The following is a 103,935-nucleotide window of genomic DNA, read 5'->3' as shown; positions in this document are numbered from 1 at the left end:
TCATCATGACCGGCATGGGGGATGATGGTGCCCGGGGATTGCGCGAAATGCTGGAAGCAGGTGCCAACACCTATGCCCAGGATGAAGCTTCCTGTGTGGTCTTCGGCATGCCCAAGGAGGCGATCAAACTCTCGGCAGCCCGCCATGTACTTCCTCTGCAGGAGATGCATCACGCCATCCTCGGCAGATAACTCCTTTGACCGGGATCTCCGCCATTGCCCATAAAAAAGTCCGGCTCCCCTTGGGGAACCGGACTTTTTACTGCAACCGGAATCAGTCCGGTTTCAGACAAGCAGATTACTCTGCAGCAGGTGCTTCAGCAGCAACCGGCGCATCGGCAACCGGAGCAGCTTCGGTCGGGGCGTTCGCTTCCTTGATGGAGAGACGTACGCGGCCCTGACGGTCCACTTCCAGTACCTTCACCTTCACCACGTCACCGATCTTCAGGTAGTCGGCTACGTTCTGCACGCGAGCGTCAGTGATCTGGGAGATATGAACCAGACCATCCTTGCCCGGCAGGATGTTAACGAAAGCACCGAAGTCGGCCAGACGAACAACCTTGCCTTCATAGATACGGTTCACTTCGATCTCGGCGGTGATGGCCTCGATACGGCGGATCGCTTCTTTGGCAGCGTCACCGTCAACGGCGGCGATGCGGACGGTACCGTCATCATCCAGCTCGATGTTGGTGCCGGTCTCTTCGGTCAGGGCGCGGATCACGGAGCCACCTTTACCGATGACGTCCTTGATCTTCTCCGGGTTGATCTTAATGGTGTGGATGCGCGGGGCGAAATCGGAGATCTCGGCACGCGGAGCCTGGATGGCTTCGTCCATCACTTTCAGGATGTGCAGGCGAGCACCACGAGCTTGCTTCAGGGCAATCTCCATGATCTCTTTGGTGATGCCTTCGATCTTGATGTCCATCTGCAGTGCGGTCACACCTTCGGTGGTACCGGCAACCTTGAAGTCCATGTCGCCCAGGTGATCTTCGTCACCCAGGATGTCGGACAGCACAACGAAACCTTCTTCTTCCTTCACCAGACCCATGGCGATACCGGCAACGGAGGCCTTGATCGGCACACCCGCGTCCATCAGCGCCAGAGAGGAGCCACACACGGAAGCCATTGAGGAGGAACCGTTGGATTCGGTGATTTCAGAAACCACACGAACCACGTACGGGAACTCGTCGGCGCTCGGCATCACAGCCGCGACACCGCGCTTGGCCAGACGGCCGTGACCGATTTCACGACGCTTCGGGCTACCCATCATGCCGGTCTCACCGACGCAGTATGGCGGGAAGTTGTAGTGCAGCATGAAGCGATCGGCGCGGTTGCCGGTCAGCTCATCGATGTTCTGGGCGTCACGCTCGGTACCCAGGGTCGCAACGACCATTGCCTGAGTTTCACCACGGGTGAACAGGGCAGAACCGTGAGCACGCGGCAGAACTCCGGTAGCAACGGACAGGGCACGGATCATCTCGGGATCGCGACCATCGATACGCGGCTCGCCACGTACGACACGACCACGAACGATGCGGCTTTCCAGGCTGTGGAACTCTTCGCCGATCTTCTTGGCATCTTCTTCCACACCGGAAGCGATCACCTGCTCAACCACGCGACCTTTGATGGCAGCGATGGTTTCGTAGCGAACAGCCTTCTCGGTGATGCGGTAGGCTTCACCCAGCTCGGCTGTCGCCAGCTCGGCAACCTTGGCTTTCAGCTCTTCGTTGACGGCAGGAGCAGCCCAATCCCACGGCTTGGTGCCGACAGAGGCAGCAAACTCGTTGATGGCGGAAATCACGGTCTGCATCTGCTCGTGACCATATACCACGGCGCCCAGCATCACCTCTTCAGAGAGGATGGCAGCTTCGGATTCAACCATCAGCACGGCGTTGGCAGTACCGGCAACAACCAGATCCAGATCGCTCTGCGGCAGTTCGGTGGTGGTCGGGTTCAGTACGTACTGACCGTTCATGTAGCCTACGCGAGCTGCACCGATCGGGCCGCCGAACGGGATACCGGAGATAGCCAGTGCTGCAGAAGCACCGATCATGGCTACGATATCGGGGGAGACAGCCGGATTCACGGACATTACGGTCGCAACGACCTGAACCTCATTGAAGAAGCCTTCCGGGAACAGCGGACGAATAGGACGGTCGATCAGGCGGGAGATGAGGGTCTCACCTTCGCTCGGACGACCTTCACGACGGAAGAAACCACCCGGGATACGACCAGCAGCATAGGTACGCTCCTGATAGTTAACGGTCAGCGGGAAGAAATCGCGGCCGTGATCAGCCTCTTTCTTGCCGACAACGGTCACAAATACGCAGGTATCGTCCATGCTGACCATAACGGCCGCAGTGGCTTGACGGGCCATCACACCGGTTTCCAGTGTGACGGTGTGTTGACCGTACTGGAATGACTTTACAATAGGATTCACGTGAATTTCCTTTTTACAATTTGGCTCTTTAAATTCGCGCACAAGTATACTTGATTCGATGCAAAAGGTAAGCGGCGACACGAATTCTGTGAGGGCGGCGACAACCTGCGAAGAGCAATAAAAAAGGGGAACCCGGAGGTTCCCCTTTTTCGCGAAATCTGATGGTCGATTAACGACGCAGACCCAGCTTGGCGATCAGAGCAGCATAACGCTCGGAATCTTTACGCTTCAGGTAGTCCAGCAGCTTACGACGCTGGGAAACCATGCGCAGCAGACCGCGACGACCGTGGTGATCCTTGGAGTGCTCCTTGAAGTGACCTTGCAGATGGTTGATCTGGGCAGTCAGCAGGGCAACTTGCACTTCGGGGGAGCCAGTGTCGTTGGCGCAACGAGCGTTGTCAGCAACGATTTGAGCTTTGATCTCAGCATTTAGAGACATGGTAATACTCCAGTAGAGTGTTTAAAGGTTCACAGCCAATCTCTAATTCAGCCGTGAAATGAGGGCGGTATAATAATCGTCCCCGCCCCTTTTCGCAATGATAAAGAGGCGAAACGGGAAAGAGATGCCCTATACCGCCAGAGGATCACTCCTCGTCGTGATAACGCACCAGTCGCTTGGGCGCGACACGGCCATCATCATCAATCTCGCCGACACCGATGAACTCGCGCTCCGGGCCGACTGTCATGCGAACCTGACCGCTGGCCGGAGCCCCCGGTACCTGCACCGCCTGACCCTGATTCACATAGGCGGCGACTACCGCCAGCATGTTCACCTCGGGCAGGGATGCCACAGCGGTATCCATCGGAAGCAACAGCGGATCGAGCACTTCGCGCGGCGGAATGGTTTCGTTCTTGGCCTGCTCGAAGATGCACTCGAGCTGCTCCAGGGTCAGCATCCGCTCATAGGGATAGCTGGCAACCTGGGTGCGGCGCAGCTGGGTGACGTGAGCGCCACAGCCCAGCACCTCGCCCAGATCATCGACCAGAGAGCGAATGTAGGTACCCTTGCTGCAGTGCACCTCCAGCTTCACCTCGTCCCCTTCGAAGCTGATCAGTTTCAGCTCGAAAATGGTGATAGGACGGGCTTCACGCTCAATCTCGATCCCCTCGCGGGCATACTCGTAGAGCGGACGGCCGTTGTGCTTGAGCGCGGAGTACATGGAGGGTACCTGCATGATCGGGCCGCGGAACTGGTCCAGCGCCTCAATCAGGGTCCCTACAGCCACATTGACCGGACGGGTCGCAACCACTTCACCATCGGAATCGCTGGTGTTAGTGCGCTCACCCAGTTTGGCCGTCACTTCGTAACGCTTGTCGGCATCCAGCAGATACTGGGAAAACTTGGTGGCCTCGCCGAGGCAGATCGGCAGCATGCCGGTCGCCAGCGGATCCAGCGCACCGGTATGACCGGCCTTGGCGGCGTTATAGATACGCTTGACCTTCTGCAACACATCGTTGGAGGTCAGCCCGGTCGGTTTGTCCAGCAGCAGAATGCCGTGAACATCACGGCCCTTGAAACGACGTCTTCGAGTCATCTCAGCCTTTATCCTCAGCGTTATCATCCGCAGCCACGTCGGACTCTTCGTCACGACCCGACTCCGCCATGCGGCGCTTGTCTTCACGGATGGTATTGGTCACCAGGTTGGAGAGACGCATCCCCTCAACCAGCGTCTGATCATAGAAAAAGCGCAGCTCGGGCACCACACGCAGACGCATGGCACTGCCCAGCAGGCTACGGATGTAACCGGCCGCTTCGGTCAACGCCTTGAGCCCTTCATTGATGCGCTCGGCATCATTTTCCAGCTGCAAGAAGGTGACATAAATCTTGGCGTAGTTAAGGTCACGGGACACTTCCACATCGGAAACGGTCACCATGCCGATGCGCGGGTCTTTCACCTCGCGCTGCAGGATCAGCGCGATTTCACGCTGGATCTGCTGTCCGACCCGACGGGTCCGGCTGAATTCTCTGGCCATATTCTATCCTGCGATAAAAGGGGGCCATGGCCCCCTATTTTGTCTGACTCTCGGCTTACAGAGTCCGTTGGATTTCAACAGTCTCGTAAACTTCGATCTGGTCGCCTTCGCGTACGTCGTTGTAGTTCTTGACCGCGATACCACACTCGTAGCCGTTCTTGACTTCGTTGACGTCATCCTTGAAGCGACGCAGGGATTCCAGCTCGCCTTCATAGATAACCACGTTGTCGCGCAGAACGCGAATACGGTTGGAGCGCTTGACCACACCTTCGGTAACCATACAGCCGGCAACTGCGCCAAACTTCGGTGATTTGAAGACGCTACGCACTTCGGCCAGACCGATGATCTCCTGACGATACTCGGGAGCCAGCTTGCCGCTCATGGCCTGCTTCACTTCGTCGATCAGGTCATAGATGACGGAGTAGTAACGCAGATCCAGGCTCTCGGCTTCGATAACCTTGCGAGCAGAAGCATCGGCACGGACGTTGAAGCCAACCAGGATGGCGCTGGATGCAGCAGCCAGAGTCGCGTCGGTTTCGGTGATACCACCTACGCCGGAACCCACGATCTTCACCTTCACTTCGTCGGTGGAGAGCTTGACCAGCGCATCGCAGATCGCTTCCACAGAACCCTGTACGTCGGCTTTGATCACCACGTTCACTTCGGAGACTTCGCCTTCGGTCATGTTGGAGAACATGTTCTCCAGCTTGGCCTTCTGCTGGCGAGCCAGTTTGACTTCGCGGAACTTGCCCTGACGGTAGAGCGCCACTTCGCGGGCTTTCTTCTCGTCACGAACCACAGTCGCTTCGTCACCGGCAGACGGAACACCGGACAGACCCAGGATTTCCACCGGCAGGGACGGACCCGCTTCCTTGATTTCGCGGCCCAGTTCGTCACGCATGGCACGGACACGACCGTATTCGAGACCACACAGAACGATGTCGCCCTGACGCAGAGTACCTTCCTGAACCAGCACGGTCGCAACCGGACCACGGCCCTTGTCGAGGAAGGATTCGATGACCACACCGTTGGCCATGCCGTCGACCACGGCTTTCAGCTCCAGCACTTCGGCCTGGATCAGAATGGCTTCCAGCAGGTCGTCGATGCCCTGGCCGGACTTGGCAGAAACGTGCACGAACTGGCAGTCTCCACCCCAATCTTCGGACATGACGTTGTAACGAGCCAGCTCGGTCTTGACGCGGTCCGGATCTGCTTCCGGCTTGTCGATCTTGTTGACGGCAACAACCAGCGGCACACCGGCAGCCTTGGCGTGCTGGATAGCTTCGATGGTCTGCGGCATCACGCCGTCGTCAGCTGCAACAACCAGAACAACGATGTCGGTCGCCTTGGCACCACGAGCACGCATGGAGGTAAACGCCGCGTGACCCGGAGTATCCAGGAAGGTGATCATGCCGCTGTCGGTCTGAACGTGGTAAGCACCGATGTGCTGGGTAATACCACCGGCTTCGCCAGCAGCAACCTTGGCCTTACGGATGTAGTCCAGCAGCGAGGTCTTGCCGTGGTCAACGTGACCCATGATGGTCACAACCGGCGCGCGCGGCTTGGCTTCGGAGGTCTCGTCACGATCGGACAGTACCGCCTCTTCCAGCTCGTTCTCGCGACGCAGCACAACCTTGTGACCCATCTCCTCGGCGACCAGCTGAGCGGTCTCCTGGTCGATCACCTGGTTGATGGTGGCCATGGCGCCCATCTTCATCATCGCCTTGATGACTTCAACACCCTTGACGGCCATCTTGTTGGCCAGCTCGGCCACGGTGATGGTCTCGCCGATGATGACGTCACGGTTGACGGCAGCAGCAGGCTTGTTGAAGCCGTGCTTCATGGCGTTCGGGGTAGCAACCTTGCCACGCTTGCCCTTGCGAGCACGCGGATCACGGGAGTTGCGGTCGTTGCGATCATCGTCGCGACGGCCTACTTTCTTCGGACCCTTGGCGGCAGCGGCAGTACGACGGCTGCTCTCTTCCTTGCGATCCAGCTCATCTTCAGCAGCCTGGGCGTGCTTGGAGGTGGTCACATGGTAGTCGCTGCTCTCTTTGGCGCGAGCGGCTTCTTCTTCAGCCCAGCGGGCTGCATTCTGCTCTGCCATGACACGAGCCTCTTCGGCTTTCTTGGCGGCGAGCTCTTCAGCTTTTTGCAAAGCTGTCTGTTCCTGTTGGCGCTTCAGTTCTTCTGCTTCGCGCTTGGCCATCTTTTCTGCCTCTTGCTGAGCTGTGCTACTGGCTGCTTTGGCGGGCTGTTGAGCCTGTCGAGCCTTTTGTTGTGCCTCGATTCGCGCCTTTTCCTCAGCTTCACGACGAGCCTGCTCAGCCTCACGGCGAGCCTTCTCTTCAGCTTCGAGACGAGCCTTGTCTTCGGCCTCGCGACGAGCTTTTGCTTCTGCTTCCAAACGCGCTGTTTCCTCGGCTTCCGCCTGACGCTGTTCTTCTTCCAGCGCCGAACGTCTTACATAGGTGCGAGATTTGCGTACTTCTACCTGCACTTCTTTGTTCTTGCCGCCAGTACCCTGCACACTGATGGTGCTCTTGGTCTTGCGCTGCAAAGTCATGCGAGCAGGAGCGGCAACCTCGTCACCACCGTGCTGTTTCTTCAAGTGTGCCAGCAGAGTCTGCTTTTCAGACTCGCTAACCATGTCGTCGGCCTTGCTCTTGCTGATACCGGCATCGACAAATTGCTGGAGAAGACGATCAACCGGTGTGTCGATGTCAGTGGCAAGTTGTTTGACTGATACTTCTGCCATTCATTTTCCTCCGTTTGATCTTACTTAAGACTGCTCTTCTCCGAACCAACAGATATTGCGAGCAGCCATAATGAGCTCACCAGCCTTCTCGGCAGTCAGCCCTTCAATACCAGCAAGGTCATCAATACCTTGCTCAGCCAAATCTTCCAGGGTACCAACACCACGACCGGCCATCGCGTAAGCCAGTTCGCGACTCAGACCGTTCAGATTGAGCAGGTCTTCAGACGGCTCGACGCCATCGAAGGACTCCTCTTTGGCCAGTGCCTTGGTGGTCAGGGCATCTTTGGCACGCTTGCGCAGCTCTTCGACCATGTCTTCATCCAGACCGTCGATAGCCAGCAGCTCGTTAACCGGTACGAAGGCGATCTCTTCCAGAGTGGAGAAGCCCTCTTCCATCAGCAGGCCGGCGAAATCGTCGTCGATGTCCAGAGTGCTGGTGAACAGGTTCATGATGCGGTCGTTTTCAGCCTGGTGCTTGGCACGCATGTCCTCGACGGTCATCACGTTCAGCTCCCAACCGGTCAGCTGGGAGGCCAGACGCACGTTCTGACCGTTGCGACCGATGGCCTGAGCCAGGTTGGCGGCTTCCACGGCGATATCCATGGTGTGGTTGTCTTCATCAACGATGATGGAGGCCACATCGGCAGGCGCCATGGCATTGATCACATACTGGGCGGGGTTGTCATCGTACAGCACGATGTCAGCGCGCTCACCGCTCAACTCGGCGGAGACAGCTTGCACACGGGCGCCACGCATACCGATACAGGCACCGATCGGGTCGATACGACGATCGTTGGTCTTCACCGCAATCTTGGCGCGGGAACCCGGATCACGGGCAGCGCCCATGATTTCGATCATCTCTTCACCGATTTCCGGTACTTCGATGCGGAACAGCTCTTTCAGGAAGTCAGGGCTGGAGCGGCTGACGAACAGCTGGGAACCACGCGCTTCCGGACGTACTGCATACAGCAGGCCGCGCACGCGGTCACCCGGACGGAAGGTTTCACGCGGCAGCATGTCGTCGCGGAAGATCACGGCCTCGGCATTGCTGCCCAGATCCAGGATCACGTTGTCGCGGTTGCTCTTCTTGACCACACCGCTGATGATGGTGCCTTCTTTGTCCTTGAACTGGTCAACGACTTGTGAACGCTCGGCTTCGCGCACTTTCTGCACGATAACCTGCTTGGCAGTCTGGGTAGTAATACGGTCGAAGGTGACAGAATCGATCTGGTCTTCAACGTACTCACCGATCTGGATCTCCGGCTGCTCGATTTGGGCTGCTTCCAGAGTGATCTCGGCGTATGGGTTCTCCATTGCGGCTTGATCCGCAATCACCACCCAACGGCGATAGGTGTCGTAGTCACCGGTCTTGCGATCGATTTCAACGCGCACTTCAATCTCGCCTTCATATTTCTTCTTGGTCGCAGTCGCCAGCGCAGTCTCCAGAGCCTGGAAGATCTTCTCGCGGGGTACAGCTTTCTCGTTGGATACTGCGTCAACGACCAGCAAAATCTCTTTATTCATATCCGATAGCCTCGTTAACCAAAGTTCGGCACTATGTTCGCTTTTTGGATATTGGTGAAAGCCAACACTTCGTCCTTACCATCTACCGTCAGAGTGATCATGTCGCCCTGCACGGCTTTGATTACGCCTTTGAACTTGCGGCGGTTGTTTGTTGCCATCCGAAGCGTTACCGCCGCCTCTTGGCCAACGTATTTTTCGAACTGGGCAACCTTGAACAGGGGGCGATCCAGACCCGGGGAAGATACCTCGAGGTAATACTCCTCGGTGATGGGATCTTCTACGTCCATAATGGCGCCAACCTGATGGCTGACCTCAGCACAGTTCTCAACGGTCACGCCCTGCTCGCCGTCGATATAGACGCGCAAGGTGGAGTGTTTACCCGCACGGATAAACTCAATACCCCAAAGTTCAAAACCCAAGGCAACGACCGGAGCCTCGAGCAGATCGGTCAAACGTTGTTCCAACGTAGCCAAAGTCACCCTCCGAAAAACAAAAAAAGGGCATAAAGCCCAGATAGAGATCGATTCAGAGTAAATCGCACATAACAAAAAGCCCCGATGTCAAATCGGGGCTTGGCGCTTTACCCTGATTGTCGCCTCGCAGCGACCGCCTTCCTGAGCGTAGGAAATGCGTGAAATTTGGTTGCGGGGGCCGGATTTGAACCGACGACCTTCGGGTTATGAGCCCGACGAGCTACCATGCTGCTCCACCCCGCGTCCGAAATCGTGCGAGATTATAGCCACTTCATTCTTTCTATACAAGACTGACTTGGCTATAACATCCCGGTTACCCGGGTCACTGCTTAATTGGTGCCGTGGGCGGGACTCGAACCCGCACACCCTAGAGCACTACCCCCTCAAGATAGCGTGTCTACCAATTCCACCACCACGGCAAAACTCTTACTCGGGAACGTCAGTGTCTTTCTTCACTGGCGCTTTGGTCTGCTCAACCTGTTGGGTTTGTTGCAGATTTTCCCATTCACTGCCCTGTTTGACCTTATTGCTGGACATAGAGCCGAGCACCAAGCTGATTACGAAAAACAGAGTAGCCAAAATCGCTGTTGTTCTGGTCAGGAAGCTGCCTGAACCACTGGAGCCGAATACTGTGTTCGATGCCCCTGCGCCGAAGGAGGCGCCCATATCAGCCCCTTTACCTTGCTGAATCATCACCAGACCAATCAGAGCCAGTGAAACCAGCAGATAAACGACCAAAAGAATCTCGTACATTTAACTTGCACCCTTTGCCGCTTCAACAATTCCTAAAAACGCATCGCTATCTAGACTCGCTCTGCCGATCAATCCGCCATCTACGTCGGGTTGGGCAAACAAATCTCTCGCATTGGTCGGCGTCACGCTCCCACCATAGATGATTCTGATCTTCTCACCTATTACCGGAGTATCCTCCGCCAAGCGACCACGAATAAAGGAATGAACCTCTTGTGCCTGCTCGGGTGTGGCGCATTTACCTGTACCTACAGCCCAAATCGGCTCGTAGGCGATGATAGCATTATCGAAAGCCATCGCGCCATTTTTCTCTATGACGATATCCAACTCTTCTGCGATCACCTCGAAGGTTCTTCTCGCTTGCCTTGCTGCACCTGATTCACCCAAACAGAGGATGGGAATCAGACCTGCCGCTCTGGCTGCCGCAAACTTCTCTGCGACTATAAAGCTGGTCTCACCAAAAAGACGCCTGCGCTCGGAGTGCCCTACTAATACGTATCGACACCCTGCCTCGACCAGCATCTCACACGAGACTTCACCCGTGTAAGCGCCCGTCGCGTGCTGGCTCACATTCTGAGCCCCCAACCTTATCACCTTCTGCTCATTGAGCATTGGAGCGGTAAAGTCGAGATGCACATGGGATGGACAGAGAACAACATCTACATCACCATCAACACCTTTCAGGCACTGACTCGTAAACTGCTCTAACTGCGACCTACTACCGTGCAACTTCCAGTTGGCTGCTACAAACGGCTTGCGATGTCCCATCGGCAACTCCCTTGCGAAAGCGGGGCTGATAATATCCAGAGGATTGTCAGCTGACAAGTGCTATTTTCATTTTTTTGAATCGATTGAACAAGATACAACCAGGGCGGCTAAAAAGCCGCCCTGAGCGCTCATTAAAACGCCGATTCGACCTGATCGGCAATGCGCTGAGCCATATCACGCACCTGTTGCTCGTGCTCCCCTTCCACCATGACCCGGATTAGCGGTTCGGTACCTGATTTACGCAACAGCACTCGGCCACGACCGCCCAGCTCCTGTTCCACCTTGGCGACCTCCTGCTTGACTGCTTCTGCAGCCAGCGGATCCTTGCCTTCGGCAAAGCGGACATTCACCAGTACTTGCGGGAACTTGCTCATGCCGGAGCGCAACTTGGCCAACGGCATCTCGGCACTGCGCATGGCAGTGAGCACCTGCAGGGCGGCCACGATGCCATCACCCGTGGTGGTCTGATCAAGACAGATGATGTGACCGGAGTTCTCGCCACCGATACGCCAGCCCTTCTCTTCCATCATCTCCAACACGTAGCGGTCGCCCACCTTGGCACGGGCAAACGGGATACCCAGAGTTTGCAACGCCAGTTCCAGACCCATGTTGGCCATCAGGGTGCCGACGACACCGCCCTTGAGACGACCGTTGCGCAAGGCGTCCCGTGCGATGATATAGAGGATCTCGTCACCGTCGATCAGATAGCCGGTGTGATCCACCATGATCAGGCGATCACCGTCACCATCGAATGCCACGCCGAGATCCGCCTTGCACTCCAGCACCTTGGCAACCAGTGCCTCGGGGGCAGTCGAGCCAACGCCATCGTTGATATTGAGACCATCCGGAGAGCAGCCCATGGTGATCACTTCGGCCCCCAATTCGCGGAACACAGAAGGCGCGATATGGTAGGTTGCCCCATGACCACAATCGACTACCATCTTCAATCCGTCCAGGTTCATATTGGAAGGGAAGGTACTCTTGCAAAACTCGATATAGCGGCCCGCGGCATCATCAATACGCAGCGCTTTGCCGAGCTCGGCAGATTCGACGCACTTGAGCTCGTGATCAAGCTCGGCTTCAATAGCCATCTCGACATCATCTGGCAGTTTGGTACCGTCAGCGGAGAAAAATTTGATGCCGTTGTCATAGAAGGGATTGTGCGAGGCGCTGATAACGATGCCGGCCTCGGCACGGAAGGTGCGAGTCAGGTATGCCACGGCCGGAGTGGGCATGGGGCCCATCAGAATGGCCTTGAGACCCGCGGCGGACAGGCCAGCCTCCAGTGCGGACTCCAGCATATAGCCAGAGATTCGGGTATCTTTACCAATCAGCACCTTTTTGGTGCCCTTCTTGGAGAGCACCTTGCCCGCAGCCCAGCCCAGCTTCATTACAAAATCAGGAGTAATGGGATATTCGCCGACTTTGCCGCGCACACCATCTGTGCCGAAATACTTTCTTGCCATTGTCTGTTCTCTTTTTTATCTGGAAATGAAATCTTGTCCCGTTATGGCCTGCCAGCCAACCCGCAACGCATCCATGGTCTCCCGCACATCGTGAACCCTGATGATCCTGGCTCCGTGCTGCATGCCGATAAGGGCACAAGCCAGACTGCCAGCAAGACGTTCACCCACAGGGCGGTTCAGCAGGTTGCCTATCATAGACTTTCGCGACATTCCCACCAAGAGCGGAAGACCGTAGTCAAGCAACTCTCTCTGGGCGGCCAGCAGCTGATAGTTGTGTGCCAGCGTCTTGCCAAAACCGTAGCCCGGATCCAGCAGCAGCTGCTCACGGGCTATCCCGGCGGCCAAGCAGGCTGCAATCCGTTCGTCAAAGAAGGCTTTCACCTCCCCAACTAAGTCGTCATAGTGCGGCTCGACCTGCATGGTTCTCGGCTGCCCCTGCATATGCATCAGGCAGACAGGGACAGCTGCCTCGACCGCTGCCTGCAGCGCTCCCGGCTCCAGCAGCGCTCTCACATCGTTAATCAGATGAGCCCCAGCCTTGCAGCCTTCTCTCATTACTACCGCCTTGGAGGTGTCGAGGGAGAGCATCACATCACATTCGCTCACCAGTCGTTCAACAACCGGGATGACCCTGTCCAGTTCTTCCTGCTCGCTCACATCCGGCGCTCCCGGACGGGTCGACTCGCCACCAATATCGATAAGGGTCGCCCCATCCGCCACCATTTGACGGGCATGGGCCACAGCCCGTTCAATCTGGTTGAAATGGCCACCATCGGAGAAGGAGTCGGGAGTCACATTGAGGATCCCCATCACCTGGGGACGTTCGAGGGAGAGGCTCAGCCCCTTACTAATCAGCTGCATCTTCACTTCCATTCACAAAATAAAAACCCCGGGCAAGCCCGGGGTTTTCAACAACAGGATTTATTTAGCCGGGATGTCGTTGGCCTTGTCGATATTGGCATCCGCAACCGGAGCACTCTCGTCTGCCGCAGCCGGCTTGGGCTCGGCGGCAACAGTTGATCCGCCTTGTGGCGTATCACCGTGCTCGTCGTGCCAGTTGCTAGGAGCCCGAACCTCGCGACGGGCCATCAGATCATCGATCTGCTTGGCATCGATGGTTTCGTACTTCATCAGTGCATCTTTCATGCTGTGCAGTACATCCATGTTATCCAGCAGGATCTGCTTGGCGCGGTCGTAGTTGCGATCGATCACCTGCTTCACTTCGGCATCGATGATGCGGGCTGTGTCATCGGACATGTGCTTGGCCTTGGCCATGCTGCGACCGAGGAACACCTCGCCATCTTCTTCTGCGTAAAGCATCGGGCCGAGACGCTCGGACATACCCCACTGGGTCACCATCTTGCGCGCGATGTCGGTAGCTCGCTCGATATCGTTGGACGCACCGGTCGATACCTTCTCGGCACCGTAGATCAGCTCTTCCGCCAGACGACCGCCGTACAGACTGGAAATCATGGACTCCAGATGCTGCTTGGAGTGGCTCCAGCGATCCTGCTCAGGCAGGTACATGGTCACACCCAGCGCACGACCGCGCGGAATAATGGAGACCTTGTAGACAGGATCATGATCCGGTACCACGCGACCGATAATGGCGTGACCCGCTTCGTGATAAGCCGTCATCTCCTTCTCGGACTCTTTCATCACCATGGAGCGGCGTTCTGCGCCCATCATGATCTTGTCCTTCGCCTTCTCGAACTCAGCCATGGAGACCACACGGCGGCTCTCGCGAGCAGAGAAGAGCGCAGCTTCGTTGACCAGGTTGGCCAGATCAGCACCGGAGAAACCTGGAGTACCACGGGCAATCAGCGCCGGATTGACATCATCTGCCAACGGAACCTTGCGCATGTGCACTTTCAGGATCTGTTCACGGCCACGAACATCCGGCAGACCAACTACAACCTGACGGTCGAAACGGCCCGGACGCAGCAATGCCGGATCCAGTACGTCAGGACGGTTGGTGGCAGCAATGACGATGATGCCTTCATTGCCCTCAAAGCCATCCATCTCGACCAGCATCTGGTTCAGAGTCTGCTCACGCTCATCGTGACCACCGCCCAGACCGGCGCCACGCTGGCGACCGACGGCGTCGATCTCATCAATGAAGATGATGCAGGGGGAGGATTTCTTGGCCTGCTCGAACATGTCGCGTACCCGGGAGGCACCGACACCGACGAACATCTCCACGAAATCGGAACCGGAAATGGTGAAGAAAGGCACCTTAGCCTCACCCGCAATGGCCTTGGCCAGCAGGGTTTTACCGGTACCGGGAGGGCCTACCAGCAGTACGCCGGTCGGGATCTTGCCACCCAGTTTCTGGAATTTGCTCGGGTCGCGCAGATAGTCGACCAGCTCCTTCACCTCTTCCTTGGCTTCATCGCAACCTGCAACATCGGCAAAGGTAGTCTTGATCTGATCTTCACTCATCAGGCGAGCCTTGCTCTTGCCAAACGACATGGCACCTTTGCCACCGCCGCCCTGCATCTGACGCATGAAGAAGACCCAGACCCCGATCAGCAGCAGCATCGGGAACCAGGAGATGAAGATAGAGGTCAGCAAAGACGGCTCTTCCGGCTTCTCGCCCATCACCTTGACGTTGTGATTGAGCATGTCGTTGAGCAGCTGGGGATCCGGCGCCGGAATAATGGTGGTGAAACGCTCACCAGTACGCTTGACGCCATTAATGACCTTACCGTCCATCCGCACTTCACGGATCTGCTCTTGGGTCACCTCTTTAACGAAGCTGGAATAGTCCAGCTGGCGACTTGAGGTATCGCTGGGGCTGAAGCTATTGAACACCGACATCAACACGACGGCGATGACCAGCCACAGGATTAAATTTTTCGCCATGTCACTCAAATCAGTAACCTCGCAGACTGACAGTTAACGATGAAGGTTAGGGTACTACAGTTTAAAACCGGTAGCCACAATGTAGACTTCCCGTGAACGAGCGCGGGACGAGTCTGGTTTACGAATCTTGACAGTGGTAAAAAGTTGACGAATTTCATTGAGATAGGCATCAAACCCCTCTCCCTGAAACACTTTCACCACGAAACTGCCGTCACCGCGCAATACCTGATTGCACATGTCCAGCGCCAGTTCGACCAGATACATGGAACGGGCCTGATCCACCTGCTGGGTACCGCTCATGTTCGGCGCCATGTCGGACATGACGACATCCACCTTGTCCGGGCCAACCCGTTCCAGCAGCGCGCCCAGTACAGCTTCCTCCCGAAAGTCGCCCTGAAGGAAATCGACACCGGCGATGGAATCCATCGGCAGAATATCGCAGGCGATCACCCGCCCCTTGTCGCCGACCTGATCGATGGCGAACTGGGACCAGCCACCGGGGGCCGCCCCCAAATCCACCACCGTCATGCCCGGCTTGAGCAGTTTGTCCTTGCCCTGGATCTCGTCGATCTTGAACACGGCACGGGATCTCAGTCCCAACTTCTGGGCTTTTTTGACGTATTGATCGTCAAAATGCTCTTTTAACCAGCGGGTTGAACTGGGGGAATGTTTTTTCTGGGTCATGATAATCGACTTTAAAAAACCACAAGGGTTATTAGTATTAAGGGCTAAGTGGGGGTAGAATACGCCCCTTTCAACCCTGACTTATGAAGAAATTGCGATGATTCTCAACAACAAACAGAAACAGTACCTCAAGGGCCTTGCCCACAGCCTCAAACCTGTCGTCCTGCTGGGTCAGCATGGTCTGACCGAAGGCGTACTGGCCGAGATCGATCTGGCACTGAACCATCACGAGCTGATCAAGGTTAAGGTTGCGTCTGAAGATCGTGAGATGAAACAACTGGTTATGGATGCCATCGTCCGTGAAACCGGTTCAGTCAAAGTACAGAGCATGGGCCATGTGCTGACCATTTATCGTCAGGCTAACGAACCCAAGATCCAGCTGCCCCGCAAATAAAAGGAAAGAGCGCTGCTCTTTCCTTCTTCCACTTCTTCCCGAGTCGCTTGCCAAAGTAGTCGCCAACCCCTTAACCTGCGATGAATACTTCCGGACACGCGCTATGGCTCACCATCAAATTCTAACCGACGATGAGCTGGCCATGCTGCGGGACTTGGGGAGCAATCAGGAGAGTCATCTCCTGAGTGGTCACCTCGACGGCCCCATGCTTGGCTTGCTGCAAAAAGCCGATAACCTCGTACTCGAAGCCCGCTTCGCAGGACACCAGCTACGCTTTCCCCTCACCTTTACCCAAAGAGAAGATGGCTTTATCGAGCCACGTCTATCTGCTCCGGTGATCAGGGAGCTGGGGTTTGCCCGTCCTCGCGCCTGGCGACTCAGCCAGAAAGCGCGGTTGCGTACCGAGCAAGGGCACTATCAGGTGCTCAGCCTCTCCCTCAACGGGCTCATCGTCGAGAACATGCCTCTCGGCATGGTGGCGGATACACAGCTCAACGGCGAACTCTGCCTCGATGAGGAAGAACCTCTGCCACTGCAGGGACGATTGGTCAGGTTAATCAAATCCAACCCGGCCAGCGCCACTTGGGCGATCAGCTTCCAGATGAGCGAAAGCGACATAGAGCGCCTGCGCCACTGGTTGTTTCAACGTCATCAGGATGCCTTTACCGAGGCCTATCAGGCCGGGTAAAGAGAAACAGGGGAGCACCCGCTCCCCTGTCCCATCAAATACTGCAGCGCTTAGAGATAAGCGACTTCCAGCACTTCGTACTCCACGTCACCAGCCGGAGTCTTGACGATGGCCACATCGTCTACTTCCTTGCCGATCAGGGCGCGGGCAATCGGTGAATTGACGGAGATAAGGTTCTGTTTGATGTCGGCCTCATCATCACCCACGATGCGGTAGACAACCTCTTCCTCTGTCTCGCTCTTGAGCAGGGTCACGGTCGCGCCAAAAATGATGCGGCCATTGTTGGTCATCTTGGTGACATCGATCACCTGGGCATTGGAGAGCTTGGCTTCAATCTCCTGAATGCGGCCTTCACAGAACCCCTGCTGCTCGCGGGCAGCATGGTATTCGGCGTTTTCCTTCAAATCACCGTGCTCACGGGCATCGGCAATCGCTTCGATAATCTGGGGACGCAGCTCGGTCTTGAGATATTCGAGCTCTTCGCGCAGCTTCTCAGCACCGCGAACAGTCATCGGAGTATGGTTCATAGTCGAAACCTGGGTTGCTTGAAAATAGAAGCTGCGGCGATCAGCAAGAAAGCCGCAGCAGTCGGTTCGGATGAGGCATCTTAATATGAAGCCGGCACAAAATCCATGTCAGCTCCCTGATGCAGATCTCGCTTTGCGACTCATCATCGCTCTGCTTTCGGCACCGAGATGGGTGACGAGACAGTGGGCTTGCCCTGCATGATGGAGATCTCCACGCGCCGGTTCGCCCGCCGGTTCTCCGGGGTATTGTTGGGCAGCAGCGGCTGAGAATCTGCCATCCCCTGCACCACCAGCCGCCCCTGATCAAAACCGGGCACCTTGATCATCTGGTGAGCGACCGCTACCGCACGCTGGGTTGAAAGCTCCCAGTTTGACTGGAACAACTCGTCATGGGTTGCCACGTTATCGGTGTGGCCAGAGATGGTGATCTCCCCCGGCACATCCTTGAGCAACTCGGCAACTTTACGGATAACAGGCCAGAATTGAGGCTGCAGAAAAGCAGAGCCGGCAGGAAATGACGCCTTCTCCCGGATCCTGATGATGATCTGCTGACCCAGCGCCTCAATTTCAATCGCCCCATCCTGGATCTGGGACTTCATCTGTTCGGCGAGCGCTTTGGCCAGCTCATTGGATTGTTGCTGCGCCTGGTGCGCATCCTGAGCCGTATCACCACCGGTCTGCTTGCCATCGGTTTTGTCCTGCCCGCCAGCCTGATCCGACTCGCCGGGCAGAAACTCCAGCTCGGTCTGAGTCATATCGATAGTCTGCTGCATTATGGTATCTATGGGGGTCGGCTCCGGCCGACCCGGCCGAAACTCCTGGGCAATCACCGAGGTCCCCTTGGGAATATCCTTCACTTCCAGAATATTCTGCACGCCGAATGCCTTCTCCATGGAGCCCGCGATCTGCTTGAACTTCTGTACGTCCATCTCGGCAAACGAGAGCAGCAGCACGAAGAAGCACATCAATAGCGACATCAGATCGGCGAAAGTCCCCATGTAACCGGGCAACCCCGGTGGCGGACATTTGCATTTGGACATAAAGCCCCCTACTCCGCGCCGTTATTGCGTTTGGATTGATGCAAATAGTTCTGCAACATGGTCTGGATCACCCGCGGATTCTGTCCATCCTGAATCCCCATGATGGCATCGAGGATCAGTGTGCGGCAAAGCCGCTCCTCACCACTGCGCAGCTCCAGCTTGTCGGCAATCGGAATCGCGATCATGTTGGCCTCGATGGCGCCATACAGGGTCGTGAGCAATGCCACCGCCATGGCCGGGCCGATGGACTTGGGATCGCTCATGTTTGCCAGCATGGCCACCAGCCCCACCAGCGTACCTATCATGCCCATGGCCGGGCCGAGATCCCCCAGCGTGCGGAATACCTTGATGGCGATGACATGACGCTCGGAGGTCAGCTCGATATCCTTCTCCAGCACGCCACGCACCACATCGGCATCGTGACCATCCACCAGCATATCGATCCCTTTTTTCATGAAGGGATTGGGAATTTCCGCCGCTTCAAGCGCCAGAAAGCCCCCCTTGCGGGATGCATCGGCCAGCTCAACCGCCTTGGAAATGAGATCTTCCAGCTTGTCGCCCTTGTACATAAAAGCTTTGCCGGCCACCTTGAACGCCATCAGGAACTGGCCAAGGTTGAACTTCATCATGGCGATAAAGATGGAGCCCAGAATGGTGATATAGACGGAGGGCATGTCCACATACATGGTGACGGGGCCACCCAGCAGCATGCCGTATATCACCACCCCGAAGCCCAGCACTATGCCTATCAGACTACCTAGATCCACGTCCTACTCCTGTCATCTGTGCTGATGCACTATTATACGCCGTTGAATTTTCTGCTATTGCGGCCCCGGCGGCAAGTTTCCATCCGAAGGGGGAGACAGCTCATTATCGACCGATTTGTCGAGAGTTTGCGGCTATGGCGTTTTCAACCTCCCCCCGCTGGGCGGTCGATGTTAATATAAGCCGTTTTTTTCAATCCCCGAGGATGGACATGGCCAGTAAAAAAATCGACCGTCTGAGTTTTGATGCCACTCTGGAAGAGCTGGAAACCATCGTTCATCAGCTGGAGCAAGGTTCCCTCCCGCTGGAAGAGGCGCTCAAGCAGTTCGAGCAAGGAGTCCATCTGGTGCGTGCCGGCCAGCAGAAGCTGGAACAGGCAGAACAGAAGATCCAGATCCTGCTGAGCAAAGCCGATGGCAGTGACCAGCTTGCCCCCTTCCAGCCAGAACAAGGAGAAGAGTGAGTGGCGCTGGACCATTTTTCCCGTCTGCATCGTCAGCGTATTGACGACTGTCTGTCAGCACAACTTGAATCCTTGCCCGCCATGGCGCCGCGCCTGCGCGATGCCATGAAATATGGCTTGCTGCTCGGCGGCAAGCGGGTACGTCCCTTTCTGGTCTACGCCGTCGGCGAGATGCTGGGGGTAAAGAGCGAACTGCTCGATGGCCCGGCCGCTGCGGTGGAGTGCATCCACGCCTACTCGCTGCTGCACGACGATCTGCCCGCCATGGACGACGACGATTTGCGTCGCGGCCAGCCGACCGTTCACAAGGCCTTCGATGAAGGCACTGCCATTTTGGCCGGTGATGCCCTGCAGACGCTGGCGTTCTCCATTCTGGCCGATCACCCCATGCCAGAGACACTGCTGGCCAACCGGGTGCGCATGCTGAGCACCCTCGCCCGCGCCTCCGGTTATCTCGGTATGTGCGGCGGTCAAGCGCTGGATCTGCAAGCGGAAGGACGCCGGATCACACTCGCCGAACTGGAACAGGTACACCGCCACAAGACGGGGGCTCTCATCGAGTGCGCCGTCACTCTTGGCGCCCTGTGCAAAGAGAATGTGGACGAAGCGACCCTGACGGCACTGCAAACCTATGCCTCCGCCATCGGCCTCGCCTTCCAGGTGCAGGATGACATCCTCGACATCACCGGCGACACCGCCACCCTGGGCAAACCGCAAGGCTCCGACCTGGCGCTGGAGAAGAGTACCTATCCGGCCCTGCTTGGACTCGAAAACGCCCGTGAGCTGGCTCGCGAACTGCACGGTAAAGCCTTAACAGCCCTGCAATCCTTGCCCTACAATACCGACATTCTGGAAGCGTTCGCCGATTACATCATCGAGCGAACCCACTAAACGCTGGATAACAGTTAAAAAATGAGCGTTGATATTAGCAATTTCCCCAACCTGGCCCTTGCGGACACCCCGATAGAGCTGCGTTCCCTGCCCAAAGAGCGGCTACCGGTGCTGTGCAACGAGCTGCGCGAATATCTGCTGCGCTCCGTCAGCCGCTCCAGCGGACACTTTGCCTCCGGGCTCGGCACGGTCGAACTGACCGTGGCCCTGCACTACGTCTACAACACCCCGTTCGATCGGCTGATCTGGGATGTGGGCCATCAGGCCTATCCCCACAAGATCCTGACCGGACGCCGTGACCAGATCCACACCATCCGGCAGAAGGATGGTCTGCACCCCTTCCCCTGGCGTGGCGAGAGCGAGTATGACGTGCTATCCGTCGGCCACTCCAGCACCTCCATCGGAGCCGCTCTCGGTATGGCGGTTGCCGCCGAGAGTGAAGGGCTGGGCCGCAAGGTCGTTGCGGTGATCGGTGATGGCGCCATCACGGCGGGGATGGCTTTTGAAGCGCTCAACCACGCCGGCGACGTCCATAAAGACATGCTGGTGATCCTCAACGACAACGAGATGTCCATCTCCGAGAATGTCGGCGCGCTCAACAACCATCTGGCCCGGGTCATGTCCGGCAAGCTCTACACCACTATCCGCGAAGGCGGCAAGAAGGTGCTGGCCGGTCTGCCGCCAGTCAAGGAGCTGGCCAAGCGGGCCGAAGAGCACCTCAAGGGGATGGTGGTGCCCGGCACCCTGTTCGAGGAGTTTGGCTTCAACTACATCGGCCCCATCGACGGTCACGATATAGAAGCGCTGGTCGAGACCCTGCGCAACATGCGCAATCTCAAGGGCCCGCAGCTGCTGCACGTCAAGACCAAGAAGGGCAAGGGCTACGAGCCGGCGGAGAAAGACCCCATCGGTTATCACGCGGTGCCCAAGTTCAATCCGGACGAGTGCGCCCTGCCCAAGGCGAGTGGTGCCAAGCCCACCTTCTCGGCCATCTTCGGCCAGTGGCTGTGCGATATGGCGGCCAAAGACGAGAAGCTGGTCGGCATCACCCCTGCCATGCGCGAAGGTTCCGGGCTGGTGAAATTCAGCCAGCAGTATCCGGATCGCTACTTCGATGTGGCCATTGCCGAGCAACATGCGGTCACTTTCGCCGCTGGTCTCGCTATCGCCGACAAGAAGCCGGTGGTTGCCATCTATTCGAGCTTCCTGCAACGTGCCTACGATCAGGTGATCCACGACGTGGCGCTGCAAGAGCTGCCGGTGCTGTTCGCCATCGACCGGGCTGGTCTGGTGGGCGCTGACGGCCCGACCCATCAGGGTGCGTTCGATATCAGCTTCCTGCGCACCGTGCCCAACATGGTGATCATGACCCCCTCCGACGAGAACGAATGCCGTCAGATGCTCTATACCGGCTATCGCCATCAGGGGCCTGCCGCGGTGCGCTACCCACGTGGCAGCAGCCTGAGCGATGCCCCCATCTTGCAGGAGATGCAGGCACTGGCGCTTGGCAAGGGACGCATCATTCGAGAGGGCAAAGGCACCGCCATTCTGGCGTTTGGCACTCTGCTGCAACATGCCAAAGCGGCGGCAGAAGCACTTGATGCCACTCTGGTGGATATGCGCTTCGTCAAACCGATGGATGAGGCGCTGGTGCTGTCGCTGGCGGCTAGCCACGATCAGTTCGTCACCATCGAAGACAACGCCATCATGGGCGGCGCCGGTTCGGCGGTGAACGAGCTGCTGATGCGCAATAAACAGTGCAAGCCGGTGCTCAACCTCGGCCTGCCGGATCGCTTCGTGGAACAGGGTACCCAGCAGGAGATCTATGCCCTGCTCGGTCTGGACGATGCAGGCATCCAGCGCAGTATCGAAAGCTGGCTGCAAGCCTGATAATGCTTAAAGCTATCAATAAAAGAAGGGCGCCTCATTGGCGCCCATTTTATTTTGCGTTTCTGACCCAGATTACCCTTTGTAGATCTTGGGGTTAAACACATCCCGCAGCCAGTCACCCAGCAGGTTGATGACCAGCACCAGCACCACCAGACAGATGCCGGGGAAGGCGGTGATCCACCAGGAGCCGGAGAAGATGTAGTTGAAGCCGACGCTGATGAGCGAGCCCAGCGAGGGCTGATCAACCGGCATCCCCAGACCGAGGAAGGAGAGTGCCGCTTCACTCATGATGGCGTTGGCCACCTGCACGGTGGAGATAACCAGAATGGGCGACAGGCAGTTGGGCAGAATGTGGCGGAACATGATGCGCGGGGCGCGGAACCCCATCACCTTGGCCGCCTCCACATACTCCTTCTTCTTCTCCGCCAGCACCGAGGCGCGCACGGTACGGGCGTACTGCGGCCACTCGGCGATCCCGATGATCACCACCAGCATCACGATGGCAAAGCGCGAGTAGAACTCGGAGCCAAAGGTTGCCTGAAAGATGGCGGAGATAATGATCGCCACCATCATGGTGGAGAACGACAGCTGCACGTCGGCAAAGCGCATCAAGAGGTTGTCAATGCGACCGCCAAAGTAGCCGGCGATCAGGCCAATGACGATACCCAGCACCAGCTGCAGCCCTACCGCAAACAGACCGATGGTGAGGGAGATACGGGCACCATAAAGAATGGTACTCCAGATATCCCGCCCCTGGTTGTCGGTGCCGAGCCAGAAGCGCTCCTCGCCACCATCCAGCCATGAAGGAGGCAGTTCGGCATCCATCAAGTCGAAGCTGGTCTGGTCATAGACGTTGTGCGGGGCGATCCAGGGAGCCAGCAAGGCAGCCACCACGAACACCACGAACACCGCAAAGCTGAACATGGCTACCTTGTCCCGCAGGAAGTAGTAGACGATGTCGGAGTTCTTGAAACGTGCCCAACGGCTTGGGCTTGCAGTTACAGCGTTACTCATGCTTACCCCTTGGCAGTCAGGTTAACGGTCGGGTTGATCAACCCGTAGAGCAGGTCGACCAGAGTATTGGTCACCACGAAGATCAAGCCCACGAAGATGACGTAGGCGGTGATCAGCGGGGTATCGACCCGGTGGATCGCCTCGAGGAACAGGAAGCCGGTTCCCGGCCACTGGAACACGCTCTCGGTCAGGATGGTGTAGGCCACCATGGTGCCGATCTGCACCCCACCGACGGTAATGACCGGCAGCATGGTGTTCTTCAGGGCGTGCTGGTAGTAGACCTTGTTGTTATCCAGCCCCTTGGCGCGGGCGAACTTGACGTATTCGGAGGAGAGCTGCTCCAGCATCTCGGAGCGCACCAGCCGGATAAACAGCGGCAGCATGATGGAGGAGAGCGACACCGCAGGCAGGATCAGGTGTTTGATACCGTCCCAGGTGAAGAAGCCCGACTCCCAACCCAGCAGGTTACGGGTCTCGCCGCGACCATAGGCCGGCAGCCAGCCCAGCTGGATGGAGAAGAGATACATCAGCATGATGGCGGTCAGGAACACCGGGATCGAAATGCCGATACTGCTCCCCGCCATGATGATCTTGGTGGGAATGCTGCGCGGCCGGATCGCCGAGTAGACTCCCAGCGGAATGGAGACCACGACGATGATGAGCGCGGCGGCAAAGACCAGCTCAAGGGTAGCTACCAGCTTGTCGAGGATCACCTCAAGAGCCGGTCGCTTGAAAAAGTAGGAAGTACCCAGATCCCCGTGCACCGCATTTTTCAAAAAGCGGCTGTATTTGACGAGGAAGGGATCGTTGAGGCCCATCTTCTCGCGCAATTCGTGGCGCTGGGCTTCGGAGACGGATTGTCCCACCAGCTCGCGCAACGGATCCCCCAGGTTGTCCTGGATGGAGAAGGCGACCAGGCTGATGACGAACATCACTATCACGGCCTGATAGAACCGTTTCAGCAGGAATGTAAACATGCTTGTCCTTCTACGTGGCCTGTGTCGTGGCACAGGCTTCTGTTAGCAGGCGGAGTGGCCAGCTGACCACTCCGCCCCGTCCTTCCTTGTGACGTTCGCTTACTTGCCGACCACCAGATCGCCGAAGTAAGGGAAGTTCATCACGTTGACCACCGGCTTGATGTCGACGTTCTTCTTCGCGCCGTAGGCCAGATCTTCCCAGTGCAGCGGCACATAAGCTGCATCCTCGATCACCATGGCTTCCACCTTCTTCAGCATCTCGGCACGCTTGGCCGGATCTGTCTCGGCATTGGCCTGCTCGACCAGCTTGTCAGCCTCTGCGTTGGCATAGCCGGCGCAGTTGTACTGACCCATACCGGTCTTGGCATCCTTGGTGAAGGTCAGGAACTCGAAGAAGTTCGCGGTATCTTCAGTGTCGGAATGCCAGCCAATCATCTGCATGTCGGCGGCGCACTTGTCAAACTCCGGCCAGTACTGGGCCACCGGCATGGTCTTGAGATCCACCTTGATGTTGATCTTGGCCAGCATGGCGGAGACAGCCTGGGCAATCTTGACGTCGTTGACGTAACGGGCAGCCGGGGCGATGAAGGTCATCTTGAAGCCCTTCTCCTGACCGGCTTCTTTCATCAGCTGCTTGGCTTTGGCCAGATCATACTGAGGCACCAGCGCTTCGTTGTGACCGGCATAGCCTTTCGGGCTCAGCTGGCCGGCCGGGGTACCGAAGCCCTTGTTGATCTTCTCGACGATACCCACCTGGTTGATGGCGTAGTTGATCGCCTGGCGCACGCGCTTGTCTTTCAGCGCCGGGTTGGTGTTCTGGTTCAGCTCGATGATGATGGCGCGGGTACCGGACAGGGTAACCAGCTGGGAGTCCTTGCCATTCTTCACACGCTCCAGATCGTTCGGCGCAACCGGGTAGATCACGTCCACGTCACCACCCAGCAGCGCGGCAACGCGGGTCGCGTCTTCCTTGATCGGCACCACGGTCAGGTTCTCGACGTTACCCTTGGAGGCCTTGTCCCAGTAGTTGGGGTTGCGGGCATAATCGAGCTTCACGCCCTGCTCGCGGAACTTGACGGTGAACGGGCCAGTACCGGAAACGTGGGTAGAGGCATAAGAGTCGCCATTCTTGACGATCTCGGCCTTGTCTTTGCCCGCTTCGGTCTTGCCGGTATAGAACTTGGAGTCCATCGGGAAGATGTAGGTGACGGTCTGCAGGATCAGCGGGAAGGGCTTCGCGGTAATCAGATCGACTGTGTAGTCATCTACCTTCTTCACTTCGACGATGGGGTCGAAGATCGCCTTGAAGTCGACAGAGGACTTCAGACGGTTGACGGTCCATACCACGTCATCGGCGGTAAAGTCGTTACCGGAGTGGAACTTGACCCCTTTGCGCAGGTGGAAGCGGACGGTCTTGTCGTCAACACGCTCATACTTCTCGGCCAGACGCGGCTCGAATTTCAGATCCTGGGTGTAACGCATCAGGGGATCGAATACCAGGTGCGACATCTCCAGGGTCTGACCGGAGAGCTGCTCCTGCGGATCCAGCGAGGTGGCATCGGAGGCGACACCTACCTTGATATCAGCGGCAGAGACGCTGAAGGCGAAACCGGCGGCAAACAGCGCCAGGGCAATCTTGGAAAATCCTTTCTTCATCTTTTTCTCCATGCTTTTGGCTTTTTTATTAACGAACAACGGGTTTGAGCGACCATCCGGCGCACCGGCGCTCTCCTAGCTTGCGATTTCCAGCCCCTCGCGGGACATTCCCTTGAACTCCGGCATGAGGGAGATCAGCTTGCGGCTGTACTCATGCTCGGCATTGGTAAAGAGTTTCTCGGTCTCTGCCACTTCCACCAGATGACCGTGCTGCATCACCCCGATGCGGTCGCACATCTGGCGGATCACCGGCAGATCGTGGCTGATGAACAGCATGGTGAGCTTGAGCTCCTGCTGCAGATCCTTGAGCAAGTTGAGGATCTGGGCCTGTACCGAGACATCCAGCGCCGAGGTCGGCTCGTCGCAGATGAGAAAACGGGGGCGGGTCGCCAGCGCACGGGCAATGGAGATGCGCTGGCGCTGACCACCGGAGAACTCGTGGGGATACTTGACCCCGGCACCGCGGCCAAGACCGACGTGATCCAGCAGATCCCCGACAATCCCCTCGATCTGGCTCTCGCTGCTCGCCAGCTGGTGGAAGCGGATCGGCTCGGCAATGATGTCGCGCACCTTCATCCGCGGGTTCATCGATGAATAGGGGTTCTGGAACACCATCTGCATCTGGCGACGCAGCGGGCGGCGCTCACTCTCGCTCTTGAGGGCAGTCAGATCGATCCCCTCAAAGACGATGTTGCCGGTATCAGGCGGATAGAGGCCGGTGATGGCGCGGGCAATGGTCGATTTACCTGAGCCCGACTCCCCCACCAGACCGAAAGTCTCGCCCTCGAAGATCTCGAAGCTGATGTTGTTGCAGGCACGCACATACTGGCGGCGGCTCGGGAAGATGGAGTCCTTGGTGACAAACTTCAGATCGACGTTCTCCACCCGCAGCAGCGCCCCTTCATAGGCACGCTCGTCCTGACTCTGACCAAGCCAGTGGGTCTTGAGGTCGATATTGGTATCCGGCGCGCTGGCATCCTCGATATAGGAGACCAGCGGGAAGCGCACCAGCTTCACATCCGAGCGGGGCACCGCCGAGATGAGGCTGCGGGTATAGGGGTGATTGGGGCTGCCCAGTACCTGCTCGGTGCGGCCAAACTCCACCAGATCGCCGCGATACATCACCGCCACCTTGTCGGTGACGTTGGAGACCACGCCCATGTCGTGGGTCACCAGCATGCAGCCCACCTGACGCTCCTTGCAGAGGGTGCGGATGAGCTGGAGGATCTGATCCTGGATAGAGACGTCGAGGGCCGTGGTCGGCTCGTCGGCGATGATGAGTTCGGGGTCTCCGGAGAGGGCGATGGCAATGACCACCCGCTGGCGCATGCCGCCGGAGAACTGGTGCGGATACTGCTTGATGCGCAGCTCAGGCTGCGGGATCCCCACCGCCTTCATCAGATCCAGCGCCTTGGCAAAGGCGGCTTCGCGTGACAAATCTGTGTTGGCCAGAATGGTCTCGACCAGCTGATGCTCAACGGTGAACAGCGGGTTGAGGGAGGTCATCGGATCCTGAAAGATAAAACCGATGCGTGAACCACGGATAGCCCGCATCTCGTTCTGGCTCTTGCCGGAGATAAGCTCGCCATTGAGGTAGATGTCGCCACGGGCGATGCGACCGGGCGGGCTCAGGAGATCGATGACGGCGTTGCCGATGGTGGATTTGCCGGCACCTGACTCACCCACGACGCCGACAATCTCCCCTTTTTCGATGGAGAAAGAGAGATCCTTCACTGCGGCCAGTACCCCGTAGCGGGAGGGGTACTCGATCCGCAAGTTCTTTACTTCGAGCAAGGACATGTTTACCTCTGCGGGGGACATCCGTCCCAAATAATTCGTCCATAAATCGGCCGCAGATGCCGGTGCTGCTCAGGGCAATTAATGCTCAATCCGTGTAGCAGTTAAACCAGCGATCCGGGCGGGTTTTTTGCATTTTTTTGGAATAACCCGCGAGTAAATTAGACGGTTTGCCCACGGGTGTAAATGATTGAGTTATACAATTCCGCAATGTTTTGCGCAGATAACCACCATTTCCATAGCGAAAAATGATGACTATAGTCACAAAAACGGCCCGCATATCCATATACCTACCGCTAGCATTACTTTAATTTCAACAAGAACGCAACAAGCAGCATTTATCACTATTCTCCATTCACGGTAAGGCCCCGAATGAGTAGTGAATATTTATGTGAAATGGATGATATACGGCAGCATATGCCGATGAATGAAAATTAGGCAGATATAAATCGGGGAGTGCTGTAACAGTCACTCCCCGGGAGAGGGCAATCAAGCGAGCCAGGCGGCCAGTAATTGCATACAAATGAAGGCGAACAGAGCGGCAATCAGATCGTCCAGCATGATGCCAAGGCCGCCGTGGATACGGCGATCAAACCAGGAGATGGGCCAGGGTTTGAGCACATCGAACAGGCGAAACAGCAGAAAGCCCGCCAGTACCCACTCCCAACCGGCCGGCGCCGCTATCATGGTGACGCCAAAGCCGATCACCTCGTCCCAGACGATGGCGCCGTGATCCGGCATGCCGATGGCATCGGTGGCACTCTGGCAGATGCGGATACCGATCAGGAATCCCACCACCAGCAGGGCGATAAACCAGGAGGTCGGCAAACCGCTCACCAGCAGGTAGAGCGGGATGGCAGCGATCGTCCCCATGGTACCCGGCGCTTTGGGGGAGAGACCGGAGCCAAAGCCCACCGCCAGAAAGTGGAGCGGATTCTTCAGATCCAGTCGTTTCAGCTCGGGCTTTATCGTAAACAGACTCATGCGAAATGGTCCCACCCTTTCAGTTGCAGCTCGACCGGCTGCTCGCCACGCAGGTACTCGATGCCCGGTTCACCCGCCACGATGCGGCCGATACGGGTAAACTTGACCCCGCTGTGGGCCAGCGCGGTATCGAGCGCGCCGTGATGCTCCTGCGGCACGGTGAAGCAGAGCTCGTAGTCATCGCCGCCGGCCAGCGCCAGCTGCCACGCATCCTGCTCGCTCACCGCATCCTGCAGCACCGGCGAGAGCGGCAGCAGATCGAGATCGATCTGGGCCCGCACACCGGACGCCTTGAGGATATGGCCAAGATCCGATGCCAGCCCGTCGGAGAGATCCAGCGCACTGCCCGCCAGTCCGCGCAGTGCCTGTCCGGCCAGAATGCGGGGATGGGGGTGGTCGAGGCGTGGCAGCACGGCCGCCAGCTGGTTCTCGTTGAGGGTGCGTTTGCCCAGCAGGTGGGAGAGCGCCAGGGCGGCATCCCCCAGAGTGCCGGTCACATAGATGCCGTCACCGGCTTTGGCGCCGCTGCGCATCAGGGCGCGACCGGCAGGCACCGACCCTTTGACCGACACAGTGATCGAGAGCGGCCCGCGGGTCATGTCCCCGCCCACCAGCGCCACGTTGTAGTACTCGGCGAGCTCCAGGAATCCTTCGGCAAAGCCGGCGACCCAGCTCTCGTTGATGGCCGGCAGCGTCAGCGCCAGCGAGACCCAGCGCGGCTCGGCCCCCATGGCGGCAAGATCGGAGAGATTGACCGCCAGCGCCTTGTAGCCAAGATCGACCGGATCCATGTCGGGGAAGAAGTGCACGCCGCTGACCAGGGTATCCGTGCTCACCGCCAGCTGGGTGTCGGGGGGCAGGGTCAGCAGGGCGCAGTCGTCTCCAGGGCCCATCACCACGTCCTTGCGGGCGTGGGGGACCTTGAAGTACTTATCAATCAGCTCGAATTCACCCATACAGTAAAAAGCCAGCGATAAGCTGGCTCCTCTATTAGATGCTGATGAACGCAGCTATCAGCGCTTGTCCAGCGACTTGATCACCTTGTCCAGTACACCGTTGACAAACTTGTGGCTGTCATCGGCAGCAAAAGCTTTGGCCAGCTCGATCGCTTCGTTGATGACCACACGCGGCGGCACATCATCACGACGGGTCAGCTCATAGGTCGCCAGACGCAGGATCGCCTTGTCCACCATGTCCACTTCTTCCAGCGGACGGGAGAGGAAAGGTGCGAAGACCTTGTCCAGCTCGTTGCAGTGGAGCGATACCCCGAACAGCAGATCGCGGAAGTAGTTCAGGTCTACACCCTTGGTGTCCTGATCGATCTTGAACTGCTCTTCGATGTCACCCACGTTGGCCTTGGTCATCTGCCACTGGTAGATGGCCTGGGTGGCGCAATGACGGGCTTTACGGCGCTCAGACGGTTTCAATGCATTTCTCCTCGTTACACGTCCAGTTCTTTCAGGACGTTGATCATTTCAAGCGCTGCCAGTGCAGCCTCTGCACCCTTGTTACCCGCCTTGGTACCTGCACGCTCGATGGCTTGTTCAATGTTTTCGGTAGTCAGCACGCCGAAGGCGACGGGGATTTCATACTCCATCATCACCTGGGCCATGCCTTTGCTGTTCTCGTTTGCCACCAGATCGAAGTGGTAGGTGCCGCCACGGATGACAGTACCGACCGCCACGATGGCGTCATATTTGCCGCTCTTGGCCAGCTTCTTGATAACCAGCGGCATTTCAACTGCGCCCGGTACTTTCACCAGAGTCAGATTGCTGTCCTGCACTTGACCTTGACGCTTCAGTACGTCTACTGCACCACTCACCAGGCTGTCGTTGATGAAGCTGTTGAAACGGGCAACGACAATGGCAACGCGCGCCTCGGGAGCGGCAATGTTTCCTTCGATAACCTTCATTGGAAATCCTGTATCTGTGAAAGCAAAAGGGCCGGAGTCAAAAGTGCGCACATTCTAGCACAACAGACCCACGACAAAAACCATGGCCGCAACGAGCGGCCATGATCGCCAATTCAACGGGCCGGCGTGGTCATGCGCCGGCATACGCCACGGCTTGCCGAGGACGGATAACACCCTCTGCAAGCCGCAGCTGTAGCGTTTATTCGCCTATGTATTCAACCACTTCCAGACCGAAACCGCCGAGGGCATGGTACTTCTTCGGCGAGCTCAACAGGCGCATCTTGCTTACGCCAAGGGCCTTGAGGATCTGGGAGCCAACACCAACCCGGCGAGAAGTCCCCTGCCACTTGGCTCCTTCCGGCGCCAACCCCTTGTCGGCGGCTTCAAAACCCTTGACCCGGGCCAGCAGCTCGGCGCCGTGGGCTTCCGCCCCCAGGATCACCAGCACCCCGCCCTCGTCGGCAATGCGAGCCATGGACTTGGGCAGCGGCCAGCTGCGGGCGGCATGGCGATCGGTCAGCAGCAGATCGCTCAGCACGTCGTGCAGGTGCACCCGCACCAGCGTCGGCTGGTCGGCCTGTACCTCACCCTTTTTCAGGGCGAAGTGCACCTGATTGTCGATGGTGTCGCGGAAGGTGATGAGGTCGAACTCGCCAAACTCGGTGGGCAGCTTGCACTCGGCCACCTTCTCGACCGTGGTCTCGTGCTGGTTGCGGTACTCGATAAGGTCGGCGATGGTGCCAAGCTTGATTCCGTGCTCCTCGGCGAAGATCTCCAGGTCAGGACGGCGCGCCATGGTGCCATCTTCGTTGAGGATCTCGACGATGACGGCGGCAGGCTCGAAACCGGCCAGACGGGCCAGATCGCAGCCCGCTTCGGTGTGGCCGGCACGGGTCAGCACGCCGCCATCCTGCGCCATCAGCGGGAAGATGTGGCCCGGCTGCACCAGATCGGCCGCCTTGGCATTGGCCGCCACAGCGGCCTGCACGGTCACCGCGCGATCGGCGGCGGAGATACCTGTGGTCACCCCTTCTGCCGCCTCGATGGAGACGGTAAAGGCGGTGGAGAACTGGGCATTGTTGCGATCCACCATCAGCGGCAGCGCCAATTGCTTGCAGCGATCCCGGGTCAGGGTCAGGCAGATGAGGCCACGGCCGTAGCGGGCCATGAAGTTGATATCCTCCGGACGGACACAGGAGGCGGCCATGATGAGGTCCCCTTCGTTCTCCCTGTCTTCGTCATCCATCAGGATCACCATCTTGCCAGCCTTGATGTCGGCAATGATTTCCTGGGTTGTGCTCAGCGCCATGGGCTACTCCATCTGTCTATTTGGGGATTGAGCCCGCAGGCTCAACGGGAATGTGAGATATGCTGCTCTAGATTGGGGCGCATGGCCCCATTTCAATCGGAGCGGGATCACAGAAAATCGTTTTGGTCGGGGCCAACACCCCGAGCATCAGAGAAAACCGGCCTTGGCCAGCTTGTCCAAAGTCAGGGTAGAGGCGCTGCTCTCCTGACTCTTGCCCATCATCAAGCGCTCCAGATAGCGGGCGATCTGATCGACCTCGAGGTTGACCTTGTGACCCGGCTTCCAGCTGGCGATGGTGGTCTCCTGCGCAGTGTGGGGCACGATCGTCAGGCGAAACAGGTCGCCCTGCACCGCGTTGACGGTGAGGCTGATGCCATCCACCGCAATGGAACCTTTCTCGGCGATGTAGCGGGAGAGCTCGCCCGGCGCCTTGATCCAGTACTCGATGGCGCGGCCGCTGCTGGAGACGCTTTTCACTTCCCCTACCCCGTCCACATGGCCGGAGACCAGATGGCCGCCGAGGCGGGAGGTGGGCATCAGCGCCTTCTCGAGGTTGACCCGATCGCCCACTCTGGCGGCGGCAAAGCCGGTACGGGAGAGGGTTTCCAGCGACACATCGGCGGTATAGCTCTTGTCGCCCAGCGCCACCACGGTGAGGCAGACGCCGTTGGTAGCGATGGAGTCGCCCAGCTTGACGTCGCTAAAATCCAGGCCCGGGGCGTGCACGGTGAGAGCCATGTCCTCCCCCTGACGACGCAGTTCGGCCAGGGTCCCCACCGCTTCGATAATTCCGGTAAACATGCAGATCACCTTGCTGATGACGGGGGCAGCAGATGCCCCCTTGAACATTGAAAGATCAGGCTATTTTGGCGGTAATGCGAATATCCGGCCCCACCATGCGCACATCCTTGATGGCGAGCTTGGGCGCCTGGAACAGCCGGGTCAGGCCGGGCAGATGGAACAGGCCGCGCCCCTCGTCGCCCATCAGTTTGGGCGCCTGATAGAGCACCAGCTCATCCACCAGCCCTTTTTCCAGCAGAGCGCCGCACAGCCGCGGGCCCGCCTCGACCAGTACCGAATTGACGTTCTGCTTGGCCAGCAGCATGAAGAGGCTGACCAGATCCAGCTTGCCATCCAGCAGCGGCAGCTCCAGCTGCTGCACCCACTCGGGCCACTCGCCGGATGCCTTGTGACGGGCCAGCAGCACCGGACTCTCGCTCTGGAACAGCGGCAAGTCGGGAGTGAGGCGGTTTTGTGAATCGACGATGACTCGCAGCGGCTGGCGCAGGGTCTCTTTGGGATAGCTAGCCTTGACCGAGGGGGGCAGCTCGTCCCAGCGCACGGTCAGAGAGGCACCATCGGCCAGCACGGTTTCGGCGCTGGAGAGCACCGCATCGTGGCGGGCCCGCAGTCGCTGCACGTCACGGCGCGCATCCGGGGAGGTGATCCACTGGCTCTCGCCGCTCGCCATGGCGGTGCGGCCATCGAGACTGGCCCCCAGCTTGACGGTCACCCGCGGGAAGGCGGTACGCATCCGCTTGAAAAAGCCCGGGTTGAGCGCTTCCGCTTCGCTTGCCAGCAGGCCGAAATCGGTCTTGATGCCTGCCTCGGAGAGCATCCGCAGGCCACGTCCACCCACCTGGGGATTGGGATCGACCATGGCCGCCACCACCCGGGCTACACCGGCGTTGATCAGCGCTTCGGCGCAGGGGGGAGTACGACCGTGGTGGGAGCAGGGTTCGAGGGTCACATAGGCGGTGGCGCCACGGGCGTTGTCACCGGCGGCGCGCAGGGCGTAGACCTCGGCATGGGGCTCGCCCGCCTTCTGATGCCACCCTTCGCCAACCACCACACCATCTTTCACCAGCACGGCGCCGACGCAGGGGTTGGGGGCCGTGGTGTAACGGCCGCGGCGGGCCAGCTCGAGGGCCCGACTCATCCATTGGTAATCATCTTGACTAAACATCCGGGCTCCTGTTTCCAGCAACGTATCCCGCGTGGTGCAGCAATCTGATGAGTTGCGTTCTTTTATCTCTTGCCGCTCACCAGCTTATCGCCAACAACATCGGGCAGATCGGCCATGGCATTTCCCGCCATGACGGCAGGCGCCGACTCGCAGGTTGCGGTCGCACGCCCTCAAATTTTTTCACCAGCGAAACAATGCTGAGCTTGGATGTTTCACTGGCGTAACAGTCCACTTGCCAGCCGGCAGCCAGCGTGGCGGCACCGGCCGGTCATGCCCCCTCCGATCCGGGAGGGGTTCGCAGCCGTTACTTCTCCAGCTTGGCGATCTCTTCGCCAAACTCGCGGATATCTTCAAAGCTGCGATAGACGGAGGCAAAGCGGATATAGGCCACCTTGTCCAATCCCTTGAGCTCATCCATCACCAGATTGCCCACCAGCTGGGAGGCAACTTCCCGCTCGCCGGTGGCGCGCAGGCGTGACTTGATGTGGTTGACCGCCTTTTCGATGGCCTCCATGCTCACCGGACGCTTCTCCAGCGCCCGCAGGATACCGGCCCGCAGCTTGTCCTCGTTGAACGGCTCGCGCGAGCCGTTGGACTTGATGACGCGGGGCATCACCAGCTCAGCCATCTCGAAAGTAGTGAAACGCTCATGACAGAGCAGGCATTCGCGACGGCGGCGCACCTGATGGCCTTCGGCCACCAGACGGGAATCGATCACCTTGGTATCAACGGCACTACAGAAAGGGCAATGCATCTGACCTCCGGCGTTAACAAAACGGGGCACCCGCCAACAGCTGCGGGTGTTAGGTCGGCCAGTGTAGCACGGCCATCCAACCGCGGTAAAAAGCGCAAAAACGTGATTTTTCTGGTCGTTATCGCCAAGGAGGCGGCTCAGTCGTCATAAGGCAGGCTATCGGGATCACAATCCTGATAATCGGGAGCGGGATCGACCACAAACCGCACCGCATCGATATGGCTGTGGCCCAGCAGCAATGCCTTGCCGATCCTGTGCATGCCATCCATCACCCGACCGGCGCTGTCGAGAATGATCGGATAGGCGAGATCCGCCGCCATGATGAGCTGGCAGTGCTCGACCACGCTGCGCACCGTGGGACTGGCGCAGCCATGACCGTACCAGTGCTCGCGGTCGAGCTCGGCAATCTCGCTCAACGCCACTGCCTGCTGCGGCAGATCACGGCTCAGTCGCACCAGCCGCCGTACATCCCATGCCAGCAGCCCCTGCTCACTGGCACGGAAGTGATACTGGGCGCGGATTGCCAGCCGAAGCTGCGCCTCCAGCGCCTTGTCCCGCTCTGTGCAGGAGTGTGCCTCTTCGCTCTGCATCTTCTCTTCGCGGTTCAATCTCATCCCTCCCCTGTTGCCCAATGCCATAAAAAACAATGCCACCCGAGGGTGGCATTGGTCTCAAACCGGATGGTCTGACTTATCAGCCATAGACCGGGAAGCGGCGGCAGATATCCAGCACCTTCTCGCGTACGGTAGCCAGCACGGCATCGTTGTCGTGGTTGTCCAGTACGTCGCAGATCCAGTGGGTCAGCTCGATGGACTCGGCTTCCTTGAAACCGCGGCGGGTGATGGCCGGAGTACCGATCCGCACACCGGAGGTGACGAACGGGGAGCGCGGGTCGTTGGGCACGGAGTTCTTGTTGACGGTGATGTTGGCTTTGCCCAGCGCAGCGTCAGCATCCTTACCGGTCAGCTCGCGGCCGATCAGATCAACCAGCATCAGGTGGTTGTCGGTACCGCCGGAGACGATCTTGTAACCGCGCTCGATGAAGGTAGCCGCCATCGCCTTGGCGTTTTTCACGACCTGAGCCTGATAGGTCTTGAACTCGGGCTCCAGCGCCTCTTTGAAGGCAACAGCTTTACCGGCGATGACGTGCATCAGCGGGCCACCCTGACCACCCGGGAAGACGGCGGAGTTGAGCTTCTTGTAGAGCTCCTCGTCGTCAGCTGCAGAAAGGATCAGACCACCGCGCGGACCGGCCAGGGTCTTGTGAGTGGTGGAGGTGACCACGTGCGCGTGGGGCACCGGGTTCGGGTAGACGCCAGCGGCGATGAGGCCTGCCACGTGAGCCATGTCGACGAACAGGTAGGCACCTACCTTGTCGGCGATTTCACGCATGCGGGCCCAGTCAACGATGCCGGAGTAGGCGGAGAAGCCACCGATCATCATCTTCGGCTTGTGCTCGACAGCCTGACGCTCCATGTCGTCGTAGTCGATCTTGCCGGACTCATCGATACCGTAAGGAATGATGTTGTACAGCTTGCCGGAGAAGTTGACCGGGGAGCCGTGGGTCAGGTGACCACCGTGGGCCAGGTTCATGCCCAGCACGGTGTCGCCCGGCTGCAGCAGGGCCATGTAGACGGCGCTGTTGGCCTGGGAGCCGGAGTGCGGCTGCACGTTGGCGTAGGTGGCACCGAACAGCTCTTTGGCGCGTTCGATAGCCAGGGTTTCAACCACATCCACATACTCGCAACCGCCGTAGTAACGCTTGGAGGGGTAACCTTCGGCGTACTTGTTGGTCAACTGGGAGCCCTGGGCTTCCATGACACGGGGGCTGGTGTAGTTCTCGGACGCAATCAGCTCGATATGCTCTTCCTGACGACGGGTTTCGTCTGTGATAGCCTGCCACAATTGCGGATCATAATTGGCGATGGTCATGTCACGTTTCAACATCCGTTTCTCTCCTGAAAATCGTTTGCGCGATAGGTGAAGTGGGCCCGCGCATTGTAACGTGAGCTGGATCAAAGAGACAGTCCAACCACCTAAAAAAATGTTGAATTTATGTTGTAAAAATCAGGAGTACCTGTCCGCTCCGGCCTGCAATCGTGACTCAAAAAGTCTCATTCAACCCTGCTCTTTGACTGGGCAAAACCCGAAGGGGATCACAACGATCCCGTTAGCCTTCCGGTAACATCTTCATTCGAAACAAATTTCATCATGATGGAGCTGATTGCAGCCATGCATCCGAGGGGCTGCACCTAACCGGAGGAATTGAAGATGGACCATCTGCTCACCTTTCTGATCCTGGCGATCTTTTTTCTGTTTTACTGGGTCTACTACACCAGCCAGCGCAAGCATATTCCCACCCACGCATGGGAGGAGCTCCCGACAAAGATGGAGTATCTGGCGATCCACCCGGAGGCGGTCGATGGCGACATCATCTTCTGTCACCACTGCGGCCATCACGAATTGATGGAAGTGGGGCTGGTACATCTGGCAGATTATCGCCGCGAATGGGTCTGCGCCAAGTGCAAGCAGGTGCTCTTTCGCGATGACGATCCCCACTCTCTCTGATGTGCCAAATGGCACAAGGAACAGATAATGAAACAGTTACACGCCAGCTGCCTCTGTGGTGCCATCCACCTCACCCTGCCTGACCAGTTCGACTACATGGGCAACTGCCACTGCTCGGAGTGCCGCAAGTTTTCCGGCTCCGACTATGCCTCCGTCGGCGGACTGGATGGCAGCAAGGTCTCCGTCACACAGGGCGAGGAGGCGCTGACCCGCTACCGCAAATCGGCCGAAACCACCCTAGCCTTCTGCCGCAATTGCGGATCCAGCCTGTTTAGCGAAAAGCAGAGCAGCGGCAAGATCAACCTGCGGCTGGGGATCCTCGACGATGTGCCGACCCAGAGCCCCAACTTCCACATTTTTGTCGGCTCCAAAGCGCCCTGGCATCAGATTGGCGATGATTGTCCGCAGTTCGAGACCCGCCCCTGAACAGAACCGCCAGCCAGCCTCCTCTGTGCCCGGCTGGCTGGAGTCACCGAAACCACCCCATGAAGTTTCCTTTATTTTTAAAGTCGTTAGAATCGGGGGCCATCAAGGCTCCCGATTGCCATCCACGGAGGAAAAATGCAGGACTTTATGGCTACCAGCGAACGCCGGGCCGAACTCTACTGGTGGTTCTCCACCCTGTTCGCAGCTGAACTCAGTGATGAGCAGATCGCCGAATATGACACCTATGATGTGCGAAGCTTCCTGAAAAGCCTCTCGACCCTGGATCCGATGCGCGAAGCCGTGGCCGAACTCAATGATGCCATCGCCCGCCTGCTGGTACGCCCGGCTCGCCAACAGGAACTCGCCGCCGATTTCGCCGGCCTGTTTCTGGTGGATCCCAAGCTGGGTGCCCTGCCCTACGAGTCCCTCTACCGCAGTGATGCCAAGCTGCTGATGCAAGCCCCGATGGCCGAGATGCAGGCCCGCCTCGATCGCCTCGGCATCAATGTCAGCGACAAATATAAAGAGCCTGCGGATCATCTGGCCATCGAGCTGGATCTGATGGGCAATCTCATCATCCGCGCGGCAGAAGCGAAGAGTGCAGCCGAGCGGGAAAACTGGCTCGACGAACAGGAAGCGCTGCTGCACGGCCACCTGCTGGGCTGGTTCGACAAGTTCGAGAGTGCCTGTCGCGCCGCCGACCAGTTTGGCTTTTACGGCGCCAGTGCCCGTCTGCTGGGGGTCTTCCTCAAGATGGATGCCAACTACCTGACTCTGGTCAAGCCGGCCCAGGCCAGCTAAGCAGATGAAAACAGCCCTGCTTCTCATTGCATGCTGGCTGTTGGCCCTGATCCCGCAGGATCAGGGCATTACCCCTCTCGTGGCCCTGCTGTTCAATCCGGATCGCGACCTCTACGGTACTGCCCAGCTCACCGGCTTTGCCGGTATCCTGCTAACCCTCTATCTTTCCAACCTCGGTGTCGAGGTGGTGCTGCGCCGCCGCTTCCAGATCGCTGGCATGCTGGCCCTGCTGGCCGCCTGGATTGACTTCATCCAGAGCAGCGGCAGCAGTGCCCACTGGCTGCAACTCTATGCGCTGGCCCTGCCTTTCCACCTGCTAGGCTGGCTGGTGTTTGTGCGCGGCGTTCAGGCCTTTGGCCGCCAGAAGGGATAAACCTTTTCCTTTCAATAACCTGCCTCTATTTCTGTAAATCCCCTTGCACGTTGTATAGCTGTAACTATCTCGCCTGGCTCCCCGTCAGAGAGTTCGTGCCATACTCAAAGACGATGTTAATGACAGATAAGTCAATGCCGGGGCCATCATGGACAGAAAACCTCTCAGCAACGATACCGATGCTCTCATGACACAGCTCTCCGATCATTCGGTACTAGAGCAGCTCATGGGCACAGCCCCGCTGGGTATCGGCGTGTTCGATCGGGAGTTCCGCTATCGCAAGGTCAATCAGGTGCTGGCCGACATCAATGGCAAAACCATCGAGGAGCATCAGGGCAAACACCTGCGGGAGGTTGTTCCGAAACTGGCACCGACTCTGGAACCCATGTTTCAGCAGATCATGCGCAGCGGCATTCCCTACGTCGATATCGCCATTACCGGCCAGACTGCAGCCCACGACAGCAACTATCGTCGCTGGCAGGCCACCTACAGCCCGATGCGCGATGAACAAGGAGAGCTGAGCGGCATTCTCGCCATTGTGCGCGACATCACCGAGCAGTATGAAACCGAGCAGCGGCTGCAACTGGCGATGCGAGCAGCACAGATAGGGGTGTGGGAGTGGCATGTAGCGGAAGATCGCATGCTGTTTGAAGGTCAGATTGAGACTCTGCTCGGTATTCCTGCCAACCGCTTTCGCGGGGGCTTGCAGACATTTGTCGACTGCTTTGAACCTGAATCTGCACGCCAGCTCAAGTCGGCCCTGCTGGGGCGGGAGCCCATCCACCTCACCCTGAGTTATCTCAACCCCCAGCAAGAGCGTCACTGGGTCGATATTCATGCCGACCATGTGCCCGCCACCGAGTCAATCGGTCAGCGAGTGATGGGTGTGATCCACAACGCCACTGCCCGTCGTCGCCAGGAGGAGCGGCTTCATCAGGCCAACGTGGTGTTCGATACCACGGCTGAGGGGATCATCATCCTCGACAGCGAACAGCGTATCATCTCGGTCAACCCTGCCTTTACCATGCTGACCCAGTACGATGCCGAGGAAGTGACGGGACGAACGCCGGACATCATCATGCACCCCAGGCGCTACATGGAGCATGACTATCCCTGGCATAACCTGCGTCCCGGCAACCACGCCTGGCATGGCGAGATGGTCTGCCTGCGCAAGGATGGCAGCTACTTCTCCTCCTGGCAGCAGATCAGCGCCGTCTACGACAGTTTCAACAACACGACGCATTATGTGATTGCCCTCTCCGACATCAGTGCTATCCGCAAGGTAGAGGCCGAACTGAACCACCTTGCCTATCACGATACGCTGACCGAACTTGGCAACCGCCATCTGCTGCAAGAGCGGCTGGCCCTTGAACTCAAAACAGCGCAACTCAATCACACTCGCCTCGGACTGCTTTTCATCGATCTTGATGGCTTCAAGCTGATCAACGACAGCCTGGGCCATGGGGTCGGCGATCAACTGCTCAAGCGGCTGGCCGAGCGGATCAACGGCTGCCTGCAGCAAAACGATCTGGCCACCCGACTGGGAGGTGATGAGTTTCTGGTGCTCATTCCCTATCTGGAACATCCCGAAGAGCTGTCTGCCCTGGCCAATACGCTGCTCGCCGTGCTGCGCGAGCCAGTAGAGCTGGACCATGAACTGGTCGCCATTTCGGCCAGTATCGGCATTGCCATGTATCCGGATCATGCCGAAACCCCGGAAAATCTCGTCAGCGCGGCAGACAGCGCCATGTATGAAGCCAAAAGCCAGGGGCGCAACGGTTATCAGTTTTACACCCCGAGTATGGCGGCACGGGCCCGTGAACGGATGCAGATTGAACAGGGGTTGCTCAAGGCGATGGAACTGGAACAGCTCTGTATCTTCTATCAACCGATGACCGATCTGAACGACGGTCACCTGAGTGGTCTGGAGGCCCTGCTACGCTGGCAACACCCGAATGAAGGGATGATCAACCCGGCCCGTTTTATTCCGGTCGCCGAGGAGTGCGGCCTCATCGAAAAAATTGGCGAGTGGGTGATGCGCCATGCCTGCGAGCAAGGTCAAGCTTGGCTGGCCGCCGGCCTGCCTGTCCCCAGGATGTCAGTCAACGTATCAGTGCGGGAGATGCGCTCTCCCGGCTATGTGGAGCGGGTAGCTGCCATTCTGAGCGAGACGGGATTTCCGCCACAGCGGCTGGAGATCGAGGTGACAGAGAGCATTATCCAGCGGGTCGAACAGAGTCTGGATCTCTTTACCCGCCTGAAAAGCCTCGGCGTGCAGATTGCCATCGACGACTTTGGTACAGGCTTCTCGTCACTGAGTTTGCTGAAAACCTTGCCCATCGATCGCATCAAGATCGATCGCGCTTTCGTACAGGCCTTGCCGGAGGACAAGAATAGCCGGGAACTCTGCCGCACCATCATCAATCTGGCCGACAGCCTGGATATGGAGGTCACCGCCGAGGGGATTGAGACGCGGGCCCAGTATACCTTCCTGCAATCACTCAACTGCGGCGAGGGACAGGGTTATCTGTTCAGCAAACCGCTGCACGTCAATCATATGGGTGACCACCTGCATCAGCGCATGCACTCATAGTGGCAGACAGCCATTATCGCCAACCGGGAGGCATCCGCCTCCTGGCTGCCAACCGGATTACCACTCAATCTGCAAGCGGGACTCCCAACCATCATCACGGTCATTGAGCATGCGTGTCAGCGGTGATTCGCCAGCATAACGGGGGGCAGGTTCACTGAAGGTGAGTCTGGTGCCGGGATCTTTGGCCTGCCATGCATGACCAAGCTGATCGGCCACCCGATCCCGCAGCGCAGGTGAAGCCTCCTGATGGGTGATCTCGAACTCTTTCAGAGGTTCGCCAGCAGGAACTGGCGCATCAAACTGCCAGAGGGATGCACAGAGCAACAGGGAAAACATGACGACCTCCAATTAATCAACCAGTCCCTTTTTACCGACTCATTGATTAATTGTCATCGACTTCCCAGTAACCAAATATTGCCGTCTATCCAAAAGTCTAATTGCCCCCACCCGCCAAAGGTATAAGTTGTTACTTAATCATTAAAAGAATGTATTCAAAGGAGTGAGTGATGAGCGAGAGCAAGGTCTACCCGGTCAAACCCCATATCAGCAACAGCGCCCTGCTCGACAAGGGCGACTATGCCGCCATGTATCAGGCCTCCGTCGAGGATCCCGATACCTTCTGGGGTGAGCAGGGCAAAATCCTCGACTGGATAAAGCCCTACACCAGGGTAAAAAACACCTCCTACGATCCGGGCCATGTCTCCATCAAATGGTTTGAAGATGGCCAGCTCAACGTCTCCGCCAACTGCCTCGATCGCCACTTGGCAGAGCGTGGCGACAAGGTCGCCATCATCTGGGAAGGGGACAATCCGGCCGAAGATCGCAAACTCACCTACCGCGAGCTGCACGCCGAAGTGTGCAAGTTTGCCAACGTCTTGAAAGCCCAAGGGGTCCATCGCGGTGACGTGGTCTGCCTCTATATGCCCATGGTGCCCGAGGCCGCCATCGCCATGCTGGCCTGTACCCGTATCGGCGCGGTGCACAGCATCGTCTTTGGCGGCTTCTCGCCGGAAGCGCTGGCCGGCCGCATCATCGACTCCGGCTCCCGTATCGTCATCACCGCTGACGAGGGGCTGCGCGGTGGTCGCGCCGTGCCGCTCAAGAAAAATGTGGACGAAGCTCTTACCAACCCGGATACCCAGGTCAGCAAGGTGATCGTGCTCAAGCGCACCGGTGGCAATGTTGCCTGGCACAACCATCGCGATGTGTGGTGGCACGAAGCGACCGCCGCCGTCAGCAGTGACTGCCCGCCGGAGGCGATGAACGCCGAAGATCCGCTCTTTATCCTCTATACATCCGGATCCACCGGTAAACCCAAGGGGGTGCTGCACACCACCGGCGGTTATCTGGTCTATGCCACCCTCACCTTCAAATATGTGTTCGACTACCACGAAGAGGACATCTACTGGTGTACCGCCGATGTGGGCTGGGTCACCGGTCACTCCTATCTGGTCTACGGGCCGCTTGCCAACGGAGCCACCACCATCATGTTCGAAGGGGTGCCCAACTACCCGGCGACCAACCGCATGAGTCAGGTGGTGGACAAACACCAGGTCACCATTCTCTATACTGCCCCCACCGCCATCCGCGCCCTGATGGCCAAAGGCACCGAGGCAGTGACCGGCACCTCGCGCCAGAGCCTGCGCATCATGGGCTCGGTGGGTGAGCCCATCAACCCGGAAGCCTGGGAGTGGTACTACCGCACCATAGGCGATGAGCGCTGCCCCATCGTCGATACCTGGTGGCAGACCGAAACCGGCGGCATCCTGATCACCCCGCTACCCGGTGTGACCGACCTCAAGCCGGGTTCAGCCACCAAGCCGTTCTTCGGCGTACAGCCGGCGCTGCTCGACAATATGGGCGAGCCGCTGGAGGGAGCCACTGAGGGCAATCTGGTGATCACCGACTCCTGGCCGGGTCAGATGCGCACCGTGTTCGGTGATCACGAACGGTTCGAGCAGACCTACTTCTCCACCTTCCCCGGCCGCTACTTCACTGGCGACGGTGCCCGTCGCGATGCCGATGGCTACTACTGGATCACCGGACGGGTGGATGATGTACTGAACGTCTCCGGCCACCGCATGGGTACCGCCGAAATCGAATCGGCGCTGGTGGCCCATCCCAAGATCGCCGAAGCGGCGGTGGTGGGGGTGCCGCACGAGATCAAGGGTCAGGGTATCTATGCCTACGTCACCCTGATTGCCGGCGAGGAGCCGAGCCGCGAGCTGCATAAAGAGGTGAAGGAGTGGGTTCGCAAGGAGATCGGCGCCATCGCCACGCCAGATGTGATCCACTGGGCCGAGGGACTGCCGAAAACCCGTTCTGGCAAGATCATGCGGCGAATTTTGCGCAAGATCGCCACCGGCGAGACCGACAGTCTGGGGGATATCTCCACCCTGGCGGATCCGGGAGTGGTGGACAAGTTGATCCGCGAGAAGTCGGAAGCGGCCTGATCCCTCTGCCAACTCACTTACAAAGCCGGCCTTGTGCCGGCTTTGTTGTTTTCGGAACGGTGCAAACAGCCTGCGTCACCGGAACCTCGCTCCCGGGGCTAGAGAGCTCAATAAATAGGCAGATGTAGAGATTAGACCAGTAAAATGCTGCTAATTTTCACGAAATCAATATAATTGCGAAATCTGTGTGCCAGGGCACACCGATTTGCGCAGAAAATGGCTAGATTTCTGGTAGTCCACAAGATAGCTGATAGATAGCAGCATTATCATCGAGGATGTACTCAATATGTCGCAAAATCACCGCATTCTCCTGCTCAACGGACCGAATCTGAATCTGCTGGGCAAGCGGGAACCGGGTATCTACGGCAGCAAGACGCTTGATGAGATCGTCGCCGATCTGACGCTCAACGCCAGCGAACTCGGTGTAACTCTGGAACATCTGCAATCCAACGCCGAACACGAATTGATCAGCCGCATCCATCAGGCCATGGGCCAAGTGGATTTTATCATCATCAATCCAGCCGCCTTCACCCACACCAGCGTCGCCATCCGCGATGCACTGCTGGGTGTCGCCATCCCCTTTATCGAAGTGCACCTGTCAAACGTCCATGCCAGGGAGCCGTTCCGTCATCACTCCTATCTGTCTGATGTCGCCAAAGGGGTCATTTGTGGTCTGGGGGCCGATGGCTACCAATTCGCTTTAACCGCGGCCGTGCGCCATCTGCGCGCGGCTTGATAATCACTGATCAGATAAAGAAGAAAGAGAATGCTAATGGATATCCGCAAAATCAAGAAGCTGATTGAACTGGTTGAAGAGTCCGGCATCGCCGAACTGGAGATCTCCGAAGGTGAAGAGTCCGTTCGCATCAGCCGCAACTTCGCAGGTCAGGTTACTGCCGCACCGCAGATGATCATGCCGCAGGCTGCTGCTCCGGTTGCCGCCCCTGTTGCTGCAGCTCCGGCTGCCGCTGCACCGGCCGCAGATGCCACCCCGAGCGGTCACCTGATGCGTTCCCCGATGGTCGGCTCCTTCTACCGCTCCTCCAGCCCGGATGCCAAGCCGTTCGCGGAAGTGGGCCAGCAAGTCAATGTCGGCGACACCCTGTGCATCGTCGAAGCCATGAAAATGATGAACCAAATCGAGTCTGACAAGGCCGGTGTGATCAAAGCGATCCTGGTTGAAAATGGTCAGGCCGTCGAATTCGACGAGCCGCTGTTCATCATCGAATAAGGGATATCGCCACCCATGTTGGATAAAGTAGTCATCGCCAACCGCGGTGAAATTGCCCTGCGGATCCTGCGCGCCTGTAAAGAGCTCGGGATCAAGACAGTGGCCGTTCACTCCACCGCCGACCGGGAGCTCATCCATGTGCTGCTGGCCGACGAATCCATCTGTATCGGCAAGCCGGCCAGTACCGACTCCTACCTCAACGTGCCGGCGATCATCGCTGCGGCCGAGGTAACCGGTGCCGTTGCCATCCACCCGGGTTACGGCTTCCTCTCCGAGAACGCCGACTTCGCCGACATGGTCGAGAAGTCCGGTTTCGTCTTCATCGGCCCGCGCGCCGAGACCATTCGCCTGATGGGTGACAAGGTCTCCGCCATCGAGGCGATGAAGAAGGCTGGCGTACCTTGCGTACCGGGCTCTGACGGCCCCGTCGACAACGACGCCAAACGCAATGCAGCCATTGCCAAGCGCATCGGCTATCCGGTGATCATCAAGGCCGCCGGGGGCGGTGGTGGTCGCGGCATGCGCGTAGTGCGCAACGAAGCGGAACTGGCGGGCGCCATCGCGCTGACCAAATCCGAAGCAGGCCAGTTCTTCAAGAACGACATGGTCTACATGGAGAAGTACCTGGAGAATCCGCGCCACATCGAGATCCAGGTGCTGGCTGACGGTCAGGGCAATGCCATCTATCTGGGCGAGCGCGACTGCTCCATGCAGCGACGTCACCAGAAAGTGGTGGAAGAGGCTCCGGCTCCGGGCATCACCGCCGAGATGCGCAAGTTCATCGGTGAGCGCTGCGTACGCGCCTGTATCGAGATCGGTTACCGTGGTGCTGGCACCTTCGAGTTCCTCTACGAAAACGGCGAGTTCTACTTCATCGAGATGAACACCCGTATTCAGGTGGAACATCCGGTTACCGAGATGGTCACTGGTGTCGATCTGATCAAGGAGCAGCTGCGCATCGCCGCTGGCCAGCCCCTGTCGATCACCCAGCAGGATATCCGCATCCATGGCCACGCCATCGAGTGCCGGATCAACGCCGAAGACCCGGCTACTTTCATGCCCTCTCCGGGCCTGATCAAGAGCTTCCACGTTCCGGGTGGTCTGGGCGTGCGTTGGGACTCCCACATCTATGCCGGTTACAAGGTTCCGCCCCACTACGATTCGATGATCGGCAAGCTGATCTGCTACGGCGAGAATCGTGACATCGCCATCGCCCGCATGCGCCATGCGCTGGACGAACTGGTGGTCGAGGGCATCAAGACCAACGTGCCGCTGCAAAAAGAGATCATGAAAGACGAAAACTTCCAGCACGGTGGTACCAATATCCACTACCTGCACAAGAAGCTGGGTCTGTAAGATCTCGCAGGCAGAACAATCACTTCCGGCCGGATAGCAGCCCGCTGCTTATCCGCAATCCAACCGGGAGGCGGCTTCGCAAGAAGCCTCTGCTGAAAAAGGGCCATGGCGACATGGCCCTTTTTTGTTATCCTTGCGCCCCTCAAATTTGTCGGAGGCCAAGGTGAACCGTTTCGCTCTCGCCCGCCGGGAAGCTGCTTTTTGTCTGCTGCTGACCCTGCTCTACTTCTTTGCCTGGTATGGCACCGCCTATTTCATCCCAGTCCATCTGGAGCTGTGGGACATCCCGCTCTGGTTCCTGCTCAGCTGCATGGTGATGCCACTTATCTTCATCATCCTCTGCGCCCTGATGGTCAATCGCCTCTTCGTGGATATCCCGCTCGATACCCACGCCAGCCCGCAGAAGGAGCCCACCCGTGAATCTTGAGTTGATGCTGCCGCTCTTCATCTATCTGGTGCTGGTGCTGGGGGTCGGTTTCTGGGCCAGCCGCCACCGCGCCGGCGGCAACTTCGTGCAGGAGTACTTCATCGGCAACCGCAGCATGGGTGGGCTGGTGCTGGCGATGACGCTGGTGGCGACCTACACCTCGGCTTCCTCGTTCATCGGCGGGCCGGGCGCGGCCTACAAAATCGGTCTGGGCTGGGTGTTGCTGGCGATGATCCAGCTGCCCACCGTCTGGCTGACCCTGGGGGTACTGGGCAAGAAATTCGCCATCATCGCCCGCCGGGTCAATGCGGTGACCATCAACGACATGCTGTGGGCCCGCTACCGGAGCAAGGCGGTGGTGGTGCTGGGTTCGGTCACCATCATCCTCGCCTTTATCGCCACCATGGTGGTGCAGTTTATCGGTGGCGCCCGTCTGCTGGAGACCGCAACCGGCCTCTCCTACCAGCAGGGGCTGATGCTGTTTGCCAGCTGCGTGCTGCTCTACACCATCATCGGCGGTTTTCGCGCCGTGGTGATGACCGATGCCCTGCAGGGGATCATCATGCTGATCGGCACCGGCGCGTTGCTGGCGGGGATTCTGGTCGCAGGTGACGGCCTGCCAAACCTTATCCACCAGCTCAAGGTGATCGATCCCAAACTGGTGAGCCCGCAGGGGGCCGGCGACATGTTGACCCAGCCCTTCATGCTGAGTTTCTGGATCCTGGTCTGTGTCGGAGTGGTGGGGTTGCCCCACTCGGCGCTGCGCTGCTTTGGCTATCGCGACAGCAAGGCGCTCCATCGCGGCATCCTGATCGGTACTGTGGTGAGTGCCCTGCTGATGTTCGGCATGCATCTGGCCGGCGCTCTGGGGCGCGCCATCCTGCCCGGCATGGACAGTCCGGACAAGATCATGCCCTCTCTGATGATGGAAGTGCTGCCTCCCTGGCTGGCCGGGGTTTTTCTGGCGGCACCGATGGCGGCCATCATGTCTACCATCGACTCCCAACTGATCCAGGCCTCCGCCACTCTGGTGAAGGATCTCTACCTCAACTACCTCAGCCCGAAACAAGAGAAGCTGGAGGTGCGCATCCCGCGCCTCTCCCTGCTCTGTACCCTGATCCTCGGCACCCTGGTGCTGCTCGCGGCACTACAGCCGCCAGAGATGATCATCTGGCTCAACCTGCTCGCCTTCGGTGGCTTGCAGGCTGTATTCCTCTGGCCGCTGGTGCTCGGCCTCTACTGGTCGCGGGCCAACGGCCCCGGCGCACTGGCCAGCATGGTCAGCGGCATCGTCAGCTACGGGGTTCTGAGTCAGTGGGAGATCAAGCTGGCCGGCCTGCACGCCATCGTGCCGAGCCTCGCGCTGGCACTGGTGATTTTCGTGGTGGTCAGCCTGTTCACCGCCGCCCCCACGAGGGAAGTTCGGGCCCTTTTCGAGTAGCAATAACAAAAAGATAAATAAAGGGTTCCAAAACTATCCCCAAATGGGTGGTTTCCGGTTAAACTGTGCGCCAAGTCACAAAAGATTGCCGCAGTATGCCCGTTAAAGCCACTCGACAACTGATTACCCACTCCCTGCAGCGGCTCGGTTATGCCTTGCTGCTGCCGGTCTCTATCCTGCCGATGGCGGCCCTCATCTATCGGCTGGGGCAGCCGGATGTACTGGATCTGGCGGTGCTCTCCCTCACCGGGCAGGCGATCTTCAGCCAGATGCCGCTCATCTATGCAGTAGCTATCGCCTTTGGCCTGAGTCGACAAGAGCTGGGCGGGCAAACGCTGGCGGGTGCGGTCAACTTTCTGCTGCTCAGCACAGCGTTCAACACGCTGGCCCCCAACCTGCACGCCGATATGATCTGCGGTCTGCTGGCGGGGCTGACCACCGCGATTGTCTACCCCTGGGTGCATCAGCAAAAGCTGCCCGGCTGGCTGCAGATGGCCAGAGGGGAGTTTCCCAGCGTGCTGGCTTCGGCGCTGGTCTGCCTGCTGCTCGCAGTTCCCCTCTCGCTACTCTGGCCACCGCTGGAGCGCGGCTTGACCCTGCTCACCTCGGATCTGCTGACCACCCCCTTCGGCGCCTTCTGTTTTGGCACCCTCAACCGCCTGCTCATTCCGCTCGGCCTGCATCAGGTGCTGGGCAGCGTGGTGGGGCTTGGCGAGAGCAACCTGCAGGCACTGGCTGCCGCCCAGCCGCTGCACGAGGGGTATATGGCCGGCCTCTACCCCATCATCATGTTCGGCCTGCCGGGCGCCTGCTTCGCCATCTGGCTGCACCGCCAGCGGATGCAGCGACTGCCGCAGGGCGGCTTGCTGCTTACTCTGGCGCTCACCTCGGCGCTGGTGGGGATCACCGAGCCCATCGAATTTCTGTTCGCCTTCACCGCCCCCTGGCTGTTTCTGGCTCACGCCCTGATGACGGGGCTCTCGCTCGCTGTTTGTAGCGCGCTCGGCATCAAGGTGGGCAGCTACTTCTCCGCCGGCCTGCTGGATCTGGTATTGAGCTATCAGGCGGGGGAGCACAGTTTCTGGATCATTCCGGTCGGTATCCTGTTCTTCGTCGCCTACACCCTGCTCTTTTATCAGCTGCTGGAGCGCGCGCCCCTCAGCATGCCGAGCAAGCCCATCGCCAAGGAACACCCGCGCCTTGCGAGCGTGGTGCCCACCGACCCGCAGATGCTGGCGATCCAGTACCTCAAGGTATTGGGCGGCATGGACAACCTGCAGGCGATGAGCGTCTGCCTGACCCGTCTCAGCCTGCGAGTGCGCGACATCAGCCGGGTCGATCAATCCCGCCTGCTGGAGCTGGGCTGCCTCTCCTGGATCGTGCTCAACGACCACCAGCTGGTACTGGTGCTGGGCCCCAGCGCAGGGCTTATCGAGGGGCAGATCCGCATGCTGGCGGAGCGCCAGTCGGTACCGCTCGGTCTCAAGCCCAATCAGGAGTCGGCCAGCCAGAGCAGCTGGTAACAACTCAGGCAAACGGCAGCCGTCCGGCCACAAAGTCCATCAGGGTTCGCAAGGCGGGAGCAAGATGCTCCCGGCTCGGATAGATGAGATAGAAGGGGTTGGGCGGCACGGCGAGCTCCGGCAGCACCTTCTGCAAACGGCCACTCGCCAGATCCCCCTCGCAGACATGATGGGGCAGCAAGGCAATCCCCCCTTCGTTGATCGCCAACTCCCGCAGCGCCAGCAGGCTGTTGCTGATGCAGGCTCCCAGCGGCCGCCAGCCTCCCTCCTGCAGCGGCCAGAGCGGCAGCGCCGAGTGCACCAGACAGGCGTATCGTCCCAGATCGCTCAATTGCTGCGGCATGCCGTGGGCCGCCAGATAGGCGGGTGCCGCCACCAGATGGCGCGGCACCTGACCGATACGCCGACAGATGAGGCTGGAGTCTTTCAGCGGCGCCGCCCGCAGCGCCAGATCATAACCCTCGCCCACCAGATCAAGCTGCTCATCGCTCAGGGTCAGCTCCAGTACCACCTCGGGGTAAAGCGCACGAAACTCGGCCAGGATCCGGCCAAGCAGCAGGGTACCGGTCGCCTCGGGGGCGGTGATCCGCACCCGACCTGCCGGGGCCGAGCGCAACCTTGCCATCGCCAGATTGGCGCTGCGGGCCAGCGTCAGCAGCCCCTGACAATGCTCCACATAGACCTCCCCCTGCGGGGTAAGGCTCAACCTGCGGGTAGTGCGCTGCAGTAGCCGCACGCCGAGCTGAGCTTCGAGTCGCGAGATCTTCTGGCTCACCGAGGATTTCGGCATACCCATCAGCTCGGCCGCCCGGGTAAAGCTCCCCTGCTCCACCACGGTGGCAAACAGTCCCATCAACTCCAGATCGACATTGTTCATATATTCAAACAGTCTTTACCAATTACCCATCTTAATCAGGATAATTAACCAGACTAGAGTGAGTGGCAATCCCGAACACACCGATTTGAAAGGAACAACCATGAAAGCCATTGCCCTGACTCACTATCTGCCGAGCGACCATCCCGACTGCTTTATCGCCGCCGAGCTGCCCGAGCCCACGCCGGGCCCGCGGGATCTGCTGGTGCGGGTCAACGCCACCTCTATCAATCCGGTCGACACCAAGGTGCGCGCCCCCAAGGCCAAGGTCGAAAACAGTCCGCGCGTGCTGGGTTGGGATGCGGTCGGTGAAGTGATCGCCACCGGCGGCGAAGTCACCTTGTTCAAGGCCGGCGACCGGGTCTGGTATGCCGGCGACATCAGCCGCCCCGGCAGCAACAGCGCCCTGCAACTTGTAGACGAGCGCATCGCCGCCCTCGCCCCCACCAGTCTGAGCGACGTGGAGGCAGCCGCTCTGCCGCTCACCGCCATCACCGCCTGGGAGACCCTGTTCGACCGCTTTGGCCTCACCCGCGAGAGCCGTGGCAAGCTGCTGATCATTGGCGGCGCCGGTGGCGTGGGTTCCATCGCCATCCAGCTGGCTCGCCAGCTCACCGGTATGGAGGTGATAGCTACCGCTTCCCGCCCCGAAACCCGTGAGTGGTGCCTCGAGATGGGTGCTCATCAGGTCGTGAACCATCACAAGCTGCAGGAGGAGTTGACCGCCCTTGGCATTACTCAGGTCGATGCCATCTTCTGCACCAACGCCACCGCCGAGCACTGGGCCACCATGGCGGGGTTGATCCGCCCGTTCGGCCATATCTGCACCATCGCCGAGTCCAAAGAGCCCTGGGATCTCTCCCTGCTCAAGAGCAAGAGCGTGACCTTCAGCCAGGAGTTCATGTTCACCCGATCCCTGTTCCAGACCCCGGACATGATCGAACAGCACAAGCTGCTGACACAGGTTGCCACTCTGGTTGATCAGGGCGTACTGAAGAGCACGTTGACCAAAACCCTGCCGGCCCTGACCCCGACCTCACTGGCACAGGCCCATGCCGAGGTAGAGGCAGGCCGCATGGTGGGCAAGCTGGTGATCGACATGAGCGGCTTCTCCCGCTAATCCCTTGTGGGTAATTGCTGCACCATAGTGGTGTGAACTCACCAGTGCCACGCCCCAACAGGGGACGCAGCAACCAGAGAGCCAGACAGTCACCACGCAGAACCACCATAAAAACCCCATAAAAGAGGGCCATCCCGCCGGGATGGCCCTAAATACCTGAACATTGGGGTAACAATCACACACATATCCTTCAGCAGGACATCAGAATTTTGCAGTTGGCGTGCCAACTATGCCGGTTGCCTTGCAACTTCCCATCTTTGAACCAAAAAAATGCCACCTTACGGTGGCAGTGAAAAATGACGGAACTTGAGCAAAGCGTTCAGCGAAAACCAGTCGTCTTCGCCTGCATAGTGCAATACAGGAACCGTGCCAATCCGGCAAAAGCCCCCATATCCCTCCACGTCATGGGCAAACCACGACAGCACACGCCCATGATGATAGAATCGCGCGGTTTCACATTTATGAAGAGTCGACGCCATGCCCTGGATACAAATTCGAATCAACGCCACTGCCAAGACCGCAGACAAGGTGAGCAACATGCTGCTGGGGCGTGGTGCCCAGGCGGTGACCTTTATGGATGCCAAGGATGTGCCCGTCTATGAACCCATGCCCGGTGAAACCCCGCTCTGGGGCGAGACCGAAGTCATGGGTCTGTTCGATGCCGAAACCGATCCGGCTCCCACCATCGCCTTCTTCCAGCAGATCTTCGGCGAAAACGTCGGCTACAAGGTCGAGCAGTTGGAAGACAAGGACTGGGTGCGCGAATGGATGGATCACTTCCACCCCATGCAGTTTGGCGAACGCCTCTGGATCTGCCCGAGCTGGCGCGATGTGCCGAACCCCGATGCAGTCAACGTCATGCTGGATCCGGGTCTGGCCTTCGGTACCGGTACTCACCCCACCACCGCGCTCTGCCTGCAGTGGCTGGACGGGCTGGATCTGGCCGGTAAAACCGTGGTCGACTTTGGCTGCGGCTCCGGTATCCTCGGCATCGCCGCCCTGAAACTGGGTGCCGCCCGCGTTATCGGCATCGACATCGACCCGCAGGCCATTCAGGCCAGCCGCGACAACGCCGCGCGCAACGGCGTCGCCGACCAGATTGAGCTCTATCTGCCGGCCGACCAGCCGCAAGATGTCGAAGCGGACGTGGTAGTCGCCAACATCCTGGCCGGCCCGCTGCGCGAACTGGCACCGCTGATCGCCGGCCACGGCAAAGCGGGCAGCCTGATGGCCCTCTCCGGCGTGCTGGAAAGTCAGGCTCCAGAGCTGGAAACCATCTACGGCCAGTGGTTCGAGATGGACCCTACCGCCGTCAAGGAGGAGTGGTGCCGCCTCTCCGGCCGCAAGCACGGCTAAGCGCGCTCAGCTTTGACGCCAACCCATACCATCAGGGCTCCCGTTCGGGGGCCCTGATTCTTTCCGGCAAACCATTCTCACCAGGTCCCCACTCTGGGAAGCTCTTCACGCTTCATTGCTCCACAACGCTTTACCATCTCCTATCCAACCGTAAGGAGGCTCCATGAACGAATATCAGAAGATGATCAGCAGCCAGCCCTATAACTGCATCGACCCGGAATTGATAGCGATACGGCGCGAGGCGGCGGCACGCTACCGCCGTTTCAATCGGGCAGAGGAAGAGGATGCACAGCGGGCACTGTTGCAGGAGCTGGTCGGCGAGCTGGCAGAGGGAGCCTTTATCTGTCCGCCCCTCTACTGCACCTATGGCCGCCACATCCACCTTGGCAAAAACAGCTACATCAACATGGGTGCCACCCTGCTGGACAACGCCCCCATCCGTATCGGGGCCGAGGTGATGATCGGGCCAAACGTGCAGATCTATACAGCGGCCCACTCACTGGAGGCCGATGAGCGGGTGCAAGGGGTCGAGACGGCGCTGCCCATCACCATAGAAGACCGGGTCTGGATCGGTGGTGGGGCCATCCTGCTGCCCGGGGTCACCATAGGACGGGAGGCAATTGTCGGCGCCGGAGCAGTGGTCACCAAAGATGTGCCGGCAGGCGCCAGAGTGGCGGGCAATCCAGCCAGGATCCTGCCAGCCAGGAGAGTGGAACGAACCAGCTGACGCATCACTGCAAACATACGCTGCCCGTGCCAGCAAACGCATAACCCCATAAAAAATAAAGCCCAATGTCACGAAGACGTTGGGCTGTTTAAAAAGGTGCTACGGAATTGCGACTCTCATCGCAGAAAAATTAGAAGGAGTGCCCTTCTAAACTGGCAAGAGGGATATTAATAGGCGCGAAAACGTTTTACATAGCAAAATACACCAGGATTGAGAGGTGTATCTCACTATTTAAATAATTACCTGCTACGCCCCGCCGCCCCCCCTTGGAGCCGTTTATTTTCTCCTGCCACTCTGGTTACTATTCACGGTTAAACAAAAAGCCCCTGCACTGAGGGGCTTTCTCTTTTTGACTATTTACCGAGCAACCTAGAAGTGGCGGACAAACTGCTCGATAGGCAATTCGCGCAGCTTGCGCGCTTCCAGCATAGGGGTGCCGAGGTAGAGGAAGCCCACCAGCTGATCTTCTGCCGCCAGTCCCAGCCCCTTGTTGATCTGCTCGTCGAAGATAAACCAGCCGGAGCGCCAGATGCCGTTGAAACCCTGCGCCTGCGCCGCCATCTGCATCGCCATCACGGCGCAACCGGCAGAGAGCTCCTGCTCCAGCTTCGGCACCTTGGGGTGCTCCTGATAACGGGTTGCCACCGCGATGACCAGCGGTGCGCGCAGCGGTGCCTCGCTGCACTTCTTGATGCTCTCTTCATCCTCGCCGCGGGCACGGGCCGCCTCGGCCAGCAACTTGCCCAGCCGCTCGCGGCCCTCCCCTTCAAACAGAATGAACTGCCAGGGAGTCAGGGTGCCGTGATCCGGCGCGCGCAACCCCGCCTTCAAAATATTGTCGAGCACCTCGCCAGCAGGAGCGGGATCGGCGAGACGGCCACAGGAGTGGCGGTTGAGCAGCAGGGTGAGGGCATCCATGGGCAATTCCTTCTTGGGCAATGATGGCGCTACCTTAGCACAGCGCCGAATGAAGAAAACCCCTGAGGCTCAGGGGTTTATCTCCTTCATGATGGCGGGGAGAGATTAGATGACCGCCGCCAGTTCGGCGCCCTGTCTGATCGCCCGCTTGGCATCCAGCTCGGCAGCCACATCGGCACCACCTATGATATGCACCGGCTTGCCTGCGGCCTGCAGACCGGCCTGCAGCTCCTTGAGGGGCTCTTGTCCGGCGCAGATGATCACCTGATCCACCGGCAGACACTGCTGCTTGTCACCCACCTGAATATGAAGCCCGTCGTCATCGATGCGCAGGTACTGCACGCCGGAGAGCATCTGCACCTTGCGGTTCTTGAGCACGGTACGGTGGATCCAGCCGGTGGTTTTGCCAAGGCCGTCGCCCACCTTGCTCTCCTTGCGCTGGAGCAGCCAGATCTGGCGCTCTGGCGCATCGACTTCAGGGATGGTGAGGCCACCGCGCTCGCCGAGCTGCTTGTCGATGCCCCACTCCTTGAGCCAGTGATCACGATGCCCTTCGGCATCCATCTCCACCTTCTTCTCGACCAGATACTCAGCAACATCAAAGCCAATGCCGCCGGCGCCGATCACCGCCACCTTCTGGCCGACCGGCTTGTGATCCCGCAATACATCGAGGTAGTTCAATACCTTGGGATGCTCGATCCCCGGAATATTGGGAGTACGCGGGCGGATACCGGTGGCGAGGATCACCTCGTCAAAACCGCCGCCGAGCAGGCTTTCGGCACTCTGGCGTTGGCCCAGATAGAGCTCGACGCCGCACTTCTCCAGCCGCTTGGCGAAATAGCGCAGGGTTTCGTGAAACTCCTCCTTGCCCGGGATCTGCTTGGCGAAGTTGAACTGGCCGCCAATCTCGCTCGCCTGATCGAACAGGCTCACCTGATGGCCGCGCTCGGCAGCGTAGCAGGCAAAGGCCAGCCCGGCGGGGCCCGCCCCCACCACCGCCAGCTTCTTGGGCTGCGGCACGCGGCCAAACGTCAATTCGGTCTCGAAACAGGCACGGGGATTGACCAGACAGGAGGCGCGCTTCTGCTTGAAGACGTGGTCGAGACAAGCCTGATTGCAGGCGATGCAGGTGTTGATCTCGTCCGCCCTGTCCTCGGCAGCCTTGATGACAAATTCCGGGTCAGCCAGGAAGGGGCGCGCCATGGAGACCATGTCCGCCTCGCCGCCTGCCAGAATGCGCTCGGCCACCTCGGGAGTGTTGATCCGGTTGGTAGTGATAAGCGGTACCTTGAGGTGTTTTTTCAGCTCGGCGGTCACCCAGCTGAAAGCGCCGCGCGGCACGCTGGTGGCGATGGTGGGAATGCGCGCCTCATGCCAGCCGATACCGGTGTTGATGAGGGTCACCCCCACCGCCTCCAGCGCTTTGCCAAGGGCAATCACCTCTTCCAGGGTCGAGCCCTGCTCTACCAGATCGAGCATGGAGAGACGGAAGATAATGATGAAGTCAGTGCCAACCCGCTCGCGGATGGCGCGGACAATCTCCACCGGGAAGCGCATCCGCTTCTCGAAGCTGCCACCCCAGCCATCGCTGCGCTGATTGGTGCGCTCGCAGATGAACTGGTTGATGAGATAGCCTTCCGAACCCATCACCTCGACCCCGTCATAACCGGCCGCCTTGGCCAGCGCTGCGGTGGCAGCGAAGTCGCGGATGGTGCCGCGGATCTGCCGCTCGCTCATGGCGCGCGGCTTGAAGGGGGAGATAGGCGCCTTGAGGGAGCTTGGCGCCAGACTGAACGGATGGTAGGCGTAGCGGCCCGCATGGAGGATCTGCAGCGCTATCTTGCCCCCCTCCTTATGCACGGCACTGGTCACCTTCTTGTGCTTGCTTACCTGCCAGGGAAAGCTCAGCTGGGAGCCGTGAGGCACCAGCCGTCCACGCAGGCTGGGGGCGATGCCGCCGGTGACGATAAGACCGACGCCGCCGCGGGCGCGCTCGGCGTAGAAGGCGGCCAGCTTGTCAAAACCGCCCTTCTCCTCTTCAAGGCCGGTATGCATGGAACCCATCAAGACGCGGTTGCGCAGCTGGGTGAAGCCGAGATCGAGCGGGGTCAGCAGGGTTGGGTAACGACTCACGACGCCTCCAGTTAATTTTTTGTTATCAAACTGCAACTAGAGTAAAGAATCGAAAATGCTTTTTCAAACAATTGTTTGGATGATTTTTCAGCGAACAGCCGTGCCCTGAACGAAGTTAAGCGGTAACTCTTTGCAGGAAATGGCAATTGGGGGGCCAACTGGTTAATAATGAGCCCTCTTTAACCCATTAACAGGGCGATAACTCGACTATGTCTATCTTCAAAGGTCTGGGTTGGCTGTTCCGCACGCTGTGGCGCCTGCTCAATTTCACCCGGCTGATGCTGGTCAATCTGCTGTTTCTCGCACTGGTGCTGGTCATCGTCTACAGCGTTGGCCAGAAAGAGGCTCCGGAGACGCCCATCGAAGGGGCGCTGACCCTCAACCTCAACGGCGTACTGGTGGAACAGCGCAGCACGACCGATCCCACCTCGCAACTGCTGCGCCAGATGGACAACAGCGACGAGCAGCCGAGCGAGATCCTCCTCTCCGACCTGCTGTGGGCCATTCGCAGCGCCAAGGATGACGATCGCATCAAGGCGCTGGTGATCAAACCGCAAGGGCTGCAGGGCACCAGCTTCTCCAAGCTGCAGGAGGTGACTGCCGCCATCGACGAGTTCAAGGAGAGCGGCAAACCGGTTATCGCCATGGCCGACTTCTACAGCCAGGGCCAATACCTGCTGGCCGCCCATGCCGATCACGTGCTGCTCAACCAGAGCGGCGCCGTGGTGATCGAGGGGCTCGGCGTCTACCAGACCTACTTCAAGTCGGCGCTGGAGAAGCTCAACATCACCCCGCACGTGTTCAAGGTCGGCACCTACAAATCCTTCGTCGAACCCTATACCCGCGACGAGATGTCCCCCGAGAGCAAGGAGGCGAACCAGCGCTGGCTGGATCAGCTGTGGCAATCCTATGTGGCCGATGTAGCCGAACAGCGCGAAATCGAACCGGACGCCGTCGCGCCGGGCAAGGATCGCTTCCTCGAGCTGCTGCGCAAGGCCGGTGGCAACGCCGCCAACTACGCCCTCGACAACGGGCTGGTGGATCAGCTGGCGACCCGCGACGAGATGACCCAGGCGGTCATCAAGGAAGTGGGCGAGAGCGACGACCACGGCTGGAAAGGGGTTGGCCTGAAAGAGTATCTGGCCGCCATTCCGGATCAGTATCCCCAGAGCGGCAAGGATGAAGTGGGTCTGGTGGTCGCCAGCGGCGCCATCATGGATGGCGTCCAGCCTGCCGGCACCATCGGCGGCGATACCCTCTCCGACCTGCTGGCCGATGCTCGCCGCGATGACAAGGTCAAAGCCGTAGTATTGCGGGTCGACAGCCCGGGCGGCAGCGCCTTCGCCGCCGAGCAGATCCGCGCCGAGCTGCTGGCCCTGAAACAGGCGGGCAAGCCGGTAGTGGTCTCCATGGGCAGCTACGCCGCCTCCGGTGGCTACTGGATCTCTGCCGATGCGGACAAGATCTTCGCCTCCCCGACCACCCTCACCGGCTCCATCGGGGTATTCGGCATGTTCGCCACCATCGACAAAGCGCTCTCCCAGTACGGCGTGCACACCGACGGCGTCGGCACCACCGATTATGTCGGCGTCGGCCTGACCAGCGCCCTGCCGGAGCACGTCGGTCAGGCGATCCAGCTGAACGTCGAGGATACCTACCAGCGCTTCGTCGGTCTGGTGAGCAAGGGCCGCGGCCTGAGCCCGGAAGAGGCTGAGAAAGCGGCTGAAGGCCGGGTCTGGACTGGCGAGGATGCCAAGGAGCTCGGTCTGGTGGATGAGTTCGGCAACCTCAATGACGCCATCAAGGCCGCCGCAGATCTGGCCAACCTCAAGGAGTGGCAGGTGACCCCCATCGAACAGGAGGAGTCCACCAAGGACAAGTTCCTGCGCCAGCTGTTTGACAGCAGCGCCCGCGTGCTCTCCCCGCAGCTGCAGAGCTGGCTGCCGGCCGGCTTTGGCAAGGCGCTGAGCGAGGTGAACCGCACTCTCGACCCGCTCACCCGCTTCAACGACCCGCAAGGCACCTACGCCTTCTGCCCAGTCTGCGTACCATAAGCTGCAGCAAGCGAAGCAATAAAAAACGGCGACCATCTGGTCGCCGTTTTCTTTGCCTACCTTACCAGTGCGCTTGGCGCTGGCTGCATGTTCAATCAGGGATTGAGACGGGTCGGCAGGCCGGTACGCTGCTCCAGCACCTGCTTGACCACGTTGGAGTCAGACTCGGCATGGGCGATGAAGCGGGTGATGGCCGGGGTCATAGGGAGCGGCACGGAGGCGGTGGAGTTGAACTCCTCCTCGTTGCGCGACAGCGGCTCGTGCACTTCCATGTAGCGACCGCCATCCGGCTCGACCGAGGTCTTGACCGGCTGGTTGACGAACTGGACACGGGTGCCGACCGGCACGTTGTCGAACAGATACTTGATGTCGTCGGCGCGCAGACGCACGCAGCCGCTGCTCACCCGCAGACCGATGCCGAAGCTGGCGTTGGTGCCGTGGATGGCATAGAGGTTGCCGATGTAAAGGGCGTGCAGACCCATGGGGTTATCCGGGCCAGCCGGCCATACCGCAGGCAGGGTCACGCCTTGGGCGGCATAACGGCGACGGATGTTCTCGGTCGGGGTCCAGGTCGGGTTGGCGCGCTTGCGCTCTACCTTGGTAATCCAGTTCTCCGGGGTGTTGACCCCCAGCTGGCCGATGCCGATAGGCAGTACTTCCACCACGTTCTTGCCCTTCGGGTAGTAGTAGAGGCGCATCTCGGCAACGTTGATGACGATCCCTTCGCGGGGGGCGTTGGGCAGGATCAGCTGATGGGGGATGATCAGGGTACTACCCGCCTTCGGCAGATAGGGATCAACGCCCGGGTTGGCTTCCATGATGTTGGTGAGACCCAGCTGGAAGTCAGCGGCGATCTGCTCCAGCGGACGGTTGTCCGCGGGCACCACGTATTCCTGGTTCTCGCCGATCAGGCGGCTGTTGGCCGCAGGCAGAGTGTATTCAACGGCAGCGGCCTGCTGGCTGACCAGGGCAAGTGTGCAAAAAAGCGCCGAAGCGGCAGTGCGAAGGGGATTCATAAAATTCCTGTGTGGTTTCCTGTACCAAATGGGCCGGAGGCCGTCTCATCCTCGGTCTGCCGGTGGCGGGTAAACCTGCACCACGGCGCCAATAACCGAGCGCGCATTCTTTCCCGAGTCGGCCAAAATTTCAACTTCCATATGTTGCTTTTCTTGTTAAAAGTGGCCGTTTTCAGTGTGACACTTATCAACAGGGCAAAAGCTACACTAGCAATTTGCAGCTGAGAGAGATGGATAGCACCGCCCCCCTGTCAGCAGACTACCCTCGCCCCCGTCAACCAAGATGCTGCGCCACCTTGTGTCACGGTTACAGCAGTGGCCAAAACGTTTTTCACATCCGGGGAGATAGACCAATGTTGACGGAGGCTCTTTATTTGCATGAAAAGGGATAAAACAGCACTTGGACCACCAGCCAGTGCTGGCTACAGCCATAAAAAAACCGCTCCAAAGAGCGGTTAATGGCGCCACCAGGCAACCATAAAAGGGACTACAGGTAGTTGTCATTGGAATTACTGGACGGCCGCCTCCCCACGCCACTCTGCTCCTTGAGGAAGCTGATCCAAGGGGATGCCCGCCCGCTGACGTTGCCATTCTGAGCCGCTTGGGTGAAGGCGTTGAGGGCCTCCTTCGGCTTCTGTTGCTCAAAATAGGCGACTCCGGTCAGAAACTTCAGATCTGCACGCTGTTCACCATTGGCATTGGCCGCAGGCTTGGCGGCCAGCTCTACCAGATCCTGATAGCGCTTGCTCTGGATCATCATTCGCGCCATTTTCAGCTGTAATTCGGCATTCGGGACCAGCTGATAGGATTTGGCCAGGGTGTCGATGGCCGGATCCAGCTCCTTGGCCTGATGCCAATAGTTGGCCAGGGTTTTGTAGTTGCTTGCGCTCTGCTCAATCACCCCATCCTTCATCCCTTTCTCCATCACCCGCGCTGCACGATGGGGAATGCCGCTGAAGGCGAGATAGTTGGCCAGACGCTGCAATTCGGCCGGTTCGGTCAGCATGCCAAGGCTATAGGCTGCCTCCAGTGCCGCCAGCGCCTTGCTATCGTTGCCTGCCTGCATATGCATGGCCGAGAGCTGGGTCCAGTACTTCTTCTGCTGCGGGTGCATGTCGACCAGGATGGTCAGCACCTCGGTCGCCTGCTTGTACTGTTTCAGTTCGTAGTGGGCCGCCATCTTCAGCAGATACCAGGACTCCGGCGCTTTGCCCGCCGAAAGCTTGATCGCCTGATCCACCACCGGAATGGCCTCACGGTACTGCTTGAGCTGCACGTGGGCGTTGGCCAGGGTGATATAGGCGTGGGAGTTGGGCTTGTCATCTTTGCCCTGGTTGGCAAACCACTCCCTCATGGTCTTTATCGACCCCTGGAAGTTGCCCTCCGCCATATAAAGCTGGGCCAGGTTGTAGCGCACCTGCTGGGCCACCGGTGGCGGCAGACCGCCTGTCGCGATGGCATCGGCAAAGTACTTGGTCGCCTGGCCATATTTCTCCTGCTGGGCGGCCACGAAACCGAGAGTCTGCAATATGACCCCCTTGTCGTAGACCCTATCGCCCACGCTGGATAGCGCCTCCTGCAATCGGGCATTAGCCAGACCGTATTGTTTGTCAGTGATCAGCTCCTGCGCCTTGTTGACCGCCCGATAAGCCCGATCCGACAGGGCCGGCTGCTCGGCGGCCCAGCTGGCGGTGCTAAGCAGCACCGCCATGGCGACCGGGGCGAGGATCATCTTGTGTAACTTGTTCATCGCCACCTTCCTTAGTTGACCGCGAACTCGATCTCTTGCTGCATGCGGCTCTCTTGCGGTTTGCCATCTGCCATAGCGGGCTTGAACGTCCACTTGGCGATGGTTTTGCGCGCCTCTTTGCCAAGGTCATAGCTGCGTGGCTCTTCCTTGACGATCCGTACGTTGCTGACGGTGCCGCGCTCGGTGACGGTAAACTCCACCAGCACCTTGCCGGAGGCCAGCCCCGCCAGAGCCGCCTTACGGGGCATCATGGGCTCGAAGGTTGCCAGCGGAATGGCACCGTTGTTGCCACCGATCCCGCCACCGCCGCCACCGGTGCTGTAGGCACCGAGGGCGTTGCCGCCACCGATGTTGACCGGAATGTCGAGCTTGGGCATATCCATGGGAGAGCTCTCCATCTGCGGCCGATCCGTGCTGGCCACCTCCATCTCGGGAGGGGGCGGTGGACGGTTCGGCGGCGGCGGTTTCGGCAGCTCCCGTTGCTTCTCTTGCAGGGTCTCCTGGGGCTTGATGCGAATAAAATCGGTCATGGCGACGTCATCCTTCTCCACCAGCTCCCGGTGATCCGGTGTGATCAGCTTGTTCATTCCCAGAAATAGAAAGAACACCACCACACAGGAGACCGCCAACGATATCAGGTATCTCATAGGTCTCTCTCCAGCATCAGCTGCTCTTGCTGGCAGCGATGGAGATGTTCTGGACACCGGCCATACGGATCTGATCCATGACCTGCACCACCAGACCGGAACGGGATTCGGTATCGGCCTGGATCACCACAGCGCTCTCCGGGTTTTCGGCCCGCAGCCGCTCGATGTTGGCACGTACCGCCCCCACTTCGACGATGCGCTTGTCGACCCAGACCTGACCGTTTTCGCGTACCGCGACCATGATATTGCCCTTCTTCACCGTCTCGGCCGTGCTGGCACTGGGACGGTTGATTTCGACACCGGACTCCTTGACGAAGGAGGTGGTGACGATGAAGAAGATCAGCATGATGAACACTATGTCCAGCATGGGGGTCAAATCGATAGCCGCCTCGTCGGCACCGCTGTCGCTGTAACGTTTTCTCATAGCAGAAACTCCTTGCTTGTTCTGTGCCCCCGGCAGGCCATGCCTCACCGGGGGGATGCATCCTGCATCAGCCGTGTTTCAGGTTGTCTTCCAGCTTTTGCACCGCCAGTTTGGCCTTGTGATCGAGCTGGTTGACAAAAAACAGGCCGGAAAGGGCGGCAATCATGCCCGCCATGGTCGGTACCGTTGCCTTGGAGATCCCCGATGCCATCGCCCGCGGCGAACCGGTGCCGGTGATGGCCAGGGTGTCAAACACCTGCACCATCCCCACCACAGTGCCGAGCAGCCCCATCAACGGGCAGAGAGCGATCAGCACCTTGATGACCGGCATCCCCTTGTCTACCGCCATGGCGACCCGTGAGACCAGCTCGCGCCGGATCTGCTTGGCAGACCAGGAGAGATGATCGGTGCGGGCCAGCCAGGTGGCCTTGGTCTGCCTCACCTGTCTGGGGTAGACCGCCATGAAGTAGAACCAGCGCTCCAGCAACAGGGCCCACATCATCAGGGTCAGGAAGAACAGGGCGACCAGTACATCGCCCCCCAATCCCAAAAACCGGCGGACCGACTCGACTTCTTCAATCAACCAGAACCACATGGGTGACTCCTTACGCTGCGGCTTTGGAGGCGTGCAGACGTTCCTGATAACGGGCGACGAAACCGGCGCTCTGCTCTTCCAGCACCTGGATCAGACGACGGCTCTGGGTCTGCACAATGGTGTAGAGGAACAGCATGGGTACCGCGACGACCAGACCCTGCATGGTGGTCACCAGCGCCTCGGAGATACCACCTGCCATCAGCTTGGGATCGCCGGTACCGAACAGGGTGATGGCCTGGAAGGTGGCAATCATCCCCACCACGGTACCGAGCAGGCCCAGCAGCGGCGCGACGGAAGCGATCAGCTTGATGATGCTGATGCCCTTCTCGAACTTGGGCACGTTGCGCAGGATGATCTCGTCGAGCTTTGACTCCAGATCCTCGATGTTGTCACCGCGATGGCTCTGGTAGGCCCCCAGCATGTCACCAATGGGGTTGCCCTTGATGATCTGATCGGATTTCAGCTGCTTGCGCATGGACGAGCCGATCAGCGACAGGCGGATACCGCAGAAGATGGCCAGCAGGGTACCGAGCACGCCGAGCACCATGATGACGTAACCCACTTCACCACCCTGATCGATCCGCTCCTTGAGAGTCGGTGACTGCACCAGCAAAGAGAGGATCACGCCGCGAGACGGGTCGATGAAGATGGGTTTGACCCCGTCACCACCCTGTTCAAACTCGGCGATAGGTTCCAGCACCCCCTTGTCAGGTTGACGAGAGAGCTGCTCGAACTTGCCGGTCTCCGGCACGAAGGTGAGGTACTTGCCTTCGGAGACGGTGTTGAACTCACCGATCTGGGTGACGGTCTTCTCGGCCTGGTTGCCCTCGCCATAAACCACGGTCGCCGGGATCTGGCTCACCTTGCCACCATCAACCATGCGGCTGAGGGTGGTAGTCCAGAACGCTTCCAGATCGTCGCTGGAGGGGAGCTCTTTACTCTCGGCCAGACGGGTCAGCAAGGCAGATTGCTCCGGATGCTCGACCCGACGGGCGGAGGCGTTGAAGATCCCCTTGAACTCACCGGCAAACTGACGCAGCACCCCGAACATCTCACCCATGTTGCCGGAACGCTGGCGCAGGGTTTCAGTCAGCTCGGTCAGCTGCTTGTCATTGGCATCGAAGGTCGCCTTGAGCTGCTCGCCCTTGGCTGTTTCGGCAGCCAGCTCGGCCTTGGCCTTGGCCAGCAGCGCCCCTTGCTCGTTCTTGTCAGCCAGGAAGCGGGCTTCCCGCTCCTTGTTTAGTTGGGATTCGCTCAGGCTGGATGTCTTGACCTGGTTCAGCAGCGCATTGAGATCCACCGGTTTTTCGGCGGCAGTCACCGGCAGGGTGACCAGGGTTGCTCCCGCAATCAGGGAGGCAATAGCAAGTCTGATTCCTTTCATGATGCTTTCTCCGCTGTTTGAACCGGCAGCTTGATCAGCGCGGGAGGAGCCTGCTTCTTGGCGATGCGAAGGCCCTGTTCAACCGCACTGCGATACTCCTGGGGCAACTCTTCCCACTGGCGAGTCTTCTTGTTCCACATGCCGGTCTCATTGCCATCCGGGGACTGATAAAGCAGCGCAATGCGGCCAACGCGCAGGAACTCGTAGGTCTTCTCGCTGCCATCCTTGTCCAGGCTCGCCTTGTAGGACTCGATGGTGCGGCTGAAGCCCTCCTCGATCTGGTAAGCCTCCAGGATCTTGCGGTACTTCTCGGAGATGGTGACATCGGCCCGATTCATCAGGTCGGTCAGAGCCGCTACGCGGTCCTCCCGCTCGACCTTCTGAAACGGCAGATCCAGTGACACAAACTGTTCGAGGGAGTCGATCATCTTGAGCATCAGCGGCACCACTTCGGTGCTGGTCTGATCAATCTGGGCGATCTGCTTTTGCATCGATGCCAGCTCGGCGCTCTGGGATTCGACCATCTTGCCCACCTGCTCGTTGTAGGTGCGCAGACTGTCGACCTGACGCAGGGCGGCCTTGTACTGGGCCAGTGCAGACTCGGCAGATTCGGCATAACTGTCGATTTTCTGCTGGGAAACTTTGGCTGCATTATTGGTGGCGACTTGAGCGTCCACGGCCTGACCGGCAGTGGCGGCACTCAGATTGAAGCTGGTCAACAAGGCGGCCGAAACCAGGCTGCCAAGGAGCGCTTTCTTCATTGTAATGGTCCTTGTCTTCATAGGATTACCCTATCTCCGTAACTTCCTTGGACGTTGGGCACAGCCGGCCCGACCGGGCCGGCTGAGGTTGTATATCAACGGGGTTGATTAGAACTTCTGGGTGTAGTCGATGTAGTAGACGCGACCGTCGATGCTGTAGAGGTCTTCTTCATAGGTGAAGCCATCGCTCGACAGGGAAGGTCCGCGGTTGAACATGTTCTTCACACCGGTCTGGATCTTGGCATTCCAGCTGGTATCGACGGCTACGTTCAGGTTCCAGACGGTGTTGGAGGCGATATGACCCTCTTCCTTGCCATCTACATAATCCTGGCTCTGTGAGTCGATATAGTTGGTGCTCAGGTAGGTATCCAGATTCCACAACTGCGGGAAGTTGGCACCGATCCCGGAGTTGAAACGGAAGTCGGGTTTACCATTCCAGCCCTTCTTGTCGACCATTGGGCCGCCAGCAAACAGACCTTCTTCATACTTCAGGATGTAGCTGCTGCCAAAGTCGTAACGCAGGGTGAAGGAGTTGAAGTCGTACTTGTAGTCCGCCTTGAAGTCGATGCCACTGGTCTTGAGTTGCCCCAGGTTGACCATGCCCGCATAGACCATCTCGACATCACCGTTGGCGTCACGGATGACGTTCGGGTTGCTGCCGGTGTTGAGCTCCTGATAGAACTGGGTCTGGGTGGTGGCCAGCTGGATCACGTCATCAATCTTGATGTAGTAGTAATCAAGCGACAGGTTCAGGTTGTCCAGAGGGTTGTAGGCAGTACCGATAGTGAAGGTATTGGCTGTCTCTTCCTTCAGGTTCTTGTTGGATTGACGAGTGGTCATATACTGCTCTTCAGAGCAGTTGGTCACACCATTTGCCTGGCAATAAACATAGTCCTTGGCAAAGTCAGCTGACTCGGCATCCGCCGCGTAAAGATCGTTCAGACCCGGCGCACGGAACGACTGGGACCAGGAGGTTCGGAACATCAGCTGGTCGAGCGGCTGATAACGCAGGCTCGCTTTGGGCGAGAAGGCGCTGCCAAAATCGCTGTACTTGTCGTAACGCCCCGCCAGGTTCAGCTCGATCTGCTCGGTGATGGGGATCAGACTCTCGATATAGGTGGCAAACACATCGCGCACACCACCACCGGAGTTACCGGATGAACCCAGTACGTTACCCGCTTCGGACTGGCTGTCATAGGTATCGGAGTAAACCCAGTCGTTATACTCGGCGCCCAAGTACCAGCTGACGGGGCCAGCAGGCAATGCGCCCATCTCCCATCCCAGACCGCCATACCACTGGAAGAAGTCCATCTTGGAGTTGCGGCTGGTGGTATAGGAGAGATCCTTGGTGGCGTCAGCGGAGAAGCTGCCATTGACAAACTTGCCGCTGTTGACCTGGGTCTGGACAGCTGGTTCCAGAACATAACCATTACCAATGCTCTGGTTGTCGGTCTTGGAGTACATGTAACCGGCGTTCCACTCCACATCCCCTACAGTTTCGGTCGGAACGGTGCCCTCAAAACCGAGATTCAGGGTACCGGTCAAGTCGGTTACATCGTTGTCACGGGGCCCGACGTTGCTGAAACGGTAGTAAACGGTAGCGGCTTTGGCGGTGCTGAAGTTGTTGGCTGAGAGGACAGCGGCACTTTCGGGGGTGGAACCATCCACGGTGAAGGCACCGGCAGCAGGCGCGAATCGACCAAAACTGGTGACGCGAGAACCAATCATCTGCGGCACAAAATCCACACTGTCATTGATATGGTAACGACCGTTCACATAGACTGTATCACGGGTGCGTGAAGCGGTTTTGGCTGCGACCTTGGCAAAGTCGAAACGGCAAGCCGTGCCCTTGGTGACGAAACCGGGACCAGTGCCTTCACAGTCAACCCCATTCAGAGTACGGGTGACCGTCTTGCCAGTTGTCGCGTCTACCCCCTTGATATTGCGACCATACAGGCTAGGGGACTCAGCCCCCTGCTTGGCCAGATAGTCACGATCCTTGTAGTAGATCTCGTCTTTGACATCGTGCTCGTAGACCATCATCAAGGCGCCCTTCTCACCCGAAACGCCACTGACGATGGAACCGCTCTTCTCATCCCCACCTTCTTCGCTTGGGGAACCGACACGCCCCTGGAATGACAAGCCTTCAAAACCCTCTTTGAGGATCACGTTGATAACGCCACCGATGGCATCAGAACCGTAGAGCGCGGAGCCGCCATCCAGGTTCACTTCCACTCGCTCAACCGCCGCCATTGGGATGGTGTTGAGGTTGATGGCAGTGCCTCCCATGGTAGGAGAGCCAGCAATTCGCTTGCCATTGAGCAGCACTAGGGTGCGATCTTCCCCAAGGCCACGCAAACCAACGGTAGCTTGTGACTGGGCAGAACTGCCGGATGAAGGGGAGAAACCGCCGAAGGAGTTGTAAGAGGCCTGTTTCAGATAATCCGCCACAGTCTGCTGACCAGACTGTTCGATCTGGACCTTGCTGACAGCAACAACAGGAGTTGCGCCCTCGACATCGACACGGGAGATACGGGAGCCAGTAACCTTGATTTTCTGCAGTTTTTCGACGTTCTGCCCTTCTTCGGCAGATACAGATGGGGCTGCAGCAAGGCTCGCCAAGGCGAACGCAATCGCAGCAGAGATTCTGCTCTTCCTAAGCATCGCTTATATCCTTCCTGGTTGTTTATTGTTTGCTTCCTGATACCGCCCTCTTTGGAGCGATGCGTAAGGCTTATCAATCTTTGACTAGCGGCGTCAATGGAGCATGGGTGTGGTGAGGTCAGACGTTAGAATAAGCGGAGTGTATTAATTTCGACCGATATAATTAGTGAATAATTCTGCCAAATACGACCAAACCAATGTAAAGGCATTGTTAAATGCAGTGAATGGCGCTGAATTAAAAATTGATGAACTTATTAGTTAACGTGCTGTCTATTTATATCTTATTTCGACTTACCGGCCTTAATAAGAATAAAACACTAACTTCATGAGGCTTGAACCTGACCTGTTTCATAGGGATAACAGATATAGCCATCGAGATGATATCGTTTTCACTCAATTTCACCAATCCCAACAAATGCAATTTAAATCAAATGCTTATATTTGTTAAAAGTTAAAATAAACAGCTGTTTATATTTTTTAAAATAATGTTGAGCCGTAGCATTTTGTTTTTATTTTCGCTTTTCAGATAAAAAACATCATTTCTCGGTAATTTGGGTCTCAGCGGGTCATTTTTCCCAGTTTTCCATTTCCTTGTACTTGATTTTTGTTGCAGAGCTTTTACAGTGGCCAAGCGGATTGTCTGCTGTTTGGCAACCAATCCAGCGCGTAATTCCAGGAAGGACAGGCCCGTCACCGGATTTGACTGGTCACAAAAAGAACAACAAGGACGAGGTTCCATCATGCTGTCGTATTTCCTACGCCGGACGCTTTTGATCATCCCGACGTTTCTCGGTATTACCCTGCTCGTCTTCACCATCACCCGTTTCGTGCCGGGCGGTCCGGTCGAGCGCATGCTACTGCAAGCCCAGGTTTCCCAGAATGAATCTGGCCGCGCCAGTGGCAGCAAGGGGGCTCAGGCCCTCTCCGATGAACAGATCGAGGAGCTCAAGGCCTTCTATGGTCTCGACAAGCCAATGCTGATCGCCTACTGGGAGTGGCTGCAAAAGCTGGCGGTACTCGATCTGGGCGAATCAACCCGTTATTACGAACCGGTATGGGATCTCATCAAGGATCGGCTCCCCGTCACCGCCTTCTTCGGACTGGCGACCTTTCTGCTAAGCTATGCGGTCTCCATCCCGCTCGGGGTGGCCAAGGCGCTCAGGCACAACAGCCGCTTCGACTCGTTAAGCTCCATGCTCATCTACATGGCCTATGCACTGCCCGCCTACGTGGTGGGGATCTTTCTCATCACCGTCTTTGCGTTTCATCTGGAGTGGCTGCCGATGGGCGGTTTTCCGGGGGACGACTTTGAGTACATGGAGAGCAGCTGGGATCAGATCCGCACTCTCTTTGCCCACGCGTTGCTGCCGCTTATCGCCTACGCCATCGGGGATTTCGCCATCCTCACCATGACCATGAAAAACAGTCTAATGGAGAATCTGTCGGCAGATTATGTGCGCACCGCCGTGGCCAAGGGGTTGCCGTTTCGCAAGGCGGTCACCGACCATGCCATGCGCAACAGCCTCATCCCCATCGCCAGTCACCTGGGGTCTGTGCTTACCGTTTTCTTTGGCGGATCTTTTCTCATCGAGACCATCTTCAACATCGACGGCATCGGCCTGCTCGGTTATGAATCGATCGTCGAGCGGGATTACCCCACCGTTATGGGCATTCTGGCCATCACCTCCATGCTGATGCTGATGGGCAATATCGTCTCCGATATCTGCGTTGCCCTTGTTGATCCGCGCGTGCGGTTTGGAGACTGATCATGAAGCTCAATCCGGTTACCTTGAAAAAACTCAAGCGCTTCACGTCGATCAAGCGCGGTTACTACTCCTTCATCATCTTCACTGCGCTGGTACTACTCTCCCTGCTGGCGGAGCTGCTGGTCAACAGCCGGGCGCTGATGGTGAGCTATCAGGGCCAACTGCACTTCCCCACCTATGGCAATGTGATCCCCGGTCAGCAGTTCGGGCTCGATTATGAGTACGAAACCAACTACCGCCAGCTCAAGGCCAAGTTTGCAGCAGAGGGTCAGGGTGACTGGGTGCTGTTGCCGCCGGTACCCTGGAACCCCTACGAGCAGGATTTCAAGGAGGATGCCTACCCGCCCTATGCTCCGAGCATGGCTGAGCGCCACTTCCTCGGCACCGACGCCAGCGGTCGCGACGTGCTGGCACGGCTGGTCTACGGCTTTCGCATCGCCATCGGCTTTGCCTTTATCGCGCTGGCGGCCAGTTACGCCATCGGGGTCACCATCGGCTGTCTGATGGGCTTTCTTGGCGGCCGCTTTGATCTCATCCTGCAACGCTTTATCGAGATCTGGTCCCAGGTGCCGTTTCTCTACATCATCATGATTCTGGTGTCGCTAGCCAAACCCAACTTCGGCCTGTTTGTAGCCATCAACGTGTTGTTCGGCTGGATGGGGATCACCTGGTACATGCGCACCCTCACCTACAAGGAGCGGGCGCGGGACTATGTGATGGCAGCGCGGGCGCAAGGGGCGACCACCGGACGGATCATCTTCCACCACATCCTGCCCAACACCCTGATGATGATCGTCACCCTGGCGCCGTTCGCCGTGGTGGGCAATATCTCCACCCTGACGGCGCTCGACTATCTGGGCTTCGGGCTGGCACCACCAACCCCGAGCTGGGGGGAGCTGCTCTCGCAAGGCATCAACAATCTGGATGCCATCTGGATCGTGAGCTCGGTGGTGGCGGCGGTGAGCCTGGTGCTGATCATGGTCTCCTTTATCGGCGAAGCGATCCGCGAGGCATTCGATCCGCGCAAATTTACCCGTTACCAATAAGCCAGCCAGTACCAGCGCGCATCTGCAGGCGTCGGATCACGAGCAGTCATTAATGAAGGACGGGCCCCCACCATCGGCGGTCCCGGGAGCAAGGGATAATCCCGTTATCAATCAAGACCCCCAGTGCAGGGGCCAGACCTGGAAGTCAAACATGAAAAATAAAATCAAATGGATAGGTGCTCTCTTTGTGCTGGTAAACGGATCCTGGGTCTGGGCGGCCAGCCTGCCCGCGGATCTCAAATGGGAGACCAACGACATGGATCCTGTGTTCGCCTCCCCCAAAGCGCTGCCGGGCGGCAGCCTCAATATGTTTGTGGACAGCTTTCCGCTGACGTTCCGCACCGTGGGGCCTGACTCCAACGGCTCGTTCCGTTCCTTCATCATGGATAACCAGCTGCGGCTCATCAGCTTCCACCCCAATACCGGCAACCCCATTCCCTCGCTAGCGACCCACTGGGCCATCGCGCCAGACAGCCAAACCGTCTACTTCAAGCTGGATCCACGCGCCAAATGGTCGGATGGCAAGCCGGTCAATGCAGACGACTACACCTTCGGCTACGAGATGATGCGTTCCAAACACATCAAGGGGCCTTGGTTCAACAATTACTACACCACTGAAGTGGTAGCTGTAGAGAAGATCGATGACCACACCATTCTGGTCAAAGCAGGCAACCGCAAGGCCAAGATGGACTTGCTCAACACCACCGAGCTGTGGCCCCAGCCCAAGCACTACTACAAGCTGACCCCCAACTGGGTGAAGCAGTACAACTGGGCCGTGGTGCCCACCACAGGTCCCTACGTGATCAGCGACGTCAAGAAGGGCAAGTCGGTCACCTTCAGCAAGCAGAAGGATTGGTGGGCAAAAGACGATCGCTATAACCAGCACAGATTCAACATCGACACCATCAAGGTGCAGGTGATCCGCGATCACAACATCGCCTTCCGCCATTTCCTGAAAGGGGAGCTTGATACCTTCGAGATGATCCTGCCCAACTGGTGGCATGAAAAAGCGGTCACCCCGGAGTACAACAAAGGCTACGTGCAGAAAGTGATGGCTATGACCGATACCAAACAGGGCGGGCAGGGGGTTCACCTCAATGTGGCCAACCCCAAGCTGGCGGACGTGAACGTGCGGCTCGGCATCCAGCACGCCTTCAACATCGACAAGATGATTAAAACCGTGCTGCGCGGCGACTATGACAGAGCCACCACCTTCGACTCGGGCTTTGGCGAATTCACCGACATCACGCTGCCGGAGCGGGCTTATGACATCGGCAAGGCGCGGGAGTACTTTGCCAAGGGCGGCTACAACAAGCCGGGGCCAGACGGCATCCTGCAAAATGAGAAGGGGGAAAGGCTCACGCTGGCGCTCACCTACACCAGTCAGGAGCACTCCAAGCGCCTGACCGTGCTGAAAGAGGAGGCCAAGAAGGCGGGTCTGGATCTGGAGCTCAATCTGGTGGATGGCGCCACCGGCTTCAAGGTGATGCTGGAGAAGAAACACGAAGCGGCCTGGCTCGGTTGGGGCGGCGGCGGTCTCTATCCGCAATATTGGGAGTTTTTCCACTCCTTCAACGCCAATAAACCGCAGACCAATAACCTATTCAACGTGGCTGACAAGGAACTGGACGCGCTGATCGACACCTACAACGTCGAATTCGACATGGCCAAACGGGCCAAGCTCTCCCAGCAGATCCAGCAGCGCATCTATGATCTCGCCATCTTCGTGCCAGGCGTGCAGCTCAACTATGTGCGGGCCAGCAGCTGGCGTTATGTGATGCTGCCGGAGGTGCCTGCCACCAAGAATACGCCGGATCTGCTCTACTGGCCGATGGACGGTTATCCTCACAGTAGCGGCGGTCTGCTCTGGCTCGATCCCAAGGTGAAGGAAGAGACCCACAACGCCAAGGAGGCAGGGGAGGCGCTGGCGCCCATCAACCTGCTCGACAAGACCTATGTACGTCATTGATATTCAGGCCATTGCGAAGGGAGCAGCTGTTATGCCCAACACCCAGGCCCCCATTCTTGACGTACCGGATAACGGGGGGGAGTTCGCCGCTGATAACGGCCAGCACCCAGCCCCAATCCTCGAAGTACGCGATCTCGAGGTGGAGTTCGCCGTCGACGATGGCAAGATCAAGGTGCTCGACGGGGTCAGCTTCAAGGTGGCCCCAGGTCAGACGCTGGGGATCGTCGGCGAGTCCGGCTGCGGCAAGAGTGTCACTTCACTCGCCATCATAGGGCTCTTGCCCAAACCCCACGGTCAGGTGGTAGCCGGTTCCATCCGCTTTCAGGGGGAGGAGTTGCTGTCGCTTGCGCCGGATCAGATGTACAAGGTGCGCGGCAACCGCATCTCGATGATCTTTCAGGAGCCGATGACGGCCCTCAACCCGGTGCAGACGGTGGGGGAGCAACTGATGGAGGTGTTTCGCCTCCATCGCCCCGAGTATGACAAGGCCCAGCGCAGAGCCGCGGCCATCGCCATGCTGCAGAAGGTGGGGATCCCGGAACCGGCCCAGCGCTTTGCGGTCTATCCCCACAACCTCTCCGGCGGCATGCGCCAACGGGTGATGATCGCCATGGCGCTCTCCTGCGAGCCAGACCTGCTTATCTGTGACGAGCCGACCACGGCGCTGGATGTCACCATTCAGGCCCAGATCCTCGAACTGATGAAAGAGCTGCAGGCCCAGACCGGCATGGCCATCATCTTTATCACCCACGATCTGGGGGTAGTGGCGGAGCTGTGCGACGAAGTGGTGGTGATGTATGCCGGGCGGGCGGTAGAGCAGGCCGACGTGTTCGAGCTGTTTGATCACCCTCGTCACCCCTATACCCACGGCTTGATGAGCTCGATCCCGCGACTCGAGGATGAGCCCAAGAGCCTGCTCAAGACCATCAAGGGACAGGTGCCAGCCCTGCACGAGATGCCCGCTGGCTGCCGCTTCTCCAACCGCTGCCCCCACGCGACCGATCTCTGTATCAGTGCCATTCCGGCGGTGGAGCAACTCAATCCGCGCCACCATGTCGCCTGTCACTACTGGAAGGAGTTGACCCCATGAGCACTCTGTTATCGGTCAGGGATCTGAAACAGCACTTCCGGCTGGGAGGCGGGTTCCTGCGCAAGCAATATACGGTTCACGCGGTGGATGGCATCAGCTTCGACCTGAAACAGGGAGAAACGCTGGGGCTGGTGGGGGAATCGGGCTGTGGCAAGTCCACCCTCGGACGCAGCCTGCTCAAGCTGTTCGAGCCGACCGCGGGCACCATCACCTTCGAGGGGCGCGATATCACCGCCCTCAGCCAGAAGGAGATGCGCTCCTTGCGTCAGGAGATGCAGATGGTATTTCAGGATCCTGCAGAATCCCTCAACAGCCGCCACACCGTGGGTCAGATCCTGGAGGAGCCCTTTATCATCCACGGTAAAGGCAACACTGAGCAGCGCCGCGGCTGGGTACAGGAGCTGCTGGCAAAAGTGGGCCTGCCGGGCAGCGCGGTGGATCGCTACCCCCACGAGTTTTCCGGCGGTCAGCGCCAGCGGATCGGCATCGCCCGCGCCATCGCCCTCAAGCCCAAACTGCTGGTATGCGACGAGGCGGTCTCGGCCCTCGATGTCTCGGTGCAGTCGCAGATCGTCAACCTGCTGCTCAGCCTGCAGCGGGAGATGAACCTCTCCATCATCTTTATCGCCCACGATCTGTCGGTGGTCAAACACATCTCGGATCGGATTGCGGTGATGTATCTGGGACGGATCGTCGAACTGGCGGATGCCCAGTCGCTCTATCTGGCGCCGCGCCACCCTTACACCCAGGCGTTGATCTCCGCCATTCCGGTACCGGACCCGCGCAGGCGCAGCCAGCGCATTCTGCTGACCGGCGATGTGCCCTCCCCCATCTCGCCGCCAAGCGGCTGCCACTTCCACCAGCGCTGTCCCCATGCGACCGAGCTGTGCAAAAGCAAAGCGCCCAAGCTTGAGGCGTGTGATGAGGCCCATCATCAGGTGTCCTGCCACACCCCGCTCGCCGTCGGTAGTCACGCCATCAGCGGCAGTTCCATCAGTAGCAACGCTACGAGCGGTGACAGCAGGCTGGAACAGGCGAGCTAGGCGCAGCGAAAAAGGCCAGGGTAGAAACAGACGAGGCGGCCATCAGGCCGCCTCGTGCTATCGGGTCAATCTGCCAACCGTCAGGCGATCTGGTAGCGCCCCGGCTTGTGGTTGAGTGTCAACACCAGATTACAGATAACCGCCGCCACGATGGAGAGGGCCAGAATCCACGGCTGTACCACGAAGAACGAGGCGATGACGATGGCACAATCGAGCCCCATCTGCAGCTTGCCCGCCCGGATGCCAAAGCGATTCTGAATAAAGAGCGCCAGAATATTGAAGCCCCCCAGACTCGACTTGTGGCGAAACATGATAAGCAGCCCCATACCGATCAGGGTGCCACCGATCAGCACCGCATAGAGGGGCTCTATCTTGCCGATCTGCAGCACGCCGTTGAGGTGATCGGTCATGTAGGAGACCGCCGCCACCGAGACGAAGGTGTTGAGGGTAAAGCGCGGCCCCATTCTGAGCCAAGCGAGCGCGTAGAAGGGCAGATTGATGCCGAAGAAGAGCAGGCCAAAGCTGATCCCCGTCACCTGTTGCAGCAGCAGCGCCAGCCCGGCGGTACCGCCGGTGAGCAGGCCCACCTGATGAAACAGGAAGATGCCGAGGGAGACGAAGCCTGCCGCGGTCAGCAGGGCCAGCACATCCTCATAGACGGGATGGGCAGTACGAGTCGAGGTGTTGTCCATAACCTGTATCCAAGCGAAGTAAAGAGAGAGTGTCTGTCGCCTGCCCTATTCGGCAGGCTGCGAGCCCTGTCGACAGGGCTTCGTTATGAGGCCCAGTCTATTTTTTGTGAAAATGATCACAACAAGAGGGCTGCACGCCCCATTCTGGTGCCTGTCATCCGGCATTGACACTCGCTGCACCAAGATGCAGCATGCCGCCCTCTGATACCCCGCATCCCATCCGCAGCAAGAGGCGTTTTCCATGAAGGTCACCATTTTTGGCACAGGCTATGTCGGGCTGGTTCAGGCCGCCGTTCTGGCCGAGGTGGGCCATCAGATCTGCTGCATCGATGTGGATGAGGCGCGGATCGCCGCGCTTCGGCAGGGCCAAATCCCCTTCTACGAACCGGGGCTGGCACCGCTGGTCGAGAGCCATCTGGCCAGTGGTCGTCTGCACTTCTCTGCCGACCCCGCCGTCGGAGTCGAGCACGCCGACCTGCTGCTCATCGCCGTAGGCACACCCGCAGATGAGGATGGCTCTGCCGATCTGCAACATGTGCTGACGGTGGCCGACACCATAGGCCGGCTGATGAGCCGCCCCAAGCTGGTGGTGACCAAGAGCACTGTGCCGGTCGGCACGGCGCAGCAGGTGCGGCAACATATTCAGGCCCGGCTGGCCGAGCGTGGACTGGCTCTTGAGTGCGACGTGGCGGCTAACCCTGAGTTTCTCAAGGAGGGGGCGGCAGTCAGCGACTGCATGCGGCCGGATCGTATCATCATCGGCTGTGATAGCGAGATGGCGCTGGAGCAGTTGCGTGCCCTCTACGCCCCCTTCAACCGCAACCACGATCGGATCGTGGTGATGGATCTGCGCAGTGCCGAGCTCACCAAGTACGCCGCCAACGCCATGCTGGCCACCCGCATCTCCTTTATGAACGAGATGGCGGCACTTGCCGAGGAGCTGGGGGCCGATATCGAGGCGGTACGCCAGGGGATGGGGGCCGATCCCCGCATCGGTTACCACTTCCTCTACCCGGGCTGCGGCTATGGCGGCTCCTGCTTCCCCAAGGATATCCAGTCCCTGCTGCACACAGCCCGCCGCGTCGACTGCGACACCCCGCTGCTCGCCGCGGTCGAGCAGGTCAACCGGCGCCAGCAGCAGAAGATGGCCGAGCGACTGCTGAGTCACTTCGGCCCGGATCTGCGCGGCCGCACGTTTGCCCTGTGGGGGCTGGCGTTCAAGCCCGGCACCGACGACATGCGCGAAGCGCCGAGCCGCCCGCTGCTGGCCGCCATCTGGGCTGCTGGCGGCAAGGTGCAGGCGTTTGATCCCAAGGCGATGGCACGCGCTCGCGGACTTTACGGCGAGCGGCCCGACCTGCAGCTCTGCGCCACGCAGGAAGAGGCGCTGGAGGGGGCCGATGCCCTGCTCATCTGCACCGAGTGGCAATCCTTCCGCGTCCCCGACTTTGCCCGGATGAAGAGCCTGCTCGCCAGCCCCGTCATCATCGACGGACGCAACCTCTACGATCCGGCTCGCCTGCACCAGCAGGGCTTTTGTTACTACGCCATCGGGCGCCCTCACCTCCCTCTCGCACAGGTGCAACCATGAACTGGCTGGTGACCGGGGCCGCCGGTTTTATCGGTTTTCACGTGGCCAGCCGGCTCTGCGCGGCAGGTCATCGGGTGGTGGGTATCGACAACCTCAACGACTACTACGAGGTGAGTCTGAAAGAGGCGCGACTGGCGCAGTTGGCTGGCTTCCCCCATTTCCACTTCGAACGGGTCGATCTGGCGGATCGCGAAGCGATGGCGACTCTCTTTGCCCGTCATGGCTTCGAGCGGGTGATCCATCTGGGGGCGCAGGCGGGGGTACGCTACTCGCTGGAAAACCCGTTTGCCTACGCCGACAGCAACCTCACCGGCATGCTGACAGTGCTGGAGGGGTGCCGCCAGCACGGCATCCGGCATCTGCTCTACGCCTCCTCCAGCTCGGTTTATGGTCTGACCGACCAGATGCCCTTCACCACCGAGCAGCCGGTGGATCACCCGGTCTCCCTCTACGCTGCCACCAAGAAGAGTGGCGAGCTGATGGCTCACGCCTATTCCACGCTCTATGGCCTGCCCACCACAGGGTTGCGCTTTTTCACCGTCTACGGTCCCTGGGGTCGGCCCGACATGGCCATCATCAAGTTCACCCGCGCCATCCTCGCGGGCGAGCCTATCGACGTCTATAACCACGGCGATCTCAGCCGCGACTTCACCTTTATCGACGACATCGTCGAGGGGATCCTCGCCGTCGCCGAGCAGCCGCCCCGTCCCAATCCCGATTGGCACGCCAGCGAGCAAAGCCCGGCCGAGAGCGCCGCGCCCTACCGCATCCTCAACATCGGTCATGGTCAGCCGGTGCGGCTACTCGACTTTATCGAGGCGCTGGAAGAGGCCCTCGGCAAGCCCGCCATCAAGCGGATGCTGCCGATGCAGGCGGGCGACATGCACGCCACCTGGGCCGATAGCGAGCCCCTCCACACCCTCACCGACCTGCGCCCCGCCACCACCATCAAGGAGGGAGTCGCCGCGTTCGTCCGCTGGTATCTCGACTACTATCAGCCCGACGCGTGAAATTGCCGGGCTGCAGCCCTTGGTCGTCGATGAGTTAATCCGGTACCACTGGCTTGCCACGCGTTTTAGGATGGCTGAACGCACTGTCTGCGCACCATAGCGAGGATTTGAGATGCAACAGCAGGAACAGGGTCTGATCGATGGACTGTTCGACCGCCTCAAGCAAGCGCAAGCCAGGGATAGCAAGCGAGACCAACAAGCGGATCAGCTGATCCGCCAGCATCTGGCAGAGCAGCCCGATGCCCCCTACTACATGACCCAGGCGCTGCTGATCCAGCAAGCTGCTCTTACCCGTCTCAACGAGCGAGTCAAGGAGCTGGAGGCAAGCCAAAGCAGTTCGAGCGGTGGCAGTTTTCTCTCCGGCCTGTTTGGTGGCGAGAGCACTCCGCCCCCGCGCTTCACGCCACCACCGGCAACTGCGCCTGCCCAACCCGCTTCCCGTACCAGCTCCTTTCTCGGTGGCGCCCTGCAAACCGCAGCCGGGGTTGCCGGTGGAGTCATGCTGGCCGACATGATCGGCGGACTGTTTCACAGCAACCGGCCCGAGGAGATCATCGACATCATAGAGCCAGCGCCCATTGCCAATCCGGTCGATGCGGAACCGGTACGCTGGGACGGCTGGGATTCACCTCCCGATGTTGGCAGCAGTTTTCTCGACGACGATAGCCAGAGTGGCGGCTGGACCGACAGTGACGATAACAACGGCGGTTTCTTCTAACCGTCAAACCATTACTGGCCCCGCATCTGGCGGGGCCCAACTCGATACGAAACCCATGACTATGGAAAGTGTGATGACACCACGGACCGGCAGCGGCATGACGCGATATAATCACTTCGCTTCGTGCCACCCGGGAGACACTCCCGACCCCAGGCGCTCTGTCCGTGGCCACGCAACCCCCCCATGACGACAAGGAGCCACCTCATGATCCGAACCCTTCTCCTGATTGGCGCCGCCATCGCGGCCTATGTCCTGACCCAGAACCACACCCTGCTTCCCCTTATCAGCATGTTGATCCTGCTTTCGCTCTGGGTTGTCAGCGAAATTGGCAGCTTCTATCGCGCGCTTCCTCCCGCCGACCTGGATGAGCATGAGTATCACCACGACTTCTAACCCGATGAAAAATGGTATGAAACTCTCGCAATGCCGTTAGTTCCATACCATTTTGCTCTCTGAAATCCCCCCGCTATAACAACAGGATCCACTGCTTTCATGGCGATGGCAGCCATGTTCCTCTATATCTTCTCTACTCAAGCAGGAGATAAACGATGGGGAAGATCAGCGAAAACGGACTGTTTTTGCTGCTTTTTTTGTCGTCGCTACTGGCGGGCATTCCGCAGACGGCACAGGGCAGGGATTTCAGACAAGCCCCCAGGGCAATGACGGCACTCAGGCAGGGGCAGGCAGCCCAGCACAGCGGCAATCTGCAAAAGGCGATTGCCCTCTACTGCGTAGCCGCCAGCACCGGCAATCCCGAAGGTTACTTCCGGATCGGGCGTCTGCTCGCCACCGGCCCCGCCTCGGTGCGCAGCGCGAAAATGGCCAACAGCTATCTCGCCATGGCGATGCGCCTTGGCAACCAGCAGGCCAGCCGCTACTACAACCCGCGGGTCGGCAATGCCCCCATGGGCGATCAGTGCGGTGTCGGCATGCGCGGCGGACAAGGGAGTTATTTCGCCCTGCCCAGCACACCGTTCAATGTCGAGGCCTATCTGGCACGCCAGTCACCGGGCAAACAGAAGCTGGCCACCATGCTGCGCCACGCAGCCAAGCGCCATCAGGTCGATGTGCGGCTGGTGCTGGCCATCGCCATTGCCGAATCCAACCTCGAAAGCCGCGCCGTCTCCGCCAAGAATGCGCAGGGAGTGATGCAGCTGATCCCCGAAACCCAGCAGCGTTTTGGTGTCACTCAACCCTTTGATCCGGCACAGAACATCAAGGGTGGCGTCAGTTATCTCAAGTGGCTGGATCGCCGCTTCGATGGCGACTGGGTTCTGATCTCGGCAGCCTACAACGCAGGTGAGAAGGCAGTTGAGCGCTATGGCGGCATCCCGCCCTATGACGAGACCCGGGAGTATGTCAAACGGGTGCTCTACTTCGCTGGCCACAAGCAGCCCTGAGCGAACTCTCAGTTGCCAGTCCGCTCGGAAGGCGGCTCCGGATTGCGACAACTATGGTTATGACCACTACCGGCCGAATAGTGGAAGCCATAGTGGCGGTAGTAACCCACCAGATTGCTGACCAGAAACAGCCCCTCCATCAGTGCGGCGACCGGTGAGCCCACCAGCAGGTTGTTGACCAGCCAGCAGAGGGTACCGAGCAGCATCCAGCGCCGCAGTTGGCGATCATCCGGGCAAAACGCGGCCCGGGTTTGCAGCAGGCTCGCCAGCAGCCCGATCAATGAGAGCAGGCCCTGATAGGTCACCAGCGCTGCCGCACAGGCCAACCCCATGAAAAACCACATCAAGATGCGGCGAACCAGCCAGATACTCACCAGAAAGCGTACGCTGGCCAGCAGCAACAGGCAGGCGGCCGACCACTGCTCGAGCAGGGCAAAGTGACCGGCATTGAGCGCGCAGGAGAGTGCCAGGCAGGCCAGGATCCTGCGGCGATCCAGCAACTGAAACGACAACAGATCGAGCAGCAAGGCCAGGCTCACCACCAGTTGCGACCACAGAAACAGCGACATCATCCACCCCTCGTCCGTCATTTGGATGGCGCAGCATGAAGTGGCAACCGGCAGGTGGCATTAACCCGTGTTAATGCGCCTGCGGATCCGTGACAGGGTGACCGGGCTGATGCCGATGTAGTTGGCGAGCTGTACTTGGGTCAGTCGTGCCGGCCAGTGGGGGAAGGTGTGGCAGAGCTCCCGATAACGCTCTTCGGGCGAGTGGAGCAGCAAAAACGCCTCCTTGCGCTCCTTGTAACCAAGCTGCTGACGCAGCAGGGCCATGCAGACCGGCTGCCAGATGGGCTCATCCAGCAGGGCGATCGGCACCCGCACCACTTGCAGCTCCGTCAGCACCTCCAGCTGATAGCGGGCGGGCGACCCGGTGAGCCAGCTGTCGTAAAGCAGGCAGAGCTCCCCCTCGAAGTAGAACTCCTTGCAGCGCTCCTGTCCGTCCCGAGTGTAATGGCAGGCACGGGCGATGCCCGTTTCGATATAGAAGGCAGCCTCCTGTTCGGCCCCTTGCGCCAACAGCACCTGACCGGCGCGCAGCGTCTGCCGTGGCAAACGCTGACAGAGGGCTTCGCTCAGGGCGGCGTCCAATCCCATGGCACACAAAAAGGTGGCAAGCAGGGGTGCTTGAGGAGATGGGTTCATGAGGGCTCCGGAACAAAACGGCAGCCCACATCATGCCCAATTTGCACGGCTGATGCAGCAAGGCGTGACCCTGTTGGCAAAGGGGGGAGATAGCCGGGTGCTGCCTTTGCCCCCCCTCGTCCGTTGGTTTACAATCGACGGGTTTTTTGGAACCCGGTTGACCTGTGTCGACCTGGCCCCACCACGACATCAGTCTGTTAATGCCAAGACATTAACCTGCTGAAAAGGAAGAGAATTAGCCAATGGCTCAATTTATTTACACCATGAACCGGGTCGGCAAGGTAGTGCCGCCCAAGCGTCATATTCTCAAGAACATCTCCTTGAGCTTCTTCCCGGGCGCCAAGATCGGCGTGCTGGGTCTGAACGGCGCCGGTAAATCGACCCTGCTGCGCATCATGGCAGGCATCGACACCGAGATCGAAGGGGAAGCCCGTCCGCAGCCCGGCATCAAGATCGGCTACCTGCCGCAGGAGCCGAAGCTGGATCCGGAGCAGACCGTACGCGAGGCGGTCGAAGAGGCCGTTGGCGAAGTGAAGCGCGCCATGGCCCGTCTGGACGAGGTCTATGCGGCCTACGCCGACCCGGATGCCGACTTTGACAAGCTGGCCCGCGAACAGGGCGAGCTGGAAGCCATCATCCAGGCTCAGGGTGGCCACAACATGGAAAACCAGCTGGAGCGTGCGGCCGATGCCCTGCGCCTGCCGGCCTGGGATGCCAAAATCAAGCACCTCTCCGGTGGTGAGCGCCGCCGTGTGGCACTGTGCCGTCTGCTGCTGGAAAAGCCGGACATGCTGCTGCTGGACGAACCGACCAACCACCTGGATGCGGAATCCGTGGCCTGGCTCGAGCGCTTCCTGCACGACTACGAAGGCACTGTCGTAGCCATCACCCACGACCGTTACTTCCTCGACAACGTGGCAGGCTGGATCCTGGAGCTGGACCGCGGCGAAGGTATCCCGTGGGAGGGCAACTACTCCTCCTGGCTGGAGCAGAAGGACGCCCGTCTGGCGCAGGAAGCAAGTTCCGAAGCGGCCCGTCGCAAGTCCATCGAGAAAGAGCTGGAGTGGGTTCGTCAAAACCCGAAAGGGCGTCAGGCCAAATCAAAGGCCCGTATGGCTCGCTTCGAAGAGCTCAACACCAACGACTACCAGAAGCGCAACGAGACCAACGAGCTGTTCATTCCGCCCGGACCGCGCCTCGGCGACAAGGTGGTGGAAGTGGCCAACCTGCGCAAATCCTATGGTGATCGGGTGCTGATCGACGATCTGTCGTTTGCCATTCCGAAGGGTGCCATCGTCGGCATCATCGGTCCGAACGGTGCTGGTAAGTCGACCCTGTTCCGCATGATGTCGGGTCAGGAGCAGCCGGATTCCGGTGCCATCACGTTAGGTGAAACCGTGGTGCTGGCCTCTGTCGATCAGTTCCGCGACAGCATGGATGACAAGAAGACGGTATTCGAGGAAGTCGCTGACGGTCAGGATATCCTGCGCATCGGCAACTACGAGTTCCCGAGCCGCGCCTATATCGGCCGCTTCAACTTCAAGGGTTCCGACCAGCAGAAGCGGGTTGGCGAACTCTCCGGTGGTGAGCGCGGTCGTCTGCACCTGGCCAAGCTGCTGCAGACCGGTGGCAACGTGCTGCTGCTGGATGAACCGACCAACGATCTGGATATCGAAACCCTGCGCGCCCTCGAGAACGCTCTGCTGGAGTTCCCGGGTTGTGCCATGGTCATCTCCCACGACCGCTGGTTCCTCGACCGTATCGCCACTCACATCCTCGACTATCAGGATGAGGGCAAGATCGAGTTCTTCGAAGGTAACTTTACCGAATACGAAGAGTGGAAGAAGAAGACCTATGGCGCCGAGGCCATCCAGCCGCACCGCGCCAAGTACAAGCGCATCGCCAAGTAAGCGGTCGGTCGGCGCAAGCCGTACCATCGCAGCTGCGACCAGCGTCACAAGGGGAGCTCCGGCTCCCCTTTCTGTTGCCTTTTGGCTTACAATCCAAGACGGATAACATTGCATGGATGTACTGAAATGACCAAAAAACTGACCATCCAGATCCGGGTTGAACCCGGCTGTCTCGGGCCGGATGGCAAGGAACACATCGAAACCTTCTGCGTTGCCGCCGCCAAGATCTTCGAAGCGGTCGAGCCGGAGCTGGTGAGCTGGGTGCTGATCCCTCGCTATGACAAGAAGCTGCCGGAGCAGGAGTTCTTTCTCAACGATCTCAAGCTGAGCGAGGAGCAGGCCAGCCTCTTTCTGCGCCGCTTCGGCCGCGAGCTGGGGGAAGTGCAGGATCAGCTCGATTCGGTGCTGGCCCAGCTGGTGGAACGCTACTTCAAAACTCTCTGATCTCTGCCCTCTCCGCGCCCAAAAGGTTCTCCTACGAGGACCTTTTTTGTCGGCGAAAAAGCAAACGTTTGATCTTTTGCTCCATTCATTGATCCGCTTCGCAGATCCGGGGTTTGTAAACGGCGTCGCCTGTGTAAAAATGTGCGCGCTGTCACGGTATCAGGACGAGTCTGGTTACTTCTCCACCAGAAACAGGGCCATCACTCCCGCATGAATGGGAGCCCGCTCGCCTGCTGCTTATTTCACGTCACCTATTGGAATCCAACATGAATCAACCACAACAGGCCCCCACACAGGCTGCCGGGCAAGGATTGCTTGAGCGTCTGTTTGCCCTGAAGGGCCATGGCACCAACGCCCGCACCGAACTGATTGCCGGCATCACTACCTTCCTGACCATGGTCTATATCGTGTTCGTCAACCCGCAGATCCTCTCTGCGGCAGGCATGGACACTCAGGCAGTCTTTGTCACCACCTGCCTCATCGCCGGTATCGGCAGCATCCTGATGGGTCTGCTCGCCAACCTGCCCATCGCGCTGGCTCCCGCCATGGGCCTCAACGCCTTCTTCGCCTTCGTGGTCGTGGCCGGTATGGGCTACTCCTGGCAAGTGGGTATGGGCACCATCTTCTGGGGCGCCATGGGTCTGTTGATCCTCACCCTGCTGCGGGTGCGCTACTGGCTGATCGGCAACATTCCGCTCACCCTGCGGGTCGGCATCACCGCCGGGATCGGTCTGCTGATCGCCCTGCTCGGTCTGCACAATGCCGGGATCGTCGTGGCCAGCCCCGCGACTATGGTGACCGTGGGCAACCTCACCTCCCTGCCCTGCCTGCTGGGTCTGCTCGGTTTCTTCCTGATCTGCATCTTCTCCGCCCGCGGCGTTCATTCCGCCGTGCTGATCGCCATCGTGGTCACCACGGCGCTGGGCTGGCTGTTTGGTGATGTCACCTTCAAGGGTTTCGTCTCCATGCCCCCCAGCATAGAGCCGGTGTTCGGCCAGCTGGATCTGATGGGCTCGCTCGACATCAGCCTCGCCGGAATCATCTTCTCCTTTATGCTGGTCAACCTGTTCGACTCCTCCGGCACCCTGATCGGCGTCACCAACCGCGCCAAGCTGGCCGATGACAAGGGGCACTTCCCGCGCATGAAGCAGGCACTGCTGGTCGATAGCGTGAGCTCGGTCGGCGGCGCCTTTATGGGCACCTCCTCGGTCACCGCCTTCATCGAGAGCAGCTCCGGCGTTGCCGTCGGCGGCCGTACCGGTCTGACTGCCATCGTGGTCGGCATCCTGTTCCTGCTGGCAATCTTCTTCTCTCCGGTCGCCGCCATGGTGCCGGCCTATGCCGCCGCTGGCGCCCTTATCTATGTGGGTGTGCTGATGTGCTCCGAGCTGACCCGGGTGAAGTGGGAAGATCTGACCGAAGCGGTTCCGGCCTTCATGACTGCGGTGATGATGCCGTTCAGCTTCTCCATCACCGAGGGGATCGCCGTGGGCTTCATCTCCTACTGCGTGATGAAGGCGGGCACCGGCCGCTGGCGCGAAATCAACCCCTGCGTGCTGGTGGTAGCCCTGCTGTTCGTCCTCAAGTTCTTCTGGGTAGACGGTCACTAAGTCAGGCTTTCGCCAACAAAAATGCCAGTCAGCTGACTGGCATTTTTTTATCCCAAACTATTCTCGGCCTGTGCTCTGGCCATAAAAAAATCCGAAACCAGTGGTTTCGGATTTTTTCTATTCAGCATGTGGCAGAGCAGGGTTATCCCCTCGCCTGCCACATCGGCAGCAGTTACTCGGCAGCCATGCGGGCTTCGATGTAAGCCAGCGCGCGGTCGATACGGGCCAGTACGCGCTCTTTGCCGACCAGCGCCATCACGGCGTCGATGGCTGGGGACTGACCCAGACCGGTGACGGCTACACGCAGCGGCATACCAACCTTGCCCATGCCCTGACCCAGCTCGGCAGCGGTCGCTTCAATCAGCTCGTGCAGCGCTTCGGTAGTCCAGCTATCCAGTGCAGCCAGCTTGGTTTTGGCCAGAGCCAGCGGCTCGGCAGCAACGCCGCGCAGGTGCTTCTTGGCAGCCGCTTCGTCGATCGCTTCATACTCTTCGAACAGGTAGCGGCTCTGGGCGGCCATCTCGACCAGGGTGTTGCAGCGCTCGGCCAGCAGGGTGACCACGTCGGCCAGCGCCGGGCCATTGCTGGTGTCGATCTTCTGGTTTTCCATGTGCCATGCCAGATGCTTGGCAACATAAGCCGGATCCAGGCTGCGCATGTAGTGGTTGTTCAGCCACAGCAGCTTGTCGGTATTGAAGGCAGAGGCAGACTTGGAGATGGCATCCAGGCTGAACAGCTTGATCATCTCTTCCAGGCTGAAGATCTCCTGATCGCCGTGGGACCAGCCCAGACGCACCAGATAGTTCAGCAGCGCTTCCGGCAGGTAGCCGTCATCGCGGTACTGCATCACGGAGACTGCACCGTGGCGCTTGGAGAGCTTGGCACCGTCGTCACCCAGGATCATGGAGACGTGGGCAAATTCCGGTACCGGCGCGTTCAGCGCCTTGTAGATGTTGATCTGGCGCGGGGTGTTGTTGATGTGGTCTTCGCCACGCACCACGTGGGTGATCTCCATATCCCAGTCATCGACCACCACGCAGAAGTTGTAGGTCGGCGCGCCGTCGGTACGGCGGATGATCAGATCGTCCAGCTCGGTGTTGGCGAACTCGATGCGGCCACGGACGTGGTCATCGAACACCACGGAACCTTCGGTCGGGTTGCGGAAGCGGATCACGTGCGGCGCATCGGCCGGGTGATCGTGGTCGTGGTCGCGGCACTTGCCGTCATAACGGGGCTTCTCGCCGTTGGCCATCTGGCCTTCACGCAGCGCTTCCAGACGCTCTTTGGAGCAGTAGCACTTGTAGGCGCGGCCGTCAGCCAGCATCTCGTCGATCAGCGCGTTGTAGCGATCGAAGCGCTTGGTCTGGTAGTAGGGGCCCTCATCCCAGTTCAGCTCCAGCCATTCCATGCCCTCAATGATGGCGTCGATGGCCTCCTGAGTGGAACGTTCCAGATCGGTATCCTCGATACGCAGCACAAACTCACCGCCCTGGTTCTTTGCAAACAACCAGGAATAGAGTGCGGTACGGGCACCGCCGACATGCAAAAAGCCGGTCGGGCTGGGAGCAAAACGGGTTTTGACTTTCATCTTTAAGCCTTGTGTAGAGGGCCTTGGGCCAATTCGTTAAAAAAACCGTCGCATTTTAGCACCGACAATCACGGATGGGAAAACCATGAAGCCGCAAAGGGCAAAGTAGCGGGTTTAATTTGCGCAACGCCGCCCTGCCCCCCTGATCTTTGAAGGGGATCGCAGAACAAAATCCCCATTTCCGATTTGCTATGCATAGCGCTGGAGAGCTGCCTCCTCCTGCCGATATCCAGACAACTCTCAACGCCCCACGCAACAAGAACAAGGAAGAGACGATGCAGTTCCGTTCAATCCAGACTCGAATACTGGTCATGGCCGGGATCGCCATGACGACAGCCCTGGTCATCCTGATCCTGCTCAACCAGTACTCCGGTCAACAGACCCAGAAGCTGACCATCAGCTCCAGCCGCGCCGCCTTGCAGCAGGAGGCATGGCAGAAGGTCAGCGCCAACGCCCGCGCCGAAGCGGCCACCATCACCCAGCTGTTGCAAAAAGGGCTCTCCTACACCCAGCAGATGGCCAGCGTCTTCGCCCAGCAACAGCAGGGCAAGCTTCCGCTCGATCGTCAGCAGGCCACCGACCTGCTCAAGGCCCAGCTCGCCCTTGAGCCCCAGCTCTACGGCGCCTTCGCCGGTTTCGAGCCCAACGGCTTCGACAGTCAGGATGCCAGCTTTGCCGGTCAGACCGCACTCGGCAGCGACAGCAAGGGGCGCTTTGTCCCCTACTTCTATCGCGACAAGGACAAGGTCGGCACCGACCTGCTGCTCTCCATCGAGAAGAGCGAGACCGACAGCTTCGGCAACCCGGCCAACGACTACTACGCCTGCCCGAAACGGGAGGGGCGCTCCTGCCTCATCGATCCCTTCAAGGTGGATATCAACGGCCAGCAGGTGCTGGTGAGCACCATCACCACCCCCATCATGGTGGATGGCCAGTTCAGGGGGATTGCCGCTCTCGATCTGGCGGTGGACTCCATTAGCCGTCAGGCCCAGTCCCTCAACAGCAACATCTATGACGGCAAGGGGGAAACCCTGATCGTCAGCGCCGCCGGCGTTATCACCGGCACCAGCGGCGATGCCAGCCTGCTTGGCAGCAGCGCCGAGAAGGTGCTGGGCAGCCAGTGGCAGCAGTATCTGAAGCCGGAACTGCAGCGTCAGGAGCTGAACAACTCGTTTCGCATCTCGGTGCCCATCATGGTGCCGGGCATGAGCCGCAACTGGGCCATCATCGTCACCCTGCCCTATCAGGTGGTGCTGGCGGGAGCCGATCAGCTGGAGAGCCAGCTGGGCGAGATGAACCGCACCGCCGTGACCCAGCAGCTGGTCGGCGCCTTTATCGTGCTGGTGCTGGCGCTGGTCACCATGCTGATGATCGCCCGCAGCATCACAGGCCCCATCCGCCAGATGGTCAGCCTGGTGGATGACATTGCCGATGGCGAGGGGGATCTCACCAAGCGCCTCAACACCCGCTCGGTGGACGAGCTGGGGGATCTGGCCAAGGGGATCAACCGCTTCATCGACAAGCTGCAGGGGCTGCTCGGGGATGTGCTGAAAACGGCCAGCGAAGTGAATCGCCATGCCGGCGATACCGACCGCATCGCCGGCCAGACCGACACCAACCTGCAGCATCATCAGGCCGAGATGGAGCAGATGCTGACCGCAGTGCAGGAGATGTCCTACGTCAGTCAGGAGGTCGCCACCCACGCCAACAATACCGCCGACTCGGCCAAACAGGCGCAAAGCGCCGCCGATCAGGGCAAGGAGCGCTTCCAGCAAGTGATCCAGTCGATGCACAAGGTCGCGGCAGAAGCCGGTAAAGGGGCGGAAGTGGTCGAAGGGCTGGCCCACGACAGCGAGCAGATCACCAGCATCCTCACCGTCATTCAGGGGATTGCCGATCAGACCAACCTGCTTGCCCTCAACGCCGCCATCGAGGCAGCCCGGGCCGGTGAGCAGGGACGCGGTTTCGCGGTGGTCGCCGACGAGGTGCGCAAACTGGCGGGCAACACCCAGCAGGCGGTGCAGAACACCCAGGAGCTGATTGAGAAGATCCGCCACAGCTCGACCAACGCGGTCAATGCCATCAACCAGAGCCAGCAGCTGACCCATCAGGCGGTGGGCGAAGCGGATCTGGCGGAAGAGGCGCTTGGCAGCATCTACAAGGCCATCTCCACCATCAACGACATGACCTACCAGATAGCCTCCGCCGCCGAAGAGCAGAGCTCGGTCTCCGAGACCGTCTCCGGCAACCTGTCAAAAACCAACGCACTGGCCAACGACATCGCTCAGGATGCGACCGAAACGGCCAAAGCCAGCCAGGCACTGCGCCAGGCAGCCGACAAATTGCAGCAATTATTGGGACAATTTCGTCTCAGCTGATAATTTTCCGCTTCAGGACTCTCCCCCTCGGGGGCGAGTCCGTTTACCATAGGCGGCGAAATTTGCCTGATGGCAGGCAATGCAGTGAGAGGTAAATGCCGTGCCCACCCCGGACCGTCGCCCACGTGGCCATAACAGACGAGCCCAGCAGCGTCGCAAAGACGAATCACAAGTATCCCTGCTCCATCGTATCAATGCAGCAACAGAGTCCTTGCGCCAACGATTTGGCAAAAAAGAGCAGCAGCCCGCCCCGCGCAGCCAGAGTGCCAGCACCGGCAAATTCAAGCTGAGCAGCCCGCTGCCGCGCAAGAACACCATAGGTCTGCTGATCCTGATCCCGCTCTGGCTGCTGGTGCTGGCCTGGGAGCCCGCCCCGAGCGTGCCCAAAGCGCCGCCGTCCGGTTCGCTGGAAGTGCCGCTGGCGGTACCGGCGCAAGCCATGACCGTTGGCAATGGCACCACGGGCAGTGCGCCTGCCGCCGCCAAACCGGTCGAAGAGAAGGTCAATGGCACCTGGCTGCAACACGATGTGCAGGCCGGTGAGACCCTCTTCTCCATCTTCCGCAAGTTCGAGCTGCCGGGCGCCGAGCTCAGTCGCCTGATCGCCATCGAGGGGCCGGATCGGCCGCTGACCCGCCTGCAATCGGGCCGCTCCGTCTTCATTCTGGTGGATGACAGTCGCCGCATTCAGCGGGTCGAAATCCGCTCCTACGGTCAGGCCATCTATCGCTATGACCGGCAGGGTGAAGGGTTCGTCCTCAAGGAGTAAAACAAAACGGGAGGCTGCAGCCTCCCGTTTTACATCCCGATCCCTGCCAAATAAGCTACTGACTTCACAATATTTTTAGCTTGTTCAAAAAACGACAGGGGTCAAATTGACAAGGATCGGCGCTAACGTACAATCGATTGTGCTTTAGACAGGGATTGTTCTGCGTGCTACTGGGACAAAGAGACGTGGTCAGTCATGAGCCAACCCCTGCTGCAAGGCAAATGCAGCCCCACAGGGCTTAGTTTCATTTTGTTATTGATAGGATTTTGCACATGTCTGACATTCGCACCGGCCAGGTAAAATGGTTCAACGAAACCAAGGGTTTTGGCTTCATCGAGCAATCCCAGGGTCCGGACGTATTCGTTCACTTCTCCTCCATCCAGAGCGCAGGTTTCAAAACCCTGGCTGAAGGTCAGAAAGTCCAGTTCACTGTGACCCAGGGCAAGAAAGGCCCGCAGGCTGAGAACGTCACCGTTATCTAAGGCCACGCCAGTGAACATGTAGGAGGTGCCATCGGCCCTCCTATTTTTTTGCCCGCTTTTTTGCCCGCAATGTCCCCTCCCCGATCGGCAGAGCTCTTGCCGGGCTTGCCATCCCCGCCTGCAAGCCGTTTATGGCCACCACCGGCCGCTATAAATCAAATTTATGGGTTTGGGTTAAATACCCCGGTTTTAACTTATACCTAGCCCATGCCTGTCATTCAGGCCCTGCCAAGCCTGCGATCCGCCGGCAGAGACCCTTGCCCGATCTCAGGAACCTTGTTAGCGAGTGATAGCACAGTGATCCCAAGACCGAAGAGGTACGGGGAAGAAGTGAGAAACCGGGCAAACGCCGGATACGACAAATCATCGCAGCGCGATGTGATGGGCAATTCAAAGGGATTATGAGGACTTCGAAGAGAGATTGGAGCGGGAAACGAGACTCGAACTCGCGACCCCGACCTTGGCAAGGTCGTGCTCTACCAACTGAGCTATTCCCGCAACAGAATGTCATTTACAAGTGATTGGAGCGGGAAACGAGACTCGAACTCGCGACCCCGACCTTGGCAAGGTCGTGCTCTACCAACTGAGCTATTCCCGCATCGGAATATCACTTACAAATTTTTTGGAGCGGGAAACGAGACTCGAACTCGCGACCCCGACCTTGGCAAGGTCGTGCTCTACCAACTGAGCTATTCCCGCAACAATTTGGTTGTCTTGAGGCTGGCTGATGATTGGAGCGGGAAACGAGACTCGAACTCGCGACCCCGACCTTGGCAAGGTCGTGCTCTACCAACTGAGCTATTCCCGCATCGGGCTGGTTTGCACCAGTGTCATCATCAGATTTTTGGAGCGGGAAACGAGACTCGAACTCGCGACCCCGACCTTGGCAAGGTCGTGCTCTACCAACTGAGCTATTCCCGCAACTACCTTAAAACAGGCCGTACAGCATTTGGTTGCTTGCGCTACTGTACGGGAGCCGAATTATAAGAGCAGTCATTCCAATTGCAAGGGCTTTTTTGTCTGGTTGCGCGCGTTCGCTCAAAAGCTGGCCGAACTGTCGATTTTAGCAGCCAGCGCATGACAAACCCTTGCCGGGGAATCAGATCTTGAAGACGTGGCTGCGATAGAACTGCAGCTCGGCGATGGATTCGCGGATGTCGTCCAGCGCCTGATGGGTGCCGCTCTTCTTGAACTGATCCAGCAATTCCGGCTGCCAGCGGCGTACCAGCTCCTTGATGGTGCTGACGTCGACGTTGCGATAGTGGAAGAAAGCTTCCAGATCGCTCATGTGCTTGACCATGAAGCGGCGATCCTGACCGATGCTGTTGCCGCACAGCGGGCTGGTGCGCTCCGGCACCCACTGGCGAATGAACTCGAGGGTCTCGGCAACGGCTTTCGCCTCGTCATGCTGGCTCGCCTTGACCCGGGCCACCAGACCGCTCTTGGTATGGGTGTTGACGTTCCACTCGTCCATCTTGGCGAGCTCTTCATCACTCTGATGAATGGCAATAACCGGCCCTTCAGCCAGCACGTTCAGGTCCTTGTCGGTGACGATGGTGGCAATCTCCAGTACCACGTTCTCTTCGGGGTCGAGACCCGTCATCTCCATGTCGATCCATACCAGGTTCTGCGCGCTGACTGTCATGATTACTCTCTCTGTTGGGAGGAATGGCGGAATTTTGCCAATTTGCATGTATCATACTGGCTTTGGATCTGTTCATAAACTGGCGAATCGAGTGGCAAAGAAAGCAAAACTCAATCTGGGTCAACAAAGACGCGTCCAGGCCAACCGCGAGCGTCGGCTGCAAAAAGAGCACACCACAGAGGTGGATGACACCCTGTTTGGCCCGGCCATCGAAGGGGTGGTGATCAGCCGTTTCGGTCAGCACGCGGACGTGGAAGCGAGCGATGGCACCATCCACCGCAGCAACCTGCGCCGCAGCAGCATCAGCAGTCTGGTGTGCGGCGACAAGGTGGTGTGGCGTCCCGGCCTCAATGCCGCCATCGCCGGCGTCATCGAGGCGGTGCATCCGCGCCACTCGGTTCTGACCCGGCCGGACTTCTACGACGGGGTCAAACCCATCGCCGCCAACATCGACCAGATCATCATCGTCTCGGCGGTGATGCCCGAGTTCTCCACCAACATCGTCGACCGCTATCTGGTGGCCGCCGAGGATGTGGAGATCCAGCCACTCATCGTGCTGAACAAGGTCGATATGCTGGATGATGTGGCCCGCGCGCGCATCGAGAGCCAGCTCGAAACCTACCGCAAACTCAATTACGAGGTGCTGCTGGTGAGCTGCGAGAGCGGTGAAGGGCTCGATGAGCTGAAAGCCAAGCTCACCGACAAGATCAGCATCTTCGTCGGCCAGTCCGGGGTGGGCAAATCCTCGCTCACCAATGCCCTGATGCCGGGGCTGGATGTGCTCACCGGCGAGATCTCCGAAAACTCGGGGCTCGGCCAGCACACCACCACCACGGCGCGGCTCTACCACTTCCCGAGCGGTGGCGATCTCATCGACTCCCCCGGGATCCGCGAGTTCGCCCTCTGGCATCTGGAAGCCGACCGCATCACCTGGTGCTTCGTCGAGTTTCGCGACTATCTGGGTGGCTGCAAGTTCCGCGACTGTACCCACAAGGACGATCCCGGCTGTGCCCTACGGGCAGCAGTCGACAGTGGTGCCATCAGCGCCGATCGCTTCCACAACTATCACCGCATCCTGGAAACCATGCAGGAAGCCCGTCACGGTCGCCAACAGGCGCGCCTGTGACCCTGTTTAACCTACGTTGATGATGAACATGAGCATTACTGACAACCTGAAAATTGCCGGTCAATACTGTCTGCCCAAGCACGCCCTCTCCCGTCTGATCGGCAAGTTTGCCGCCGCCGAAGCGGGCAACATCACCACCTGGGTGATCGAGGCCTTTATCAAGCAGTACCAGGTCGACATGAGCGAGGCGCTGCACGAGAGCCCGGCCCACTACAAGAGCTTCAACGAGTTCTTCACCCGCGAGCTCAAGCCCGGTATCCGCCCCGTGGTAGAAGATGCCATGACTCTGGCCCTGCCGGTGGATGGCACCGTCAGCCAGCTTGGCCCCATCCAGCAGGGTCGCATCATCCAGGCCAAGGGCCACGACTACAGCGCTCGCGAGCTGCTGGGCGGCTATGAGGATCTGGTGGCGCCATTCAAGGATGGCGACTTCGCCACCATCTATCTGGCGCCCAAGGATTACCACCGCATCCACATGCCGCTGGATGGCGTGCTGGAGAGCATGGTGTTCGTGCCGGGGGATCTCTTCTCCGTCAACCCGCTCACCGCCGAGAACGTGCCGAACCTGTTTGCCCGTAACGAGCGGGTGGTGGCCACCTTCCGCACCCCGCACGGCCCCATGGCGCTGGTGCTGGTCGGTGCGACTATCGTGGCCAGCATCGAGACCATCTGGGCCGGCAACATTGCACCGACCAAAGAGAAAAAGGTGGTGCGCTGGGACTACACTGGCGACGAGGCCATTACCCTGCAAAAAGGTGCCGAGATGGGGCTGTTCAAACTGGGCAGTACTGTCGTCTGCCTGTTTGGCCCGGGCATGCTGGCCGGTTTCGAACCTCATCTTGCCAACGGGGTTACCACCCGCATGGGTCAGCCCTTTGCCAAGCTGGCGGAGCAGGCATGAGCGAGCAACCGAACGCCTCGCAGAAGAACAACCCGCTGCACGGGCTGACGCTGGAAGCCATCGTCACCGCGCTGGTCGAACACTACGGCTGGGAAGAGCTGGGACAGCAGATCAATATCCGCTGCTTCACCCATGAGCCCAGCGTCAAATCCAGCCTGAAGTTCTTGCGCAAGACCCCATGGGCCCGGGAGAAGGTAGAGAGCCTCTACCTCTACGTTCAGCGCAAGCAAGCCAAATCAAAGGAATAACGCCATGGCGTTCAAGATTACCTACACCTACAAGAAGCAGGCCAAAACGATCGGCTATGCCAACGACAAGTTCAACAGCATCTATGATGCGGTTGCCGCTGCCGAAGGGATCGATCTCGCCAGCTTCCACGCTATGGAGGCTCAGTTGGCTCAGGTGTGCCGGCGCGACAAGAAGAGCGTGAAGGATTACCGGGAGAACTACTTCAAAGAGCTGGGGTTCTCCAACATCGTCATCGAACGGGACAACCTCGAAGAGGATCAGGAGTAACCATGCGAACCTTGACTCTGATGGCCGCCTCCCTGCTGCTGGCGGCATGTAGTACACCGGAACAACATCTGGTTGGCAGCGATCGCGACAGCCACGGCTGCATCGGCAGCGCGGGCTATCAGTGGTCAGCGCTGACCGGCAAATGCGTGCGTCTGTTCGAGCAGGGCATCCGGCTCAATCCGACCGATGCCAGCCAGACCAGCAGCGCATTTGTGCTGTTCAACACCGATCAGAGCAAGGCCGAGCTGACCCTGCCCACTGGCGAGCAGCACCAGCTTGCCCGTCAGGGCATGGAAGGCAACTGGTCGTGGCAGGGTAGCGGCTACACCCTCTTCTCCTGGAAGGGCTATGTGCTCAAATCCGGTGACAAGGTTCTCTATCAGGGAGAATAACCCGAGCGCCTGATATCTTCCCGATATCCGCCAAATAAAATGCCGACCCAGGGGTCGGCATTTTTATATCTGAAACAACCGGTTATCAGGCGCGGCTGAGGTAATCCGCCTGCCCCACCCACTTGTAGCTGGTAAGCTCGGTCAGCCCCATGGGGCCACGGGCGTGCAACATCTGGGTCGATACCGCCACTTCAGCCCCCAGCCCAAACTGGCCGCCATCGGTGAAGCGGGTCGAGGCGTTGACGTAGACTGCCGCCGAACCGGCCCCGTTGACGAAACGCTCGGCGTTGGCCAGATCGTTGGTCAGGATGGCATCGGAGTGGCCGGCGTTATGCTCGCGCATATGGGCCAGCGCCTCGTTCACATCCGCCACCAACTTGACCCCCAGGGTCAGTCCCAGCCACTCGGTATCGAAATCCTCCGGCCCCGCCTCGCACAGGTTGTCGGCCCCCGCCAGCAGCGCCATGGCGTTGGCCGCGCCGACCAGTGTCACCTTGCGCTCGTTCATCAGCGTCACCAGCTGCGGCAGGAAGGTGGCGGCCACCTTTTCGTGTACCAGCAGGGTATCGAGGGCGTTGCAGGCGGAGGGGCGCTGCACCTTGGCGTTGTCGATAACCGCCAAAGAGCGCACCAGATCGGCACTCTCGTCGACGAAGATGTGGCTGATGCCGAAACCGCCGATGATGACCGGAATGGAGCTGTTCTCCTTGCACATCTTGTGCAGGCCGGCACCGCCGCGGGGGATGATCATGTCCACATAGCGGTCGAGGCGCAGCAGCTCGGCCACCAGCGCCCGATCCGGGTTGTCGATGTACTGTACTGCCGCCTCGGGCAGACCGGAGGCCGCCAAGGCATGCTGGATCACCCGCACCAACTCCAGATTGGAGTGGAAGGTCTCGCGCCCGCCGCGCAGTATGCTGGCGTTGCCGGTCTTGAGGCAGAGGCTGGCGATGTCGATGGTGACGTTGGGGCGCGCCTCGTAGATGACGCCGATAACCCCGATGGGCACCCGACGACGGGAGAGGCGCAGGCCATTCTCCAGTACCCGGCTATCCATTTCGGCGCCGACCGGATCATCCAGAGTAATGACCTTGCGCACATCCGCCACGATACCGGCCAGCCGGGCCGGATTGAGCAGCAAGCGATCCAGCATCGCCTCTGACAGGCCCGCCTCACGGCCGGCGGCGATATCTTTCGCGTTGGCGACGAGGATCTGCTCACTGCGCGCCTCCAGCTCGTCGGCGATGGCGGCCAGCGCCCGGTTCTTCTGCGCCGTGCTGACAGTAGCCAGCTGATAGGCGGCTTCACGGGCCGCCTGCCCCATTTTCTCCAGACTCATCTCATTTCCCTTTGTTCATGCCGTGCCGCCCTGATTAGAGCAGCACCATGTCGTCTCGATGGATAGCCACAGAGCCGTAGCCATAGCCCAATACCTGCTCAATCTGGTCCGAGTGGACGCCGCGCAGCTTATCCAGCTCCAGATGGTCGTAACGGCAGATGCCGCGGGCCAGCTCGGCGCCCTTGGGATCAAGAATGCGCACCACATCGCCCCGAATAAAGTCGCCCTTGACCGCGACGATCCCCTTGGGCAGCAGGCTGGAGCCTTTCTCCTTCATGGCGGCGACAGCCCCCTGATCCACATGGACTTCGCCGTGAGGGGGCGGGCCTGCGAGGATCCAGCTCTTGCGCCCTTCCAGCGGGGAGGCCAGCGCCGGAAACAGGGTACCGATACGCTCGCCCTTGGCGAGACGGCCGATCACCTCCGGCATCTGGCCGGTCGCGATCACCACATTGACGCCGGCCCGGCGTGCCACATCGGCCGCCTGCAGCTTGGTGGCCATGCCGCCGGTACCGAGGCCACTGACACTGTCACCCGCCAGCGAGCGCAGGGTATCGTCGATGGTCTGCACCTCTTCGATCAGCTGGGCATCGGGATTGGTACGCGGATCGGCGGTAAACAGTCCCTTCTGGTCGGTGAGCAGGATCAGCAGATCGGCATCGGCCAGGATGGCGGCGCGGGCGGAGAGGTTGTCGTTGTCGCCGACCTTGATCTCGGCGGTCGCCACCGCGTCGTTTTCGTTGATGACCGGAATGATGCGGTGATCAAGCAGGGTGCGCATGGTGTCGCGGGCATTGAGATAACGCTCCCGATCTTCCAGATCGGCGCGAGTCAGCAGCATCTGGCCGATATGCAAGCCATAGAGGTTGAACAGATCCTGCCACACCCGAATGAGTTGGGTCTGACCGACTGCCGCCAGCATCTGCTTGTTGGGCAAGGTTGGCGCCAGTGGCGGGTGGCCCAGATGCTCACGCCCGGCGGCGATAGCCCCCGAGGTGACCACCACGACCCGATGGCCGTGACGGTGCAAGGCCGCACACTGTCTGACCAGCTCGACCATATGGGCACGATTGAGCTGGGAAGACCCCCCTGTGAGCACGCTGGTGCCCAACTTGACGACTATGGTTCTGTTTTCCATGGGAGCATAAAGGCTAAAAAAGTAAGGAATATCTTTATACCCACGGCCATGAAGCCCTGCAAGGCAATTCATGGTACGGTGGAAGAGGAGAAAAAACAGGAGGAGAGAGAACTGAAGCCCTGCGAGTGACAGATGCAACTCGCAGGGCTTCAGGGGATCAGGCTGCCGTTACGGTCAACTCGTTGGTGACCTGCTCGGCAGGAGACAGGTGACACTCAAGTGCGGCCAACTTGTCGCTGATGAGCTTGTAAAAGCGGTTGAGGGTGCGTTCCACCTCCACCTGATGCTTCTTGGGGATCGGCTTGTCGAGCCATTCGCCATCGGCATTGTAAAAACCGAACTGATAGTGATAGCGGAACTGGTGATCATCCTGCTCCAGCACCAGCCACCAGCCCCAGAACTCCCGCTTGTCCGGCGCCGGTTTGGCGCTGACGCAGACAGACAAACGGTCGAAGCGGTAACGCCCCTCTTCACAGAGATCTTCGCGCAGATAGGGGCCAATGGCAGCAAACTGCCGCAGCAGCCGCTTGTAGGTCACTCTTTCAGACATGTTAACCTCCCTGTTAAACAAGCCACGCCATCTGGTGATGGCGCCAGATTTTTAGCGCAATATCAGGCACACAGGTGCCGTTTCAACCACTCGACAATCTCATCCAGCGCCTGGTCATAGACCTCCAGCAAGGGCTGTTTGTCAAACACGATGGCCTTGCCATTGCGGCTGGCCGACGCCAACGCCCGGACATCCTGCTCGGGACAGATGAAATCTCTCTTGTGTCCGATACTTAATATCGGCACCGATGTGCGAGTCCCGAGCAATCCTTGCGTTTTCAGTGAAAATACCTGGCACTTGGTGCGCATGGTATCCCACTGGGCCGCATCGGCCCCCAACCGGTTGGCCAGACTGTCCCGCATCATGCGCGGGCATCGGGCAAACAACTCCTGATTGGTAAACACCTGATTGACCCCGGCCCCGACACAGACCACTGTTTTGAGCTTGAACGGTTCGATAAAGGCCAGCCGCGCCGCCACATTGCCCGCCAGTCGAAAACCGACCATGGCGATGCGCTGGTGATCGACCCAGGCCACCTCAGAGAGGTAGTGCAGCACCGCCTGATGGAGACGACTGGTATCCTGCACCAGCGGCCAGTGCTCGGCATAGCCGATACCCGGCATATCCAGCGACAACATGCCGATACCGTTGGGTTCGAGCCGTTTGAGGTAGAAGTTGAGAAAATCGAGCTGCAGGGAGTCGATCCCCCCGCTGATGATCACCAGCGGCACCGGCTTGTCGGTGGCCGGCAGGTGGAGATAGCCCTGGATATTCTTGCCACGAAATGGCACCTGGATCTCTTTGAGCGGCACCTTGAACAGGCGGCCCGCTTCGCGATAGGCCATGTTGCCGAGCAGTTGGGCCTGATCCGCCAGTTCGTCATCTTTCAGATGGGGATAGCTGGCGATGGAGTAGTAGCGCACAGCCTTGAGCAGTTGCTTGAGAGCCCCTTCCTTATCGCCCTGCTCGCACAGTTCGCGGCCCTGCTTGAAATAGGTGCCAGCCACCTGGCTCCACTCGTAGATCCAGTTGCCGGGCACATAGCCCTTGATGGTATCGAGATAGCAGTCGTGGGTGCGCTCGCCGGTCGCCATGGCGATACGGGCCAGAGTCTGCTCCACCTCGACCGGATCTGCCCCCTGCCAGGCCCAGGATGGGCGGCGCAGCAAGCGATACCAGCTCTTGGACATGGAGCCGTCAATAAACATCTCGTCTGACTCGGCCTCGGCCAGTTCGGCCGGGCTGGAGTTGGAGATCTCGGAAGTTTCCAATACCTTCTTGACCCGGGTGAACAGTTTTTCGGTCAGATTAAGGTCGTCGTTCAAGTCCAAGATAATGTCTCTTTCAATCAGGTAATGGTTCATCTTAACCACTTTTACTGCCCGTCAGCCACCCCGCAACAGATTGATAGACAAAAAAACAGGGCTCCTTCAAGGAGCCCTGTGAAACCATTACTCTTCGTCGCAGATTGGCGTGACAAACTCCAGCGCCATATCCCACGGTTGCTCGATCCAGGTGTCCTGCGGGATGGCAACTTCGAAATCATCCAGCAGTGGCTCACCCATCGGCTTGGCAAAAATGGCGATGAACTTGGCTTTCGGGTAGAGATCACGGATGGCCTTGGCGGTTGTGCCGGTGTCCACCAGATCTTCCACTACCAGCCAACCTTCGCCGTCACCGGCAGTGGTCGCGCCCTTGACAACCACCAGCTCGCGCTGGTTGTCATGGTCATAGCTGGAGATGCAGAGGGTCTCTACGTTGCGGATGCCGAGTTCACGGGCCATCAGGGCTGCGGGTACCAGACCGCCGCGGCTGACCGCGATGATCCCTTTCCACTGGTTGGCAGGCAGTTGACGACGAGCCAGACGGCGAGCTTCACGTTGCAGGTTGTCCCACGACACATAAAACTTTTTCGGCATATTATCGATCTCGAATAGTTGTACAAAAACAATCACTTAAAATAATGGCATCCGAAAGTATCCTCTCGAATGCCAATAAATGGCGGCTCTTGTCCGGCTGAATTCAGATTGCACTTGTTCTGCCTGAGGGATGACCTCGGCAGCAAATCTGATAGCAGTGGAAGCAAGATGGACATATCCGGCGCTTGGGTCGATAAGAGTGCCAAAACCGCGGACAGGCTGTTGGGCCGATATGATAGCACCCTTTGCAGAGAAAATGCCTGGCAAACGTATGCCAAATTCAGGAAAAATTGGCCTCTTCATCTTCAAATGACCCAACCAGAGAGTCGAATGGCCAATCTTGCGCCCCTCTCGCCAGCGACAATTGGCGCTCTTCGGCAAACGACAGATAAAAAAATAGCAGGGGGAGGATTTACCTCGCGCACCTGCTGCTTTGTTGTCTGCACCCAATCGGGTGACTTGCCCCTCAGGACAAGCTCGTCTTAGCGACGGCTGACGAAGGGGTTAGGGTAGCTGAAACCCTGGGTATAGAGAGATGGGGCGAACCAATAGGTAGAGTTGCTGCCTGGCATCTTGAATCTCCTGATTGCTTAACAAGTTACGTACCTTTATGCGGGCTCAAATCCTTGAACGAACACTCGGTTCCATGGAGGCGCACTTGCTTTGCTTCGGTTCCCTGGAGGCTTTCATCGTCATCCTGACGGGTGGCGAACCACGGGAGCTAATTTACCAGCCGGCACCGTAAATTCAATCTTTTTTGTGAAGCGCGTCACATAAATTTCGTTTCTGCCAAACAGCGTCACCCGAGCCTGACAATTGCACTGCCCCGGTGGCTACCGACAGCACAACCGCCCTGCGATTTGCGCTAACCGCTCACATTTTTCTGCGATTGACTGTATTATCGTTATCCACTTTCCAGGCCCACTGACGGGGCCTCTCTCATTCCGTGCTGGTAAGGAGTCCTGACGTGGCACAACTAAGTTCCTTGTCCCCCCAACTGATTTGGCATTTCTTCGAACAGATCTGCTCCATCCCCCACCCTTCCAAGCATGAAGCCAAGCTGAGCGCCTGGATCGTCCAATGGGCACAAGGGGAAGGTCTGGCGGTCAAACAGGATAACGTCGGCAATATCATCATCAAGAAACCGGCTACCCCGGGGATGGAAAACCGCAAGGGCGTGGTGCTGCAGGCCCACATCGACATGGTGCCGCAGGCCAACGCCGACACCAAACACGACTTCGCGACCGATCCCATCGATGCCTATGTCGATGGCGAGTGGGTCACTGCCCGTGGCACCACCCTGGGTGCCGACAACGGCATCGGTATGGCCGGTTGCCTGGCCGTGCTGGCGGACAAGACCATCAAACACGGCCCGCTGGAAGTGCTGCTGACCACTGACGAAGAGACCGGCATGACCGGCGCCTTCGGTCTGGAAGCGGGCTGGCTGGAAGGCGAGATCCTGCTCAACACCGACTCCGAAGAGGATGGCGAGGTCTATATGGGCTGCGCCGGTGGTGTGGATGCCAATATCCGCTTCCCGCTTGAGCTGGTTGATGCTGCGGAAGGCGAAGCCCTCGAGCTGGCCGTCAAAGGGCTGCGTGGCGGTCACTCCGGTTGCGACATCCATCGCGGTCGTGGCAACGCCAACAAGCTGCTGGTGCGCCTGCTCAAAGCTGCCGAGCCGCTCGGTATCCGTCTGGCCGAGATCCACGGCGGCACCCTGCGCAACGCCATCCCGCGCGAAGCCCGTGCCACCCTGCTGCTACCCGCTGCCAGCGTAAACGAGTTCAAGGCGCTGGTTGACCGCTACACCGGTATCTACCAGACCGAGCTGGCCGCCACCGAGCCGAACCTGACTCTGCTGGTCAACAGCGCCGCCAAACCGGCCAAGCTGATGAACGTCTCCCTGCAGCAGCGCCTGCTGGATGCCCTGATGGCCTGCCCGAACGGCGTGATGCGCATGAGCGATGCCATGCCCGGCGTGACCGAAACCTCTACCAACCTGGGGGTCATCAAGACTCAGGATGGCGAAGTGTACGTCCAGTGCCTGATCCGCTCCCTGATCGACTCCGGCCGCGAGAGCATCGAGCAGATGACCCGCTCCCTGTTCACCCTGGCGGGTGCCAGCTGCGAATTCACCGGTGCCTATCCGGGTTGGGCGCCGAACGTGGACTCCCCCGTCATGGCGCTGGTGCGCAACAGCTACCAGACCCTGTTCGGCACCATGCCCAACGTGATGGTGATCCACGCCGGTCTCGAGTGCGGTCTGTTCAAGAGCGCCTATCCGGAGTGGGACATGGTCTCCTTCGGCCCGACCATCCGCGGTGCCCACTCCCCTGACGAGAAGGTACACATCCCGGCAGTCGAGCGTTTCTGGCAGCTGCTGGTGCACGTACTGGAAGCCATTCCGGCCAAGTAAGACGGCCCGGATAAAACAGGCAAAACAAAAGCCCCGCACTGCTGCGGGGCTTTTTATTGTCTGTTCCAGCCTGACTTTGGCGCTTAACGAATACCGCGGGCCTCGCGGATCCACTCCCAGGCTTGCTGGATCTCCTGGGTCTTCTCCTTGGCCATCTCCATCATCTCCGGCGGCAATCCCTTGGCGGCCAGCTTGTCCGGGTGATGCTTGCTCATCTCCTTGCGGTAGGCACGCTTGATATCCTGATCGCTGTCGCTCTCGCTTACCCCCAGCAGCTGGTAGGCATTCTTGAGGCGATCCGCCGAGGGAGGCGCCTGCCGATACTGCTGGCCACCCGCACCGCCCCCCTGATACTGGCCATGGGCCTGATTGAAGAAGTTCATCTGCGCTTCGGCCATCGCCAGAATGCGGGCCAGCTCGATGCGGCTGAAGCCCAGCTCGTCAGCAATGGTGTGCAGGATGGCGCGTTCACCATCCTCTACCCGACCATCGGCAAAGGCGGCCTGCAGCTGCACTTCCAGAAAGAAGCGCAGGATATCGCGCTGGCCCTGGCTGGCCCGACGAAACTCGGCCAGGGTCTCGCGCAGCGGGAAACCGGCCTCCTTGCCCTGCCGGAACGAATCCTGCGCACGGCTGCGCAGCTCGCCGGAGAGGCGCATTCGATCCATCAGATTGGAGGCGACCCGGATCTCCTGCTCGGTCACCTGACCGCTCGATTTGGCGATATGGCCCATCACCGAGAAGGTGGCATGGAAGAAGACAGCCTGTTGCTCCTGAGTCGGGGTACGGCGAAACGCCCCCTGCAGCCCCATGCCGCGATCGAAACGGTGGCCAATCCAGAGACCAATCAGGGCACCAACAATGTTGCCGAGCAGAAAACCGAAGAAGGCGCCCAGCACCTTACCCCAAATACGCATGGTTCAAGACCTCTTGATG

98 protein-coding genes and 7 tRNA genes are annotated in these 103,935 nt (G+C 59.1%); 44 read left to right on the top strand and 61 right to left on the bottom strand.

What is annotated here, in order from left to right:
- A partial coding sequence (locus AACR93_RS04545) for a chemotaxis protein CheB (RefSeq protein ID WP_331428978.1) occupies window positions 1-191 on the top strand: 191 nt, incomplete at its 5' end.
- 106 nt (window positions 192-297) lie between these two features.
- Here the strand turns inward: AACR93_RS04545 and pnp are convergent.
- The 15 genes from pnp to rlmE form a co-directional block, all read right to left on the bottom strand.
- Window positions 298-2,439, bottom strand: a complete 2,142-nt coding sequence (gene pnp / locus AACR93_RS04540) for a polyribonucleotide nucleotidyltransferase (protein ID WP_043850115.1) — start codon at window positions 2,437-2,439, stop codon at window positions 298-300.
- A gap of 169 nt (window positions 2,440-2,608) precedes the next feature.
- A complete protein-coding gene (gene rpsO, locus AACR93_RS04535) occupies window positions 2,609-2,878 on the bottom strand; it encodes a 30S ribosomal protein S15 (protein ID WP_005338797.1) in 270 nt (89 codons plus the stop codon).
- Window positions 2,879-3,023: 145 nt separating this feature from the next.
- A complete protein-coding gene (gene truB / locus AACR93_RS04530) occupies window positions 3,024-3,974 on the bottom strand; it encodes a tRNA pseudouridine(55) synthase TruB (RefSeq protein ID WP_033114162.1) in 951 nt (316 codons plus the stop codon).
- A 1-nt stretch (window position 3,975) separates the two neighbouring features.
- Entirely contained in the window at window positions 3,976-4,413 is a 438-nt protein-coding gene (gene rbfA, locus AACR93_RS04525) for a 30S ribosome-binding factor RbfA (protein WP_041207984.1), read from the bottom strand.
- 55 nt (window positions 4,414-4,468) lie between these two features.
- On the bottom strand, window positions 4,469-7,171 hold the full coding sequence (gene infB, locus AACR93_RS04520; protein WP_041207983.1) for a translation initiation factor IF-2: 2,703 nt from the start codon (window positions 7,169-7,171) through the stop codon (window positions 4,469-4,471).
- Window positions 7,172-7,195: 24 nt separating this feature from the next.
- Window positions 7,196-8,695: a transcription termination factor NusA gene (gene nusA, locus AACR93_RS04515; RefSeq protein WP_041207982.1), complete on the bottom strand. Its 1,500-nt coding sequence runs from the start codon at window positions 8,693-8,695 to the stop codon at window positions 7,196-7,198.
- A gap of 14 nt (window positions 8,696-8,709) precedes the next feature.
- Window positions 8,710-9,168, bottom strand: coding sequence for a ribosome maturation factor RimP (gene rimP, locus AACR93_RS04510; RefSeq protein ID WP_005343544.1), 459 nt, complete (start codon window positions 9,166-9,168; stop codon window positions 8,710-8,712).
- Window positions 9,169-9,334: 166 nt separating this feature from the next.
- A tRNA-Met gene (locus tag AACR93_RS04505) sits at window positions 9,335-9,411 on the bottom strand.
- A gap of 91 nt (window positions 9,412-9,502) precedes the next feature.
- Window positions 9,503-9,587 (bottom strand) — tRNA-Leu (locus AACR93_RS04500).
- Window positions 9,588-9,594: 7 nt separating this feature from the next.
- On the bottom strand, window positions 9,595-9,921 hold the full coding sequence (gene secG / locus AACR93_RS04495; protein WP_005343541.1) for a preprotein translocase subunit SecG: 327 nt from the start codon (window positions 9,919-9,921) through the stop codon (window positions 9,595-9,597).
- Window positions 9,922-10,686, bottom strand: coding sequence for a triose-phosphate isomerase (gene tpiA / locus AACR93_RS04490; RefSeq protein ID WP_043850114.1), 765 nt, complete (start codon window positions 10,684-10,686; stop codon window positions 9,922-9,924).
- A 131-nt stretch (window positions 10,687-10,817) separates the two neighbouring features.
- Entirely contained in the window at window positions 10,818-12,152 is a 1,335-nt protein-coding gene (glmM, locus tag AACR93_RS04485) for a phosphoglucosamine mutase (RefSeq protein WP_041207980.1), read from the bottom strand.
- Window positions 12,153-12,167: 15 nt separating this feature from the next.
- Window positions 12,168-13,013: a dihydropteroate synthase gene (gene folP / locus AACR93_RS04480; protein WP_043850113.1), complete on the bottom strand. Its 846-nt coding sequence runs from the start codon at window positions 13,011-13,013 to the stop codon at window positions 12,168-12,170.
- Between the two features lie 60 nt (window positions 13,014-13,073).
- A complete protein-coding gene (gene ftsH / locus AACR93_RS04475; RefSeq protein WP_041207977.1) occupies window positions 13,074-15,026 on the bottom strand; it encodes an ATP-dependent zinc metalloprotease FtsH in 1,953 nt (650 codons plus the stop codon).
- 45 nt (window positions 15,027-15,071) lie between these two features.
- Complete coding sequence (gene rlmE / locus AACR93_RS04470; RefSeq protein WP_033114154.1) at window positions 15,072-15,701, bottom strand: 23S rRNA (uridine(2552)-2'-O)-methyltransferase RlmE; 630 nt, start codon at window positions 15,699-15,701, stop codon at window positions 15,072-15,074.
- Window positions 15,702-15,798: 97 nt separating this feature from the next.
- On the opposite strand from rlmE, the gene yhbY reads away from it, so the two are divergent.
- Window positions 15,799-16,095 carry a ribosome assembly RNA-binding protein YhbY gene (gene yhbY, locus AACR93_RS04465; protein WP_033114153.1) on the top strand — a complete coding sequence of 99 codons (297 nt, stop codon included), beginning with the start codon at window positions 15,799-15,801 and terminating at the stop codon, window positions 16,093-16,095.
- Window positions 16,096-16,198: 103 nt separating this feature from the next.
- On the top strand, window positions 16,199-16,783 hold the full coding sequence (locus AACR93_RS04460) for a hypothetical protein (RefSeq protein WP_042032161.1): 585 nt from the start codon (window positions 16,199-16,201) through the stop codon (window positions 16,781-16,783).
- A 50-nt stretch (window positions 16,784-16,833) separates the two neighbouring features.
- Here the strand turns inward: AACR93_RS04460 and greA are convergent, their stop codons facing one another.
- The 3 genes from greA to pomA form a co-directional block, all read right to left on the bottom strand.
- The gene (gene greA / locus AACR93_RS04455) at window positions 16,834-17,310 is read right to left on the bottom strand and encodes a transcription elongation factor GreA (RefSeq protein WP_041207974.1); all 477 of its coding nucleotides are present in this window, start codon (window positions 17,308-17,310) and stop codon (window positions 16,834-16,836) included.
- A 143-nt stretch (window positions 17,311-17,453) separates the two neighbouring features.
- Window positions 17,454-18,350: a flagellar motor protein MotB gene (locus tag AACR93_RS04450; RefSeq protein ID WP_043850112.1), complete on the bottom strand. Its 897-nt coding sequence runs from the start codon at window positions 18,348-18,350 to the stop codon at window positions 17,454-17,456.
- 8 nt (window positions 18,351-18,358) lie between these two features.
- Window positions 18,359-19,117 (bottom strand): flagellar motor protein PomA, encoded by a 759-nt coding sequence (pomA, locus tag AACR93_RS04445; RefSeq protein ID WP_043850111.1) that lies wholly within the window; start codon window positions 19,115-19,117, stop codon window positions 18,359-18,361.
- A 209-nt stretch (window positions 19,118-19,326) separates the two neighbouring features.
- Here pomA and xseB point away from each other — a divergent pair, with 209 nt between their 5' ends.
- The 3 genes from xseB to dxs are packed head-to-tail and all read left to right on the top strand — an operon-like array spanning window position 19,327 to window position 22,359.
- Window positions 19,327-19,578, top strand: a complete 252-nt coding sequence (xseB, locus tag AACR93_RS04440; RefSeq protein WP_041207970.1) for an exodeoxyribonuclease VII small subunit — start codon at window positions 19,327-19,329, stop codon at window positions 19,576-19,578.
- The gene (gene ispA, locus AACR93_RS04435) at window positions 19,579-20,469 is read left to right on the top strand and encodes a (2E,6E)-farnesyl diphosphate synthase (RefSeq protein WP_033114147.1); all 891 of its coding nucleotides are present in this window, start codon (window positions 19,579-19,581) and stop codon (window positions 20,467-20,469) included.
- A gap of 21 nt (window positions 20,470-20,490) precedes the next feature.
- Window positions 20,491-22,359, top strand: coding sequence for a 1-deoxy-D-xylulose-5-phosphate synthase (gene dxs, locus AACR93_RS04430; protein ID WP_043850110.1), 1,869 nt, complete (start codon window positions 20,491-20,493; stop codon window positions 22,357-22,359).
- 72 nt (window positions 22,360-22,431) lie between these two features.
- On the opposite strand, the gene AACR93_RS04425 is transcribed toward dxs, so the two are convergent.
- The 14 genes from AACR93_RS04425 to glyA all read right to left on the bottom strand — a co-directional run bounded on the left by AACR93_RS04425 (window position 22,432) and on the right by glyA (window position 36,675).
- Window positions 22,432-23,373 (bottom strand): ABC transporter permease, encoded by a 942-nt coding sequence (locus AACR93_RS04425; protein ID WP_033114145.1) that lies wholly within the window; start codon window positions 23,371-23,373, stop codon window positions 22,432-22,434.
- Window positions 23,374-23,375: 2 nt separating this feature from the next.
- Entirely contained in the window at window positions 23,376-24,350 is a 975-nt protein-coding gene (locus tag AACR93_RS04420) for an ABC transporter permease (RefSeq protein ID WP_041207966.1), read from the bottom strand.
- Window positions 24,351-24,449: 99 nt separating this feature from the next.
- Window positions 24,450-26,006 carry an ABC transporter substrate-binding protein gene (locus AACR93_RS04415; protein WP_042032165.1) on the bottom strand — a complete coding sequence of 519 codons (1,557 nt, stop codon included), beginning with the start codon at window positions 26,004-26,006 and terminating at the stop codon, window positions 24,450-24,452.
- Between the two features lie 75 nt (window positions 26,007-26,081).
- On the bottom strand, window positions 26,082-27,806 hold the full coding sequence (locus AACR93_RS04410; RefSeq protein WP_043850109.1) for a dipeptide ABC transporter ATP-binding protein: 1,725 nt from the start codon (window positions 27,804-27,806) through the stop codon (window positions 26,082-26,084).
- 486 nt (window positions 27,807-28,292) lie between these two features.
- Entirely contained in the window at window positions 28,293-28,787 is a 495-nt protein-coding gene (locus tag AACR93_RS04405) for a phosphatidylglycerophosphatase A family protein (protein WP_043850108.1), read from the bottom strand.
- Window positions 28,784-29,743 carry a thiamine-phosphate kinase gene (gene thiL, locus AACR93_RS04400; RefSeq protein WP_041207962.1) on the bottom strand — a complete coding sequence of 320 codons (960 nt, stop codon included), beginning with the start codon at window positions 29,741-29,743 and terminating at the stop codon, window positions 28,784-28,786. The genes AACR93_RS04405 and thiL overlap by 4 nt, the downstream gene beginning before the upstream one ends.
- A gap of 57 nt (window positions 29,744-29,800) precedes the next feature.
- On the bottom strand, window positions 29,801-30,214 hold the full coding sequence (nusB, locus tag AACR93_RS04395; RefSeq protein WP_033114140.1) for a transcription antitermination factor NusB: 414 nt from the start codon (window positions 30,212-30,214) through the stop codon (window positions 29,801-29,803).
- A gap of 14 nt (window positions 30,215-30,228) precedes the next feature.
- Window positions 30,229-30,699 carry a 6,7-dimethyl-8-ribityllumazine synthase gene (ribH, locus tag AACR93_RS04390; RefSeq protein ID WP_033114139.1) on the bottom strand — a complete coding sequence of 157 codons (471 nt, stop codon included), beginning with the start codon at window positions 30,697-30,699 and terminating at the stop codon, window positions 30,229-30,231.
- A gap of 199 nt (window positions 30,700-30,898) precedes the next feature.
- Window positions 30,899-32,008 carry a bifunctional 3,4-dihydroxy-2-butanone-4-phosphate synthase/GTP cyclohydrolase II gene (ribBA, locus tag AACR93_RS04385; protein ID WP_043850107.1) on the bottom strand — a complete coding sequence of 370 codons (1,110 nt, stop codon included), beginning with the start codon at window positions 32,006-32,008 and terminating at the stop codon, window positions 30,899-30,901.
- A gap of 147 nt (window positions 32,009-32,155) precedes the next feature.
- On the bottom strand, window positions 32,156-32,809 hold the full coding sequence (locus AACR93_RS04380) for a riboflavin synthase (protein WP_033114137.1): 654 nt from the start codon (window positions 32,807-32,809) through the stop codon (window positions 32,156-32,158).
- Between the two features lie 55 nt (window positions 32,810-32,864).
- Window positions 32,865-33,974 carry a bifunctional diaminohydroxyphosphoribosylaminopyrimidine deaminase/5-amino-6-(5-phosphoribosylamino)uracil reductase RibD gene (gene ribD, locus AACR93_RS04375; protein WP_005343507.1) on the bottom strand — a complete coding sequence of 370 codons (1,110 nt, stop codon included), beginning with the start codon at window positions 33,972-33,974 and terminating at the stop codon, window positions 32,865-32,867.
- A gap of 304 nt (window positions 33,975-34,278) precedes the next feature.
- On the bottom strand, window positions 34,279-34,728 hold the full coding sequence (nrdR, locus tag AACR93_RS04370; RefSeq protein ID WP_033114135.1) for a transcriptional regulator NrdR: 450 nt from the start codon (window positions 34,726-34,728) through the stop codon (window positions 34,279-34,281).
- 137 nt (window positions 34,729-34,865) lie between these two features.
- Window positions 34,866-35,342, bottom strand: a complete 477-nt coding sequence (locus AACR93_RS04365) for a hypothetical protein (RefSeq protein WP_043850106.1) — start codon at window positions 35,340-35,342, stop codon at window positions 34,866-34,868.
- A gap of 79 nt (window positions 35,343-35,421) precedes the next feature.
- Window positions 35,422-36,675 (bottom strand): serine hydroxymethyltransferase, encoded by a 1,254-nt coding sequence (glyA, locus tag AACR93_RS04360; protein WP_040068624.1) that lies wholly within the window; start codon window positions 36,673-36,675, stop codon window positions 35,422-35,424.
- Between the two features lie 324 nt (window positions 36,676-36,999).
- Here glyA and AACR93_RS04355 point away from each other — a divergent pair, with 324 nt between their 5' ends.
- From AACR93_RS04355 to AACR93_RS04335, 5 genes are all read left to right on the top strand, one after another.
- On the top strand, window positions 37,000-37,296 hold the full coding sequence (locus AACR93_RS04355) for a hypothetical protein (protein WP_043850105.1): 297 nt from the start codon (window positions 37,000-37,002) through the stop codon (window positions 37,294-37,296).
- A 27-nt stretch (window positions 37,297-37,323) separates the two neighbouring features.
- Window positions 37,324-37,722, top strand: a complete 399-nt coding sequence (locus AACR93_RS04350; protein WP_043850104.1) for a GFA family protein — start codon at window positions 37,324-37,326, stop codon at window positions 37,720-37,722.
- 135 nt (window positions 37,723-37,857) lie between these two features.
- Window positions 37,858-38,523 carry a molecular chaperone TorD gene (torD, locus tag AACR93_RS04345; protein ID WP_043850103.1) on the top strand — a complete coding sequence of 222 codons (666 nt, stop codon included), beginning with the start codon at window positions 37,858-37,860 and terminating at the stop codon, window positions 38,521-38,523.
- A gap of 4 nt (window positions 38,524-38,527) precedes the next feature.
- Window positions 38,528-38,896, top strand: coding sequence for a hypothetical protein (locus tag AACR93_RS04340; RefSeq protein ID WP_043850102.1), 369 nt, complete (start codon window positions 38,528-38,530; stop codon window positions 38,894-38,896).
- 187 nt (window positions 38,897-39,083) lie between these two features.
- Entirely contained in the window at window positions 39,084-41,489 is a 2,406-nt protein-coding gene (locus AACR93_RS04335; protein WP_442853466.1) for a sensor domain-containing protein, read from the top strand.
- Between the two features lie 57 nt (window positions 41,490-41,546).
- Here the strand turns inward: AACR93_RS04335 and AACR93_RS04330 are convergent, their stop codons facing one another.
- Window positions 41,547-41,825: a hypothetical protein gene (locus AACR93_RS04330; RefSeq protein ID WP_043850100.1), complete on the bottom strand. Its 279-nt coding sequence runs from the start codon at window positions 41,823-41,825 to the stop codon at window positions 41,547-41,549.
- A gap of 170 nt (window positions 41,826-41,995) precedes the next feature.
- On the opposite strand from AACR93_RS04330, the gene acs reads away from it, so the two are divergent.
- From acs to AACR93_RS04295, 7 genes are all read left to right on the top strand, one after another.
- Window positions 41,996-43,942, top strand: coding sequence for an acetate--CoA ligase (acs, locus tag AACR93_RS04325; RefSeq protein ID WP_043850099.1), 1,947 nt, complete (start codon window positions 41,996-41,998; stop codon window positions 43,940-43,942).
- 286 nt (window positions 43,943-44,228) lie between these two features.
- Window positions 44,229-44,678 carry a type II 3-dehydroquinate dehydratase gene (gene aroQ, locus AACR93_RS04320; RefSeq protein ID WP_041207949.1) on the top strand — a complete coding sequence of 150 codons (450 nt, stop codon included), beginning with the start codon at window positions 44,229-44,231 and terminating at the stop codon, window positions 44,676-44,678.
- 36 nt (window positions 44,679-44,714) lie between these two features.
- Window positions 44,715-45,173 (top strand): acetyl-CoA carboxylase biotin carboxyl carrier protein, encoded by a 459-nt coding sequence (accB, locus tag AACR93_RS04315; RefSeq protein WP_033114124.1) that lies wholly within the window; start codon window positions 44,715-44,717, stop codon window positions 45,171-45,173.
- Between the two features lie 15 nt (window positions 45,174-45,188).
- A complete protein-coding gene (accC, locus tag AACR93_RS04310) occupies window positions 45,189-46,529 on the top strand; it encodes an acetyl-CoA carboxylase biotin carboxylase subunit (RefSeq protein ID WP_033114123.1) in 1,341 nt (446 codons plus the stop codon).
- A 163-nt stretch (window positions 46,530-46,692) separates the two neighbouring features.
- The gene (locus tag AACR93_RS04305) at window positions 46,693-46,956 is read left to right on the top strand and encodes a YhdT family protein (protein WP_043850098.1); all 264 of its coding nucleotides are present in this window, start codon (window positions 46,693-46,695) and stop codon (window positions 46,954-46,956) included.
- The gene (gene panF, locus AACR93_RS04300; protein ID WP_043850097.1) at window positions 46,946-48,397 is read left to right on the top strand and encodes a sodium/pantothenate symporter; all 1,452 of its coding nucleotides are present in this window, start codon (window positions 46,946-46,948) and stop codon (window positions 48,395-48,397) included. The genes AACR93_RS04305 and panF overlap by 11 nt, the downstream gene beginning before the upstream one ends.
- A 95-nt stretch (window positions 48,398-48,492) precedes the next feature.
- Complete coding sequence (locus AACR93_RS04295) at window positions 48,493-49,920, top strand: PTS transporter subunit EIIC (RefSeq protein WP_041207944.1); 1,428 nt, start codon at window positions 48,493-48,495, stop codon at window positions 49,918-49,920.
- Between the two features lie 4 nt (window positions 49,921-49,924).
- On the opposite strand, the gene AACR93_RS04290 is transcribed toward AACR93_RS04295, so the two are convergent.
- The gene (locus AACR93_RS04290; protein WP_043850096.1) at window positions 49,925-50,797 is read right to left on the bottom strand and encodes a LysR family transcriptional regulator; all 873 of its coding nucleotides are present in this window, start codon (window positions 50,795-50,797) and stop codon (window positions 49,925-49,927) included.
- Between the two features lie 100 nt (window positions 50,798-50,897).
- On the opposite strand from AACR93_RS04290, the gene AACR93_RS04285 reads away from it, so the two are divergent.
- The 3 genes from AACR93_RS04285 to AACR93_RS04275 all read left to right on the top strand — a co-directional run bounded on the left by AACR93_RS04285 (window position 50,898) and on the right by AACR93_RS04275 (window position 53,997).
- Complete coding sequence (locus AACR93_RS04285) at window positions 50,898-51,914, top strand: zinc-binding alcohol dehydrogenase family protein (RefSeq protein WP_043850095.1); 1,017 nt, start codon at window positions 50,898-50,900, stop codon at window positions 51,912-51,914.
- Between the two features lie 477 nt (window positions 51,915-52,391).
- Window positions 52,392-53,270: a 50S ribosomal protein L11 methyltransferase gene (prmA, locus tag AACR93_RS04280; RefSeq protein ID WP_041207941.1), complete on the top strand. Its 879-nt coding sequence runs from the start codon at window positions 52,392-52,394 to the stop codon at window positions 53,268-53,270.
- Window positions 53,271-53,433: 163 nt separating this feature from the next.
- Window positions 53,434-53,997: a sugar O-acetyltransferase gene (locus AACR93_RS04275; protein ID WP_043850094.1), complete on the top strand. Its 564-nt coding sequence runs from the start codon at window positions 53,434-53,436 to the stop codon at window positions 53,995-53,997.
- Between the two features lie 369 nt (window positions 53,998-54,366).
- On the opposite strand, the gene AACR93_RS04270 is transcribed toward AACR93_RS04275, so the two are convergent.
- Window positions 54,367-54,915 (bottom strand): NAD(P)H nitroreductase, encoded by a 549-nt coding sequence (locus AACR93_RS04270; protein ID WP_033114114.1) that lies wholly within the window; start codon window positions 54,913-54,915, stop codon window positions 54,367-54,369.
- A 105-nt stretch (window positions 54,916-55,020) separates the two neighbouring features.
- Complete coding sequence (locus tag AACR93_RS04265; protein WP_043850093.1) at window positions 55,021-57,048, bottom strand: oxidoreductase; 2,028 nt, start codon at window positions 57,046-57,048, stop codon at window positions 55,021-55,023.
- 209 nt (window positions 57,049-57,257) lie between these two features.
- On the opposite strand from AACR93_RS04265, the gene sppA reads away from it, so the two are divergent.
- Window positions 57,258-59,102 carry a signal peptide peptidase SppA gene (sppA, locus tag AACR93_RS04260; protein WP_043850092.1) on the top strand — a complete coding sequence of 615 codons (1,845 nt, stop codon included), beginning with the start codon at window positions 57,258-57,260 and terminating at the stop codon, window positions 59,100-59,102.
- A gap of 95 nt (window positions 59,103-59,197) precedes the next feature.
- Here sppA and AACR93_RS04255 read toward each other — a convergent pair whose 3' ends face one another.
- The 9 genes from AACR93_RS04255 to AACR93_RS04215 all read right to left on the bottom strand — a co-directional run bounded on the left by AACR93_RS04255 (window position 59,198) and on the right by AACR93_RS04215 (window position 69,085).
- Window positions 59,198-60,118, bottom strand: a complete 921-nt coding sequence (locus AACR93_RS04255; RefSeq protein ID WP_042031678.1) for a L,D-transpeptidase family protein — start codon at window positions 60,116-60,118, stop codon at window positions 59,198-59,200.
- A 487-nt stretch (window positions 60,119-60,605) separates the two neighbouring features.
- Window positions 60,606-61,868, bottom strand: a complete 1,263-nt coding sequence (locus AACR93_RS04250; protein ID WP_043850091.1) for a tetratricopeptide repeat protein — start codon at window positions 61,866-61,868, stop codon at window positions 60,606-60,608.
- 11 nt (window positions 61,869-61,879) lie between these two features.
- Complete coding sequence (locus tag AACR93_RS04245; protein WP_042031680.1) at window positions 61,880-62,515, bottom strand: energy transducer TonB; 636 nt, start codon at window positions 62,513-62,515, stop codon at window positions 61,880-61,882.
- A 16-nt stretch (window positions 62,516-62,531) separates the two neighbouring features.
- Window positions 62,532-62,939, bottom strand: coding sequence for an ExbD/TolR family protein (locus AACR93_RS04240; RefSeq protein WP_033137735.1), 408 nt, complete (start codon window positions 62,937-62,939; stop codon window positions 62,532-62,534).
- A gap of 67 nt (window positions 62,940-63,006) precedes the next feature.
- Complete coding sequence (locus AACR93_RS04235) at window positions 63,007-63,534, bottom strand: MotA/TolQ/ExbB proton channel family protein (protein WP_043850090.1); 528 nt, start codon at window positions 63,532-63,534, stop codon at window positions 63,007-63,009.
- A gap of 10 nt (window positions 63,535-63,544) precedes the next feature.
- On the bottom strand, window positions 63,545-64,918 hold the full coding sequence (locus tag AACR93_RS04230; RefSeq protein ID WP_042031682.1) for a MotA/TolQ/ExbB proton channel family protein: 1,374 nt from the start codon (window positions 64,916-64,918) through the stop codon (window positions 63,545-63,547).
- Window positions 64,915-65,679 (bottom strand): DUF3450 domain-containing protein, encoded by a 765-nt coding sequence (locus AACR93_RS04225; RefSeq protein ID WP_042031683.1) that lies wholly within the window; start codon window positions 65,677-65,679, stop codon window positions 64,915-64,917. The genes AACR93_RS04230 and AACR93_RS04225 overlap by 4 nt, the downstream gene beginning before the upstream one ends.
- A 108-nt stretch (window positions 65,680-65,787) precedes the next feature.
- Complete coding sequence (locus AACR93_RS04220; RefSeq protein ID WP_043850089.1) at window positions 65,788-68,343, bottom strand: TonB-dependent receptor; 2,556 nt, start codon at window positions 68,341-68,343, stop codon at window positions 65,788-65,790.
- 451 nt (window positions 68,344-68,794) lie between these two features.
- On the bottom strand, window positions 68,795-69,085 hold the full coding sequence (locus tag AACR93_RS04215) for a hypothetical protein (protein ID WP_156152899.1): 291 nt from the start codon (window positions 69,083-69,085) through the stop codon (window positions 68,795-68,797).
- Here AACR93_RS04215 and AACR93_RS04210 point away from each other — a divergent pair.
- The 5 genes from AACR93_RS04210 to AACR93_RS04190 all read left to right on the top strand — a co-directional run bounded on the left by AACR93_RS04210 (window position 69,084) and on the right by AACR93_RS04190 (window position 75,257).
- Window positions 69,084-70,109, top strand: a complete 1,026-nt coding sequence (locus tag AACR93_RS04210; RefSeq protein WP_043850088.1) for an ABC transporter permease subunit — start codon at window positions 69,084-69,086, stop codon at window positions 70,107-70,109. The two genes, AACR93_RS04215 and AACR93_RS04210, sit on opposite strands and share 2 nt — an antisense overlap.
- A 2-nt stretch (window positions 70,110-70,111) precedes the next feature.
- The gene (locus AACR93_RS04205) at window positions 70,112-71,155 is read left to right on the top strand and encodes an ABC transporter permease (protein ID WP_043850087.1); all 1,044 of its coding nucleotides are present in this window, start codon (window positions 70,112-70,114) and stop codon (window positions 71,153-71,155) included.
- 151 nt (window positions 71,156-71,306) lie between these two features.
- The gene (locus AACR93_RS04200; protein ID WP_043850086.1) at window positions 71,307-73,124 is read left to right on the top strand and encodes an extracellular solute-binding protein; all 1,818 of its coding nucleotides are present in this window, start codon (window positions 71,307-71,309) and stop codon (window positions 73,122-73,124) included.
- Window positions 73,125-73,155: 31 nt separating this feature from the next.
- Window positions 73,156-74,214: an ABC transporter ATP-binding protein gene (locus AACR93_RS04195; protein ID WP_043850085.1), complete on the top strand. Its 1,059-nt coding sequence runs from the start codon at window positions 73,156-73,158 to the stop codon at window positions 74,212-74,214.
- Window positions 74,211-75,257, top strand: coding sequence for an ABC transporter ATP-binding protein (locus AACR93_RS04190; RefSeq protein WP_043850084.1), 1,047 nt, complete (start codon window positions 74,211-74,213; stop codon window positions 75,255-75,257). The genes AACR93_RS04195 and AACR93_RS04190 overlap by 4 nt, the downstream gene beginning before the upstream one ends.
- 80 nt (window positions 75,258-75,337) lie before the next feature.
- On the opposite strand, the gene AACR93_RS04185 is transcribed toward AACR93_RS04190, so the two are convergent.
- Window positions 75,338-75,949 (bottom strand): YitT family protein, encoded by a 612-nt coding sequence (locus AACR93_RS04185; protein ID WP_043850083.1) that lies wholly within the window; start codon window positions 75,947-75,949, stop codon window positions 75,338-75,340.
- 241 nt (window positions 75,950-76,190) lie between these two features.
- Here AACR93_RS04185 and AACR93_RS04180 point away from each other — a divergent pair, with 241 nt between their 5' ends.
- From AACR93_RS04180 to AACR93_RS04160, 5 genes are all read left to right on the top strand, one after another.
- Entirely contained in the window at window positions 76,191-77,540 is a 1,350-nt protein-coding gene (locus AACR93_RS04180) for a UDP-glucose dehydrogenase family protein (protein ID WP_043850082.1), read from the top strand.
- Complete coding sequence (locus AACR93_RS04175; protein ID WP_043850081.1) at window positions 77,537-78,550, top strand: NAD-dependent epimerase; 1,014 nt, start codon at window positions 77,537-77,539, stop codon at window positions 78,548-78,550. The genes AACR93_RS04180 and AACR93_RS04175 overlap by 4 nt, the downstream gene beginning before the upstream one ends.
- 112 nt (window positions 78,551-78,662) lie before the next feature.
- Complete coding sequence (locus AACR93_RS04170; RefSeq protein WP_042031693.1) at window positions 78,663-79,268, top strand: DUF2076 domain-containing protein; 606 nt, start codon at window positions 78,663-78,665, stop codon at window positions 79,266-79,268.
- Window positions 79,269-79,472: 204 nt separating this feature from the next.
- Entirely contained in the window at window positions 79,473-79,661 is a 189-nt protein-coding gene (locus AACR93_RS04165) for a hypothetical protein (RefSeq protein WP_043850080.1), read from the top strand.
- Between the two features lie 155 nt (window positions 79,662-79,816).
- Window positions 79,817-80,668, top strand: coding sequence for a lytic transglycosylase domain-containing protein (locus AACR93_RS04160; RefSeq protein WP_041207925.1), 852 nt, complete (start codon window positions 79,817-79,819; stop codon window positions 80,666-80,668).
- An 8-nt stretch (window positions 80,669-80,676) separates the two neighbouring features.
- Here AACR93_RS04160 and AACR93_RS04155 read toward each other — a convergent pair whose 3' ends face one another.
- Entirely contained in the window at window positions 80,677-81,240 is a 564-nt protein-coding gene (locus AACR93_RS04155; protein WP_043850079.1) for a YgjV family protein, read from the bottom strand.
- A gap of 57 nt (window positions 81,241-81,297) precedes the next feature.
- On the bottom strand, window positions 81,298-81,873 hold the full coding sequence (locus AACR93_RS04150) for a Crp/Fnr family transcriptional regulator (protein WP_043850078.1): 576 nt from the start codon (window positions 81,871-81,873) through the stop codon (window positions 81,298-81,300).
- Window positions 81,874-82,115: 242 nt separating this feature from the next.
- Between AACR93_RS04150 and ettA the strand changes: the two genes are divergently transcribed.
- From ettA to AACR93_RS04135, 3 genes are all read left to right on the top strand, one after another.
- The gene (ettA, locus tag AACR93_RS04145) at window positions 82,116-83,783 is read left to right on the top strand and encodes an energy-dependent translational throttle protein EttA (RefSeq protein WP_005358378.1); all 1,668 of its coding nucleotides are present in this window, start codon (window positions 82,116-82,118) and stop codon (window positions 83,781-83,783) included.
- A 126-nt stretch (window positions 83,784-83,909) separates the two neighbouring features.
- Window positions 83,910-84,227, top strand: coding sequence for a hypothetical protein (locus tag AACR93_RS04140; protein WP_005349395.1), 318 nt, complete (start codon window positions 83,910-83,912; stop codon window positions 84,225-84,227).
- A gap of 266 nt (window positions 84,228-84,493) precedes the next feature.
- Window positions 84,494-85,837, top strand: a complete 1,344-nt coding sequence (locus AACR93_RS04135; protein WP_033114095.1) for an NCS2 family permease — start codon at window positions 84,494-84,496, stop codon at window positions 85,835-85,837.
- A gap of 172 nt (window positions 85,838-86,009) precedes the next feature.
- On the opposite strand, the gene gltX is transcribed toward AACR93_RS04135, so the two are convergent.
- A complete protein-coding gene (gene gltX, locus AACR93_RS04130) occupies window positions 86,010-87,425 on the bottom strand; it encodes a glutamate--tRNA ligase (RefSeq protein ID WP_043850077.1) in 1,416 nt (471 codons plus the stop codon).
- A gap of 275 nt (window positions 87,426-87,700) precedes the next feature.
- Here gltX and AACR93_RS04125 point away from each other — a divergent pair, with 275 nt between their 5' ends.
- The 3 genes from AACR93_RS04125 (at window position 87,701) to AACR93_RS04115 (ending at window position 91,054) form a co-directional block, all read left to right on the top strand.
- On the top strand, window positions 87,701-89,803 hold the full coding sequence (locus tag AACR93_RS04125) for a methyl-accepting chemotaxis protein (RefSeq protein ID WP_043850076.1): 2,103 nt from the start codon (window positions 87,701-87,703) through the stop codon (window positions 89,801-89,803).
- Window positions 89,804-89,903: 100 nt separating this feature from the next.
- Window positions 89,904-90,572, top strand: a complete 669-nt coding sequence (locus tag AACR93_RS04120; RefSeq protein ID WP_042031703.1) for a LysM-like peptidoglycan-binding domain-containing protein — start codon at window positions 89,904-89,906, stop codon at window positions 90,570-90,572.
- Between the two features lie 272 nt (window positions 90,573-90,844).
- Complete coding sequence (locus tag AACR93_RS04115; protein WP_005297820.1) at window positions 90,845-91,054, top strand: cold-shock protein; 210 nt, start codon at window positions 90,845-90,847, stop codon at window positions 91,052-91,054.
- A gap of 422 nt (window positions 91,055-91,476) precedes the next feature.
- On the opposite strand, the gene AACR93_RS04110 is transcribed toward AACR93_RS04115, so the two are convergent.
- The 6 genes from AACR93_RS04110 to orn all read right to left on the bottom strand — a co-directional run bounded on the left by AACR93_RS04110 (window position 91,477) and on the right by orn (window position 92,699).
- Window positions 91,477-91,552, bottom strand: a tRNA-Gly gene (locus AACR93_RS04110).
- A gap of 24 nt (window positions 91,553-91,576) precedes the next feature.
- Window positions 91,577-91,652, bottom strand: a tRNA-Gly gene (locus tag AACR93_RS04105).
- 25 nt (window positions 91,653-91,677) lie between these two features.
- A tRNA-Gly gene (locus AACR93_RS04100) sits at window positions 91,678-91,753 on the bottom strand.
- Between the two features lie 33 nt (window positions 91,754-91,786).
- A tRNA-Gly gene (locus AACR93_RS04095) sits at window positions 91,787-91,862 on the bottom strand.
- Window positions 91,863-91,899: 37 nt separating this feature from the next.
- Window positions 91,900-91,975 (bottom strand) — tRNA-Gly (locus AACR93_RS04090).
- 178 nt (window positions 91,976-92,153) lie between these two features.
- Window positions 92,154-92,699 carry an oligoribonuclease gene (gene orn, locus AACR93_RS04085; RefSeq protein WP_043850075.1) on the bottom strand — a complete coding sequence of 182 codons (546 nt, stop codon included), beginning with the start codon at window positions 92,697-92,699 and terminating at the stop codon, window positions 92,154-92,156.
- 91 nt (window positions 92,700-92,790) lie between these two features.
- Between orn and rsgA the strand changes: the two genes are divergently transcribed.
- From rsgA to AACR93_RS04060, 5 genes are read left to right on the top strand one after another with little or no spacing between them, the layout of a single operon-like run.
- Window positions 92,791-93,825 (top strand): small ribosomal subunit biogenesis GTPase RsgA, encoded by a 1,035-nt coding sequence (gene rsgA, locus AACR93_RS04080; RefSeq protein WP_043850117.1) that lies wholly within the window; start codon window positions 92,791-92,793, stop codon window positions 93,823-93,825.
- 28 nt (window positions 93,826-93,853) lie between these two features.
- Window positions 93,854-94,726 (top strand): archaetidylserine decarboxylase, encoded by an 873-nt coding sequence (asd, locus tag AACR93_RS04075; protein WP_043850074.1) that lies wholly within the window; start codon window positions 93,854-93,856, stop codon window positions 94,724-94,726.
- Entirely contained in the window at window positions 94,723-94,974 is a 252-nt protein-coding gene (locus tag AACR93_RS04070; RefSeq protein WP_005341005.1) for a VF530 family protein, read from the top strand. Before asd ends, AACR93_RS04070 begins: the two co-directional genes overlap by 4 nt.
- Before the next feature lie 4 nt (window positions 94,975-94,978).
- Window positions 94,979-95,242 carry a DUF2960 domain-containing protein gene (locus tag AACR93_RS04065; RefSeq protein ID WP_042031708.1) on the top strand — a complete coding sequence of 88 codons (264 nt, stop codon included), beginning with the start codon at window positions 94,979-94,981 and terminating at the stop codon, window positions 95,240-95,242.
- A gap of 2 nt (window positions 95,243-95,244) precedes the next feature.
- Window positions 95,245-95,634, top strand: a complete 390-nt coding sequence (locus tag AACR93_RS04060) for a hypothetical protein (RefSeq protein ID WP_043850073.1) — start codon at window positions 95,245-95,247, stop codon at window positions 95,632-95,634.
- 85 nt (window positions 95,635-95,719) lie between these two features.
- Here AACR93_RS04060 and AACR93_RS04055 read toward each other — a convergent pair whose 3' ends face one another.
- The 5 genes from AACR93_RS04055 to gpt all read right to left on the bottom strand — a co-directional run bounded on the left by AACR93_RS04055 (window position 95,720) and on the right by gpt (window position 100,580).
- Complete coding sequence (locus tag AACR93_RS04055; protein WP_043850072.1) at window positions 95,720-96,973, bottom strand: glutamate-5-semialdehyde dehydrogenase; 1,254 nt, start codon at window positions 96,971-96,973, stop codon at window positions 95,720-95,722.
- A 34-nt stretch (window positions 96,974-97,007) separates the two neighbouring features.
- The gene (proB, locus tag AACR93_RS04050) at window positions 97,008-98,111 is read right to left on the bottom strand and encodes a glutamate 5-kinase (protein ID WP_033114873.1); all 1,104 of its coding nucleotides are present in this window, start codon (window positions 98,109-98,111) and stop codon (window positions 97,008-97,010) included.
- A 157-nt stretch (window positions 98,112-98,268) separates the two neighbouring features.
- On the bottom strand, window positions 98,269-98,661 hold the full coding sequence (crl, locus tag AACR93_RS04045) for a sigma factor-binding protein Crl (RefSeq protein WP_043850071.1): 393 nt from the start codon (window positions 98,659-98,661) through the stop codon (window positions 98,269-98,271).
- 62 nt (window positions 98,662-98,723) lie between these two features.
- On the bottom strand, window positions 98,724-99,992 hold the full coding sequence (frsA, locus tag AACR93_RS04040; RefSeq protein WP_041210452.1) for an esterase FrsA: 1,269 nt from the start codon (window positions 99,990-99,992) through the stop codon (window positions 98,724-98,726).
- Window positions 99,993-100,112: 120 nt separating this feature from the next.
- Window positions 100,113-100,580: a xanthine phosphoribosyltransferase gene (gene gpt, locus AACR93_RS04035; protein WP_033114875.1), complete on the bottom strand. Its 468-nt coding sequence runs from the start codon at window positions 100,578-100,580 to the stop codon at window positions 100,113-100,115.
- Window positions 100,581-101,547: 967 nt separating this feature from the next.
- Here gpt and AACR93_RS04030 point away from each other — a divergent pair.
- Window positions 101,548-102,999, top strand: a complete 1,452-nt coding sequence (locus AACR93_RS04030; RefSeq protein ID WP_043850070.1) for an aminoacyl-histidine dipeptidase — start codon at window positions 101,548-101,550, stop codon at window positions 102,997-102,999.
- A gap of 83 nt (window positions 103,000-103,082) precedes the next feature.
- On the opposite strand, the gene djlA is transcribed toward AACR93_RS04030, so the two are convergent.
- Window positions 103,083-103,916: a co-chaperone DjlA gene (gene djlA / locus AACR93_RS04025; protein WP_043850069.1), complete on the bottom strand. Its 834-nt coding sequence runs from the start codon at window positions 103,914-103,916 to the stop codon at window positions 103,083-103,085.
- Window positions 103,917-103,935: the final 19 nt, after the last annotated feature.

This window comes from Aeromonas sp. L_1B5_3 (assembly GCF_963866575.1).
GTDB classification, from domain to species: Bacteria; Pseudomonadota; Gammaproteobacteria; order Enterobacterales; family Aeromonadaceae; genus Aeromonas; species Aeromonas jandaei.
Note: the sequence above shows the minus strand (reverse complement) of the source record. Positions and strands in the feature narration are given on the sequence as shown.

Bases quoted from the DNA above. Each gene is read 5' to 3' on its own strand.
- rpsO (WP_005338797.1), bottom strand. From the start codon at position 2,878: ATGTCTCTAAATGCTGAGATCAAAGCTCAAATCGTTGCTGACAACGCT.
- truB (WP_033114162.1), bottom strand. From the start codon at position 3,974: ATGACTCGAAGACGTCGTTTCAAGGGCCGTGATGTTCACGGCATTCTG.
- rbfA (WP_041207984.1), bottom strand. From the start codon at position 4,413: ATGGCCAGAGAATTCAGCCGGACCCGTCGGGTCGGACAGCAGATCCAG.
- infB (WP_041207983.1), bottom strand. From the start codon at position 7,171: ATGGCAGAAGTATCAGTCAAACAACTTGCCACTGACATCGACACACCG.
- nusA (WP_041207982.1), bottom strand. From the start codon at position 8,695: ATGAATAAAGAGATTTTGCTGGTCGTTGACGCAGTATCCAACGAGAAA.
- secG (WP_005343541.1), bottom strand. From the start codon at position 9,921: ATGTACGAGATTCTTTTGGTCGTTTATCTGCTGGTTTCACTGGCTCTG.
- tpiA (WP_043850114.1), bottom strand. From the start codon at position 10,686: ATGGGACATCGCAAGCCGTTTGTAGCAGCCAACTGGAAGTTGCACGGT.
- glmM (WP_041207980.1), bottom strand. From the start codon at position 12,152: ATGGCAAGAAAGTATTTCGGCACAGATGGTGTGCGCGGCAAAGTCGGC.
- folP (WP_043850113.1), bottom strand. From the start codon at position 13,013: ATGCAGCTGATTAGTAAGGGGCTGAGCCTCTCCCTCGAACGTCCCCAG.
- rlmE (WP_033114154.1), bottom strand. From the start codon at position 15,701: ATGACCCAGAAAAAACATTCCCCCAGTTCAACCCGCTGGTTAAAAGAG.
- yhbY (WP_033114153.1), top strand. From the start codon at position 15,799: ATGATTCTCAACAACAAACAGAAACAGTACCTCAAGGGCCTTGCCCAC.
- AACR93_RS04460 (WP_042032161.1), top strand. From the start codon at position 16,199: ATGGCTCACCATCAAATTCTAACCGACGATGAGCTGGCCATGCTGCGG.
- greA (WP_041207974.1), bottom strand. From the start codon at position 17,310: ATGAACCATACTCCGATGACTGTTCGCGGTGCTGAGAAGCTGCGCGAA.
- AACR93_RS04450 (WP_043850112.1), bottom strand. From the start codon at position 18,350: ATGTCCAAATGCAAATGTCCGCCACCGGGGTTGCCCGGTTACATGGGG.
- xseB (WP_041207970.1), top strand. From the start codon at position 19,327: ATGGCCAGTAAAAAAATCGACCGTCTGAGTTTTGATGCCACTCTGGAA.
- dxs (WP_043850110.1), top strand. From the start codon at position 20,491: ATGAGCGTTGATATTAGCAATTTCCCCAACCTGGCCCTTGCGGACACC.
- AACR93_RS04425 (WP_033114145.1), bottom strand. From the start codon at position 23,373: ATGAGTAACGCTGTAACTGCAAGCCCAAGCCGTTGGGCACGTTTCAAG.
- AACR93_RS04420 (WP_041207966.1), bottom strand. From the start codon at position 24,350: ATGTTTACATTCCTGCTGAAACGGTTCTATCAGGCCGTGATAGTGATG.
- AACR93_RS04415 (WP_042032165.1), bottom strand. From the start codon at position 26,006: ATGAAGAAAGGATTTTCCAAGATTGCCCTGGCGCTGTTTGCCGCCGGT.
- AACR93_RS04410 (WP_043850109.1), bottom strand. From the start codon at position 27,806: ATGTCCTTGCTCGAAGTAAAGAACTTGCGGATCGAGTACCCCTCCCGC.
- AACR93_RS04405 (WP_043850108.1), bottom strand. From the start codon at position 28,787: ATGAGTCTGTTTACGATAAAGCCCGAGCTGAAACGACTGGATCTGAAG.
- thiL (WP_041207962.1), bottom strand. From the start codon at position 29,743: ATGGGTGAATTCGAGCTGATTGATAAGTACTTCAAGGTCCCCCACGCC.
- ribH (WP_033114139.1), bottom strand. From the start codon at position 30,699: ATGAAGGTTATCGAAGGAAACATTGCCGCTCCCGAGGCGCGCGTTGCC.
- ribBA (WP_043850107.1), bottom strand. From the start codon at position 32,008: ATGGCGCTGAGCACAACCCAGGAAATCATTGCCGACATCAAGGCTGGC.
- AACR93_RS04380 (WP_033114137.1), bottom strand. From the start codon at position 32,809: ATGTTTACCGGAATTATCGAAGCGGTGGGGACCCTGGCCGAACTGCGT.
- ribD (WP_005343507.1), bottom strand. From the start codon at position 33,974: ATGTTTAGTCAAGATGATTACCAATGGATGAGTCGGGCCCTCGAGCTG.
- nrdR (WP_033114135.1), bottom strand. From the start codon at position 34,728: ATGCATTGCCCTTTCTGTAGTGCCGTTGATACCAAGGTGATCGATTCC.
- AACR93_RS04365 (WP_043850106.1), bottom strand. From the start codon at position 35,342: ATGAGATTGAACCGCGAAGAGAAGATGCAGAGCGAAGAGGCACACTCC.
- glyA (WP_040068624.1), bottom strand. From the start codon at position 36,675: ATGTTGAAACGTGACATGACCATCGCCAATTATGATCCGCAATTGTGG.
- AACR93_RS04355 (WP_043850105.1), top strand. From the start codon at position 37,000: ATGGACCATCTGCTCACCTTTCTGATCCTGGCGATCTTTTTTCTGTTT.
- AACR93_RS04350 (WP_043850104.1), top strand. From the start codon at position 37,324: ATGAAACAGTTACACGCCAGCTGCCTCTGTGGTGCCATCCACCTCACC.
- torD (WP_043850103.1), top strand. From the start codon at position 37,858: ATGCAGGACTTTATGGCTACCAGCGAACGCCGGGCCGAACTCTACTGG.
- AACR93_RS04340 (WP_043850102.1), top strand. From the start codon at position 38,528: ATGAAAACAGCCCTGCTTCTCATTGCATGCTGGCTGTTGGCCCTGATC.
- AACR93_RS04335 (WP_442853466.1), top strand. From the start codon at position 39,084: ATGACACAGCTCTCCGATCATTCGGTACTAGAGCAGCTCATGGGCACA.
- AACR93_RS04330 (WP_043850100.1), bottom strand. From the start codon at position 41,825: ATGTTTTCCCTGTTGCTCTGTGCATCCCTCTGGCAGTTTGATGCGCCA.
- acs (WP_043850099.1), top strand. From the start codon at position 41,996: ATGAGCGAGAGCAAGGTCTACCCGGTCAAACCCCATATCAGCAACAGC.
- aroQ (WP_041207949.1), top strand. From the start codon at position 44,229: ATGTCGCAAAATCACCGCATTCTCCTGCTCAACGGACCGAATCTGAAT.
- accB (WP_033114124.1), top strand. From the start codon at position 44,715: ATGGATATCCGCAAAATCAAGAAGCTGATTGAACTGGTTGAAGAGTCC.
- accC (WP_033114123.1), top strand. From the start codon at position 45,189: ATGTTGGATAAAGTAGTCATCGCCAACCGCGGTGAAATTGCCCTGCGG.
- AACR93_RS04295 (WP_041207944.1), top strand. From the start codon at position 48,493: ATGCCCGTTAAAGCCACTCGACAACTGATTACCCACTCCCTGCAGCGG.
- AACR93_RS04290 (WP_043850096.1), bottom strand. From the start codon at position 50,797: ATGAACAATGTCGATCTGGAGTTGATGGGACTGTTTGCCACCGTGGTG.
- AACR93_RS04285 (WP_043850095.1), top strand. From the start codon at position 50,898: ATGAAAGCCATTGCCCTGACTCACTATCTGCCGAGCGACCATCCCGAC.
- prmA (WP_041207941.1), top strand. From the start codon at position 52,392: ATGCCCTGGATACAAATTCGAATCAACGCCACTGCCAAGACCGCAGAC.
- AACR93_RS04275 (WP_043850094.1), top strand. From the start codon at position 53,434: ATGAACGAATATCAGAAGATGATCAGCAGCCAGCCCTATAACTGCATC.
- AACR93_RS04270 (WP_033114114.1), bottom strand. From the start codon at position 54,915: ATGGATGCCCTCACCCTGCTGCTCAACCGCCACTCCTGTGGCCGTCTC.
- sppA (WP_043850092.1), top strand. From the start codon at position 57,258: ATGTCTATCTTCAAAGGTCTGGGTTGGCTGTTCCGCACGCTGTGGCGC.
- AACR93_RS04255 (WP_042031678.1), bottom strand. From the start codon at position 60,118: ATGAATCCCCTTCGCACTGCCGCTTCGGCGCTTTTTTGCACACTTGCC.
- AACR93_RS04250 (WP_043850091.1), bottom strand. From the start codon at position 61,868: ATGAACAAGTTACACAAGATGATCCTCGCCCCGGTCGCCATGGCGGTG.
- AACR93_RS04245 (WP_042031680.1), bottom strand. From the start codon at position 62,515: ATGAGATACCTGATATCGTTGGCGGTCTCCTGTGTGGTGGTGTTCTTT.
- AACR93_RS04240 (WP_033137735.1), bottom strand. From the start codon at position 62,939: ATGAGAAAACGTTACAGCGACAGCGGTGCCGACGAGGCGGCTATCGAT.
- AACR93_RS04235 (WP_043850090.1), bottom strand. From the start codon at position 63,534: ATGTGGTTCTGGTTGATTGAAGAAGTCGAGTCGGTCCGCCGGTTTTTG.
- AACR93_RS04230 (WP_042031682.1), bottom strand. From the start codon at position 64,918: ATGAAAGGAATCAGACTTGCTATTGCCTCCCTGATTGCGGGAGCAACC.
- AACR93_RS04225 (WP_042031683.1), bottom strand. From the start codon at position 65,679: ATGAAGAAAGCGCTCCTTGGCAGCCTGGTTTCGGCCGCCTTGTTGACC.
- AACR93_RS04220 (WP_043850089.1), bottom strand. From the start codon at position 68,343: ATGCTTAGGAAGAGCAGAATCTCTGCTGCGATTGCGTTCGCCTTGGCG.
- AACR93_RS04210 (WP_043850088.1), top strand. From the start codon at position 69,084: ATGCTGTCGTATTTCCTACGCCGGACGCTTTTGATCATCCCGACGTTT.
- AACR93_RS04215 (WP_156152899.1), bottom strand. From the start codon at position 69,085: ATGATGGAACCTCGTCCTTGTTGTTCTTTTTGTGACCAGTCAAATCCG.
- AACR93_RS04205 (WP_043850087.1), top strand. From the start codon at position 70,112: ATGAAGCTCAATCCGGTTACCTTGAAAAAACTCAAGCGCTTCACGTCG.
- AACR93_RS04200 (WP_043850086.1), top strand. From the start codon at position 71,307: ATGAAAAATAAAATCAAATGGATAGGTGCTCTCTTTGTGCTGGTAAAC.
- AACR93_RS04195 (WP_043850085.1), top strand. From the start codon at position 73,156: ATGCCCAACACCCAGGCCCCCATTCTTGACGTACCGGATAACGGGGGG.
- AACR93_RS04190 (WP_043850084.1), top strand. From the start codon at position 74,211: ATGAGCACTCTGTTATCGGTCAGGGATCTGAAACAGCACTTCCGGCTG.
- AACR93_RS04185 (WP_043850083.1), bottom strand. From the start codon at position 75,949: ATGGACAACACCTCGACTCGTACTGCCCATCCCGTCTATGAGGATGTG.
- AACR93_RS04180 (WP_043850082.1), top strand. From the start codon at position 76,191: ATGAAGGTCACCATTTTTGGCACAGGCTATGTCGGGCTGGTTCAGGCC.
- AACR93_RS04175 (WP_043850081.1), top strand. From the start codon at position 77,537: ATGAACTGGCTGGTGACCGGGGCCGCCGGTTTTATCGGTTTTCACGTG.
- AACR93_RS04170 (WP_042031693.1), top strand. From the start codon at position 78,663: ATGCAACAGCAGGAACAGGGTCTGATCGATGGACTGTTCGACCGCCTC.
- AACR93_RS04165 (WP_043850080.1), top strand. From the start codon at position 79,473: ATGATCCGAACCCTTCTCCTGATTGGCGCCGCCATCGCGGCCTATGTC.
- AACR93_RS04160 (WP_041207925.1), top strand. From the start codon at position 79,817: ATGGGGAAGATCAGCGAAAACGGACTGTTTTTGCTGCTTTTTTTGTCG.
- AACR93_RS04155 (WP_043850079.1), bottom strand. From the start codon at position 81,240: ATGATGTCGCTGTTTCTGTGGTCGCAACTGGTGGTGAGCCTGGCCTTG.
- AACR93_RS04150 (WP_043850078.1), bottom strand. From the start codon at position 81,873: ATGAACCCATCTCCTCAAGCACCCCTGCTTGCCACCTTTTTGTGTGCC.
- ettA (WP_005358378.1), top strand. From the start codon at position 82,116: ATGGCTCAATTTATTTACACCATGAACCGGGTCGGCAAGGTAGTGCCG.
- AACR93_RS04140 (WP_005349395.1), top strand. From the start codon at position 83,910: ATGACCAAAAAACTGACCATCCAGATCCGGGTTGAACCCGGCTGTCTC.
- AACR93_RS04135 (WP_033114095.1), top strand. From the start codon at position 84,494: ATGAATCAACCACAACAGGCCCCCACACAGGCTGCCGGGCAAGGATTG.
- gltX (WP_043850077.1), bottom strand. From the start codon at position 87,425: ATGAAAGTCAAAACCCGTTTTGCTCCCAGCCCGACCGGCTTTTTGCAT.
- AACR93_RS04125 (WP_043850076.1), top strand. From the start codon at position 87,701: ATGCAGTTCCGTTCAATCCAGACTCGAATACTGGTCATGGCCGGGATC.
- AACR93_RS04115 (WP_005297820.1), top strand. From the start codon at position 90,845: ATGTCTGACATTCGCACCGGCCAGGTAAAATGGTTCAACGAAACCAAG.
- orn (WP_043850075.1), bottom strand. From the start codon at position 92,699: ATGACAGTCAGCGCGCAGAACCTGGTATGGATCGACATGGAGATGACG.
- asd (WP_043850074.1), top strand. From the start codon at position 93,854: ATGAGCATTACTGACAACCTGAAAATTGCCGGTCAATACTGTCTGCCC.
- AACR93_RS04070 (WP_005341005.1), top strand. From the start codon at position 94,723: ATGAGCGAGCAACCGAACGCCTCGCAGAAGAACAACCCGCTGCACGGG.
- AACR93_RS04065 (WP_042031708.1), top strand. From the start codon at position 94,979: ATGGCGTTCAAGATTACCTACACCTACAAGAAGCAGGCCAAAACGATC.
- AACR93_RS04060 (WP_043850073.1), top strand. From the start codon at position 95,245: ATGCGAACCTTGACTCTGATGGCCGCCTCCCTGCTGCTGGCGGCATGT.
- AACR93_RS04055 (WP_043850072.1), bottom strand. From the start codon at position 96,973: ATGAGTCTGGAGAAAATGGGGCAGGCGGCCCGTGAAGCCGCCTATCAG.
- proB (WP_033114873.1), bottom strand. From the start codon at position 98,111: ATGGAAAACAGAACCATAGTCGTCAAGTTGGGCACCAGCGTGCTCACA.
- crl (WP_043850071.1), bottom strand. From the start codon at position 98,661: ATGTCTGAAAGAGTGACCTACAAGCGGCTGCTGCGGCAGTTTGCTGCC.
- gpt (WP_033114875.1), bottom strand. From the start codon at position 100,580: ATGCCGAAAAAGTTTTATGTGTCGTGGGACAACCTGCAACGTGAAGCT.
- djlA (WP_043850069.1), bottom strand. From the start codon at position 103,916: ATGCGTATTTGGGGTAAGGTGCTGGGCGCCTTCTTCGGTTTTCTGCTC.